This window comes from Natrarchaeobius chitinivorans (genome assembly GCF_003841505.1).
Lineage (GTDB): Archaea > Halobacteriota > Halobacteria > Halobacteriales > Natrialbaceae > Natrarchaeobius > Natrarchaeobius chitinivorans.
In genome coordinates, this window is record NZ_REGA01000013.1 from 57672 (window position 1) to 141479 (window position 83808).

Sequence of the window (83808 nt, forward strand, 5' to 3'; positions counted from 1 at the left end):
GGCTTCACGGTGGCTGCGACGCCCGACGGGATCGTCGATTTCGGCCACTCGCCCGGCAAAATCTTCATCGAGGACGCCGTCGAGAAAGGTCTCGAACTCGACTACGTCCAGCCGATGACGATGCACTTCGACGGCGCACCGGAGAACTTCGAGACGATCACCTCGTCGCTCGAGGGGACCGTCGACTTCCTCGAGGGAGTATACCCAGACAAGTCTCGAGACGAACTCTGGTCGATGGTCGGCGTGACGCCGTATCTCGGCGAGATCACGACGGACGTCGCGAGCGATCTCGTCGACTACGCCAACGAGAAGGGTATGTACAGCATCGCGCCGTGGGTGCTCGGTGAAGACGACGGCGGTGAGTTCTCGGCGATCTTCCACCAGTTCGAAGGGAACTAACCAGCCGCGTCCGACGTCGAAACCGATACCGATCGGTTTTCTCCGGATTACAGCGTTGATTTTGAACACTCGGCAGACCCACACCCATATATTTTGAACGGTATCGTACTTGTTCCAATGAACACAGACTAACTATCTAGTTAATTAATTATTTTGGTGTAAACAGTAGAAAAATATAATACAAGGTTCGGTAGTTATCAATTGCAGCATGGCAGAAAGTAATAATCACGACGATCCCGGACGGCGGGACGTGCTCCGAAGCCTCGGGGCAATCGGCGGTGTCGCAGCGCTCAGTGGAGTGACGGTCGCACAACCCGGACGCGAACCGGGCCCGAAACCGGACGAGTTGTTGGTCGGAACGGCACCGACCGTACAAACGGTATCGGTACAGCAGAACGTACAACGGGAGCTCCCAGCCGACGCGAGTGTCGTCCATCGAAACGACACGCTCGGCTACTTCGCCGTCGAGCTTCCCGACGAGGCGAGTGCACAGTCCGATTCGGCAGTGGCACAGCGAATCGAACGGACCGACGGCGTCGCGTTCGTCGAAGAGAATGGAACGTACTACGCGCTCGAGCAGTCGGTCGACCCCGAACAGTACGTGCCGGACGATCCCGGATTCGATCAGCAGTACGCGCCACAGCTGGTCAACGCGCCGGAGGCCTGGGAGACGACGCTCGGCTCCTCGGACGTGACGATCGCGATCGCGGACACGGGAACCGACTACGACCATCCGGACCTGCAGGCGCAGTTCGGCTCGAATCCAGGGACCGACCCCGCCGACGGAACGGGTGATCCCGACGCGCGGGGTTCGGCTCACGGAACGCACGTTTCGGGGATCGCCTCCGCGACGACCGACAACGGACAGGGAGTCGCCGGCATTTCGAACTCGCATCTGTACGCGGTTCGCGTCCTCGGCGGGGGTGGTGGCGGTTCCTGGAGCGAGATCGCCGACGGTATCCAGTGGTCGGCAGACAACGGTGCCGACATCGTTAACCTGAGCCTCGGAGGACAGCAAGCGAGCGGAGTCATCCAGAGCGCGATCGACTACGCGTACAATAACGGGACGCTCCCGATCGCCGCGGCAGGAAACGACGGGCCGTGCAGCAACTGCGTCTCCTATCCGGCGGCGTTCTCGAACTGTGTGGCCGTCTCGGCCATCGATTCCTCCGAGAACCTCGCACACTTCAGCAGTACCGGACCCGAAATCGACGTCGCTGCGCCGGGAGCGGGTGTCCTCTCGACGATGCCAAACGGCGGGTACGACACCATGTCCGGTACGTCGATGGCGTCTCCCGCGGCGGCCGGCGTCGCCGCGCTCGGACTGGCGGCCAACCCCGAGTGGGGCCCGGGTGAGTTGCGACAGGCCCTCGAGGAGACCGCCGTCGACATCGGTCTTCCCGGAAGCCAGCAGGGATCCGGTCGGGTCGACGCGGCGAACATCGTCGGCGAGAACGGCGATCCGCCGGACGACGTCACGGCGGTCGCCGACGCCTCGCCGTCGGTCGCCGATCCCGGCGAGACCGTAACGTTCGACGGCAGCAGTTCGTCCGGCCCAATCGAGAGCTACCAGTGGGAACTGGGCGACGGAACCGAGGCAAGTGGCGAAAGCGTCGAACACGCCTACGACAACGAGGGCGAGTACACCGCAACGCTTTCGGTCTCCGGCGGTGGCGACACCGACAGCGATTCGGTGACCGTCACCGTCGACGAAGACGACGACCCGGAGCCGCCGGGTGACTGCGGCGACTACCCGACCTACGACAACGCGACGGTCTACGCTCCCGGCGACCGCGTCGCCTACGACGGCGCGGTCTGGGAGGCCGAAATGGAGGTCATGACGGTCCCGCCGAGCCACGGGAGCATGTGGTGGTCACACGTCCAGGATTGCTAACCGCGCCATCGCGGTTCACTCGTCCGGACAGAAATACCGGCTTCGGCGGTCCCGACTGATCACTTTTTCTCGTGTCCACACCCGTGGGCCTCCGTTCGAAGTCCAGTCTGGATATGCGACGTTCCCGTCGGCGAGTCTATCGACTCGTCCGACGAACAAGGGCAAATCGCGGACCGTCCCGAGCACGAAGACGGTGAGGTCGTCGTCTCCTCCGGAGGACTCGAGCAGACCGAGTGAACAACGGAACAATGGGACAGCATAAATACATCCTGATTTGATAGTTCACACTAACAAGTATTTTTTAAAAATAGTATATATTTTGGTTTGTTAGAAGAGGTTCAGGAGAGGAATAAGTTCGGTGAACGATCCACGAACAGACAAGCTGTTAGCCTAGGCTTTTCGTTTCCCACGAACCTCGACGAGGATACGCTGGTAGTAGTGTTGATTAATCAATATTTCTTCGATCACTATTCCCTCAGTATACTAAATATTTTCCTGAATGTACAGATTTATTACCAATGCCACAAGATAATTGGTAGCGTCTCGCACGAGGCGTTGCGGTACGAGAGGATAGCCGTGTGTTCGCTCGATCGGGCGAGGGCAACTCACGGATCACGGATATCACGGCCCACAATTACGACCATGAAAAGAACCAGACGCGACGTTCTGTGGAAGGCATCGGCGTTGTCCGCGCTCGGAATCGGTGGAACTGCCACCGCCGCGGCAGCAGACGACTGTAACGACTCTCCCGATTGGGACGCAGACACCGCCTACACCGGCGGCGACCGGGTCGTCTTCGAGGGCGACCTCTACGAGGCGGAGTGGTGGACCCAGGGTAGCGAACCCGACGAGGAGGAGGGGGTCTGGACCCTCGTCGGTTCCTGTGAGAACGGTGGCGGGACAGAGGGTCCCCAGGCGGCGTTTTCCGCCAGCCCAGCGGTTCCTGAACCCGGCGAGGACGTCGCGTTCGACGCGAGCGAGTCGGACGGAGAGATCGAGAGCTACGCATGGCAGTTCGGCGACGGCGAAACAGCCGACGGCGAGGTCGTCGACCACGCCTTCGACGACGCCGGTGAGTACGAGGTCGAACTCACCGTCGAAGACGCCGACGGCGAAACCGACACTGCCACCGAAGAGCTTTCCGTCGTCGATCGGGACGCCGGCCCCGCGGACAAGCGCGTCGTCTCGTACTACATGCAGTGGGCGCAGTACGAGCGCGATTACTACCCCGAGGACATCCCGTACGACGACATCACCCACCTCCAGTACGCGTTCATGCGTCCCGAGGAGGACGGCTCGATCGAGATCGTCGGCGACGACCACGAGGCGCGCCTGCTGTTCCCCGACGAGGCGGGATACGGCCACGAGGACTCCTTCGAGGGAATCGTCGACGAACACGACGACGTCGTCTTCCTCATCTCGATCGGCGGCTGGGGCGACTCCGAGTACTTCTCCGACGCCGCACACACCCAGGAGAACCGCGAACGGTTCGCCTCCGACGCGGTCGAGATCCTCCGGGAGACCGGGTTCGACGGCATCGACGTCGACTGGGAGTATCCGGGCTTCGAGGGCGAGGAGGGCAACGTCGTCCGACCCGACGAAGACCACGAGAACTACGCCCTCTTGCTCGAGGAGTGTCGAAAACAACTCGACGAGGCCGAAGACGAGGACGGGAAACGCTACTGGCTCACGGCGGCCCACTCGGCCGACGTCGAGCACAACGAGGACTTCGACCACGAGACGCTCCAGGAGTGTCTGGACTTCGTCTCGCTGATGACGTTCGACTACCACGGCGGGTTCTCCGAGTACACGTCCCATCACTCGCCGCTTCACGCGAACGAGAACGATCCCCACGACGATACCGAGGAGTGGAACGCCTCCTACGCCCTCGAGTGGTGGGTCGATCAGGGCTGGGACCCCGGCGATCTCAACATGGCCACGCCGTTCTACGGGCGGAGCTTCGCCGGCATCGACCCGCCCGAGGGCGACTTCGGGAACGGCGAGGACGACGGGCTCTTCCAGGAGTTCGAAGATACTGGCGAGGGTTCGTTCCCCGATCCCGATCCGGACGGTGGCTCGAGCGTCAGCGGGATCTACGAGTACTGGGATCTCGCCGGCGAGACCCGCGGCGACGGCGAGGGTCAGGTCGACCTGAGCGAGGACGGCTGGGAGACGACCATCGACGAGGAAGCGATGACCGCCTGGAGCTACAACCCCGACGCGACCGTGCCGGCCTCGCCCGGCGAGGGCTGGGGCGACAACGAGGGGCTGATGATCTCCCACGATACGCCCGAGACCGTCGAGCAGAAGATGGAGTGGGTCAAGGAAAACGACTACGGCGGCACGATGCTGTGGGCGCTGTCGCACGACACCCCCGATCACGAACTGCTGAGTGCACTCTCCGAGACGTTACTCGAGTGAATGTGCTCGAGTAATCTCGCTCGAGTGAACGCACTCGGGACGTCCCGAAAGGACGGTCGTTCGCGGACGCGACGACGGTTCGAAGTGGCTGATCGCGGACGCACTGGCCGTTCGAAGAGCGGACCACGGCTTGCACACACGTTCGCAGTTTGCGATGCGACACGAATCGCTCGTCAAACGAACGCTGCGGCATACGAACGAATACGATGAAACCAACACGACGAACGCTGCTACGAAACGCATCGAACGTATCGATCCTGCTCGGCGGCCTCGGCGTCGCCAGCACGACCGCTACTGCAGAAGAGTATCCCGAGTGGGATCCAGACGAAACGTACACCGAAGGCGACCGCGTCGTCCACGACGGGACCGTCTGGGAAGCCCAGTGGTGGACCCGGGGTGACGAACCCGGAACAAACGAGTGGGGGCCCTGGGACGAAGTCGAAACGCACGATCCTGGGCCGAGCGCTTCCGTCACTGTCAGTGACTCGAGTCCCGAACCCGGCGAGGAAATCACGTTCGACGCGAGCGATTCGGACGGTGACCTCGAAGACTACGCGTGGGAATTCGGCGACGGGACGACTGCAACCGGCGAGGTCGTCACACACTCCTACGACGCCGAAGGCGAGTACACGGTCGAACTCACGGTGACCGACGTCGACGGCGAGGAAGACGACACCCAGTCCACGGTTTACGTCGGCGACGACGAGGTGTCGGATGCCGACGGCATTTACTCTCCGTATCAGGGGACCTGGTACGACGTCGTCGACGGCACCCTCGGGCGCGACACCGACCGCGTCATCGTGGCGTTCGTCGGCGATCCCCATCGAAACGGCGAAATATCGCCCGCCTGGCTCGCAAACTGTAACAACCACGAGTGTGAGGGTGAATCACTCGACACCTACGCCGACGAGATCGACACCCTCCAGGGCGAGGGCATCGAGGTCGGCCTCTCGGTCGGCGGCTGGGAGAGTCCCGTCGTCGCTCGCGACGCCGACGACCCCGAGGAGCTCAAAGACGCGTATATCGATTTACTCGACACGTTCGACGTCACTCACCTCGACATCGACGACGAGAACGCCGAGGCTCCCGATCGACCCGACGACCTCCACGAGATTCGCAACGAAGCGCTCGCGTTGCTCAAAGACGAGCGTCCCGATGTGACCGTCGGCTTCACCGTCTCGGCTAGCCCGGACGGTTTCGCGGACTCCGGTCACTCCCCCGGAAAGGTGTTCATCGAGGACGCCGCCGAGAAAGGCCTCGAACTCGACTACGTCCAGGCGATGGCGATGCACTTCGAAGACGAACCCGAGAACTTCGAGACGATTACCTCGGCACTCGAAAGCGGGGTCGACTTCCTCGAGGGAGTATACCCAGACAAGTCTCGAGACGAACTCTGGTCGATGGTCGGCGTGACGCCGTATCTCGGCGAGATCACCACCGACGACGCGAGCGATCTCGTCGACTACGCCAACCAGAAGGGGATGTACAGCATCGCACCGTGGGTGCTCGGTGAGGACGACGGTGGCGAGTTCTCGGAGGTCTTCTACGGGTTCGAAGGAGACGCAAACTAACCGCCCGGGTTCGCCATCGAGAGCACACACGAGTCAGATATTCGGTGGGTTCGGCGGTTGGCACGCTCCCTGCCGATAACAAGCGCACCATTTCTATCTTTCTTCGAGGAGAGAATCCCGCCGTTCACGGCGGGCGTGAATCCGACAACGCCTCCACAACCCACGTTCAGCAGCAATACGGAATTGAAGTGACATCGTGTCGTCGCATGACGTACGCCGAGGCGGTCTTACCGCCCACTCAAATGCACAATATCGGGACTCCGAGGCCCAAAACGTTCGAGACACCCTCTCGAACCGCTGTGGTGTCTCGGTTAAGATAACTCCGAGTCCCCTGCCGGGATAGGAGTAACGGCGGTGTGGCCCCGTCCTCAGAAATCTTCGATTTCTGATGGGCTGTACGAGAACTCCGTTCTCGTGAACGCCATCGGCCTGTCATGCCGACAGGTCGTCAACCAGTAAATATCCCAACTCAGCGGTGCGGTGCCGTGGGAAGCCTCGCCGTTTACGGCGAGGAGGAGGTCACTCGAACCGCCGATACTGGGCGACCCCGACTGGTAGTCACGGCGACCATGACTGGGCTTACGACGATTATGACTGGCGGTCACGACGGTTCTGTGATCCACAATGGCACGCAAATCACGCCTTCATACGGCTTACTGTAAGTCATTGCCGGCGCACCCGCGACCCGGGCGGCGGGTGCGCCGGTAAACAGTTACAGTAATCCGTATCAGAACTGCTGACTGCGCCGTCGCAGTTCGTTCGACCGTCGACGTGGCGAGCGCTGCTCGAGTGCGACCGGGTGACCGACGTGACCCGTTCGTCCACGGAATCCGGGGGAAGATATCTTCAGCTGTCTGAGTAACTACAGTGACTGTTTCGCAATCATTTTAAGATGGCAGCGCGTTCGTCTATCCGCACTCGTGTGATGGGGTAACATGGGAGAGGGCGACGATCGCCAACTGAGCCGGTCGACGAACTGCGGATACGTCGGACTCCGAACGAGGGCACGAACTGCGAGAGACACCATGAAACGAACACGTCGAAGCGTCCTGAGTAACGCAACGAAACTATCCGTACTACTGGCCGGGATCGGCGCCAGCGGTGTCGTCACAGCCGATGACGGTGAATATCCCCAGTGGGACCCTGACGCCGTATACACCTCGGGCGACCGAGTCGCATACGACGGGAGCGCCTGGGAGGCCCAGTGGTGGACCCAGGGGGACGAACCCGGCTCGTACGAGTGGGGTCCGTGGGAGGAAGTCGACGGTGACGGCGATCCCGATCCGGAACCCCCCGAGGGCCCGACGGCGGCGTTTTCCACCAGTTCTCCGTCACCGGAGCCCGACGAAGAGGTCACGTTCGATGCCGAGGGATCCGACGGTGAGATCGAAAGCTACGCGTGGGAGTTCGGCGACGGGACCGAGGCCACAGGTCAGGTCGTCAGCCACGCGTACGCCGAGGAGGGGACGTACGATGTCGAGTTGACCGTCACTGACGTCGACGGTGAAACCGACGCCGCGATAGAAACGATCGACGTCGCCGAAGAGGACGACGCTCCGCCGGTCGATCCCGGCGATATTCCGGATCGGGTGTTCGCACCCTACCACCACCTGACGACCGATCCGGACACGTCACCGCTCGAGTGGGCCGATCCCGCCGGGACCGACTACTTCCACCTGGCGTTTATCCTCAGTACCGGCGACGGGACGCCGGCCTGGGACGGGGACGTCGACCACGTCGTCGGCGAGAGCCAGTTCGACGACGAGATACGCGAATTACAGGAACAGGGCGGCCAGGTCATCATCTCATTCGGGGGGGCGGTCGGAAACTACCTCGCGTCGGATTACGACGATCCGAACGAACTCGCCGACACGCTCGAGTTCATCGTCGACGAGTACGACTGCCCATACCTCGATATCGACGACGAAGCACCCGACATGAGCGTCGTCGATCTGCGCAACGAGGCGCTTTCGATCCTGCAGGATCGCCGCCCCGAGGTCCACGTCGGCTACACCGTCCGGACGCGCGTCACCGGAGTCGCGGACACAGAGATCATCACGAACGCGATCGACAACGGCGTCGACGTCAGCTACGTCAATCTGATGACGATGAACTGGGGGTGGGTGCGTACCAGCGCCGAAAACTGCATCCAGTGTGCCGAGGGGACACACGATCAGCTTCAGGAGTGGTACCCCGACAAATCCGACGACGAGCTCTACGACATGATCGGCATCACGCCGATGATCGGCGTCCAGAACTCCGGCGGACCGTTCTATCCCGAAGACGCCGACGAGGTTCGAGCCTACGCCGAGGAGAACGATCTGAGTCTGTTGTCGTTCTGGTCGATCGAACGCGACAACCCCGGTGACGGACTCGACGCCGAACACAGTGGCATCGACCAGGAGCCGTTCGAGTTCTCCGAAAACTTCAGCCCGTTCACCAGTGAGTGACGCCGGCCGGGCGAAGGGACGAACACTCCCGGCACGCCGTTTCCGGATAACAGACACTGAACGTCAATGCACACCCGATCGCACGGCTGCTATTCGGCCGGTGTGTAACTCGTTTCAGTTATTACTATATTTCCCGACCAAAACCCCCGCATTTGAGGGGAGGTTTTTACGTATCGACGTCTAGAGGTCTCCGGTTCATCACGATTAATTAGGAGAATAGTATATGATCGCAAACAGATTCTATCGACTGTTTCTGCAAACGAAAAGCCAATCGAGAGAGACGTTAATTTACACCAGTACAGGTGTAATTCCCTGAGCCATTAGAAGTATTTGGACGCGATTAGAGACTGGGCACGAGATATTTTTTCGGAGGGTGAAACGGACATTCTTAGTTAATTATTGATAAGTCACTATTGGTCAGATACTAGTAGAAATATCCAGCCGATAGAGATAATTCCTATTTTCATACATATCCTCAATAGGGTTATTCAACTACTCAGATACTGTCTTTATTTTGGTAGAGAACACGAGGTGGTAGAACCAATCTATTATCATATATGATATTTTTGATTATATATTTCTCGAAAGCCACATCCAAGAACTCTATATCCGCCCAATTAACCACTGTACCCAAATCTTCCAGACGTTTCCCCACTGCCGGCCCACTGGACTTCACATATCTTATCAAACTGTTCTATAGTAATATCGGTATTTTGAATTATTCAACAATGCTAGGCGTGTCCCCAATCCTACACGGCGGAAACCTATAGTAACCACTGACAGTCGATCCACACCCGGCCGCATGACTACTATTCGACTGGTGCGTAAATCATTTCAGTTGTTACTAGAGAGAAAACGGGAGTCCCAATGGAATATTCCGTGTGAAACCGAAAGAGTCGATTTTTACCGATGGAGTCCACGGAACGGGAAATTCAATCGATTCACCGGGTCCGTCACTCGCCAACGACGAACAGACGTAAGTCGTTGACGTTCGTTCCAGTCTGACCTGTCCGGATCAACGCATCGGCGTTCTCGAGAACGGTACCTGCGTCGTTTCGGGCCAGTGCACTCGTTGCAGCTTCTGAATCGATTTCGGACGGTTCGACGAGTGCACCGGCCGAATCCGACGCACCGTCGATTCCGTCGGTGTCGACGCTCGCGACGACGATCGGTTCGTCCTCGAGTACCGCTGCGCCACTGAGAGCGAACTCCTGATTTGGCCCGCCTTCCCCGGGATCATCGCTCAGTGTCACCGTCGTCTCACCGCCAGAGAGCAAGACGACGGGAGGTGACGCGGGATGGCTCGTTTCGTGGCACTCCCGTGCGATCGCTGCATGCGTTTTGGCAGCCTCCCTGGCCTCACCCTCGACGCTCGAAGAAAGTATCATCGCGTCGTAGCCTCGATCCGTCGCGGTCTCGCGGGCTGCGTTCAGCGCTGTCCACCCGTTGGCCAGAACGCTCGTCGTGACGTGGTCGAAGATCGGATCGCCGGATTCCGGGGTTTCTGGGTACTCTCCGTTCGCACCCGTTTCGAGATGAGAGCGAACACTGTCCGGCGGATCGATCCGGTACCGATCGAGCACATCGATCGCATCGGAAAACGTCGTTGGATCGGGCGAGAGAGGACCGCTTGCGATAACCGAGAGGTCGTCGCCGACGACATCGCTGATGGTCAATCCGATGACCGTCGCCGGTGAGACCGCCTGTGCGAGACGGCCACCTTTGATCGCCGAGAGGTGCTTTCGAACCGCGTTAATCTCGTCGATGGTGGCGCCACTCGCCAGCAGTGCCTCGGTCGTCGACTGGAGATCCGAGCGTGAAAGTCCCGGGGACGGTGCAGCGAGCAACGCACTGCCACCGCCGGTAATACAGCCGATGACCAGATCGTTCTCGGTTGCGTCCTCGGCGACGGACAACACCTCACGCGCCCCTTCGACACAGCGATCCGTCGGAATCGGATGGTCACCCTCGAGGACATCGATCACGTCCGTCGACGTCACGTCGTCCGTAACCACGACGCCCCCAGTAAGATACCCCCCGAGGTATTCCTCCAGTTCCCGTGCGAACTGCCCGGACGCATTTCCGCCGCCGAGGACGAACACCCGGTCGTACGTCTCGAGATCGAACGTCAGGGTGTCCGATCGAGACTCGGGTGAAACGACGAAACTGCCGTCTTCGACCCGAATCGACCGCTCGATTACCGTCGCCGGATGGGCCGCCTCGATCCCCCGCTCGAGACACGCCAGCGCGACCGATCTCGCTTCCGAGTTCGTGATTGGGGTGTCCGCCTCGTTCATATCGAAGGGTGTTCCGACGGTACCTTGTAACTATCGTCACCGTCCCGGCGCCGAGTCAATAGACGCTGACTCGATCGGAGAGGGACGTGCAGGCGGACGTGCAGCGATCGTCGAGGAATCCGAACTCGGAACGGTTGGTGGCCGACAGTTCAGCCGTTCCGGCCGTCACCGAACACGTCGAGCTTTCGAAGTAGAATTCGTCCCCGTCGCCAGTTTCGCCAGTCTCGAACTCGTCGCCAGTTTCGCCAACCAAATCGAGAGACCGCAGTCGACTCGAGACGGACGATCGAGTCGCTATCTGGGGGACGATCCGGCGGTGAGCGAAGAAGGGACGGAGACGTATTACACCGGAAATGTAGTGTGTCCAAACGGGTCGAACGGGTGTTCGCCGATTGGATGGTTTGCTCGTCCCGTCAATTCAACATCTAACCTATAAGTGGGGGTCGACGTACTTCGACTCCCAGTTGCGCCGATCGACAATCTCGCGTTTGCCCCTGCGAGTAACCGAGTAGAAATTTGTTCGACGGTCCATGGTTCCCTTTTCGATTAGACCCTTGTCGACGAGTGTATCTAAATTTGGATAGAGGCGGCCGTGATGTATCTCGGATTCGTAATAGTCCTCGAGTTCGTCCTTGATCGCGAGCCCATGTGGGTTATCTAGGCCTGCTGCACTGTACAGGAGATCACGCTGAAATCCGGTCAAGTCGTGCATGATTGGAAACTCTAAAATACGCTATATTAAATATATTGGTTTTAATCGTATATTTGATGAATATTCTAGATAGAAGAGTAGAGCAAGCGTTACATATACCCGACACGTGAGAGGTTCCGAGTAATGTACACACCCCATTTCCGGTGGAAAGGTCGACAATCATACCAACGAATTATAGTAACAACTGAAACGAGTTACACACCGATCGCCAGACGGATCGGCGATCGAGTGTGCAATGACGTTCAGTGGCTACTATAGTCTAATCATAAAGACAGCCTACGTCGTGAATCGGGTATACAGTGACACCGCCAGTAAAATGGGTCGTCGGGATCAGTCACAGGCACACCGGGTTTCCGGTGGAGTCGGTCGAAAAAGCGGCAGTAAATCGATTTTAAAGGGGATACAGGTGATTTCGACATCGGTCTCAGAAAAGCCAGCCAAACCAGGGAAACAAAAGCAAGCAGGGACAGAAGCAAACACGACCCTTACGGACTGGATTACAGAAATTGGGTAGCGGACGAACACCAGGTTTCCGGTGAAAGATGGTAATACCAGCCACACAATCATAGTGACAACAGACACACAACCGAAACCTGATCGCACGCCGACTGTGTGCTTGGAGTTGTTACTATAGTATAATGATGGTTTCAGCAGTTGCTATCGTAGCCACTGAACGTCGACGTGTATCCGATATCCCCGATGTGTATCCGATGTCCCAGCTGTTGTGCGATTGGTGTGTGAAACGATTCAACTGTTACTATAGAGCCAACGGATTTTGACAGTCCCGGTAAGACACACACACCGGATTTCCGGTGAATTGCGCCGAAATTGTGGCTATTGAGTGAACAGACTTGATGCCAACCTGGACAATTGAAAGGACAAAACCGAATACCTGATAGGAAGATAGTAATCTATAAAACCCCCAACTGAGAAAAGCCCATTGGGAGTGAGATTTCAAGTCAAGTAGTCGTGAGACTTGAGCTCCAGATGAAATCTACTCAAGGATATCTACTATACTCAAGGAAAATTCACTCAAAGAGTAATCCTCCTCGTGTAGAAAGAGATGATCAATCTGAATAAAAGATAATGAGCAAGATTGGCCAGCACTGCGGAAGAGGATGTCCTCCGTACAAAAGAAGGGAAACTGGTATGAATCGGTCGGTATCGGATCGGACCGTATTACCGGTGGAATCACCGGTCTTTCTCTGTATCGGTTTCGCACCATCGTTCCGATGGGCCACAACCCCCTCTTCAACTGGAACACAGACCACCCTTTTTCCCCTTTCACCGGAAACCCGGTGTGTGTGTCTCAACGAAACAATCAAGATGATTCACCGGAAACACGGTGTCCAAGCACATACCTATGTCCGACGATCTATTTATCCGAAAAGATCCGATATTCGTCAACAAGGAACTTCTCGAGATTAGCCATCTTCCTGACGAGGGGCGAATCGTCGGCCGTGACGAAGAGATCGGTCAGTTAGCTAACGCGGTCAACCCTGCGATCTTTGGCCAGAGTCCGAGTAACGTCCTCATTTACGGTAAGACGGGTACCGGAAAATCACTCTGTGCCAAGTACGTCTCCAGACGATTGGTCAGCACTGCCGAAGAGGAAGGTGTCGATGCCGTCTTCGCGTACGTCGACTGTGCACAGGATACGACCGAAACGCAAACTGCCCAGACCATCGCCAGTGCCGTCAATACGGACGATACGGACATCTATATTCCGGACAAAGGGATCAGTACGGCAACGTACTACAAACGTCTCTGGCGCATCCTCGACCAGGAGTACGACGTCGCGTTGATCATCCTCGATGAAATCGACAAACTCGAGGACGATGCGATTTTGATGCAACTGTCGCGTGCCGGAGAGGCTGGCAAAGTGACGAACTGCAAAATCGGCGTCATCGGCATCAGTAACAAAATAAAGTACAAGGATCGAATGGACGAACGCGTCAAATCGAGTCTGTGTGAGCGGGAGTTCGTCTTCCCACCGTACAACGCCAGCCAGCTCAACGATATCATGGATGCACGAAACGATGCATTTCGTGATGGCGTCCTCGAAGACGGCGTTATCCCCCGTGCCGCGGCGCTGGCCGCTCGCGAACACGGGGACGCTCGGAAGGCAATCGACATCCTTCGATACGCCGGCGAAATCGCACAGGCCAAAGGTGCGGATACCGTTCGCGAGGAGTTCGTCGTTCAGGCACGCGAACGTGCGGAGGTGGACCGATTCCGAGAACTCATCCGCGGGTCGACACCACACTCGAGGTACGCGCTTCAGGCGCTCACCGTTCTTTCACTCGAGAGACAGGCGGACGATCCGATCGACGAGGACGAGGGGTTCAGAACGACTCGCGTGTATGACGTGTACGAACAGATTTGCCGTCAGGAAGGAACCGACGCACTGTCGCTTCGCCGCGTTCGAGATCTCCTCAAAGAACACGCTTTCCTCGACGTGATAGAGCAGTCCCGTCATAGTGGTGGAAGTGCCGAGGGAAGTTATACGGAGCACACGCTTTTGGAGGATCCGGAAGTCGTCAGGGACGTCCTCTCCGACACTGTGGATTGACCAACGTCGGAAATTTTACAGTAACAACTGAAACGAGTAACACGTCGATCGCCAATCCGTTCCGCGATCGAGTGTGCAATGACACCCAGTGGCGACTATACTCACTTCGAGGTTGATCCTCCGGACTCTCGCCGACCGGGGCTGTATTGAGTCATAGAAGCCGAGGCCAAAAAAACCTGATATCAATATTATGGGGGGATAAGGAAAGATTCTGATGAATATCACTGCTGGTCGAACAATCAGCCGATGATCCTCGAGACTGTGGCTTGCTGGCACGGATGCCGGTGCCGGACAGCTGCTGAATCCGACACTGACAGTCAGAAACCGGCTCACGAGGAATTCAGAAACTGTCGGCCGAAAGGGACGAATTCAGAAACTGTCGGTCGGGAAAGGACGCCGGGACCGTTTGTATCGGTTAAAATGACGGGACAGTTTGTATCGGCTAAACCAGGAAATCGGTGTTAGCTGATCCGTGGAAGGCGTAGCCCTCCGTTGATCGAAGTTATACCGCAGTGTGGGTAACGACACGAAGGCCTTTTCTGTCCGTGATTCCCCGTGGTGATCGATTGCTTCTCGTTCCGGGGCGTATGTTACTACAGGGCACGCACTCTGATACTATATCTTATATATTAATATTTCAAACATAGGTTGGATCTTCGCCTCGGATGGAGTACCGCGTTTCTCGGCGTCAGCGGTAGCGGATCTGGGGTGCAGTACGACCTCGAAAACATGTGGACCCTCCTTTTCTGCCGAACTATCGGACCCGTCGTCTGAACGATCGCGTCACTCACCTCGCCTCGCCACCGCACGGGTACGGCGAATACGTTCCAGTAAAGTGAACCAATTGGTATTTAGATAGAACATCTGTTCTGAGATAATGAACAGACTTATGGGCGAAAAGATCGTTCTGGACATTATGCCAGACCGCGCCCGAAACCCGGTCACGACGAGTCGGAAAACGATCAGAATACTCGAGAAGCTCTACGATCTCGAGGGGGCTCGGGTAACCGAACTCGCGGATGCCCTCGGAATGAACAAGAGTACGGTCCACAATCATCTGAGCACACTGGAAGCAGAAGAGATCGTTATCCGAGATGGAAACGAGTACGACATCGGGCTCCGGCTACTCGAATTCGGCGGCTATGCCCGAGACAATCATCTGTTATCCCGGGTCGGAGCATCCGAGATCGAACGCCTGGCCAATCGAACTGGTGAACTCGTCAACGTGGTCGTAGAAGAGTTCGGCAAGGGTGTCTACATCGCTTGTGAGAAAGGCGATCGTGCCGTCGAACTGAACCAGTATCCTGGATATCGACGGCCGTTGCATGTGACCGCGTCGGGTAAAGCGATCCTCGCACACATGCCCGATGATCGTATCGATGAGATCGTCGATCGACACGGGATTGAACCTGCAACCGAGAATTCGATCACGGATCGGTCCGAACTGGAAGACGAGTTGCGACGGGTCGACGAGCGCGGATTCGCGCTGGACGACGAGGAAAGCGTACCGGGACTTCGGTGTGTGGGTGCCTCGATTCTTGACTCCAGTGGTGCGGTTATCGGTGCTATCAGCGTCTCAGCACCGACGAGCCGTATTACCGAAGCTCAGTTTCGCGACGAGATTCCCGACGCCGTTCGTAGCACTGCGAATGTTATCGAATTGAATATCAACTATTAGCTCCGCGACAGTGTCTCGACCAATAGATTACACCAGTACTATTGTAATTCGATTCAGTAGAATCGGTCGATCCGACGAAAGACGCACCGTCTCACCGGGTCCCCTTGTTCAATAATAGGGAACGAGATGCTAACTGGAAAGAACACGATGGTAATAGAACGAATTGCGAGGGTAATATGTATTGTAAAAAACACAATCACTAAACGACCTCGAGCGAAAACACCGGGTATGAACACGTCTTCGCTCGTCGGAATCCACCTCGGCACGTCGTCAGTTCAGGTTGGCGTTTACGATCTCGACGGAAACGTACTGGAGTCGGGGAGCGCTCCGATCAACGAGCAGACGACAGCTACGTGGGAGCGGGCCCTTCGCGAAGCGACACCGCCACTGCCCGACCGTGGGATCTGTTCTGTCGCTGGAACATCTGGGACCGCACTGCTCGTTGATGAATACGGTGAGCCCGTCTTCCCCCCGCAGATGTACTTCGAGTCCGTTCCCGAGGATTCGGACCCCTGTCGACAGCTTGCGCTCGAGGATCCGCCTTTCGGGTGGAACATCGTGACGTCACCAAACGCGCCGCTTTCGAAAATCATCCACCTGCGTAATACCTATCCGGATCGGTTTCAGGACGTCGAGTGGATTGTGAGTCCGGCTACGTGGCTCCTGTACCGTCTCTGTTACAGCGGCTCGAGTCGATGGCGAGATCTGGAGACGGACTGGTCGAACGCGATGAAGTTCGGAACAGACGTCACGGCGGCTGTACCCACGTGGTTCGAGGAAATATTCGAGACGACAGCGCTGTCCCGGTCGCTGTTTCCGACGATTCAGCCGCCGGGGTCGTACATCGGCGTGGCTCAGAGCAAACTGGCCGAGCGAACGGGCTTCGACGGAATCAAACTTTTTCAAGGACTCACCGATGGGAGCGCAGCCGTTCTGGCGAGTGGATGTCTCGAACCGGGAGATTTCAGCGTAACGTTTAGCGCGGCGAGTGTCATCAAGTACGTTTCATCGTCGATCGAACCCCACGATGCGCTGTACTATCACCGTCACCCGATCGAGGGATACCTCCCAGGGGCTGCATTCGATAGCGGGAACGTATTGCGATGGTTCTTCGACCGAGTACTCGATTGTTCGACCGAGCGTGGCCTCGAACTTGCTCGATCGGTCGACGACGAATACGACGTCTTCCTCCCGGGGAATCGAAGCCCGTTTTTCGATCCTGCGATCGGAAGTTCTATCCTCGGGATCGACCCCGATACGTCGTTGGCGACCGACGAAGTACACGGTCGGATCGCACGCGGGCTGACGACGAGCATCGTCCTCTCGGAGTGGACGTACATCTCGCTCATCGAAGAGCACTTCGACGCCACGATCGATCGCATCAGGGTGATGAACGATGGCGCGCCGAACGTAGACGGTGGGTACGACTGGTGGAACGAACGTCGAGCATCCATCTGGAACCGACCGGTCGTCGAGATGGAGCCACGGATCACGCTCGGTCCCATTATTCCTCCAGCACTCATCACGTCCAAGTACACGGACAGTACCGAAGCGACGGAGCGGCTGCTTCGACGTCGGGCAACCGTTCGGCCTGATACCGATGACCGAGGTGATTACGTCAGAGAAAAAGAAACGTACCTCGACCGATGGCGCCAGATTGCGTCTCTCTCGAGTCCTCCCGATCGATAGGGAACGCACATCGCTCGAGAATCACGAGTATTCGTGCGACCGGCGTACGATGTGAGACGATTTTGAGCCTTCATCTGCTCTATCGTGACCTATGAGGTAGCGATTGGACCATACAAAGAGGTTTGACCAACCCACCCAAAGGCGTTTGACCAACTGGCGTTCCCCGGCGGTCGACTGATGAGGTGAACGATCGCCACGACAGCGTGCGCTCCATCGAATCGGGACTGGAACGCCACTCGCAGGTAACGCAGCGAGCCAGCCGTTCTCGACCGGGGCAAGCTATTTGGGAGTTTGCTATCTACGTACGTCTATGTCTTCGGACAAGCCGACCGATGATTCGAAAGCTGACGTGCTCGCACGCCACGAGGAAGCTGAGGCCACATACCTCGATTGGACGCCACGGATGTACATCGATGGAGAGTGGGTGGCGGCCGAGTCGGGTGAAGAGTTCGAAACGCACAACCCGACGACGGGGGAACCGATCGCGGCGGTCCCCGAGGGGGGTGTGGCCGACGTCGACAAGGCGGTAGCAGCGGCGCGTCGTGCCTACGAGGAAACCTGGTCGGACACTACCGCGATCGAGCGCCGCGACCTTCTCAACGAGATTGCCGATCGCATCGAGGACGCCGCGGACCGACTCGCGACCATCGAAACGCTCAACAACGGCATGCCGATCGGCGACGCCCACTGGGACATGGACCGAACGGTCGAACAATACCGGTACTTTGCCGGCGTGGCACAGGCCAACCACGGGACGACGATTCCGAGTGAGGGCGACAAGACCGTCATGACCGTCCGTGAGCCACACGGCGTCGTCGGCGCGATTATCCCTTGGAACTACCCGATCGCCCAGGCCTCCTGGAAGATCGCGCCCGCACTCGCCGCCGGCAACACCATCGTCATCAAGCCGGCCGAACAGACCCCGGTGTCGATCCTCGCTTTCCTCGAGGAGATCGAAGACCTCCTCCCCGACGGCGTCGTCAACGTCGTCACAGGTTTCGGCGAGCCGGCCGGTTCGGCGCTCACGAGCCACGCCGACGTCGACAAGGTCGCGTTCACCGGCTCCACCGAAGTCGGTAAGGCCGTCATGAAAAGCGCCGCGGAGAACGTCACCGACATCTCACTCGAGTTGGGCGGCAACAGCCCGGTAATAGTCTTCCCCGACGCCGATCCCGAGCGCGCCGCGGAGATCACCGCGGGGGCGATCTTCACCAGCGCGGGCGAGAACTGCTGTGCCGGCAGCCGACTGTTCGTCCACGAGGAGATCGAATCCGAGGTGCTCGAGGCGCTCTCCGAGGTCGCCGAGGAGTACGCCCCCGGCGATCCGTTGAAGGAGTCGACGGTTATCGGTCCGAAGGTGAGCGCCGCCCAGTGCGAGCGCTCGCTCGAGTACGTCGGGAAGGCGACCGACGACGACGCGAACGTCGTCACGGGCGGGACGAAACCCGACGACAACGCGCTCGGCGACGGTCACTTCGTGCTGCCGACCGTCATCAACGAGATCGATCACGATCACCCGGCCGTTCAGGACGAGATCTTCGGCCCCGTGCTCAGAGCGTTCTCGTGGTCGGAGTACGACGAGATGATCGAGCTGGCGAACGACGTCGACCACGGGCTCGCAGCCGGCGTCATCGCGTCGGACGTCACCGACGCACAAAAGGCCGCGAAGGACCTCCAGGCCGGGACCGTCTGGATCAACCAGTACAACGACTTCCCGCAGGGAATGCCCTTTGGCGGCTACAAGCAGTCCGGGATCGGTCGCGAGCGAGCGCTCGAGACGCTGCAGGCGTACACGCAGACGAAGACGATCAACGTCGGCGACGAATCGGTCTGAATTCGGCTGGATGAGTCGCATCGGAACCTTTTTCGTCGTAACGAAGAACAGAACGAATCGAAACTCATGTTGCCAACCAGCTCCGGAAACGCCGTTATCGTCGCGATCGACCACGGACTGAGCCACGGCCGGCTCGAGGGGTTCGAGGATCCGGAGGCGATGTTGCAAACGGTTCTCGAGGGGAACCCGGATGGTATTCTGGCGGGCGTGCCGTTTCTCCGGCGGTTCGAACCGACACTCTCTGAGCGCCCGGACCTCGTCACGATCGGCACCGTCGACCACCCCATGGACTCGACGCTGCCGGGCGAGCGCGAGAACGCAGAGATCCACCATCAGGCGTTTAGCGTCGAGGAGGCCGCTCGCATCGGCGTCGACGCGATCAAAACCGCGCTCGTGTTCGGCCGCGAGGACCCCGACGTCCTCGCGGAAAACCTGAAACTCATCAGCCGCGTCTCCGAGACGGCACGCGAACACGGGATCACCTCGGTCGTCGAACCGACGCTGTGGGGTCAACGCGTAGAGGACGAACTCGACGCGGAGTATCTGGCACACGCAAACCGGATCGGTTTCGAGATCGGCGCCGACATCCTGAAGAGTCCGTACACCGGCGACCTGGAGTCGTTCGCTCCGATCGCGGAGAACGCTCCGGTCCCAATGTACATCGCCGGGGGCCCAGCTCGAGACGACGACGCGGCCGTCCTCGAGATGGTGCGAGGAGGGATGGACGCCGGGGTCAACGGCGTCATGTTCGGCCGAACGATCTGGAAACACGACGATCCAGCCGGCATGATCGACGCGATCAGGGCGATCGTTCACGAGGATGCATCAGTTGCGCAAGCCGAAGAACGGCTCCGGTAAACTCCGTCGACCCACGGGACGTCGATTGTGCCGACTGCAAGGAATCTCAGTCTTCTGGTACCGTGACACCCACAGGGAACCACAATCTTCTGGTACCCGGGCGTTCTCCCCCTACTCGAGCATCCGACCAATGACCAGTACACTTCCGCCGATCGGAGTCGGAACGGACCAGAACACCGCGCTCGAGGAGGATTTCGAGGTCGACCACGACGCGGCCGTCGAGACCGTCCTGAACGCCCTCGAGATCGGTTATCGCCACGTCGACACGGCACAGATCTACGGCACCGAGGCGGCCGTCGGCGAGGCGATCGATCGATCCGACGTTTCCCGGTCCGAGCTGGTCGTCGCGACGAAAGTCCACTACCAGCGAGCGTCCTACGAGGACGTTCTCGACTCCGTCGAAACGAGCCTCGAGGACCTCGGCCTCGAGACGATCGATCTCCTCTACGTCCACTGGCCGGCCGGCACGTACGAACCCGAGGAGACGTTGCGAGCGTTCAACGAACTCCACGCCGACGGCGTCGTGGCGAACGTCGGCGTGAGCAACTTCACGCCGGAACTACTCGACGAGGCGCGGGAACTGCTCGAGCCGACGATATTCGCCCACCAGGTCGAGTTGCACCCGCTACTCCAGCAACGCGAACTCCAGGCGTACGCTCGCGAACACGACCACTACCTCGTGGGCTACTCGCCGCTGGTTCGGGGCTCTGCCGCCGACGTGCCGGAACTGCGTTCGGTCGCGGAGAGACACGACGCGACACCGGAGCAGGTAAGTCTCGCCTGGCTGATCCAGCGAGAGAAGATCGTCCCGGTCCCCAAAGCCTCGAGCGCGGCGCACCTCCGCGAGAACTTCGCGGCGACGAACCTGGAACTCGATCCCGAGGACGTCGAGCGAATCGACGACATCGACCGCGAGCGTCGGATCATCGACTTCGAGTTCGCACCCTGGAACCGGTAGAACGGTCGGCGGATCGCGGCGTTTCGTCTCGAGCAGCCGTCTGGCGAACGGCAGTCCGAATCACTCGGGCATCGCGGCTGCGATCTCGGTGAGCCGTTCGTACGGATCGTCGGCCGTCGAGATCGCGGAGGCGGCACCGGTCGCGTCGGCGCCGAGTTCGAACGCCGCTCGAACGTGTTCTGCGGTTCGAATGCCTCCACCGACGAGTACCTTCGTCCGCGGGTTGGTCTCGTCGATCATCTCAACGAAGCGCTCGACGCGTTCGGGATGGGTCGTGGTGATCGCGCGATCCGTCGAGATGTCTTCCGGCTTTTCGTAGATGAGCGCGTCGGGGTCGAGCGTCGCGACGGCGCGTCCCATCTCGATGCTGTCGACGCAGATTGCGCTGTCCACGCCGGCCTCCGCGCAGCGTTCGATCTTCTTTGCGATATCGGTGAGCGTGTCCCGGTTTTCCGCGTGGTTGATCGTCGCCCCCGCGACGCCCGCGTCGGCGAGCGTTTCCGGGAGGACCTTCCCGATACCGCGGCCGGGCGACGCGGCGTCGACGTGCGGGGACGAGACCGTCACGTCAGTCTCCGTCGCGACCATCCTGACGTCGGGGATCTGGGGCGTGACGACGAAGTTTGTGCCAGTTTCGTTCTGTACTCGCTCGACGATTTTCGCCAGCTCGAGCCCCTGCGTTCCGATCGTCTTTGGATACACTTTGAAATTGACGCCGAAATATGGATACGTGTGATTCACGTCCCGACAGAAGCGTTCCTGTACTAAAAACCATTTGTCGGGCGTTCGGTAGATGGGGGCCGTACTACGCGGCTGCTGATACTGCCGGCTGTAACTGTGTCAAGATTCTCGCCACCCTGGAGCGGCGAGAATCTTGAATGACTTACAGCCGGTAGTATGAGCTGTGTTCGTTTCATACGGGTTACTGTGAGTCGTTGCCGGCGCACCCGCGACCCGGGCGGCGAGTGCGGCGGTAAACAGTCACAGTAACCCGTATCATGGCTCGAAATCGTGCTGAACGGCGAATGCCGCTCGACAGCCGTATCGCGCTACGGCGCTTCCGAGAGGACGTCTCCGATCGCGTCGGTCAACACCGTCGTCGCGATCTCAATACTCCGTTCGTCGACGTCGAACCGCGGCGTGTGGTGGCCACCCGGGTGGTCGGTCCCCACGACGACGTACGTCCCGCAACCGCCGGCGTCGGCGATTCGTCGCATGAAGTACGTCGCATCCTCGCTCGCCCCGAAGTCGGCGTGTCGTTCGACCGAATCGACGCCGGGCGTCCGCTGGGCGACCGTCTCGACCACTTCGGCGAGTTCGGGGTCGCTGTCGACGCGCGGTGCTTGACCGATCACCGTCGTCTCGAGTTCGCAGTCGTGCATCTCTCCGGCCGTCCGGAGGATTCGGTCGACGTGGGTCGTCATGTACTCGAGAACGTCGTTGGCGCCGGCGCGAACCTCGAGTTCGATCGTCGCCTCGTCGGCGACGACGTTCGAAGCGGTTCCCGCCCGGGCGCTGCCGACGTTCACCCGCGTCAGTCCGTCCGCGTGTCGGGGTATCGCGTGGAGGTTCTGGATCGCCGTCGCCATCGCCTGCATGGCGTTTCGGCCCTCGTTCGGGGCCAGTCCGGCGTGAGCCGACTCGCCGGTGAACGTCGCCCGCGACTGTCGAACCGCGAGCGGTCTGTTGCTTCCCGCGACGACCGTTCCCGTCGGGTGTCCCAGGCCGACGTGAACGGCGAAGAATGCGTCGACGTCGTCGACGTGGTCGGTCGCGGCCATCGCGCGTCCGCCGCCGAGAGCCTCCTCGGCGGGCTGGAAGAAGACCTTGACCGTCCCCGAAAACTCCGCATCGGCGAGCGACTCGAGAACCCCGATTCCGATCGCCATGTGCGCGTCGTGGCCGCAGGCGTGCATCACGCCCGGATTCTCCGATCGAAATCCCTCGGCTGCCGGCTCGTGGTCCGGTTCGGTCGACTCCTCGAACGGCAGGGCGTCGATGTCGACTCGAAGGCCGACGACCGGGCCGGGGCCCCGATCGAGCACGGCGACCAGCCCGGTCGTGCCGCCGTCCATCGACTCGAGGTGATCCGTTCGCGCTCCGTGCTCGGCTGCGCGCTCGCGCCAGCGCTCGAGTACCCGCTCGTCGGGAACGCCGAGGCGTTCGTCCGGATCGATAGCCTCCCGTCCGACGAAGACGTCGTCGACGCCGATCTCCTCGACGCGATCTGCCAGCCTGCTCGTCGTGTAGAACTCACACCACGACGGCTCCGGATACGCGTGGAGCCGCCGGCGCAACTCGATCGGTTTCGATGCGGTGGGTTCGGACATTCGCTAGTTCCGTCTCACTCGAGCAAAATGAGCGTATCTGTTCCGGTGGCTCACTCACTATCTGTCCCATTCCGGACTCTCGACGAACGAACCCGTCGCCGACTCCGGTCGCCGATTCGATTGCACTCGAGGGGAGAGCGGACTGAAACGCCCTCGCGAAAGCGGCCGCTCGAGGTCGATGAAAACCGAACGCGGCATCCGGCGGCGAGACGCCGCGTTCGAAGCGCGTGCCGTAGAAACGGGGGTCGGTCGAGATGGTGTGCGGTGCTTACTCCGGCGGCATGTGGATGCGGCCGTCCTGGTCCCACTCACAGCCGGCGGCTTCGAGTTCCTGGGCGGCGGCTTCCAGATCCAGGTTGAAGTGTTCGACGTCGTCGTTGTACCACTCCTCGAGCGCCGGCGAGATCGGCGCCTGGATCACTTCTGCTGTACCGGCCGTCGCGATCTCGACGGCTTCCTGCTTGGGGATGGCGTAGGCCAGTCCGCGTCGGATCTCCGTGTTGTCGTACGGGTGACGGCGCATGTTGTAACACGCGTAGTGGATCGACGTCATGAACGCGTCGACCGTCTCGAACTCGTCGTCGTCGTTGAAGCGGTCGATATCCTCCGGTGCAAGCTCCCAGGGGATCATGTCCGCAGTACCGTCCTCGAGGGCGTTTACCATACCACGGGTGTCCGCGGACTCGATTCTGATCACTTCGTCGATGTTTGGTTCCTGGAAGTAGTCGTCGAAGCGCTCGAGCGAGAGCTCTTCGCCGCCTTCGAAGCTCGTGAGCTGGAACGGACCGCTACCGACCGGGTCGTCCGTGTTCGTGAACTCACCGATGGTCTCGGCGTCGAGGTCGTCCGGGTAGTCCGACCAGACGTGCTCGGGCAGTATCGACCCGTTGCGTCCGGCGAGGAAGCTCTCGAACGTCGCCATCGGCTCGTCGAAGTTGAAGACGACCGTCTGATCGTCCTCGACGTCGATGCTGCCGAGCGGCTCGAGCTGGCTTTCGATCGTCGAGGAGTGTTCCTGCCCGTACTCGAACGTGAACTGGACGTCCTCTGCCGTGACGTCCTCGCCGTCGTGCCACTGCAGGTCGTCTCGCAGTTCTACGACGACCGTCTGTTCATCCTCCTGATCGATGGATTCGGCCATCCACGGCTGTGGGACCACTTCGTCCTCCGGAATCCGCATCAGCCGGTCGTACATGAGCTTGATGATGCCGCGCTCGACGCGAACGCGCTCCGGACTAAGCGGGTTTAGCGTGTTCACGTCGCTGATCTGGGAGAACACCAGTGTCTCGTCGCCCTCGTCGGTCGGCTCGATGTTGAGGAAGTTCCAGAACCGCCCGAGACCCTCCTCGGGGCCCGAGTAGGCGTTCTGGTACCGATCCGAGTTGTACGCCATGATGCGGTTCTGGACGAGAATCGGCGAGATGATCTGCTCTTCCATCAACTGCTCTTGCATCTCGAAGACGAGGTCGCGACGGGCCTCGAGGTCGGTTTCCCGTCGCTGTTGTTCGACCATCTCGTCGTACTCGGGGTTGTCGTATCCCGAGATGTTTACCTCACCATCCGCGAGCGCGGACGAGTGGAACGCGTCGTGGAGGTACCGGTCGGGATCCCAGCCGTCCAGCTGTCGCACGACGTAGATGTCGAACTCGCGGTTGACGAAGCCGTCGTCGACGTACTGGGGAATACTCGGCGCTCGAACCGAGACCTCGAACCCGAGTTCCTCGAGGTACTCCGCGTGGAGGTTCGCGTACGTATACCGGATCGGGCTGACGTCCTCCGGCGTCGTGAGGTAGTCGATTTCGTCCCACTCCTCGCCGGCTGGATCGTCGGTTAGTTCGACGCCGTACTCCGTGACCGGAGCGTCGCCGTCTTCGCCCCCAAAGAAGCCCGTACATCCGGCCACACTGACTGCAACGCCCGATGCACCCGCTGCCTTGAGTACTGATCGACGACTTGCACCGACAGCACTCTTCCCATTGCTGTTACTCTTTCGCATGCCTATCTGATTAAAACCAGACAATTATTTAAAGCTATTGTAAAAATTCTATTAATTACCCTGTTGATATACTGGCGGCGAGTATCGTCGACGACCGTTGTAAACCAGTGATGATCCGGAAATCAACCTGCTCGAGCCACGAAAACGTCGAAATTACACACCTGGGTGGATCCGGTGGTCGTCGCGTGGGAAGTGAACGTCGAGAAATGGCGACCACCCCGACCGTATCGGATCGGTGGGTCCGATAACACGGTCTGTTGTGACGATGTACCGGTGTATCGTGACCGTCCTGTGAACGTCCCGGAACCGATTCATACGGTTTACTGTACGTCAGTACCGAAGACCGGCCCCATCCCGTGGTCGCTCCGATACCCAGTTACAGTAATCCGTATCACGCGATCCGTATCAGCACGTCACGTTCGCGCAACCGTGTATCAATACCGTTCGCGCAACCGTGTATCAATACGGTTCGCGTGACCGTGTCTCAGTACGTCATGTTCGCGTGACCGTGCTCGTATCCGTGCGTGTGAATCTCGATGTAGTTCCCGAACGGATCCTCGCAGTAGGTCATTTTGTACTCCTCGTCCGGATACACGTTCCAGATGTCCTTGATCTGGTTTCCGCCGGTTTCGTCGATTTTGGTGGCGAGTGCTTCGATGTTCGGATCCTGAACGCAGATGTGGTTGAGTCCGGGCTGCATCACGTCGGGGTCCGACTCTCCGTCCGTCGTATCGTACTCGAAGAGTTCGACGCCGACGTGGTTACCGGTGGCCATGTGTGCGATCTTCATCCACTCGAAGCCGCTCATTCCGTCCGCGACGAGCTTTCCGAAGTGGCCCTCGTTTGCGTGTACCTTCTCCGGCCCCATCACGTGTGTAAACCCGAGGACGTCCTCGTACCATTCGACGCCGGCGTCGATGTCGTCGACGGTGATTCCGATGTGACCGAGACTTCGTGGATACGGCTCCGATTCAGTCATACTCGAGGAGTTAGATCACCTGATACATAATAGTACCGCGGGCGACCGCTCGAGTGACCCCCAAAATCGGCGGTTAGAAATGCGACAGTTATCGGCAGTTATTTGATCCCGTCGCAAATCCTCCCACTATGGAACTCGAGACCTCCTCGTTTAAAGTCTCGACCGACGACAGGGTCGAACTCCGCAAGATCACGGACCGGGTCGAGGATGCGATCGACGAGTCGGATGCGGGAGACGGGCTGGTGTTCGTCTCGACGCCTCACACCACGGTTGCGCTGTTTACGAACGAGTACGAGAAGCGTCTGACACAGGATATCATCGACTTCTTCGGGGAGTACGTGCCGCCGGAAGGCGGTTACCTCCACGACCGCCATCACGTCGCGACCGAAACCCAACCAAACGCACACGCACATATTATCACGTCGATGGTCCACACACCCGTCCTGGCGCTGCTCCAGGACGGAACGCTGCAGCTTGGACAGTGGGAAGACGTACTCTTTTTCGACCTCGACGGCCCGTCGACGCGAACGGTTCGGGTGACGATACTCGAGTAACCACCCACACACCGCCGTTTCGACGGTAATGGGAATAGTTATGGCCCTCCCTTCCCTGATTCGAGGCATGTCCAGCCGTGTCGCGATAGACATCGGAACGAGTACCGGAAAAATTTATTACGGCCGACTCGACGGCGAACTGGACGTGACCGAGGCGTATCGGTTCGAGACGAACCCGAGTACAGTCGACGGCCGACTCGTCTGGGATATCGAGTCCCTCACGACCGAAATCGTCGCCGGCCTCGAGTCGGTGATCGAAGAGACTGGGTCGGTGGCGTCAGTCGCGATCGACACGACGGCCGGCGACTTCGGTCTCATCGAGGACGGCGAGCTTCAGTCAGATCCGTACTGCTATCTGGACCAGTCGCTGTACTCGAAAGAAGACGACCTCCTCGAGTGCGTCCCGCGGCGGGAAATCTTTCGTCGGACTGGCCACCACGGCGTTCCGAACTCGTATTACTACCAGTACCACGAGGATCCGGAGTCGTTCGAACGGGCAGACGAGCTGGTGATGCTCCCGCAGTTGCTCTCCTGGAAACTCGGCGCGGAGCCGGTGGGTGAGACGAGCTTCGGTGTGACCCTTCGGATGATGGACATCCGGACGGGAGAGTGGGAGACTGACCTCCTCTCTGAGCTGGATCTCCCGACCGACGTCCTGCCCGAAGTGGCCGACGCCGGAACCGATATCGGTTCGGTGGACCCGTCGCTGTCCGAATCGTTTTCCGGGGAAACGGACGTGTATCTCGCACCGAGTCACGACACGGCGGCCGCCATGGCGTCGATCCCGTTCGAACCCGAAAGCCCCGGTTTCCTCTGTACCGGCTCGTGGCTCATCCCCGGGCTGGAGCTGACGGAGCCGGTGATCGACGACGCCGCGTTCGACGTTCCGTCGTCGAACGAACTGAGCGTCGGGGGACGAATCCGATACATCCGTAATACGCCTGGATTCAGCCTCCTCGAGCACTGCCGGGACACCTGGAGACGAACCGGCGGTCGCTACGAGTACGACGAGTTGACCGCGGCGGCGCGTGACGCCGAGGCGTTCCGATCGATCGTCGATACACTCGACGACCTGTTCTTCGAGGCCCAGGCCACCGGGGACGTCGTCGCGGCAATCGAAACCTACTGTAGGGACACCGGTCAGCCGGTACCGGAGACGGAAGGCGAGATCACCCGGTGTTTGCTCGAGAGCCTCGCGATCCGAACTGCGCTCGTCCTCGAGCGGTTGATGGCCGCCGCCGAAACGTACACGGACCGACTTCACCTGGTCGGCGGCGGCGTAGAAAACGAGCTGTTCTGTCAGCTGGTCGCATCGGCGACGGGTCTCGAGGTCAAAGCCGGGCCGACCGAGGCGACGGCGATCGGGAACCTCCTGTCACAGTTCGTCGCGAGCGGCGATATCGCGTCTTACGAGCAAGGGCGCAAAATCGTCGACGAGACCGTCGACTTCGACTACTACGAGCCGAGAAATACGTCGACGTGGGACGACGCCCTCCAGCAAGCCACCGAGACGATCACGTAAAACGGCCGGTCGTTCGCGCCGGTTTACCAGGAAAGGGATCACGTTTGGGTGTAGAAATCGGTGCAGTCGCTCCTCTACTCTCGGCAAGTCGTCACGAGTCGTTTCGGAGTTCGTAAATCCTCGTCTCGAGACGCATACTATAAGTGGTTTGGTTTAGTAAACGCTATGATGTGGAAATAGAATGCAGGTCATTACCATCCCTGTTACATCGGAGCGGAACACGATGAACACGACTGTCCCGTCTCGTCCGCGCAGCTGACTAGCACGCAAAAATGAGCCTCAAAAAATACGTCGTCCGCCGTATCGGGCAACTGATCGTCACCTACTGGGCGTTTCTGACTCTTCTGTTCGTCGTCTTTCGTCTCGCACCTGGCGATCCGACGTCGATGTATCTCCAGGAGGGACTCAGTGCAGAGGAACGAGAAGCGATACTGGCTCGTCACGGCCTGGATCAGCCGCTGCACGTCCAGTACGTCGAGTACATGGCGCAGTATCTCACCGGCGATCTCGGCCAGTCGTTTCGCCACGGAGTTCCCGTCTGGGACGTTCTCGTGGTTCGGTTCTTCAACACGATCATCCTGATGGGACTCGCGTTCGCCATCGCGTACCTGATCGGCGTAAGCGTAGGGGCTTTCATCGGCTGGGTCCGCGGCACTCGCAAGGAGAAAACCGGTATCGTCGTGACACTGATCGCTCGGTCCTCCCCCGAGTTCTGGATCGGTATCCTGTTGCTGATGGTGTTTACGTTCTATCTGGGGTGGTTCCCGTCCGGCGGAATCCGCCCACCCGGAACCGAGTACGAGACGTTCCTCGGCAGGTATCTGAACTGGGGCGTCGCCTACCACCTCGTGCTTCCGGTGTTGACTGGCGTCATCTACTACATGGCGACGCCGACGCTGCTCATGCGAAGTAGCATGATAAACGTGCTCAACTCCGATTTCATCCAGATAAAGAAAGCGGAGGGAATTCCCGAGTACATAATCCTCTACAAACACGCCGCCCGGAACTCGATCCTCCCGATGACGACCGTGGTCGCACTGGTCGTCGGCATGTCTATCGGCGGATCGCTCGTCATCGAAACCGTCTTCAGTTGGCCGGGAATGGGCCGGGAGATGGTCGAATCGGTAACGTACAACGACTATCCGCTCGCCCAGGCCATCTTCTTCCTCATGGGAAGTCTCGTGATCTGGATGAACTTCGTGGCGGACCTCGCGTACGTCTATCTCGATCCACGGGTGAGGTACGATTAATATGAGTGTAAAAGATCACCTTCCAGCTAACGTCGAATCGAAGCTGACCTCGAGTCGCGCGCTCAGTCAGATCAAAGACGGTGTCTCGACCGCCTACGAGCTGTATCGCTCCGACCGGCTCGGCCAGTTCGGCATCGTCGTCCTCGCAGCATTCGTCTTCATCGCGGTCTTTGCACCGATTCTGGCGCCGTACAGTCCGGGCGCGCGCCACCGACGGGACGACGGATCGCTCGCCCGTCTCGACGCGCCGTCGACAGATCACCTCCTCGGGACGACCCACCACGGACAGGACGTCTTCTCTCAGCTTATCGTGAGCGCTCGCGTCTCCGTCTTCGTGGGCTTTCTCGCGGCGTTTATCGCCGTCTTCATCGGGACGAACATCGGACTCATCAGCGCGTATTACGGCGGCTGGATCGACGACATCCTGATGCGTATCGTCGATATCGCGTACGGACTTCCGTTCCTCCCGTTCGTGATCGTGCTCGTGTTCATCTTCGGTGCGAACATCGTCAACATCATGCTGGTCATCGCCGCGATTCTGTGGCGTGACTCGGCGCGTGTAGTCCGGTCCGAAGTGCTTTCACAGAAGCAACGTCCGTACGTGGAATCCGCGAGGGCGATCGGTGCGAGCGACTTCCGTATCCTCTACCGGCACGTGTTCCCGAACGTGCTTCCGCTGACCGTCCTCTACATGGCGTTCGCGGTGGCGTACGCGATCATGTACGAGGCGAGCATCGCGTTCCTCGGATTCGGCGACCCCAACGTCTACTCCTGGGGTCGGATGATGTACCAGGCGTACACCCACGGAGCGATCCGTGAGGCCTGGTGGTGGGTCCTGCCTGCCGGAGTCTGCATCATGCTGCTCGTCTCGTCGGTGTTCTTCATCGGTCGAACGCTCGAGGAGATAACGAACCCCGAAATCCGACACTGATACCAATGCTAGAACTAACCGATGTTCACGTAGAATACGAGATGGAAGATGGTGGAGCCGTCCACGCCGTCAACGGCGTCAGTATCTCCCTGGAAAAGAACAAGATACTGGGTCTCATCGGCGAAAGTGGCTCCGGAAAGTCCACGCTCGCCAAGGCGGTCATCCGCCTGCTGGCGAAAAACGGAGACGTTCCGGAGGGTTCCATCGAGTACAAGGGAACCGACCTGACGGAGCTGAGCGACAGGGAGTTTCGAACGGAGATCCGCTGGGACGAGATCTCGATGGTCCCCCAGAACGCGATGAACGGGTTCGATCCCGTCTACACCGTCGGGAATCAGATCGTTCAGGCGATCCGAACGCACGAGGACGTCTCGAAGGGCGAGGCTCGAGAGCGCGCTCGAGAGCTGTTCGAACAGCTCGGCATCGATCCCGGTCGGATCGACGACTACCCACACCAGTTCTCGGGCGGAATGGCCCAGCGGGCGATGATCGCGCTCGCGCTCGCGCTCGATCCGTCGCTCATCATCGCCGACGAGCCGACGACGGCACTCGACGTCGTGATCCAGGACCGGATCTTACAGACGCTTCGGGACCTCCAGCAGGAGATCGAAAGCAGCGTGGTCCTCATCACGCACGACATTTCGGTCGTCTCCGACATCTGCGACGAGATCGCTGTCATGTACGGCGGCCGCGTCGTCGAACACGCCGACGTCGAGACGATCATCAAAGAACCGCGCCACCCGTACACGCTCGGACTCCGGAACGCGTTCCCCGACATCGAAGAGGACGATCAGGACCTGATCTCGATTCCCGGAACGCCACCGGATCTCGTCGAACCGCCGGAAGGCTGCGGGTTCGCGCCACGATGTCCGTTCGCCACCGACGAGTGCTGGGACGTCACGCCCGAACCGGAGGAGTACGGCGACGGACACATCGTCGAGTGTCACAGAGCGGACGAACAGGAACTACTGACCGAGGAAGCCAAACGCAAAGAAACCTGGATGGACCTCGAAACCGAACCCCAACAGGGGGTGGAGGAAGCCGATGACTAGTCCGAAAATCGAAGTCGACGATCTGAAAAAGCACTTCAAGTCGAACGAAGACCTGTTCACCCGACTCTTCGGGTGGGGTGAAATCGAGTACGTCAAAGCCGTCGACGGCGTCTCCTTCGAGATCGAAGAGGGCGAATCGTTCGGTCTGGCCGGGGAGAGCGGCTGTGGAAAGACGACCTGTGGAAAGTCGCTCCTCCACCTTCACGAACCCACATCGGGTACCGTCTCGTTCGACGGCCAGGACATCACCGATCCGGCGGTGCGCGACGAGATGGACTTCCGCACGGAGGCACAGATCATCCAGCAAAACCCCTACGAGTCGATCAATCCACGCTATCGCGTCTTCGACTGGGTGAAAGAGCCACTCGACGTCCACGGCATCGGATCGGAGGAAGAACGCGAGAACACGGTCATCGAGACCATCGAGAGCGTCGGATTGAACCCCGCGGAGGCGTACATGCACGAGTACCCGTCCGAACTCAGCGGCGGGGAGCGCCAGCGCGTGAGCATCGCGCGTGCGATCATCCTCGAGCCGTCGTTCATCCTCGCCGACGAGCCGGCGAGCATGCTCGACGTGAGCGTTCGCGCCAGCATTCTCGACCTGCTCGATCGGCTCCAGGACGAACTCGGTATCTCGATCCTCTACATCAGCCACGACCTCTCGCTGTTGAAGCACATGTGCGATCGCATCGGGATCATGTACCTCGGAAAACTCGTCGAGGTGGGGCCGGCGACGCAGGTGATCAACGATCCACAACATCCGTACACGAAGGCGCTGGTCGGCTCGACGCCGACCATCGACCCCGACGACGAGCGCGAGGCGGCCGAGTTGAAAGGCGACATTCCCGACCCGGTGAACTTACCGTCAGGCTGTCGGTTCGCACCCCGGTGTCCGGAGGCGACCGACGAGTGCACCGTCGAGGAACCCCCTATGTACGATACGGGAGACGACCAGCAGGCACGGTGTATTCTGTACGACGAAGAACAGAAACAGACTATCTCCGAGTAAATACCTTCTCTCGGCTCGCTTTTTACTCGCAGGTCCCATTCATCATCGGCCCTTCGCGCCTCGTTATAAACGCGACTGCCTATAGTCTATAGTAACAACTGAAACGATTTACACACCGATCGCCGATCCATCCCGCGAGCGGGAGTGCAACGACTTTCAACGACTACTATAGTACTGGCACCGTTCTCCCGCTCACGAATCTACAGTCGGTACGTGTAGTGTTTCTTCCTCGAGCGCGAGCGGTGAACAGGTCGTTTACGAGCAGTCCGATCGTTTCGGTGTCTATGCTCCACCAGGAACTGCCCAGGGAACTGGTGAAGACAACGAAACTCGTCTGCTCGGTGCGTGAGCGACAGCGTCGTTACGTGAGCTAGCTCTTGGTCACCCCATCAGAACGCTCCACGCACTGAGGACGCCAGCCAGTTCGTTCGCCGGTTGTCTCCATACGACCGGAAGTTCGGTCCGAGAGCTACGAGAGTTCCTTCGTTTATTCGGTACAGAGTATAACTGACCACTAATAATTTAGTAAATATATGATATACGATAATACAGAAATTACGACTGAGATGTACCCGAATCAGGTGTTATCGACGAAACCATTGGTATAGAAATCTGTATAGTATTTCCATTGATAAACAATATAGTGGGGCATAAAAAGGATACGTACCGTCCAGCCGCTCGGACATCACGCTACCGATCCGGCGGCCGCATTCCTGGATGGATACCGTGGAGCCACTTCTTCTCAGACGCAGTGTTCTCGTCGCCCATTTCCGTCCTCGAGTGGCAGTTGGCCGACCTGGACTGATTAGCAGATGGGATCTATCGATCGAATCCCGGCCGAAATCGGTCTCACGACCTCGAGATGTGCAGCGGTTGTTTCCGTAATTCGAGGGTGGTTACTCGAGTGATGGCCCACACCATGATTGAACATGATATGAATTACTGTGGTTGTCAGAACCCGAACCAATTGCTCGATAGACGATCACAGTCTGCCGAAGGTCAAACTGAAACAATCAAATTAGAATGTATGATATAAAATTGGTAGCATGGGCCGAAACCGGTAGCTCTTCACAGGGGCAAGCAACTCGTATCGCACCGCCGGACGGGTTGTATCGTCTTGGTGGCTTCGTTGCTATCGAAACCCAACCCCTGTCCGTATACGAACTGACGGCGGACAGTTCGCTCACACTGTCGGCCAGAACGATGTGAAGATCGGTCGCTGTCCGTGAGCCGTCTCCGGTGGCGACGGCCACGAATTCGCGACTCACTGGCTTCTGTCCGATAGTATCGTTCCCCGTCTGTGAAAGTGTGATTTGGCGATAACCATACCGGGTGACGTCGATCGAATTGGCGTCCTCGCCCGTTATTGAGTCCCAGAACGTACGAATATCAATTCGATACGGGTGTACAGGAACGCACAGCTGCGGGAACCGAGTATATCGCTATAGTATAGTGTTTTTGACGCGGAATACGAACCTTTCACCGGAAATCTGGTGTCCCGGTTCGTTCTCGTCGGTGGCTTGATCGATAGGATTTCAGTCGCGACTTTGCTGTCTGCCCGGCGCTACACGCACCGGAAATCCGGTCTCCTTGCGTTCTGTTCGTTCCGATCGGCGCCTCCCACCGGTATACAGGCACTGATGACCTATCGGCCGGTATTCGTCCTCCCCTCATTCGCACACCGGATTTCCGATAAAATCGATGAATTTCACACTCGTTTTAATACATTCACCGGAAACCCGGTGTGACGGTGACGGCCGGTCGAATCACGACGGAGTACCCTCTCAAGCGTCGACTGATGGGCGAAATCGGACCGCACCGCACGATTTCGATCATCAGCTCAGGCTTGGGACGCCACTGAGGGGCACGCTGTTCGTCGGTCGTCCGCTCACAATCAGCAAACTTATCGTTCTAACCCTCCAGCATTGGAGATACTGTGACCAGCGACGATTCGTTTACGCTCCTCCTCGAGTATATGGAACGGGAACTGGAGTTTATCACGAGCCATTACAACGATAGTTACTTGGATCGTCGGATAACCGCGCGAATGCGGAGAACAGATTGTGACGACTATCGAGAGTACCTCGAGCACGTCCGGAACGATCCCGACGAACAGACGTCGCTTCTCGATTCGTTGAGTATCAACGTGACGGGATTTTTTCGAAATCCAGGGGTCTGGGACGGCATTCGAGAGGTACTTCGGACGCTGTCGCAGTCCCAGCGGCGGATCGATATCTGGAGCGCTGCCTGTGCTGATGGTCGAGAGCCGTACTCGTTGTCGATGCTCGTTCACGACGATCCGGGGATAGACGAGTCTGCCGTCAGTATCCTTGCAACAGATATCAGCCGCGATGCTTTAGAGGTTGCACGACGCGGGGAGTATGCGGACTCACGAACGACCGACCTCAGTGACGAGCTCTCGTATCTGCCGGACTTTCGTCAGTACGTCGACTACGACTCGACGGCAGGGACGTACCGTATCGATGACCGGATTACGGATCTAGTTTCGTTCGAACGCCACGATCTAATCAGCGGTGCGTCGAAGTCGGGATTCGATCTCGTCACGTGTCGGAACCTATTCATCTACATTGATACTGACCATAAAGAGTCAATGATCAGGACAATATCGGACTCGCTTCGAGAGGATGGATATTTCGTCATTGGAAAAAGTGAAACGATACCTCCCGGTCTGAAGTCGATATTTTCACCGTCCGATAACCGGAACCGAATATACAGAAAAGTAGACGACAATTCGTAGACTTCAGGAATACCTCGACCGGTATTGTTGTATCCTGGTGTCAATTCTCACACTATGATATATAGAGGGCGGAATGTTCGACCCGAGCACGAGGAGAGACGCTCCAGATCACCGGTTTCATTACGAGGACCGATCTCGAGTTCGTCGGTACCGTTCTTCGGAGCGGAAGCGGTATCGCTTTGCACCGGTCTCCACCTCGCGGTCCTCAGTTAACTCGATCACATTTACGATTGTCGCTCTCAATATCAGTTGTATGGATCCGGATTTCGACGTTCACGATCATCGCCACCAGATGAAACTCCTCCGCGATGCGGGTGACGTGGCAGTGTACGAAAATCGAGAGAAATTACGCTGTCCGGCCTGTTCGGAGGCGTTCGATCGGTTGATGATAATCGAACGACGGACGATGAGTTTTCCTGAAACCGATGGTGTTCCGTTTTGTCTCGTCAGGCGGGACGAGAGCCTTGCACTGTTCAGACATTAATACTGCCCCGTTCAGACAGAACTACTGCTCCGACCAGTCTCTACTCCTTCTCCGTTCAGATACTACTACTACCGGTTTCACCCAATATCGGACGATCCGTTCCGGCCCGATTCTGGTCCGGCCACAACGTATTTACACGAGTATGTTCGTAAATCAGCGGTTCAGCCGATTAACCAACTCGTCACTGCATTCGTATAAACTGGCTTTCGGAACTGCATTCGGATGCGTCGCCCATCGTAATTTTCACACACCACGCTGAAACGGACCGAACGACGCGAACGCCGGGACTGAATCGGGTAGACTGTAGTAGCCACTGCACGACATCTCACACCTGATCGCACAGTCGTCGTTCGATCAGGTGTGCACGTACTTTCGGTGGCTACTATAGAGTGGACCTGATACGAACTACTGTCCGTCGTCGCCTGCGAACGCGAATCGTCCCGGCCGGGCCGGATCCTCGGTCAAGGGACCGTACGAGTCGGCAGTGTTCCTCAGAACAGTTCGTCGGGATCGACTCGAGTGTTCCCCGAGTTTTCGACGAGAAGGTCGTCGAGTGCCTGCTCCAGTTCGTCGCGTCGGGGTAATGCGAGCATCTGGCAGGTGAACACTCGATCGCTGTTCGTCTGGATGCTCGAGTCGAGCAAGAAGGCGTGGTCGTCGCTCTGAGCGATCTGTGCCGTAATCGGTGTTAGCACCCCAGATCCGGTGTCGGCGACGAACTTCGGGGGCGAATGTTTTATTTCGGCGTTCAACACGTTGGCCCACCCGTCGATGAACCCGCTGGTCATGATGTTGCCGAGTTCTTTGAGCGCACCCTGTTCGATATCGCCCCAGTTTTCGTCGGTTTCCATCGGCACGAGCGAATCGACGACCGCACGGCCCGACGGCTGATCGAAGAGGATGACCAGGTAGCCGCTGAACTTCCCATTGAACTCCATCACCGTCCCGACGAACCGTTTGTTTCCGACTTCCGTCGGGATATCCTCGATCGGAACCAGGCTCAGCCGGCTGATGTTCACGGTGGTTTCGATTCCGGTCATCGAGGTGATGTTGGTCGCGGCTTTCTCGGCTCCCTCTTTGGTCATGTCGTTGAACACCTCGAGTTTCTCGAGAGAGACGATCTTGTCAGTCTGGGGTTCAAGCGAGCGTTCGAGTGACTTCGAATCGGGAACGAGGAGGATTCTAAAGTCGATCGGTTCGTTTACGGAGTCTTTGGATGCTGCGACGCGGCTTCGGAAGACGAACAGGTGTCTGTCGTCTTCGGTCGTCGCGGACGTCGGGAGGATGTCGGTTCCAGTCCCCTGGATGTACGTGGGTGGTGAACTCTTGATTTTGGCGCCGAGGTAGTTCGCCCAGCCGTCGACGAAGCCACTCGTCATGATGTTGCCGACCTCTTTGATGCTACTTTTTTTCTTCTCCGGGTCGTCTGCCGGGACGAGCGTGTCGGTGATCGCGGACCGTCCCTGTTCGTCGAACGCAAGGACGACTTCGCCGTCGATTTCGCCGCGTAGGTCGATGTTGACGCCGGCGAATTCGTCGCCGATAAACTCGTACTCGAGATCGGACGAACTCATCAGCGAGACGTCTGTCACCTGGACTCGAGTGCTGATCCCGGTCAGTTGTGAAAGTGAGGAGGCGGCCGACTGTGCCCCGTCGTGAGCGAGTTCCTGGTACGTTTCGAGTTCTCGTATATCGATTTCCATGGAAAGGGTCACTTGGCGGCGATGCTGTTGAGCTCTTCGAGCACGCTCTCTTTTTGAAACGGCTTGGTGATGTATCCCTCTGCACCTGCCTTGATGGAGTCTTTCATCTGTTCGGCCTGTTCGACGCTGGTGCACATGACGACTTTCGCAGCCGGATCCATGTCCGTGATTTCGTCGGTGGCCTCGATCCCGTCTTTGATCGGCATGACGATGTCCATGAAGACGATGTCCGGTTTTTCTTCGCGGTAGATCTCTACGGCTTCGACGCCGTTTTCGGCTTCGCCAACGATGTTGTGATCTTCTTCGAGGATTTCCCGGAGGAGATCCCTCATAAACCCAGAATCGTCCGTGATCAGCACGTCCATAGGATGATGAATACACCCAGATAACTTAATGATGTTGACCAAAATTGTGACATACGTCCCCGCCTCTGACCGGGCACGCTGATCGCTGTACTGGGTTGGTCGTTTTCGACGCGTTACGTATTCACGTCCTCGATTCGCTGGCTGACGACGATTCTCCCTTTCGGCGTTAGCGCGATCCCGTCTTCTTGCTCGACGATCAGATCCTTGGTCTGAACCGAATTCAAGACGTTCGTCACGTACGCCGGATCACCATCGAGCATATTCGTAAAGTCGATGTCGCCACCCGTCGCGTGAACGCTGACGAGGACTCGCTTTTCGGGGTTAGTCAACTCGATCTCCTCGACTTCTTCCCGCAACTCGTCGAACTCGAGCCGGAGATATCTCGCGAGGAGATTGACGTACTGGCTCTTCGTCGGCGAAATCAACGTCGTCTTCGTGAGCCCTGACTCGTTTTCGATGTATTTCACAGTGAGTGTTACTCGATCGTCGCGCTGGCCGAGTTCGTTCGTCCGTCCGATTTTCATCACGCTCTCGACGTCGATACTGAACGTTTTGCTCTCGGTAGCGACGTCGATCGCCCGACTTTTGATCCGAATTTTCCCGGTTACGACCGGCGTGTCTTTCACGCGTCCGCCAACCCGGGCGGGGTGTTTCACTGCGACCGTTCGTCCGTTTAACAGACACCGAAAGAGTATCGCGACGAACTTCGATACCGTCTCGCTCTGGCTTTCGATCACCGCGCTTCGAACGCCGCTTTCGGTTTCGTAACCGATCGTTATCGTATCGTCGAAAAACCGTTTGACGTGGTTCGGGACGGTCCCGACGTTTACGTCGATTACCGTCGACAGTGGAACGGTCGTCCTCTCGTCGTTCGTCGCGAGGACCAGTCGTTTCCGCGTCAGAATAATTCGGCCGTTAGAGGGCATTTCGCCGCCATCTTCGCCACGGCTGAGAAAGAACCGCGCGGTAAAATCGGCGACGACGTCTTCGTTCATGAATACGTCTATTGACCGAACTCTCTTAGCCCTTTAGGGAACGGGGTGGTTCGTCCGGGTAGATCGATTCGTACCGTCTGGTGTGCGTCATTTCCGGGGGCCGTGACCCAGAGCGGTTCCACTGGAATATCGGTACAGCAAACCGTATCAGACTCGAACCTCGGTCGGATCGATCCAGAGGACGAAGTTGGTTTCTCGCCGGACGATTCCTGCGATTCCCGCACTGCTTACGGACGTGTCGACGTCTACCGTCTCGAGTTCCTGCACCTGGTGGACTTCGTCGGCGAGCCACCCGATCCGATCGTTCGATTCTCGTTTTCGTTTGAACACGATGATCCGGTCACCGAGTTCGTCGCTTTCTCCCTCGCCGAAGATCTTTCGGAGATTGACGATTTTCGTGGTTTCGCCGCGAAGATCCATCACGCCCTCGATGTGAGCCGGGGTGTTCGGGACCGCGGTCAGTTCGTCGGTGTTGACGATTTCTGCGACGTATCCGATATCGACGCAGTATCGGTTCTCACCGAGATCGAACTCGAGTACGTGCGTACTCGCCGCTTCGGTTACGTGGTTCGTCGTTGCCATCGTTATCTGGTGTCGTCTACGCTCGTCAGCCGGCGAATTTCGGCGTCGATCTCGCCAACGAGGTCCTCGAGGCGATCGTTGAGCGCGACGATGTCGTCGATTTCGGCAGCCACCTGCTGGGATTGCTCCATCGCCGTATCGGTCATACTCGCGACCTCTTCGGTGGTCGCGGCCTGGTCGTCGGTCGCGACGGCGACCTCTTCGATCCCGGTGCTCGCCTCGGTGATGGAGGCCCTGATCCGTTCGAGGTTGTCGACGGTTTCCTCGACGAGCGTGACGCCGTCGGCGATCTCGTCGTTGGCAGTCTCGAGGCTGTCGACGGTCTCCTGGGTGTCGTCCTGTATCTGATCGACCATCTCCTCGATGGTCGACGCCTCCTCCTGGGATTCCTCGGCGAGTGACTTGACCTCGTTTGCGACGACGGCGAAGCCGTCGCCGGCCTCGCCGGCGGTAGCGGCCTCGATGGAGGCGTTGAGCGCGAGCAGGTTGGTCTGGTCGGCGATGTCGTTGATGACTTCGACGATTTCGTCGATGCGCTGGACGCCGTCACGGAGGTCCTCGACGTCGTCGGTGACGGTCTCGGCGGCGTTCTCGACGCGTTCCATCTTGTCGATGGCCTCTCGTGCGGTTCCGGTCGTCTCCTCGGCGAGCTCTTCGGCCTGTTCGCTGGTGGCGCTTACTTCCTCGGCGTTGGAGGCGATCTCTTCGACCGTCGCGGAGAGCCCCGACACCTCGCTTGCGATCTCGTTCATCGATCCGGCCTGTTCCGTTGCCAGATCGTTGATCTCGTCCGTACTCTCGGAAACGTCGTCGGAAACGGTTCGGACGTCCTCGAGCGTCGACCGGACGTTTTCGCTGGCGTCTTCGATCTCTTCTCGGCTTCGATCGTCCTCCTCGAGTTTCGATTCGTAGGCGTCGATCAGTTCTTCGTACTCTTCGAGTTTCGACTCGTACTCCTCGAGACGCGACTCGTATTCAGCGATCCGTTCGTCCTGTGCGTTCGCGTACGCCCGGATCGCGAGTTGCTCGTCGACGTTTGCGAGTCGGACGAACGAGAGAGTCCGTTCGACGACGGTGTCGACGGCGGTCGAAACCGGTCCGTCGTTCGTCGTCGTGACGACGCCGCCGTCGGTCCGGCTACCGTCGACCGGTTCCAGGCCGCCCTCGTCGCCGTACTCGGCTTTGACGTCTGCTGCGATCTCTTCGAGTACGCCCTCGTAGTAGACGGTCCGCGAACCGAGGAAGACGTCGGGCCGCGATGCGAGAACCGGGCCGACCCCCTCGGCCGAGAGCCGCTGGCCGAAGAACTCCTCGTCGTACTGGCCGCGTCCGATCGACTCCAGGGTCGTTTGTTGACCCCGCTCGAGTGCACCCTCGTCCGGAACGGTCTCGGGAAGCGTCCCGTTTTCGCCCGCGTGGGTTCGGACGCGGTCTGTGAACGCCGCAGCGAGGTCCGCTCCCGCGGCGTCGAATACGTGGTGTATCGATTCGAGTACGTTTTCGTCTTCGTCGCGGAGCGAAGCGAGCTGTTTCGCCTGGTTCACGTCGGCGGTCCCCACGTCGAAATTCGCAATGGATCGGCCGAGTTCGGCGTCGGGATCGGTCGCTCCACCGTCGGATCTAGACATGCTCGTGAAAGGGTCGGACAGCTAAATAAGTGTTTTTGCAGGAGACACTGCTGTTAGATGAGATGGCCACAATAGTAATGTAACTGAAGGCGTTGCGGTGATCGATCACCGTCTCGACACTCGCTGGAGACGTGCTCGCGACGTTCGATGGAGACGTACTCGCGACGATCGGTGAAGCGGCGGGTTCGTCCGCCGCGTGTACCCGTCTCACCCGATCGTTATTCCGTGTTTTCGATGATCGCGTCGATGTCGAGCCACGTGACGAGGTTCGTTCGGCCGTCGGTGTTCTTTTTGATGATCCCCTCGATGAACTCGTGTTGGTGGTCGGCGGTCGTATCCATCACCGACCCGGTTTCGTCGATCTGGGACTCCCGATAGGTGACCGCCTGGGAGACGTCGGTGACGCGGATACCGAGTTTCTGTTTGTCGTCGTCGCGTTTGAGGACGACGATGTAGTGGTCCTCCGAGAGTTCGTTTCGGTCGACGTCGAGCATGACCGTCGGATCCAGAATGCCGGTGATCTCGCCGCGGAGATCGGTGACGCCGTCGATCGCGTCCGGTCCACGGGGGAATCGAGTTATCTCTTTCATCTCGACGATAGCGCTTATCCGATCGATTTCGACGGCGTAACGACTTTCGTTGAGGAAGAACTCGAGCATCTGAACCGTGTTTTCGGAGTCGTGAGCGGAGTGGATCAGTGCGCTCCCCTGTTCGAACACGGCTTCGTCCCGGCCGATCGCTGCCCTGCACGACTCGTCGGTGTCCATCGTGAGGACGGACGCATCGACCGTCGGTTCGTCACCCATTGTTTCGGTCGACGTCACCATCTCCGACGTATCAGCGATCGCTCCCTGAAGCGCCGGCTCGACGTTCTGGCGATCGGCCCCATCCGGTGTCGACGTCTCTGACGGTGCGTCGACCGTTTCGGCTTCGTCGAACTCGACCGTCTCGCCGGAGTCAGTTCGATCCGATGGGTCGGCGGTCGCTCGTTCGTCCGAACGCGACGGCGTGTTCTGCCCGATACCCGATTCGTCCGGCCCGTCGCTTCCGTCGTCCTCGGCCGTCGTTGTCGCATCGTCTTCCGATCGGCTTTCGGTGGTCGTTACGTCCTCGGCCGTTTCGTCGTCACCTGGCTCGTCTTCGGACGATCCGGTATCGCCTTCCGAGTCGGAACCGTCTCGATCGCTTCCGACTCGATTTCGGAGGTTTCGCAGTCGTTTCGCCCTGTCGTCGGTCATGCCGGCACCCCCGTGGTCGCGAGCTGTTCGTCGATACGTTTTGCGACGTCCATGAATCGATCGGCCATGTCTATCTCCTCGTCGACCCCGAACACCGACCGCCCCTCGGTGAACGCTCGTTGAAGTGCGACCCGTTTACGCACCCGGTAACTGGGGACGTCGGGTAGTGCATCATCGAACCACTCGAGCATCGCCTCGTCTTCGCTCGTCGTTTCGATGCGATTGGCGACGAGTGCGACCGGTTCGATCTCGAGGCCGTGTTCCATCTCGAGCGAGCCGACGTAATCGAAGAGCAATTCGAGCGAGCGTTTGCTCGTCGGTTCTGTGAGCGCGGGAATCACGAGGTTTTCAGTCGCGTATAGGGCGTTGTCGGTGAGGACGCCGAGGTGTGGCGGACAGTCGACGACGACGAACTCGTATTCGCTTTCGAGCCGATCGAGCAGTTCGGCCAGGTGGGTTTCGGGGGCTGACTGCTGGGCCAGCGTCGACGCAGCCGCGTTCATGTCGATGTTGCTCGTGATGACGTCCATCTCCGGGTGTGAGTAGACGAGTTCCTCGGCCGCCACGCCATCCGGATCGACGAGTGCGTCGAGCAACGTCGGCGGCTCGTCGTCGTAGGCCTCGAGGCGGCCGAGTCCCTCCGTCGCGTTTCCCTGGGGATCGAGGTCGACGAACAGAACGTCGCGCCCGAGTTCGTTCAACGCACCGGCCACGTTGATGGCTACGGTCGTCTTCCCGACACCTCCTTTCTGATTTGTCACACAAAGCCGAGCGGGTCCCGCCATTCGTCCAATCGATTTCGACTCTGCCTACATAACTCGCACGGCCAAACTCGTCGCTCGTCCGACCGAGCGATCCGCTCGAGTCGGCTAACGGGCGTAAATTGGCCGAATTCTTTATGCGGCGAACCTCACAAACCAGTCCCATGGCAGTCAACGTCTTGATCGTCGACAACTCCGAGGTGATCCGCGCGGTCCTTCGGGAGGCGATTTCCGAGGAGTTTCAGGTCGTCGCGGAGGCAGAAGACGGCGCTGAAGCTATCGACGTCGCTGAAACCGCCGCTATCGACGTCGTCATAATGGACCTCGTGATGCCCGGGGTCGACGGAATCGAAGCAACTGCCACGATCAAGGAACTCCATCCGGACGTGAAGGTCATCTTCTGTACGAGCGTTACCCAACAGGAACGAATGCAACCCGCGATCGAAGCGGGGGCGGACGGCTACGTCACGAAACCGTTCGAGCACAGCACGATTCAGAACGCGATTCGGGACGTTTTGCCCTGATGGTTCGAGCCGTCATCGCGGACGACTCCGCCGTCATGCGTGAAACCCTCGGCAAGATCCTCGAGGACGGCGGGATCGACGTCGTCGCACGAGCGAAAAACGGGACGGAAGCGGTGGATCTCATCGCCGACCGCAAGCCGGACGTGGCGACGATCGACATCCAGATGCCCGGGTTGACCGGCCACGAGGTGATCGAACGCGTGATGGCGGACAATCCGACGCCGATGCTGGTCATCAGTTCGCAGACGACCAGAAACGCGGATGCGACGTTCGATGCGCTCGAGGCCGGCGCTGTCGACTTCATCGCCAAACCGTCGGGTGATAATTCGGTCGATATCTGGACCCAACAGGACAAGATCGTCGACCGAGTGCGGGCCGTCGCGGACGCTGACGTATCGCCGACGGACGCCGGAGGCGGACGGACGATCCACGAACGGGCTCCGACGATCGACGAATCCGACGCGTTCCCGTCGGAGCCGACCCTCGTGATCGGTGCATCGACCGGCGGCCCGCGCGTCGTAGAGCGGGTACTGTCCGAACTCCCGAACCGAGCAGGACTACGAATACTGGTGGTACAACACATGGCTGATCATTACACGAAACGTTTCGCGAACCGTCTCAACGAACGAACCGAATACGAGATCCGTGAGGCACGCGACGGCGACACGGTCGGACCCGGCGAGGGCGTCCTCGCGAAGGGCGGAGTCCACCTCGCCGTCACCGACTGCACCGACGGCCGAATTACGGTCGCCCACGACGACGGCCCCAAACGTCACAACGTCAGGCCGGCCATCGACGTCACGATGGAAACCGCTGCACAGCACGTCACGGGCAATCTCGTCGGAACGATCCTGACCGGAATGGGTGCCGACGGCGCTGCCGGCCTCGAGGCGATTTCGGACGCGGGTGGGAAGGCGATCGTACAGGACGAAGGGACCTCTCGAGTGTACGGAATGCCGAAGGTCGCTGCAGAACGCGTCGACGTCGATATGGTCCTTCCAGAGGGTCGGATCGCCGAAGGGATCACGAACGCGTTCCGGGGGTGGTCCGCGTGAGTGATCCGACCAGTACCTTCGTCCAGGAAAGTCAGGAGGACATCCAGCAGTTGAACAATGCCCTCCTCGACCTCGAGAACGCGGACGACCCGGAGAACTCCGACGCGATCGAGACGGTGTTTCGGGTCGCCCACAACCTCAAGGGCAACTTCGGCGTGATGGGATACACCGACGCGAGTGAGATCGCTCACGCGGTCGAGGACTTACTCGACTGTATCAGAAGCGGCGAACTCTCCGTCACAGGGGAGCGGATGGACCTTATCTTCAGCGGCGTCGATCTCCTCGATCAGATGGTCCAGGAGATCTCCGCCGACGGCGAGACAGAGGCGGATCCCGAGGCGACGATCGAGGAGATCCGCGCCTCGATCGAGGCCGGTGAAGCAGGCGACGAAGCTGAGTCCGGTGTGCGGGAGAGCGCCGAAGACGAGGCGGGATCGTCCGTCTCGTCGGACCGGGCGGTCCCACTCGAGGCCCTCGCCTCGGCGGTCGCCGACGACGACCGGGAGGAGGTCGACGTCTTCCGAACCGTCGTCGAGTTCGAAGAGACGGGGTCCGAACACGTCGACGCGATGTTCGTCATCGACGCCATCGAAGACGAGTACGACCTCCTCACGCTCGAACCCGGAAACGACGTCATCGAAGAGGGCGAGTTCGATGCGACGTTCGACGCGTACGTCCTGACGGACCCGTCCGTCTCGACGGACGAGGTGACCGCGTTCTACGAGGACAACCGGTACGTCGACGGTGTCTCAGTGTCCCGAATTACAGACGACGTCGTCGCCGAACACGACAGGCACTCTTCCGGGGACGATGCGACCGATCCGGAAGACGACGCGGGCGCTGGCGACGACACCGACGCCGGCTCGAGTTCGGGCTTCGCCCACGCCAGCCAGGAGGTCGAATCGATCAGGGTCGACGTCGAACAGGTCGATCAGCTGTACAATCAGGTCGAGGAGATGGTGACGAGCCGGATCAAACTCCGGAAGATCGTCGAGGAAAACGACCTCGTCGAAGCGGAAGACGAACTCGAGGAACACGGAAAGATCACGGCGAGCCTCCAGGATACGGTCCTCGAGATTCGCCTGGTTCCGCTGAAGAAAATCGTCGGCAACTTCCCGCGGGTCGTACGCGACCTCGCGAGAAAGCAAGAAAAGGAGATCGACTTCCAGATGGAGGGAGTCGACATCGAGATGGATCGATCGATCCTCAACGAACTGGGAGATCCGTTGATGCACCTCATCCGTAACGCGGTCGACCACGGCATCGAATCGCCGGCCGAACGCGAACGCACGGGGAAACCGCCAGAGGGAACGATCAAACTCATCGGGGAGCGCGATCGGGATCGCGTCTCGGTGACGGTCCAGGACGACGGTCGCGGACTCGACGTCGAGGAGATCCGCGAGAAAGCGATCGATCAGGGCGTCATCACCGAAGAGGAGGGACGCGTTCTCGAGGATTCGGAGGTTTACGACCTGATCTTCCACCCCGGATTCTCGACGACGGAGGAAGTTACCGAGGTCAGCGGTCGCGGCGTCGGCATGGACGTCGTCAACCAGGTGGTTCGTGGCGTCGACGGATCGATCAACGTCGAGAGCGAACCGGGTGCGGGGACGAGCGTGACGCTCATGCTACCGGTGAGCGTCGCTATCGTTCGCGTCCTCTTCGTCACCGTCGGCGAGGAAACCTACGGCGTCCCGATCAAGAATATCGACGAAATCTCCGAACTCGAGGACGTGACGATCGAGACGGTCGAGGGGAGAGAGACCGTGACACACGACGAACGCGTCTATCCGTTGCTCCCGCTTGATGATCGACTCGACGTTCCAGACGTCGAACCGTCCGGGGACGACATGGTCGTCCGGATCAAGGATACCGTGAGGCAGGTGTGTCTGCGCTGTTCCGACGTCGTCGGACAGGAGGAGGTCGTCATCAAACCTTTCGAAGGCGTCCTGAGTGGAGCCCCCGGAATCAGCGGCGCATCGGTTCTCGGTGAGGGTGAAGTCGTGATGATACTGGACGTTGATACGCTGTGACGATGGATTTCCGCGATTCGGCTCTGGAATCGACCGATTCGACCACGAGCGTCGTACCGTCTGGCGGTTCGACCGACGATCCGATTCGACGGTGACACCGATGGGAAGACCAGACGACGAGCGCGATCCGTCCGACGACGATGACGGGCCGGTTTATGCGTCCAACGCGGACGATTCTGCTCGTCCCCTCTCTGCGGTGACCGACGGTACGTCGTCGGACGTTCCGTACGGCGCTGGTCGATCGAGAGAGGCGTTACTGGTAGGGATCGCGGATTTCGAAGTCACCGACGATGCCACGTTGCTCAAAACCAGTGGCCTGGGATCGTGTATCGGCGTCGCCGTTCACGACGAAACGGCGGGGGTCTCCGGTCTCTTGCACTTCATGCTCCCGGCGGCGGCCGACGCACACAGTAGACGCCATCCGGACGCGAAGTTCGCCGACACCGGGATTTCGGCCATGCTCTCCGCATTTCGGGAGATCGGTGGTGACCCGGCCCGGTCGTGGGCGAAAAGTGCCGGAGCCGCAACGATGGTCGACTTTCCCGGGACCAACCGTTCCATCGGCGAACGAAATATCGATGCCGTCACCCGCGAACTCGAGGCCGCAGGCGTACGGATTGCGGCGACGGATTTCGGTGGACAGTGCGGTCGGTCGATCGAGTTCGATCCGGTAACTGGAACGCTCACCGTCAGCCGTGCCGACGGATCCGAACGGATGCTGTAGGTCTCGAGGATCGTTCGCGTTCTCGTCGTTATCGGTGGTCGTTCGCGTTCTCGTCGTTATCGAGAGTCGCTCGAGTCCTCGTCGTCAGGTCGCTGGTTCCCGTCGCTGATCCGCTCGTTCTCGCCGTTCGTCGAGTTATCCCCGCCGGAACTCGTCTCGGTGACTTCGTCTTCCGGACTCGTATCGTTCTCCGCTCGGTCGGATTCGTCGCGGTCGCCACGACTGCCGTCGACCGGTCGGCCGAACACCGTTCGATCGCTGTCTGGCCCGGCGGTGGGTCCATTTCCCCCGAGTCTGTCGAGAAAAGACGGCTGTCCTACGCGATCGGTGCTGTCGTCGGGGAGGGTGTCGATGTCGACCCGCCGAAGCGCTCCGGGAACCGTACCGTCCTCGAACACGTCGTCGCCGTCGGTGTCGTCGAACTCCGCGTCGGACGACTCCGCCGGCGGTTCGACGACGGTTTTTCCTTCGACCAGTGAATCCCACACTTCGTCGTCGTCGTCGACTTGCTGTCTGATTTCCCGGGCCTCGTTGCGTCCTTTCTGGAAGGCCAGATCGACGAAACTCCGATCGTAGTTCGATCCCGTCTGCTCGCCGAGTCGCTCGAGTTCCCCGGGATAGGTCCGTCCGAGGCGGGCGGCGACGCCGAGTGCAAACGCTCGTCTGACGACTTCTTCGGGGTCGTCGATCGTCTGCCAGTCGGTGTCGAAGGTCTGTTCGTACATCTCAAGACTGGATCTTTTCGGTGGGGTCGACCCGAAGCCCGCGGTCGGTGAACTCGACCTTTCGGATGTCACAGTCGATTTTCGTCCCTCGCATCTTGATTATCTGGACTCCCCTGGTCATCCCGCCGGACTCGAGGTAGTTGTGCATGAAGATGACGCCGTGGGCCAGGTAGTGACCGTCCGAGTAGGAGGTCGGATCGGTCATCTCGGAGATCAACATCACCGTCGCGTCGGCGCGTTTGAGCTTCGTCAGGAACTTGATTAGCGCGTCGAGATCGTCCGAAAAGTAGTACTCGAGTAACATCGTCGAGTCGATGACGAGTCGGTCGACGCCTTTCGATTCGACGAACGCGACGAGCTGGTTGGCGAGGTTGTCGACGTTTTTCGGGAACTCGTTTTTGTTTCGGGACGACGGCGACAACAGCCGCTTGGCTTCGCTTTCGAAGGCGTTGAGTACTTTCACGTGCCCGGAGTTGACGGCCTGGTCGAACCCGAACTCGTAGTTGCCGAGGTCGGAGACGAGTTCCGCTTCCGTCTCGTGTAACGTCAAAAACAGCGTCGTTTCGCCGTCGATCGCTCCTTTCGTGACGAACTGCGAGCAAAACGTCGTCTTGCCGCTTCCTGGCGGGCCGCTGATTACGTACAACCGGTCTTTGAGAAGACCTCCGTCGACCAGCGCGTCGAAGCCGGGTACGCCCGTTGTGATTCGCATCATCAATGATCAGGTGTGTACCGGATAAATAAATTCTGCATTTATATTGGAAGGTTGTGGTGAAAAAATACGAACGGTGGCCAGAGACCACCGGACTGACAGTCCTCGAGTGGTCCTGAAGGATTCACCTGCCTGCTGACGGGCGTTTTCGAGTCGTTATCTGAAGTTCGCGATGAGGATCCCGTCCGCACGGAGGACGACGCCGATGTCGCCGGTGATACTCTGGAACACCTCTTCGTGAGCCGTGATATCTTCGACGCCCGCGCCGACTTTGAACTGGTCGACGTCGGGTAACGAGCCGAGATCCCGTCGTTCCTCGGGCCCCAGTTCGAGGTCCTCGAGTACGACCGTGTCCTCGGCGGTCTGGCACCGAACGCGAACGGTTGCGGCTCGAGGGAGCTCGTTTCGGACGACCAGCGTTCCCGTTCCGAGTCCGAGAGCGCTTTTCGCGACGGCGATGATAGCAGCCACGTCGCCCTGCCGGACCGCGATGGCGAGTCGCGCCCCCGTTCGACGCATCGACTGTGCGCTCTCCTCTCCCCACTCCTGTAGGGTTTGTGCGTCCGGCGGGAACTCGTCTGGGTCTTTCCGGTAGACGAGGAGTGTGATCACGGACGCGCCGACGCCGAGGACACCGAGGACGAACAGGTACCACGGAACGCCGCGCTCGTCTTCGTCGCCACTAGCATCATCTGCTGACTCGCCGTCCGTGTCGGACCCGTCCGTACTGGGCTCGCGGATCGGTTCGTCCCCGTCGTCGGGGTCGTCGACTCCAGCCGCTGTCACCGTCTCGCTTACGTTGTCCGTGACGACCGAGAAGTTCGAGTCGTCGTCCGGCGCGTCTACCGTGGTCGTGATAGTCCGTTCTTCCCAGGGCTCGAGATGGACGCGGTCGATGTGGACGACTTCGTCGTCGAGGATGAACTCGACGTATTGCTCGTCGGGTTCGAGTCCCGTGTTGTTGATCGCGGCGGACAGTTCGATCTCCGTGCCTGAAACGCTGTCACGATCTGCTGATAACTCCGTCACGTCGAACCTCGCGTTTTGGGCACGAACGGTTGCGTTGACCACGTCCTCGTCGTCGGCGCTGATCACGGCAACCTCGATTTTCGGTACGTCCGCATCACGCGTGCGAAACGAAAACCGCTCGATCGTTCGCTCTCCAGCCTCGAGCGAGATCGTCTTGTTGTCCCGGACGTGGTGGTTCGTCGTCCGCGGATCGTCAACACCGCGATCGATCCGCACCCGGACGTCCTGCTCGTCACCGATGTCACCTGTGTTCTCGATCGCAACGGTGGTGATCAGTTCGTCGGTCACGTTGACCGGTTCGACGATACCCTGAATATCGACTGCAAACCCGCTGCCTGCGACGAGCGGGCGAGCGGTATCCCCTGTTCCAGGAGTTCGCAACTCGACGTCGACTCGAGGCGCATCACCCTGCTGGGTTTCGTACGTAAACTCCGATTCGACCCACTCGTCGCCGTCAAGCTCGATCATCTGTTCGTCCACGACTTCGCCGTCGACGTAGAGCTGAACGGGGTGTTCTTGCGTGCTATCCGGAATAACGCCGGCGTATCCGATCTCACCGGTGATAACGAGCTCGTCGCCTTCGTCAGGGTAGTTCCTGTCGATGATCTCGGCCGAGACGCTTTCGTTGTACGAGGCCTGACCGATCACGTCGACGTCGGCGGTCGACGTATTGCCTCCGTCTTGACTCGTAAGCGTGACCGTCACCTCCGGCGCATCGTCTTCGCTCGTCTGATAGGTGAACGGTTTAGTCGTGCTGTCGCCGGGCCCGAGCGTGACCACCTCCGTCGAAACGTGCGAGCCGTCGACACGGAACTCCACGAGAACGTCCTGTTCTCCCTCGGGATCGTTCCCGAATCGTTCGATCTCCGCTGTGATCTCGAGTTCGTCTCCCGCTGCGGGGGCAATCTCGTCGGCATCGGTGATCGTCACCAGGGTCTCAGCGGCGTGAATGGTGATATCGGTAGAATCGATCCCGCTGCTCGTTGCGCTGAATTTGGTGTCGGCGATCACCTCGGCCATCGCGGCTTCCTTATCACCCTGCTCCGTCTCGTACTCGAACTCGAGCGTCGTCGTCTCTCCTCGCTCGAGGGATAGTTCCTCTTCGACCGAACCGGTTACGTTCCCACTCTCGTCCAGGAACTCGAGAAGCACGTCCTCCTCGTCGGTTCCGTAACCGTCGTTCGTGATCTCTACCGGTATCGTCAGCGTCTCTCCTTCTCCGACGGGGTCGATCTGATCGTCGAGTATCGTGACGTTGAAATATGCCTCGTTGGCTTCCTCGAATACGATCTCGTCTCCGTCTTCGTCTCCGACGGTCGCCGGTATTCCTTCCTCGCTGGTCTCGATGACCCCGTCGTCGTTTACGACGAGCGTATCGTTGACGTAGCCGTTGGTACTGACGACCAGATTTGGATCGCCAGAAATCGTTTGGACTCTGTTGTCCTCGCTCCCGGCGACGATCTGCTCACCGCTGTTGGCGTCGACGATCATCCCATCGTCGTCGACGATGAGCCGATCGTCACCGTTGCTCCCATCGACGCTGACGTACGGTTCCGGCGGGATCTCGTCGGCCTCACTTTCGGTAACGACGTGGTCGTCCGCGAATCGAACGACGACGTATTCGTCCTCGTGGTCGTCGTCCGCTGTTACAACGTCCGGTGTTGCGACGAATAGCCCCCCACCGATCAGCAACAGCGTGGCAACGAGTACGGCGAGTCTTCCCCAGTCGAACTCGTGACACAGTCCACCTTCTGTTCCAACCCGGCTTTCACTTCCACCTCGAGTCGCACGGCTCTCCGTTGGGCCCTCAGCCGTGCCGGTGATCGACGCCGCGCTCAGCATACCATTCGCTCCCCTGACGTCGAACCGCGTTGCCGTAGTTGCTCTTTCATTGTTCCGTCATTGGTTCCGATCGCAACCTGATGTTGCCCAGTAAGGAATCCTGTTATATGATATTGCCGGCCCGCCGATCACCACCGTCTCCACTTTGGTCCGTCTATCACGTTCGTCTCATTTCGTTTCCGACGTCTGCTCTGGTTTCCGGACGTGTCTGTTTCGGCTCGTTCATCATTTCTCGAGTGGGCGGTGCGGCCGACGCGTTTTTCACCTACTGGTGCGAGGGATCCGATAGGATGGCAGAACCCGGGAATACCAACCGAGGGACGCAACTAACTCGGAGACGGGCACTCGCGGTCGCGGGCACTGTCTCGCTCGGGACGACGGCAGGCTGTCTCGATTCGATCCAGGGCATCGGCGGCGGCCGAACCGAAATCGAGCCTACCGAGCCGGACGACCGCGACGACTCCGGGACCGATGGCGACCACGTGCCCACATACGGCGAATTTTACCATCATCTCGAGGACGCTGGGATCACCGTCGACGAACTTTATCACGACACCGACGACGACGATCTAATCCTGTTTTACGAATCGGACGCGGAGACGCGGGACGAGTCCGACAACGAGATCGCCCAGATTTACATCATCTTTCGGGACGAACTCGTTGCCCGCGGCTCGGACGTCAATCACATGTACACGGAAGTGATCGGCGGATTCGACGGACAGGTCGACGGCTGGGGTATCAATTCGGAGTGGGCCGAGGACGATCTCGCCGGTGTTGCAGAACCGATCGACGTGTGGAACGCCATCGTGGATACGATGGTATACGAGGGCGACTCCGATCGATACGACCTTCCCGAGGACAGTACTGATCAGTGAGATGACCCGGCTACTCTCGAGAGATGGGGCTCAATTCATACATCGAACGCGGCCGTGGCGACTCTTGGACGAGACAGTTATATATTCCTTTCACACTATCTTTGAATCGAACGCCGGGAGAGCGGACGGTCGTCAGGTGATCTCGTACGAATGACGCTATTTAAACTCGAGCGAAATGCGGAATTCGAGAAGCTCATCACGCATCTCGAAGAGAGTCCGAACCCCGACATTCGAAAGCGATCGGCCGAGATTCTCGGCAGCCTCGAGTCGGAGACCGGTGGAACGAATATCTCCCACGATGAGGTCGTCGACTCCCTCGTCGAGGCCTCGAAAGCTGACGACGACGAGCGGGTTCGGGCGGCGGCTATCGACGCGTTGGATCAGTACGGTCAGGAAGCTCTCGAGCGGTTCATCGGTGAACTCTCCGAGCAGGATATCGACGACGTTGCGGAGTGGAAGAAAGCACAGATACTCGCGCGCGGGTTGAACGCAGAGCAGGCTGAACTCCGGATGGCAGCCGCCACCGGTCTGGGGAGGATCGGTGAGGATAACGTGTTGAGTCAACTGGTCGCCCGGCTCGAAGACTCCGATTCGCGAGTTCGAAAACGGGCTGCTCGCGCGCTCGCACGCGTTGAATCTCCGGAGTGCGTCCCGGCACTTTCGCGGAACCTCCACGAGGATCAGTACGACGTTCGCGTCGAGGTCGCCTACGCACTCGCGGATATCGGGACGCAAAACGCGCTGGCCGAACTCGTCGAGATTGCAGACGACGATGACGAAGTGTTGCGCCGAATCGCTGTCGACGCGCTGGGACGACTCGGCAGCGTCGAAGCTGTCGAGATACTCGCAGGTGCACTGAGTGACGAGACGGAGATGGTCCGTCGGACTGCGATGTTTTCGCTCGTCCAACTGCTTTCGGAAGCCCCCTCGAACGCGAGCCACCAGGTCCGTGAAAAGATCGTCGACGAGCTCGAGGAGGCGAACGAACGCGATTCCGTCCAGCCGCTGATCGAGATTCTGAGTCGAAGCACGGAGACGGCACAGCGACGTAACGCTGTCTGGTTGCTTGGACGCATCGCCGACGACGCGTTCCGAACCGAAGCTCAGGACGCGTTGATCGAGACGCTTGCCGACGACGACGAGATGACGTCGAAGTTCGCGGCGACGAGTCTGACACTGCTCGACGGCGACGGACTCGAACAGCGGCTGATCAAACTCGTCGAAACGGAAACCAAAGACGAAGAGATGCGCGTCAAGGCGCTGTTCGTCCTCGGAAAGATCGGGGGCGATCGGTCGCGAAAACGACTCTCGAAGTTCGTCGAGCGAACCGAAAGCGATCGGTTACGAAAGCGCGGGTTTTCTGCGATTTCGAAACTCGGGGGGATGGAGATGCCAAGCGGTGATCTCGCATGAGCAAGTCAGAGCAAAAACTCGCGGACGTGACCGGCAAGTTCACGCAGGTGGTTCGTGACGGACGAAAGCTGTCGGATACGAACTGGTCGAACGGTCGCATCGTTCTCTCGAACAAGCGTATGGTGATCGTCAGCAACGACGGGAAGACGACGATTCCCCTGTCGAAGATCCAGTCGATTCGTGGCCGGTACGACGTCAATCAGACGATCGCGAAAGTGTCGAACTACATCAGCATCAACTACGGTCAAAACGTCCATCTCATCTCGATGGAGGAGGTCAGTTCGTTCGAACTCGAGTTACAGAAAGCCATCCTCGACGGTGAGATCGTTCTGATCAAACATCCTGCAGTCAAAGGCGGCGTCGTTCAGGATGCCTCCTGGACCAAAGCCAGGGTCAAGATCAACGACGGCGTCGCGAATTTCGCCGTTGAAAACGGAAAGCTCGTTCAGATCGAAGTCGACGACGTCGGAACGGTCGAGAGCGACGAACGAACGATACGATCCTCCGAGCGACCCGTGGTCGAGGCCGAGCACACCGAAAGCGGCTCGAGCGTCCAGACCTACCTCTCCGGTTCGCCACAGAACTGTGCGATCTTGAAGTCCGTCCTCGACCGGGGGGCCGAAAAGAACGCCTCGCAAATCGATCTCTCCGGAAAAGAAGAGGAGGTGTTGATGGCGATATACTCGGGTGTGTCTCCCTTCGAGGTCCCTGAATTCCTCGACATTGATACGGACGACGTCGAGGAAATCTACGAGCGACTGATCGAACTCGACGTGTTAGAGGAGGTCCGCGTCCGTCGAGAGGTCGCACTGAAGCCCCGAGGACGGAACATCGCGAGCGAAGCGATGAACAACAAGTAGCTGTGTCCTCACCCTCGGGCGAACATACGCACCCCGGCGCAGCGTCGATGGACTATTCGCTTTTCAGATAGCTCACGTCGCGCTCGAGTTCGTACCCCTTCGGTACGCCGACTTTCTTGAGACAGTCGTCACACAGCGGCTTGGCGTACGATCGGTTGTTCGTCTTTCCCAGAACGTTGACGTCGTCGAGTGAGGTTACGTCATCACAGCGCGCGCACTCGATTTTGCTCCCGTCGATAATGTCCATATCAGCTTATCCGGGTGTACGTAAAATAAGCTTCCCGGCCATCGATTCTGGATCAACCTTTCCCGGTCATCGATTCTGGATCACCCGATTGCGACTCGGTATCGGCGGTGCTATTCGGCATACAGGCTCAGAATCACCGCGACGAATCCGAGCGTCGTGACGAAGTAGTTGACCGTCAACAGCGTCCGCGGGTACTGGAAATCGCTCACGAAGGCGCTAATCGTGGTCGCGGAGGCGGCGGCGACGATCAGCGTAAACCCGATCGAGAGGTAGATCATCGATGTCCGCTGTGTCTCTGCGTACGCCTGGACGGCCATTCCGGCCATCACGAGACCCGATGTGATCAACGTGATGCTGAAGACGGCATAGAGGATTTCGACTGGTTCCATCTCAATCGTTCCCGCTGACGCTTCGGCTGAGATCCTCCCAGACGCTACTGAGTGGCTGACCCGTTCGATCGCGTTCTTTCGATTCGATCTCGAGGGAGTCGTCCTCGAACCGTATTACGATCTCCTCGACGTTACGTCGGTAGAGCGTTTGACTTTGGCCAGTCTCTCCGAACTCGCGTACGTCTTCGTCGTCCTCGAGGAGACCGAGTTCGTTGAGCGTCTCGACACGTCGATAACTGGTGGTCACGGGAATCTCGAGTTCGTTGCTCAGCTCCTGGGCAGACTTCGGTTCGTCCGCTGAACGCAGAATGTCGGGGCTGTATTTTTTACCCAGGCTTCCCAGTACCTCGGTCGGATCCATGCCAACGTAGAAAACCCGGAGACACTAAACCGTACTGACCGTCTACTCCACAAATGTGTCCCGTTTTCACTCGTGAAAACGACTCGAGAACTTATCGGTCATATATGTTCTGGCCGATTGATGTATCGACGGATTCTGATCGGGAATCAGTTGGCGGGTGGTCCGGTAACCACTCGCATACGTGCGCGTAACGCTCGGATTAGGCGGCCCGTCGAAACGAGTAGGTCGCCCACAACTCTGTTCCCATACTTGAAAATACTGGCTCAGGTTTAATAACGGGTAATTTAGAGTATAGGACGAGCCCGCAACGCGGGTGTAACCCCTAACACATGTTCGAAGATAACGAGAACCGCGGTCAGGTGGGGATCGGCACGCTCATCGTGTTCATCGCGATGGTGCTGGTCGCCGCGATCGCCGCAGGTGTACTAATTAACACCGCTGGTATGCTGCAGACGCAGGCAGAAGCCACCGGTGAGGAATCGACCGATCAAGTGAGCGACCGGCTCGACGTGGTGAGCGTCTCCGGAACGGTAGACGATCCTGACGATCCAACGCAAATCCACAACCTCAGCTTCGTGGTGGCAACGGCCCCAGGGTCTGATCCCGTGGATCTGAATCGGACGACAGCTCAATTCATCGGTAACAGCGGTGAGCAGATGGTCAACCTGAGTGCGGATGGTGTAAACATCACTAACATTCAGGGTGTCAGCGAAGAAAATGAGAACAACGTTCTCACCGAATCGAGCGACCGCGCCGAAGTCGTGTTCGAATTAGATAGTGATTCACCCAACGAGAATGATGGTATGGGTTACGAAGCTCTCAACGAGAGCGAACGTCTGACGGTCATCCTGACGACGGACGCCGGTGCGTCTACCGAACAGGAGATTCGCGTCCCGAGTACGTTCATTGAAGACAAGGAATCGGTGAGGCTGTAACAATGTTCACGAAAGACACCGGCGACAACCGCGGTCAGGTAGGAATCGGCACGCTCATCGTGTTCATCGCGATGGTGCTGGTCGCCGCGATCGCCGCAGGCGTCCTCATCAACACCGCTGGCATGCTCCAGTCGCAGGCTGAAGCTACCGGCGAAGAGAGTACGGACCTCGTCTCCGAGCGGATCGACGTTACGAGCAGTATCGGTATCGTCGGCGACGCAGATGACGGAAATCTCTCCGAGATCAAACTCGGTGTGACGGGTGCTCCCGGTGCTGACAACATCGACCTCAACCAGACCATTATCCAGGCTGTCGGTCCGGAGGGTCAGGCGAACCTCGTCCACAACGCCAGCTTCGAAGGCGATACCAACGCAACGAACCTGAGCGATGGAGAGTTCGGCGTCGTTGATGAGAACGGAGTCGGTCTAGATGACTCCGATGCAATTCTCGACGAGACCAACGGCGACCTCAGTATCCTCCTGAACCCCGAGGCGGATCCGTTCGGTGATGGTGACGGTGCAGATGCATTCGGTGAGAGTGACCAGGCATCGGTCGACATCGTTTCGCCTTCCGGCGCGACGACATCGGTCGAGCTGAACGCCCCCGACCTCTTCAACGAAGACGACGCAGCGGTTCGGCTCTAACTCGGTTCACTCGTTTTCGATTCGATTTTATTGGGACTTCGTCAGTAGTGTCGTCTCCATTGGCCGTTAGCTCCTGGATATCTCCTCCGCTGTCTGCGCTACTGCGTCTCCATTTGTTTTCACGGCGCTCTCTCGAGGGATGTCCTCATCGCGCATTCGGATGGCCGGCACGCTTTTGAGCGTCCCATCCCTCATCTCGACTCGAGAATGGGGTTCAGTACGAGCGGCGCTGTTCTGGTCATACTCATCGGCGTTCTCGTGGCCATGAGCGTCATCGTCCCCACGGTGTTCAACGTCGGTGCGGCGACTGGCGAGGCGTTTTCCACCCAGAGCGAACAGCTCCGTGATCAACAGAACACGGCCATCGCGATCGAGTCGTTCGAGAACGTCACCGACACGGATACGGAGGCGAACGCGACCGTCAATATTACGAATGCTGGCGCGTCTTCGCTGTCCGTCGGTAAAACCGATCTGGTCGTCAACGGCGAGTACTATCCGATTCGCGGGAGCGACGCCGAAACGACGATAGTCGACGGCGAGGCCAACCGCTCGAGCAGCGATATCTGGTCGCCAGGGTCTCACCTCGAAGTCGAGATTATCGACGACAACCTCGAAACGGTGATCACGGGCGACGGTGATCGCGTTCGGATCACGACCGAACACGGAATCGCCGACGCGGCGACGATCACGGAGGCGGATGGGTAAATGGCGAGCGTTTCGGCTGCCCACCTGATCATGTTCATCGGAAGTCTGGTGATCGCGTCTGCCGTCGCCGGGACGGTGATCATGGAGGCCGGACAGGTAAGCGACTCGATCGAGACCCGTGGGACGTCAGTCGCAGACGAAATCGAGACCGAAATCGCGATCATCAGCGACGCCTCTCGATCCGAGACGATCGTCGATGATGACGCCCGGACCGTTACCCTTCTGGTCAAAAACATCGGAAACGCAGATCTCGAGGCCGACTCGAGTACCGTCGATATATTAGTCGACAGTTCGTACGTTTCGTCCGCCGACGTCACTGTCGAACGCGTCGACGCCGACAGTACTGTCTGGGAACCGGGCGGTGTCGTCGCGATCGAAATCGCAGACCAGAGTGTGGACGGCGATACAGCTGTGACGCTCATCGTCAGTGGAAACGAGGACACGATACGATTCCACTGGGCCGCCGAAGACGAGGCAGACGATTGAAACGACACTGAACCATGACATTCCTACTATTCAGCGGACTCGGGGCCGACGACGAAGACGACACCGATGACGGAGGTGACGATCTCCTCGGTGGTGATGATGACGGACTGTTGGGTGATGACCTCGGATTCGATGACGACGACGGCGGGTCGGATGACGACGAGCTCAATTACCGACTCGACGAAGTCGAAAAGGAGATCGATTCGCTCGGTAACAAGGTCGAAACCGTTCGTGGCGAGAACGAAAAGATCAGCGATTCGATCTCGTCGGTCGAACGAAACGTCGACAAACTGGTCGATCTCTACGAAATCGTCACTCACGGCATCAACCCGTTCGTGGGCGACCAGGAGATCGGCAACGCGTTCGAAACTGCGACCGAACAGGGGGGTTTCGGTGCGAGCGACGATCCGACGGACGAAATCGATCCCGAAATCGCAGACGCCGAGGCGACGGATTTCCTTACCGACGATATCGAGTCGGACGACGATATTGACGATTTCGGGGATGACCCGTTCTCCGACCTCGACGGTGAGGAAGAGACCGATTCAGAACTCGACGACGAACCCATGGACGACAAGACAGCCGACGACGAATTCGACGACTTCCTGGCACCGGATAACGACGATGTTGCCGATGAGGATCCGCTCGAGGCGGATGACGACCCGTTCGAAGCGGATGACGACCCGCCCGGTCACGACGACGATCCGATCGATCACTCGAGCGAGATCGAAGATGACGATCCACTCGATGGGCGGGAAGACGATGGTCTCACGACTGATAAGACGGCGACCGCCGTTGCGGACGACCTCGAGGAGGCGATCAACGGGGAGATCGGTGAACCGCCGTATCTGGTTCGCCATCCCGCACAGAACGGTGCGGAGATAACGACCCTGGAGTGGCTCGAGTTTCTGGTGGAGTCGGGCGGTATCGACAGCGCGTCTCGGACGATCGCGTACTACGAGACGGTCGGATGGATTTCATCTCCCGTCGAGACGTACCTCCAGTCGCTGCTGAACGGATTCGGTGACGAGTCGGTCTCGCCAGCGGACGACCCTGATGCGAACTCCCCACTCGGAACGAGCGTCCACAGGCAGAGTCTGCGTTATATTGCGACGATCGCGACACCGGAACGAACTCCAGACTCGCTCGAGGGTTGGGCGGGTTCGGAAAACGAGACCGAACTCGCCACCGGCTCAGTCGACAATCTCACGACTGAACCTGATACCGACTCGAACAGTGAACCGACGGATCGGCCTGTTGCAGGGCCGGGAGAGGGTACTGGTGATGAGGCGGCTACTGAACCGGTAGCTGATCGTGATGATGGATTGGCTGGCGACTCGGAAGATGGTGGGGATGGATTGGCTGGCGAATTGGAAGATGGTGGTAATAGTTGACGAACTGAGTGATGATCCCTGTACCAGCGGACTGAGTCCGGACGCGACGACCGTCAGAGTGTAAACAGCCGGAAGGTTTGTATGGTGTGCCTCGAGATCACATTCATCCGACGAACCGCTGTCTCACGACTCGACGTGACTGAACGGATACCGGTCACGCGGTTCGACGAACCGTTTGCTCGAGTCCACTTTCCGGTCACGTCCGTGAGTCCGTGGTGAGTATCGGAATCAGATTACAACGTATCGCGGAAATCATGGGAATCGCTGGAAACGCGGCGACGGTGAACGAATTCGGTGCGTCGATCCTTCGGGCGTACGACGAGATGGATCTCCCGGCCAGGATCTACATCCTGGGAATCGTTTTTCCGTCGTTTCTCGTCTTCGTCGGGGCGATCGTCGGCGGCGTGCTGTTCGACGGATTCGTTCTCGTCCGTCTCCTGTTACCCGCGCTCGGTCTGTTGATCTTCGTTGCTGCGATCGGCTATCCACGGCTGGCCGTCGATCAGCGTCGCATCGAGATGGAGAACCGATTCCATCTCTTCGTTATTCACATGACGATCCTGTCGACGACGAATATTGATCGGATGGAGGTGTTGCGGCGGCTCGCGGCCGAAGAGGAGTACGGCGAACTGGCCGCCGAGATTCAGCGCGTCGTCGATCTTGTCGACGTCTGGCACCTGAGTCTGGGTGACGCCTGTCGTCGACGAGCCGCGGACGTTCCGAGCGAGTCGGTCGAGGACCTCCTCGAGCGAATGGCCTACACGCTCGGTGCCGGCCAGAGTCTCGACGAGTTCCTCTTCCAGGAACAGGACGTGCTGATCGAAAAGTACTCGACGGTCTATCGTCAGTCACTCGGCAATCTGGACGTCCTCAAAGACCTGTACCTCTCGTTGATAATCTCGATGACCTTCGCGCTCGTGTTCGCCATCGTCTTGCCGCTTTTGACGGGGAACGACCCGACGATCACGGCGAGTATCGTCATCGTGATGTTCATCTTCGTTCAGATCGGGTTTTTCTTCATCATCAAAGCGGTCGTTCCCGACGACCCGGTCTGGTATCTCGAGGACGGCTACCGAACCACGGCCAAAAAACGATTACTCGCGTCCACTGTCGTCGGAATCGGACTCACCGCACTCGTTATCACCTGGCTTATTCTCGCGTTCTACGATCTGGCTCCGAGTCCGACTCCGATCTCGAGCAACACCCTTCCGCTCTTGCTCTACATGCCGATCGCGACGCTGCCGCTTTTGATTCCTGGATCGGTGTTCTGGTACGAGGAGCGCCGCGTCGTCGACCGGGATCGGATGTTCCCGAACTTCATTCGCGCGCTCGGGACCAGCGAAAGTGCAAAGCAAAGCACGACGACAGAGGTTCTCTCGACGCTTCGGACGAAAGACTTCGGTCCGCTTTCGGAAAACGTAGACGACCTCTACCGGCGGTTGAACATGCGCCTGAGCACTGAAAAGTCGTGGCGCTACTTCACCGGCGATACGCACTCGTTTCTGATCCAGAAGTTCAGCGAAATGTATCTGGTCGGCAGAGACATGGGTGGTGGTCCGAAACGACTCGGGGAACTCATCAGCCAGAACATGAACGAAATCGTCAACTTGCGCGAAGAACGACGCCAGGAAACGACGACGTTGATCGGCGTCGTCTACGGTATCACGGCTGCGTCCGCGTTTGCGTTCTTTATCGGTCTCGAGCTTGCAGTGATGCTCTCGAGTTTCGATATCAATACGGACGGCGAGGTTATCGGAGGGACCCTGATCCATACCGAACAGTACAACGTTCCGATCCTTCGCTTTCTGATCGTCCTCGTGTTGATCTTCAACGCCTTCATTTCGTCGCTCGTCCTTCGAGTTGCTGACGGCGGTCACTTCGGCAATTCGTACGTCCACTTTACGGCGTTGCTCTGGATCGGTGCGGTGACTGGGACGATTACGGAACGACTCGTCGACCTGATAATCACGGTTGACATCTAGTACCCTCCCAAGCGTCGACTGATGAGCGAAATCGATACCATCCGCATGATTTCGACGACCTGTTCAGGGTCAAAACGCCACCAGTACCGTTCCAACGAAACCTCTGTCGGGGCGAGCTTCGCCACCTCGGGCCACAAGATAGAACATCCGCCCCTCCAAAGTTCGTCTATATCGAGATGACTCGCAAGCGTTCCGGATTGAATCTGTCGAACCGAGCCGTACAATCGGCTCAGAGTGGTGTATTGCTGTTTGGTATCGCGATCATGCTGTCGATCTTTATGGGTGCCGTTATCCTTATCAACGGGGTCTAATACGGTTTACTATCAGCCAGTGCTGGAGACCGGGGCCCCGTTTCACCGGTAAACCCCTACCCCAATCCGTATGAGCCGACGCGACTTCGATTGCCGTTATTCGATTGCCTCGAGCAGTTCTCCCAGGCTGCTCGACCTATCGAGACCGTGTTTTCTGGCCGCCTGACGAAGCTGTACCGGCGACAGTGGCGGTGCGAACTCGGAGCGCTCGATGAGCAGTGAGGCCGTCCGCTGGGTTGGCGTCTCTGTCGCGACGTGCTGTGCGTACCAGAGAACCAGGTTATTGAACGTCCCGACGACGTCGTCGGAACTCGTTCGATGACGGACCGCCGTCCGGTCGAACTGCGCGACGATGTCGAGTGCAAACCGCGCATCCGTTCGATCGAGTTCGTCAGCAAGAACCGATCGTGCCACTTCCGGGCTCCGGATGGGCTTCTGACCGTCGTCGGTCGGACCGTCCGGGGTGTCCGATCGATTTGGATCCCGACTGTGGTGGTTCTGTGGTTGTGGTGGGGTTCGATCGGAGTCCGCGGTGGTGTCCGGGACGCCAGTGGGGCGTTTCTCCGAGGAAACGACGAACCTCCCTTCGGACACTTTCGAGACGTACGGACTGTCGGTAAAATCGAGTTCCTCCGGAGAGAGAGCCCCGCCACTTCCGGAGGGCTTTGGCTGCTCGCTCGGGAGTACAGGCGGCACGTCGGCTTTCTCTTTCGGGTTATCTTCCTTGTTACTGTCCGGCATACCTGTCCCGTAGACTGTCGGTTATACGCGCACCAAAAAGAAACCTCGGTTCGTTTCCCATCGTATCGAAACTGGGTTATCTACATCTCTAGTAATACTAAACTATGCTAAACGATCTCTTGATACATGGTCTGACGAAACGGACACGCGGCCGGAACCACTTAATATGTTGATTTACATAGTACCGACAGATGACGACTCGCTACCCCCATAACCAACGTCAGGTTGGTTCGATTGATACACCCTTCGTCCTCGAAACCGATCGGGACGAGCGTGGTTTCGATCGAACTCCTGTAACGAACTCACCATGTTACTGTCCATAATCGGCAATATACTCGGGAACGACGAAAGTGACTCGAACGCCGGAAACGGCGACGGATCGCTCGACACCGATGAATTTGCGGGCAGTATGAGCCAAGAAGAGCTGATGCCTGGTGTGAGTTCCGGCGGCGAACTGAGTAGCGACGGGTCCGGCTCGGGAATGGGGGATTCGGACCTGTTCGGCGACGACGGCGACACCGACGACTTTCTCGGAGATGACGGTGAAATGGCCGATGATGGCGGAATGTCCATCGACGGGATGGGGGAGATGGATGACGCCGGTGGCGTTTCGAGCGAGATCGAGTCTCGTGTCGAGGATATGGAAAACGAGGTCGGTTCGCTCGCGTCGACCGTCAACACTGTCCAGAGCGAGAACGAGAACATCAGCGAGTCTCTCGACGAGATCGAAGAGAACATCAGGAAACTCCTCGAGGTTTACGAGATGGTTACGCAGGGAGTCAATCCGTTTGTCGAGGGTGACTCCCTGAACGACACGTTCGGCGGCCCCGGTGGGGGAGCACAGGGTACGGGCAACTTCGGCGGTGCCAGTCTCTTCGATACTGATGAGGATGACGGAGACGACGACGCGGTCGACGATGACATCGCGGACGCCGAAGCTGAGGACTTCCTCGACGAGAGCGTAATCGACGACGATGAGTTTGGATTCGACGATGACGACGACGGCTTCGACGACGAGTTCGACGATGGCGATGACGAGTTCGAGGACGCCGGTACGACCGGCGGTGATGACGGCGATCTGTCCTTCGACGAACTAAAATCCGAGTACGACTCGGGGGATGCCGACTGGGACGACGACGACGAATCGGACCCGTCGGACGACGACCTCGAGAACGGGGTTGTCGATGCCTTTGAGGGCGACGATGACGCGCTCGAGGACGAGTCCGACGACCCGCTCGAGGAACTCGACGACGAAGCGACCTCCGCCATCGACGACGAACTTGCCGGCGGAGATTCCGAGGATGTGCTCGGTCGGACCGACCAGTCCCCACTCGCCGGACCCGACATCCCGTGGGATGACGGTAACCGTCCGTATCTCGAGTCCGTTCCCTCGGAGTACGATACGGAGTTCGTCGTGATGGACTGGCTCGATTACCTCGTCGCGGCGGTCGGACTCGATGGAGCGGCCCGAACGATTCGGTTTTACGGATCGATCCACTGGATAAGCGACGGCGTCGAGGAGTATCTCAGAACGATTCTGAACGGGTTCGACGGCGGACCCGAAGTCGCCGATCCCGAGCCACTGTCTTCTCTCGGCGTCGATCACGCGCGGAGTCTCTGGTGGATTCAACAGATCGGTACGCCGTCGAAAAAGCGGTGCTCGTTCGATGAGTGGCTCGACGACGAACGCCCCTTGCACGCGTCTCAGTCGTTCCCTGCCACACTCGATGGCGAAGACGGTGGAGCGCTGTCTCGCCTGCAAACCGACGCGGAATCGGATGCGTTCGATCCGGACGGATCGGACGACACCGCCGAAACGGAGCGGATCGATTTCGAGGAATACGATCCGGACACTGGCTCGAGCAACGAAAATCTCACGGTCGAAACCCCATCGGAGCCACGACGTACCGATGAGCCAGTTGTCCACGAGTTCGACGAAGAGAACGTCGACGACGCTGCCCAGGACCGACCGGGAGCCGAGGATGCTGTCGAGGCGAGTCTCGAGGAACCCGACCGGGGTGTCCGGACGATCCACATCGAGGAGGACACCACCGAAGCCGTGCCGACGGATGAGCGACCCGCAGATGGGCCCACGTTCTCTGATCGACCGAAACAGGGCGATGTCGAACGGATGATCTGGGTCAATTCGGACATAATTCTCTCGGAGACGGGCCTCGAAATCCCCGGAATATCCGATGTACACTGCAACGGCACCGGAGTCGAGTACGCACAACCGGCGCTCGAGACCGACCGTGGCTCGGGTTCGAACCAACCGCGAGAACCGTCGACGAAGCCCCTCGTTGCATCGGACGAAGAAAGCGATCTGGAACGGTGGCAACTCGAACTCATCCGATCACTGTTGACGTCTGAAGACGAACACGAACAGGTCCACGACACATGAGCAAACTCAATAACATCTTCTCGATCGGCCTGGACGACCGCGATCGGCTGAATAAAGAACTCGGTGGTGGTATTCCAACGGGGAGTATCGTTCTGATGGAAGGCGATTACGGTGCCGGAAAGAGCGCGATTTCACAGCGGTTTACCTACGGGTTATGTGAAACCGGCAAGTCGGTTACGTTCCTCTCGACCGAACTCGAGGTCAAAGGATTCGTCGAGCAGATGGATTCGCTGGATTACAACGTCGAAGAGCACCTGTTGTTCGAGAACCTGTTGTTTCTCCACGGGGATCTGGACAGCGGTGGGGTTCTCTCGTCGGCTGGTGAGGAGGACACCCGTCAGGACCTCCTGACGGACCTGATGGACGAGGATACGATCTGGTCTGCGGATATCATCATTATCGATACGTTCGATGCGATTCTCCGAAACGATCCGAAGTTCGAAGCCCTCGTCAGACAGAACGACGAACGACAGGCCGCACTCGAGATAATTTCGTTTCTCAGGAACGTCATCTCACAGGGCAAAGTCGTCGTTCTGACGGTCGACCCGTCGACGGTCGGTCAAGAAGCGATCGGGCCGTTCAGATCGATCGCGGACGTCTTCATCGAACTCGAGATGATCGAAGTCGGCAACGACATTCGCCGACAGCTCTTCATCAAGCGGTTCGCCGGAATGGGTGAACAGGTCGGTGACAGAATCGGATACTCCGTTCGATCCGGAACGGGTATCGTAATCGAAAACCGTAGCGTCGCCTAATTCGGTGTCCGTTGTATGACTGAAATGGGGACGCCAAAGCCGTCAGACGAGCTTCAGGAGCTCGCGGCTCGTCGCCCTCACCTTCGCGAACACCTAAAGAAGTTCAGACAGATCACCGGGGAGTTTCCGGTTCTCATCGACGAGCCGACCGGAAGGTACGAATCGCGCCATCCGAACGTACTGTATCCGGTCGGTGGTCCTATTTACAGTCACATCTACGGTGACGTCGGAACCAAGATGCAGTACTTTGCGGTCGAGCCGACGCTGTCAGAAGAAGAGCAGGTCGTCTTCTCGGCGGTCAAAGATTCGCTCCTCCGTCGCAGTGCGAGTAAGCAAGCGCCGGAGAAAGAAGCCGAGTACGGAGATCGTATCGAAGAGTTGCTTGCCGAGTCGACACACATTCGCGGCACTGAACCCGGTAACCTGCTCGAGCGGCTCAAAATCAAGTTCCATCCCGGTATCCAGGAGATTCCCCAGGAGACGTTCGAAAACATCCGGTATCGACTCAACCGCGACATCGTTGGCCTCGGTCCACTCGAGCCGGTCATGCGTGACCCGGCCAACGAGGACATTCACGTCATCGGTCCCAGCGAGTGCTACGTCGACCACGGCGTGTACGGGTTGGTCGAGACGACCGTCGATTTCGGCACCCAAGAGGAGTTCGACAGCTGGCTCAGCAACATGGGCGAACGGATCGGGAACCCGATGACAGACGCCGAACCCATCATCGACTCGACGCTGCCAGACGGCTCGCGTTTGAACGTGATCTACAGCGACGACGTGAGCGTGAAAGGCCCAAGCCTCACCATCCGCCAGGGCGATGAGGTCCCGCTGTCGGTCACCCAGATTACGAACTGGGGAACGCTCTCGCCGGAACTGGCGGCGTACCTCTGGCTGTGTCTCGAAAACGAACGAACCGTCTTCGTCGTCGGGGAGACGGCGTCGGGGAAGACGACCACGTTAAACAGTATCATGACGTTTATTCCCCGGGACTCGAAGATTTACACCGCCGAGGACACGGCAGAGGTTCTTCCACCACACGATACGTGGCAACAGCTACTGACTCGTGAGAGCCGCAGCGAGGACAGTGCAGACGTCGACATGTTCAACCTCGTCGAGGCCGCACTCCGGTCACGACCCGAGTACATCGTCGTGGGTGAGGTTCGTGGGGAGGAAGGGCGAATGGCGTTCCAGGCCGCACAGACCGGCCACCCGGTGATGTTGACGTTCCACGCGAGCGACATCGTCTCGATGATCCAGCGATTTACGGGTGACCCGATCAACGTCCCCGAGACGTTCATGGATAACGCGGACGTCGCCCTGTTCCAGAATCGGGTCAAGCAGGGGGACGACGTCCTCAGACGGGTGACGAGCGTCCAGGAGATCGAGGGGTATTCCGAGCAGATGGATGGCGTCGTCACTCGGCAGGTGTTTTACTGGGATCCGGTCGAAGACGAAATCGTCTTCCAGGGGATGAACAACTCCTACGTACTCGAAGAACAGATCGCGACCTTGCTCGGATATGCGGACACCAGAGACATTTACGACGACCTGCAGTTCCGGGCGGACATCATCGAGCGCATGATCCAGGAGAACATCCTCGAGTATCACGAGGTCAACTCGACGATCGACGCGTTCCAGCGCGACGGCGTCGAAGGATTGCCGTTCCACGCGACGAGACCGGACTGACGGGCGTCTCTCACTGTCGCCGCGAGCGGTTTGGGCTCTCGAGACGCTCGTCGTGCGGTTTACTGTCGGTCATGTCCGGAGACCGGGCGCCATCTCGCGGTTGCTCCGGAAACCAGTTCAGTACTCCGTATCAGTGAGCGGCGTTCGACCGCTTTGCTCGAGTCCGTCACAAATCTGTAAATAATAGGTACCTATTGTTAGGTAGCCTATTGTACAATAGCTCCCTTAACTACCTATTGTTTTGGGCTGGATAGCGATCGAGTAGCCGTGTTCTATCCTCCCACCGAGAGCAGGCAAGATTTGGCCCCGAGGGTTCTTCCGGTTATAGTAGCCACTGGAAGTCAATGCATACCTGATCGCACAGCTGTCGTGCGATCAGTGGGTAAATAGTTCCAGTTGTTACTATAGGTCGCGGTTCAGGTGGGACCGGGAACGGGTCCCGATTGCACGGTACTGATGGACAACGGCCCGAAGGGATGTGACGAATCGATGGGACGAATTCTCGAGTCCGCTTCGGTGGGGACGTCACCGGTTGAGACTGGGTCACGAACCGCTGGTTGGATACCCGTTCGTACACAACCGTTATGCGGTCGCACGTGGTGGAAAAACGCATGCCCGTTTCCGTGCTCGGTCCCGGAACGATGGATCACGGCCTCGCTCGGGTATCGGCGATGGCCGGTCACGACGCCGATCGATACCGGCGATAAGAAAATCCGATTGCTATGACACCGAACTCCACCGACGTCGAGGCGATCGAAACGACTGCAAGCGAGTGTGAAACCGTCGACGTCTCGGTCGGCGACCGGGTCGAGGGGGTCGCGACGGTGACGCTATCGCGACCGGACGCCCGTAACGCGCTCGACGCCCAGTTGCGATCCGATCTGAAAGCGGTTCTCGAGGCGATCGAGGACAGCTCGGTACGCGTCGTCGTCCTGACGGGATCGGCGGACTCGAGCGCGTTCGTCGCCGGAGCCGACGTGACCGAGCTTCGAGAGCGCAATGCACTCGCCCAGCGCGAGGCGAGCAAACGGCCGCGAGTGTACGAGGTCGTCGACGACCTCCGCCAGCCCGTCATCGCCCGGATCAACGGCCACGCACTCGGCGGTGGCTGTGAACTCGCACTCGCTTGCGACGTCCGAATCGCACACACCCACGCGAAACTCGGTCAACCCGAGATCAATCTTGGTATCATGCCCGGCGGGGGCGGAACTCAGCGCCTTCCCGAACTCGTCGGTGAAGGACACGCGTTGCGGTTGATCCTCTCCGGCGATCCGATCGACGCGGCGGAGGCGGCCGAGATCGGACTCGTCGATATCGTCTGCGAACCGGACGACATCGACGACGAGGTGTACGATCTGGCCTCGTCGATGGCGTCTCACAGTCCCGTGGCCCTCGAGTTCGCGAAGAAGGCGGTCAAGGCAAGCGCTCGGATGGACCTCGAGGCCGGCATCGAGTACGAGGCAGAACTGTTCGCCCAGCTATTCGCGACTGGCGAGAAAAACGAGGGCATCGACGCCTTCCTCGAGGACCGCGACCCGGAGTGGCGGGACAGAACCGACCTCGAAGAACAATGAGTGCGGTTCGGAGTGTTCGCGGTTCGGAGCGTACGCGGTTCGGAGCGTACGCGGTTCGGAGCGAACGAAGTGAGCGAGAACCGCGGATTGGCGAACGGGGAACGAAGTGACCCGTGAGCGAACGAAGTGAGCGAGAACCGCGGATTGGCGAACGGGGAACGAAGTGAGCGAGAACCGCGGATTGGCGAACGGGGAACGAAGTGAGCGAGAACCGCGGATTGGCGAACGGGGAGGAACGACCCGTGAGCAGAACGAAGCGAGCGAGAACCGCGGAACGGCGAACGGGGAACGGAGTGACCCGTGAGCGAGTGAAACGAACGAGAACCGCGCATAGTTCGATCAGTGTGGTATTCGTTACAGTCGTTACCGTAACGCTTTGGCGGCAGTCAGCCACCTGAATTCGCCGTGGTCACAGTTTGGTATACGGCTGGGGAGCTCAGTTCTGTCCACTCCATCGTAGACCAGCGACGGATACCGATGGCACGCGGTCGCCAATGACAAGTGAAATATTGAATACTATTCTCGAGACTTTACAGAAATATGATATAAAGAATTGTGTGGATGACGACCCGACTTCGTCAGTAGGGATGTGGCGGTCGATGCCTCCCTGGAAGTTGGGGGTGGGCCGGAACGGGGGGCCGGCGACGGACGGGAGCGGTGCGCGAAATAACCGAGAGGGAACCGCGAGCTGTGTGATCGGCGTGTAAACAGGTACAATTGTTCCTATAGTAGCCACTGAACGTCATTGCACACCCGATTGCGGGACGGATCGGCGATCGGTGTGTAACTCGTTTCAGTTGTTACTATATCGGTCGGTCACTGATCCACCTTCGACTGCTCAGAGTTTCCCGTTCTCCGATACGGCGGTATCCTGGCAGCTCCGGTCGTTCGTCGAACGGGGGTTTCGGCACGGTTTCTTCGTTCGTCTCCTCGGAGACGGTCGCAGGATCCTCTTGCTCTCTGGCGTGGGGCTGATAGGAATTATCGTAGTCACCCGCTACTTCCGAGGCCCGGTCTTCGACGTGATCTCTTAATTCGCCGAAAGAAACGGATGGACTTCTCCGATAACTCCTGTGTGTGTATCGAGTAGAGGTAAGAATCATCAAAATAAATTACTTATATGAGATATGGGTGATGTGGCGAGGGTGTACAACCTCGAGTGACCGTCGAGGAATACCGAGCCCGGATGATACGGACCCTGGTCTTGCCCGGCGAGACCGCCGCGGCCCGGCGGTCACGGATAAACCGGTATAATATAGGAGCCACTGGACCTCATTGCCCATCTGATCGCCAGACTGATTGGCGATCGGTGAGTACATCGTTTCAGTTGTTATTACAGGCCGCCCGAACAGCAATCCAATAAGGCGGGACCGTCTATCGAGATGCCGTGATTCCAGTCCGTGTGTTGTGAAATTATATTTGACGACTTCAAAATATCGGAAGGTATATACCTGCTGCACTTGCCCATCGACTATGGGGAACGCAGGTGATTCGAAACGGCAGATCAAATCCGTCACTCGGTCGGTGGAGATCCTCTCTCTTCTTCGCCAGCTGGACGGCGCGACCGTAACCGAACTGGCAACGGAAGTCGACTTGACCCCTGGCACGGTCCACACGCACCTGTCGACGCTTCGTGAGTGTGGCCTCGCCGTGAAAGAGCACGACGACCTGTACAGGCTCAGCCTCGAGTTCATCACCATGGGCGAACACGTTCGCAACGGATCGCCGCTGTTCAAAGCCGGCCGCGAAATCGTCGATAAGCTGGCGATGATGAGCGGGGAGTCCGTTCACCTGATAACCGAAAAGAACGGGACCGAGGTGATCCTCTGGGAGGCGTTCGGCCAGAACGCCGTCGGCACGGAGTTTTACATTCACAACCGGGAGCGGCCGAACCGACACCTCCACTACTCGGCGTCGGGCAAGGCGTTGCTCGCGTATCTCGACTCGAAGAGAGTCGACGAAATTTTCGACGAGTGCGGACTCGTCCAACAGACGCCACAGACGGTTACGGATCGTGAGGTCCTCGAGCGACAGTTACAGGACGTCCGTGAGCGAGGCTATGCGTTCAACGACGAGGAGGGCGCCTCGGGAATCAGGGCGGTCGGTGCGCCGATATTCGATCCGAAGGGGCAGGTGATCGGCGCGGTGAGTCTCTCGGCTCCTGCAGCCAAGATGTCCGAGGAGCTGTTTCGAAACAAGGTTCCGGACGTCGTCGTCCAGACGGCAAACCTCATCGAAGTCAACTTGCAGGCCGTCCTCATCGGGTAGCCGACTGTTCGGTAACTCATCCGATCCACGACCCGCCCCCGCCGTGGAAGCGTCCCATCTCCGGTCTCCCGGACCATCGGTTCAGGAATCCGTCTCATTCGGTGAGTGTTTCGCTCGGTCTGCTGTCAGTCATCTCTCGTGGGACCGTGACTCGGGGCGGTCCCGCCGGAATCCCGTTACAGCAACCGTCTCAGTCGGAATTCAGTGATGGGGCGCGGATTCAGTAGGTGTCGCAAGCAGAGGTGGGGGTTTGGTGTCCTCCCTGGCATATTTGACAATACAAAATCCAAAATTCTTTATGAACCCGAATTCGCTCCTTCCGATCGCACGATATTACGAGTGTACGGGTGTAAAAATATGGGGTGGCTGTTCCTGGTCGTTCGGCCCCCTCTCGTTCCGTGTGCTCCGACACTCGAGAGACGGGCCCAGACCGGACGATCACTCTCATTTGACACTCTCAAATGACTTCAGTGGCCCGGTCGGCGGCGAGGATGTCGCTATCGGCACTTTCGACCCGTCGAGGACGACGCAACGATCGTAGCGTCTCGCGCAACTGTCGGGAGCGCCCGACGGTACCCTGGATCGAGTCAGCTCTGGATCCGGGCCGATTGGTTCCGCAGGTAACGTGCGGTGTCAGTGATTTCGTCAGTCGATGCGGTACTGCTCGACTGTGGAGTCGTCGACGGTGATTCCCAGTCCGGGCTCCGATGGGACGGTAATCCGTCCGCTTTCGATCTCGAACGGCCGCGTGATGACGTCGTCTTCCCAGCTGTAGTAGACCGTATCGGACGGCAGATCGAATCCGGGAATGCCGACGACTGCGTGCATGATAGCGGCCGTTCTGATTCCCAGATCGAACGCGCAGTGGTGGGTGACGGGAATCCCAGCGTCCTCGGCGATCCCGGCCTGTTGGCGCAAACCTGCGATACCGCCGGCCGGTGTGAGGTCGAGGACGGCCACGTCGACCGCGTTCGCAGCGATCAACTGCTGGAGATTGTGGGCGATGTAGGTGTCCTCGTTCGGACCGATCGGCTGGGTCGTTCGCGAACGCAACGCGGCGAGCGATCCGTGTGCATCGACGCGGATCGGCTGTTCCATGTACTGCAGGTAAACCCCGGCGTCGTCGAGCATCGCTCCGACTCGCGTGGCCTGATCGGTCGTCCAGCCCTGGTTCGGGTCGAGTCGGAACTCGAGTTCGCCGTCGACGGCCTCGTCCATCGCGATGATTCGCTCGACGTCCGTCCGCCAGTCTCTGCCGGCTTTCGTCTTCAACACGCTGTATCCCGCGTCGGCCACCTCTTTGGCTCGTTCGGCCGACTCTTCGGGCGGCAGTATTCCGAGACAGTAGGCGAACTCGACGGAGCGGTCGTCGTCGTACTCGGTCTGGTGATTGCGGTGTTTACGTCCGGTCTGGCCGGGCGTGGTCCACCCACCGAGCAGTTCGTAGATCGGTCGTTCCGTCGCCTTCCCGACGATGTCCCAGCAGGCGGTTTCGATCGGGGCGAAGAACATGTCCGTATTGGCGTACTCGATGAACAACTGGCGGCGGAACCGTTCGATCTCGAACGGTGACTGTCCGACGATCATCGGTGCGATTCCGTCTTCGATCACCGACACCGTCGCGTCCGGCGAGAGAAACACTCGGACTTCGCCCCAGCCCGAAATCCCTTCGTCGGTGTCGACGCGAACGAGGACGCGGTCCATGTCCTCGAGGGAGTTGTGGTTCGTGACGTACGGTGCGATCCCACCTTCTTCGAGCGGCGTGATCGGAATGTTCACCGGTATAGCTTCGACTGCAGTGATCTGCATGACACACTGTATGAACATCTGGGTTTTATACTTACCTCCATCGACGCGGCCGACCCAGAAGGACGGAGTTCCTCGCTATCCGGTGGCGCCCGAATCGGGCGTTTTCGAGGCATGGTATACGCCAACAGTAACGTTGAAGTCAGCTTACTGTCTTGGTCGGCCTGGAGATCGCTATGTACTACGAAGCAGCACACGGGTCGACCGTATCGTGGGCGACGAAGCCGTACGCCGAGATCAGTTCGATCGCGACCCGCGACGGATCGGTCCTTTTCGTCCCGGTCGGCAGCGTCGAACAACACGGCCACCACCTTCCGGTCTCGACGGACACGCTCCTGGTCGATGCGGTTACGAATGCAGCCGCACAGCGGGCTGACGCCGAGGGGATCCCCTCGGTCGTAACGCCGCCGCTGTGGGCGGGCTTTTCACCGCATCACACCTCTCTCGGCGGCACGATCACCCTTCCACACGACGACCTCCTGGCGACGATCGAAGACGTCGCTGACTCGGCACTCGAGGCCGGGTTCGAGACGCTCTTTCTGGTCAACGGACACGGGGGCAACGCCTCTCTCGTCGACTCTGCGGTCAGTACGATCGGCGATGCACATTCAGACGTCGAGGTGCTCGGAACGACGTACTTCAACCTGGCAGCACCGTTCGTCGACTCGATTCGAGAGAGCGACTCCGGCGGTATGGCCCACGGTGGCGAGTTCGAGACGTCGCTGATGTTGCATCTGTATCCGGACCTCGTCGACCGTGACAGCCTCGAGGCGGAACCGCTCTCCGAGCCGTACGACCACGGGATGAACGACATGTTCGATGGCGGACCGCTGGCAGTCTATCGAGAGTTCGCGGAGTACTCCGATTCGGGCGCTATCGGCGATCCCGGACTCGCGACGGCGGCCAAAGGCGAGCAACTGTTCGAGCGCCTCTGTGACGAGCTCGTCGCGATCGTCCGTCAGACACAGACCTCGTGACGCTTCGTCGTTTCACGGCCGGCCGGTCGGCCCGTCCATCCGAGATCGTCTCGAACCCCGGTTCATCGAGAGTCGCGGTCACGATTGCGCCCACCGACGTTCGGTCGATGTAAACGTATTTACCGCTGAACGTTTTTCTCTTCGCTATGGACGCGAACGTGCTAGCGAACGACACAGCAGTCGTCACGGGCGGGAGTTCGGGTATCGGTCGATCCATCGCGATTCGGTTCGCCGAGGAAGGGGCCACAGTCATCGTCGCGGACGTCGACCGCGACGGTGGGACCGAAACCGTCGAAACCATCGAACGGGCCGGCGGAACCGCCGAGTTCGTCTCGACCGACGTCACCGACGAATCACAGGTCACCTCCCTCGTGGAAACAGCCGAGGAACGATACGGCGGTGTCGACGTGCTCGTGAACAACGCGGGCGGGGCGACCTCGTACGACCGGATCGGCGAAATGGATCTGTCGACGTGGCAACGAGACCTCGAGCGAAACCTCACCGGGACCTTCCTGTGTACGCAGGCCGTGCTCCCGGGAATGATCGACCGGGGTGGCGGATCGATCGTTCACATGTCGTCCGTAAACGGCCGAACCGGAATCGGTCTCCCCGCGTACACCGCCGCAAAGAGTGGTATCCTCGGATTCTCGCGGTTGCTCGCGACTCAGTACGGCATCCACGGCATCCGATCGAACGCGATCTGTCCCGGGACGATCGTTACCGAACAGCGCGAAGCGGAGATGGACGCACACGGCGGAGACGCTGCACAATCGGTGTGGCTCGACCAGTACGCACTCGAGCGTCTGGGCGAACCGGAAGACGTCGCTGACGCCGCCCTGTTTCTCGCATCCGACCTCTCGGCGTTCGTCACCGGCACCGAACTCGTCGTCGACGGCGGATTGCTCGCCGGCACCGACCTGCGCGTCCAGCGCACGATCTACGACGTGGACGACCTCGAGTAATCCGTATGAGTGCCTCGGCCGTCGATTTCGGCCGCTCCCTGGCCGTCGTTCTCGGCCGTTCCGGCAAATCGCCACGCCGGTAGATCGGTACAGCGATCCGTATCAGGCGGTTTGCCGTCAGTTGTCCCCGAAGACCGGCGCAGTCATGCGGTCTCCGGAACTCAGTTACAGTAGTCGGTATCAGTCGTCGTCGTACTCCGCGACGACGTCGATCTCGACGACGATGTCGATCGGGAGTCGCGACACTTCGACCGCCGCTCGAGCCGGATACGGTGGCTCGAAGTGGTCGGCGTAGGCGTCGTTGACCTCGTCGTAGACGTCCATGTCGGTGAGGTAGACGGTCGTCTTGACGACGTCCTCGAGTCCGACTCCGGCTTCTGCCAGGATGCGTTCGACGTTCTCGAGGGTTCGATGCGTCTGCGTTCCCGCGTCGTCTCCGACGATCTCGCCGCTGTCCGGATCGACCGGCCCCTGTCCGGAGACGTAGATTCGGTCGCCGGAGATCGTCGCTTGCGAGTACGGTCCGATCGGTTCGGGTGCGTCGTCGGTGAGTATTTCCCGCATACGTCCGTCCTGCGTGTGCCACCGATAAAACGCTGCCCATCTGTTCGATACGGGTTCGTACGCCACACTGCGAGAGCGAAGATCTATATACGCGAGTTCGAAAGGGACGACCGTATGCCATCACTTGCCACGTTCGGCGAAACGATGCTTCGCCTCTCTCCGGCGGCCGGCGACCGGATCGAGACGGCGACGCAACTGGACTTCCAGACCGCAGGTGCCGAAAGCAACGTCGCGATCGCGGCATCCAATCTCGGCGTCGATTCGACGTGGATCTCGAAACTGCCGGATTCGCCGCTCGGGCGGCGAGTAACTCGTGAGATCCGAAGTCACGGCGTCGAACCCAGCGTCACGTGGACGGAGGAGGGTCGACAGGGAACCTACTACATCGAACAGGGCGGCGACCCCCGCGGGACGAACGTCATCTACGATCGGGCCGACGCAGCGATCAGAACGACGACGCCGTCGGAAGCGACCGAATGCGTCGACCTCGAGTCGATGGACGCCGTCTACACGAGCGGAATCACGCCGGCGCTTTCCTCCCAGCTCCGGGAGACGACGGCGACGCTCCTCGAGCGAGCCCGGTCGGCCGGTGCGACGACCGTCTTCGATCTCAACTACCGCTCGAAACTGTGGTCTCCCGCGAACGCCCGCTCGTGCTATCGTTCGCTGCTCGAGTCCGTCGACGTCGCCGTGATCGCCGCACGCGACGCCCGGTCCGTCCTCGAACTGTCGGGAGACGACGCGTCGATCGGCCGGGAACTCGCGGAGACGTACGATCCGGACGTCGTCGTGGTGACTCGGGGCGAAGACGGCGCGATGGCGGTCGACGGCGATGGCCGCCTCCACGAGCAGCCGGCGTTTCCCGCGGAGACGCTGGATCCGATCGGGACCGGCGACGCTTTCGTCGGTGGCTTTCTCGCCAGCTATCTCCGGGACCGTGACGTCTCGAGCGCGCTCGAATACGGATCGGCGACGGCGGCTCTCAAGCGGACGATCGACGGCGACCTCGCGGTCGTCACCCCTGCGGAGGTCGACGCAGTTATCGACGACGCTGGCGGCGGCATCGCGCGCTAACGGCTATCGACGTTCCGACTGCAATTTCGGTGTTGGTCACTCGGAGCGCGCCTCCTCGACCGCGTCGACGAACTCCGCGGCTGTTTCGCGAATCCGTCTCGTATCTCCGGCCCGTACGGCCTCGTAATCGACGATCGCGCTTCCGACGCCGACGGCGACGGCTCCGGCCTCGAGAAAGTCGGAGACGGTTTCGATCGAAACGCCGCCGGTCGGAACGACGTCGACGTCCGGGAGCGGCCCCTGAACTGCGCCGACGTGGTCGGGTCCGACCGTCGCCGCCGGAAACAGCTTGAGCATGTTAGCACCGGCCTCCATGGCCGTGACGGCTTCCGTCGGCGTCATCACGCCGGGGATCGAGACGACGCCGTGTCTGTTACAGCACCGTATCACCTCGGGATTGCAATCGGGTGCGAGAACGAACGATGCGCCGGCGTCGACGACAGCCTGGGCCGTCGGTGCGTCGAGAACGGTTCCCGCGCCGACGACGGCGTCGGTGTCCGCGAGTTCGCGGTCGACGGCACTGAGCGTCTCTCGAACGCGGCCCCCGTCGGCGGTCACCTCGATCGCTCCAACGCCAGCGTCGTACATCGCTCGAGCGACCGGTCCGACCTGCTCTTCGTCGATACCCCGCAGGATTGCGATCACGCCGCTACGTTCGATCCGCTCTTCGACCTGTTTCGGCTCGACCATACCGGAGGTTCGCCCGGTACCGTCTTTACGTTGGCGACTTTAGCCCGCTTTCGCTGGCGAATACCGGCTATCCACGCAGCGAATCCCACTCGACTCTCGGCGGCTACTTGTGATAGCCCATAAACAGCGGCGAGGTCATCTTGAGAAGCTTCAACGATCCGTAGCTGACGAGCGCGAGGAGCAAGAGGACGATGCCGTACAGTCCGGCGATCCCGGCCAGCTCCGAGTGCCCGACCGCCTCGAGAACGACTCCGACGATCAAGAGCAGAGCGCTCCCCAGCGCGGGCCAGCTGACGAGCGAGGATCCGACCGCCTCGTGGAACTTCTGAAGCATACCGCGACGTTGACGGTCCCACACAATCAATATTGCGGTTACCCCCGAAGTCTGTTTCCAGATCGGCGTGTCGGAGCGTCCGGTCTCGTAACCGTCTTCGTGGCTACCGGGGCCGGCGTAACGACCGTTCTCGATCCCAAAGCTACATTAGATCCCCACCGAATCGTACGGTATGTCCGGCATCTGGGACAAGCTCTGCGGGATCGCGCCACTCCTGAAGAGCTCTCTGGCGCTCGTTCTGGCGTTGCTCTTTCTCTCGCTGTTTACGTTTCCGGCCGTCACTCCGGGAAGCGAGACGTACTACATCTCGCTGATCAATCTCGCGTTGCTCGGCTGTTTGCTCGTCTTTCACGTCGTGGTTCTGTTCGTCTGCAAGCGGGTCCACACCGAGGACCTCGAGGGGAAAAAGGAACTCGAGGTGTTCGACGACCAGTAGCCGCTCCGTCGAGGCGGGGCGAAGCCAATGACGCCTGTCGACCGCTGATTACGGTCGCCCCGGGATTTCGACGCAGACCGGATGCGGTACCGAAACTCGCCCCTCGAGTTCCTCGAGTCCTCCGTCGTCGCCCACGGCAAACGGGACGATCGTCTCCGAGTGCTCGTTCGCCACGATCAGGTACTTCCCGCCGGAAGAGAGCGTCATACTTCGTGGCCATTCCCCTCCCGTGGAGACGGTCTCGACCAGCTCGAGGTCTCGGCCAGAGCAGTCGAGGACGGCGACGCTGTCGTGGCCTCGGTTCGATCCGTACACGTAGTCGGTGGAGGGGTGAAGGCAGATCGCAGCCGGATAGTTCTCGGTTTCGATCGGACCCTCGAGCGTCTCGACCGTGTCGACGTGTGACAGTCCGCCGGAGTCGGCTGACCAGTCGAAGACGGACAGCGTCGAGTCCAGTTCGTTGATCAGATACGCCCGCTCACGCTCCGCGTCGAACGTCACGTGACGCGGTCCGGCACCGTCGTGGATCGAAACGACGTCACGTCGTTCGAGCGCGTCTTCCTCCCGGTTTAGCGCGTAGACGACCACTTCGTCCGTCCCGAGATCGGCGACGTAGACGAATTCGTCGTTCGGACCTGGAACGATCGAGTGGGGGTGTGGCGCGGTCTGGCGATCGGGGTGAACGCTCGAGCCCTCGTGTTCGACGACCGTCGGCGCGCCGATCCGGCCGTCGTCTGCGAGCGCGAGCACCGAGACGGCACCGCCGCTGTAGTGGGCGACCAGGAGGTACTGGCCGGTCGAATCGACGCTGCAGTGACAGGGGCCAGCCGGGCCGATCGACCGTTCGTCGAGCGGTTCAAGCCCACCGTCGTCGGCGATCGCGAACGCCGTTACCGAGCCGTCGTCCGTTTCGTTGACGGCGTAGAGAACGTCGAGGTGGGGATGGGTCGCCAGAAAGGACGGATTCTGCGTCGGTGCGGCCAGTTGGGGCTCCGACAGCTCTCCGGTCGATTCGTCCACTCGACAGTGGTAGATCCCTTCGCCGGCTTCGTCGGTGTACGTTCCAACGTACGCGTGGTCGTTCGTCATCGGTCCCGAGCAACACGTGGCAGGATTATAACCGTTCCCCTCGATCCGCGGCGTTCACCTCCAGCGGTCGCCCCGGCCGGCGGGATTCGCGTCCAGCGCTCGCCCCGACCCGCATCGACCGTCACCAGCGGATGACGTTCCCCTCGAGTTCTCTCGGGTAGTAGGTCACCATCTCGGTCCCGTCTTCCGTGACGACGATCGTATCCGAGTGTCGGTACCCCGCTTCCTCGGGCAGGTACAGTCCCGGTTCGATCGAGTAGACGTGCCCCGGCTGCATGATCTCGTCGCTCCCGCGATCGATGAACCCCCGTTCGTGGCCCTCCATACCGATGTTGTGGCCCGTGTGGTGCTGGGCGTACTCGAGTACGCCCTGTTCGTCGAAGTAGTCGTGGACAGCCTGATCGACCCGAGCGCACGGAACGCCCGGCCCGCACTCGTCGAGCGCGATCGACTGTGCTTCGAGCATCAGTTCGAAGTAGTGTCGCTGGTCGTCCGTCGGCTCGCCGACGAACATCGTCCGCTCGAGTTCGCTGACGTAGCCGCCGACGTTGGCCGTTGCCCCCGTTATCAGGACGTCGCCCTCTTGCAGCCGGCGGTTTTCGGTCAGGCCGTGGGGGAGCGCCGTGTTGGGGCCGGAGAGGAACCCACACGACGCGGGAAACCCGCCGCGCAGGTGAGACTCGTACCGATCGCCGAGCGTGTCGAGCATCGCCATCGAGGCGTCGAGACTGGCACGTTTCGCGACCCAGAGTTCGTGTGCTCCGGGTTCGGCGTACGACGCGAGTTTCTCGTGTGCGAGATTTCCCCACGCTCCCGACTGCTCGATGAGTTCGATTTCGGCGTCGGATTTCACTTTCCGCCACTCCGTGATCCAGTCGACGATGTCCACGTCGACGTCCGCCAGTTCCTCGAGGGTCGGTCCGGTGTATCCCCAGAACCCGGGTGCGCCGTTTGCATCCGCACACACCGACTCGACCTCGAGTTGGGAGAGCATCGTGTCGATGGTCGTTTCCGGCGTCCGCGATGGATGGGCCGGATACGTCCCCTCTCCGCCCGGATAGTCGTAGTAGTGGTGGACCGAATCGACGTGCTCTCTCGCTTCGGCTCGCTCGAGTTCGAGGCGCGGAACAGTGACGTGTATCTCGTCGTCCGTAACCGCGAGACACACCGGTCGCTCGGTCTGGAGGTGGTAGAATCCGGCGACCCACTCGATGCTCGTTGATGAAAACAGACACAGCGCATCGTGTTCCGTTTCGGCGAGCGTATCGCGAACGCGGGCTATCCGTGACTCGTACTCACTCGAGGGGAGAGACGGTTGCATCGTCCTGTCGCTAATACTGTTGTCTACTTTACTTTTTTGCCCCTCTCACGGGTTTCCGGCGGTTCTCTCCCCACCGATTCTCGCTGAAACGCGGCCCCATCACCCTGCCACCTGTTACCACCAACATAGAAGTAGGTCTATTCACAACCAAGAGTATGGCGCAAGCCGAAAACCGATCGAGTGTTCGCCTGACGCTCGAGCTGTGGCATCCCGACTGCTGGGCTATCGAGGCGACCGACCGCACGGACGGCGGGGTCCTCGCACACGCGATCTACAACTCGCCGACGGTCGACGAAACCGGGCCTCGAACGGTCAGGGGCGTATTTACCGCGTTCGCGGAGACCAAAGACGGTCTCGAGGACCTCCTCGATGCCATCCGCGACTCCGATCACTCGGGTTCGCTCTCGGAACTGCAACAGCGGTTCGGCCGGGAGCGCAGTTCGCCGGGGAACGTCGTCCGCGAGTTCTTCCTCGAGTACGACCCGGACGACATGATCTGTCCGACGCTGCTCGAGAACGGGTTCGTCCACAGCGCTCCGGTTCGGATTCAAAACGGGAGCGAGGAGTGGAACGTCTGCTACGTCGGCGACCGGTCGCGAATCGAGCAGTCCCTCGATGACGTCTGCGAGCAGACGGGTGCCGACGTCTCCGTCACGTCGATTTCGACGTCGGGTTCCGCCGACTCCTCCTCGCGAAACGAGCGCCTCGATTCGCTCACGCCGACGCAGCGGGAGGTGTTCGAACACGCTCGCGAGACCGGCTACTACGAGTGGCCACGCCAGACGACGACCCGGGAACTCGCGGCGGATCTGGACGTCTCCAAATCGACGCTGCTCGAGCACCTCCGCAAGGCCGAATCGAAGCTCCTCGATCCGTGATCGGCAATCGGGCTGTCCCGGCTTGCGTTTGGCGAGACCGGACCATCAGAGGAAACCGGATCGACGTCGTCTGGTGACCGGCGCGTTCAGCTCACGATCGCTCGCAGCGCGAACGCGAGGTTTTCCTTTCGCTCCCGGATCCGTCGGTAGAAGTACGAAAACCACTTCGAGCCGTACGGGACGTACTGGTAGACCTCGACGCCGTCGGCGGCCAGATCACGTTGTGCGTCCGTTCTGACGCCCATGAGCATCTGGACCTCGTACGGCGTTTCGTGCTCTCGGTGTAACTGTTTGGCGTGTGCGATGACCGCCGGATCGTGGCTCCCGATCGCGACTCCGTCCTCGAACTCGCTGAACATGTACTCGATGAGATCTCGGTACACCGCATCGACGCGATCCTTTTTCGTGTACGCGATGTCGTCGGGTTCGCTGTAGGCCCCTTTGACGATTCGTACCTTTCCCGGCGCGTTGGACAGCCGCTCTAAGTCCTCACGCGTCCGTCTGAGGTTCGCCTGGAGACAGATCCCCATGTTTCCACCGTAGTCCCGGACCAGCGACTCGTAGGCGTCGAGGGTCGCGTCTGTCGTCGTGTGGTCTTCCATGTCGACCCAGACGAAGACGTTCGCTTCGTCGCCCCGCTCAGCGATACGGCTCAGGTTCCGCTCGAACAGGTCGCGTCCGACCCCGAGGCCGATCTGGGAGGGCTTCACCGAGATACAGGAGTCGACTCCGGCCTGCTCGATGTCGTCGATCAACTCGAGGTACGTGTCGGCGTCGGCGTTCGCCGGATCAGCCTCCTCGTAGTGTTCGCCGAGGAGGTTGAGGATTCCGTTGACGTCCCGGTCGTTCAACGTCTGCACGTGGTCGATCGCCTCCTGGGGCGTCTCGCCGGCCACGAACTTGTTGGCGATGGGTGGGATCATTGGCCTAGCCTTCGGGACCTCGTTTATAATAGTGGACCCGACCGTCACGTTCGAACGGCCGTCTACTGAAATAAACGACATGAAGATCCCGACCATGGGAGGGTCGCCGTACAGTGTGGCGGTCGTGGTACCGACCGTATGGTCGAACGAACTGAACGGCGGACGTATCGACACTACATCGACGGTGAATGGGCGGACGGACGCGGCTCCGACAGCTTCGAGAGCGAGAACCCGGCGACCGGCGAGACGCTGGCGACGTTCCGGCGCGGGACGGCCGACGACGTCGACCGGGCCCTCGAGGCGGCCGAGGAGGCGTTCGCGGAGTGGCGAGACCTGTCGTATCCGGATCGCGCGGAGTACCTCTGGGAGATCTACCACGAGTTGCGCGAGCGCCACGACGAGCTGGGTGAGATCGTCTCGAAGGAGTGTGGCAAGGAGATCTCGGAGGGGAAAGCCGACGTCACCGAAGCCTGGCACATGGTGGAGTGGGCGGCGGGCAACGCCCGTCACCCTCACGGCGACGTGGTTCCGAGCGAGGTCGCGAGCAAGGACGCCTACATGCGGCGCAAGCCCCGCGGCGTCGTCGGCTGTATCACGCCGTGGAACTTCC

70 protein-coding genes (1 of these 70 cut by a window edge) are annotated in these 83808 nt (G+C 59.5%); 43 read left to right on the top strand and 27 right to left on the bottom strand.

The window, feature by feature from the left end:
• The 5 genes from EA473_RS14335 to EA473_RS14355 all read left to right on the top strand — a co-directional run.
• On the top strand, positions 1–399 hold the 3' portion of the coding sequence (locus tag EA473_RS14335) for a PKD domain-containing protein (protein ID WP_243645270.1). Its footprint begins 1140 nt before the window's first position; 399 of the gene's 1539 nt are visible here — the last part of the coding sequence; its start codon lies off the left edge, out of view; it ends in the stop codon at positions 397–399.
• A gap of 208 nt (positions 400–607) precedes the next feature.
• A complete protein-coding gene (locus EA473_RS14340; RefSeq protein WP_124196335.1) occupies positions 608–2293 on the top strand; it encodes a S8 family serine peptidase in 1686 nt (561 codons plus the stop codon).
• Positions 2294–2935: 642 nt separating this feature from the next.
• On the top strand, positions 2936–4714 hold the full coding sequence (locus tag EA473_RS14345) for a glycosyl hydrolase family 18 protein (RefSeq protein ID WP_124196336.1): 1779 nt from the start codon (positions 2936–2938) through the stop codon (positions 4712–4714).
• 206 nt (positions 4715–4920) lie between these two features.
• Positions 4921–6285, top strand: coding sequence for a PKD domain-containing protein (locus EA473_RS14350; RefSeq protein WP_124196337.1), 1365 nt, complete (start codon positions 4921–4923; stop codon positions 6283–6285).
• A 1025-nt stretch (positions 6286–7310) separates the two neighbouring features.
• Positions 7311–8735, top strand: coding sequence for a PKD domain-containing protein (locus EA473_RS14355; RefSeq protein WP_165875298.1), 1425 nt, complete (start codon positions 7311–7313; stop codon positions 8733–8735).
• Positions 8736–9688: 953 nt separating this feature from the next.
• Here EA473_RS14355 and EA473_RS14360 read toward each other — a convergent pair.
• Entirely contained in the window at positions 9689–11032 is a 1344-nt protein-coding gene (locus EA473_RS14360) for a glycerate kinase type-2 family protein (protein WP_124196339.1), read from the bottom strand.
• A gap of 430 nt (positions 11033–11462) precedes the next feature.
• The gene (locus tag EA473_RS14365) at positions 11463–11744 is read right to left on the bottom strand and encodes a helix-turn-helix transcriptional regulator (RefSeq protein WP_124196340.1); all 282 of its coding nucleotides are present in this window, start codon (positions 11742–11744) and stop codon (positions 11463–11465) included.
• Positions 11745–13101: 1357 nt separating this feature from the next.
• Here EA473_RS14365 and EA473_RS14370 point away from each other — a divergent pair.
• The 6 genes from EA473_RS14370 to EA473_RS14395 all read left to right on the top strand — a co-directional run bounded on the left by EA473_RS14370 (position 13102) and on the right by EA473_RS14395 (position 21333).
• Complete coding sequence (locus EA473_RS14370) at positions 13102–14316, top strand: Cdc6/Cdc18 family protein (RefSeq protein WP_124196408.1); 1215 nt, start codon at positions 13102–13104, stop codon at positions 14314–14316.
• 916 nt (positions 14317–15232) lie between these two features.
• Positions 15233–15994 (top strand): IclR family transcriptional regulator, encoded by a 762-nt coding sequence (locus tag EA473_RS14375; protein WP_124196341.1) that lies wholly within the window; start codon positions 15233–15235, stop codon positions 15992–15994.
• A gap of 228 nt (positions 15995–16222) precedes the next feature.
• Positions 16223–17683: an FGGY family carbohydrate kinase gene (locus EA473_RS14380; RefSeq protein WP_124196342.1), complete on the top strand. Its 1461-nt coding sequence runs from the start codon at positions 16223–16225 to the stop codon at positions 17681–17683.
• Positions 17684–17993: 310 nt separating this feature from the next.
• Positions 17994–19517, top strand: a complete 1524-nt coding sequence (locus EA473_RS14385) for an aldehyde dehydrogenase family protein (protein ID WP_124196343.1) — start codon at positions 17994–17996, stop codon at positions 19515–19517.
• A 66-nt stretch (positions 19518–19583) separates the two neighbouring features.
• Positions 19584–20375, top strand: a complete 792-nt coding sequence (locus EA473_RS14390) for a class I fructose-bisphosphate aldolase (RefSeq protein WP_124196344.1) — start codon at positions 19584–19586, stop codon at positions 20373–20375.
• Positions 20376–20505: 130 nt separating this feature from the next.
• On the top strand, positions 20506–21333 hold the full coding sequence (locus EA473_RS14395) for an aldo/keto reductase (protein ID WP_124196345.1): 828 nt from the start codon (positions 20506–20508) through the stop codon (positions 21331–21333).
• Between the two features lie 60 nt (positions 21334–21393).
• Here EA473_RS14395 and EA473_RS14400 read toward each other — a convergent pair whose 3' ends face one another.
• The 4 genes from EA473_RS14400 to EA473_RS14420 form a co-directional block, all read right to left on the bottom strand.
• The gene (locus EA473_RS14400) at positions 21394–22074 is read right to left on the bottom strand and encodes a triose-phosphate isomerase (protein WP_124196346.1); all 681 of its coding nucleotides are present in this window, start codon (positions 22072–22074) and stop codon (positions 21394–21396) included.
• A 308-nt stretch (positions 22075–22382) separates the two neighbouring features.
• The gene (locus tag EA473_RS14410; RefSeq protein WP_124196347.1) at positions 22383–23663 is read right to left on the bottom strand and encodes an amidohydrolase; all 1281 of its coding nucleotides are present in this window, start codon (positions 23661–23663) and stop codon (positions 22383–22385) included.
• A gap of 268 nt (positions 23664–23931) precedes the next feature.
• Positions 23932–25566 carry an ABC transporter substrate-binding protein gene (locus tag EA473_RS14415; protein ID WP_165875299.1) on the bottom strand — a complete coding sequence of 545 codons (1635 nt, stop codon included), beginning with the start codon at positions 25564–25566 and terminating at the stop codon, positions 23932–23934.
• Between the two features lie 577 nt (positions 25567–26143).
• Complete coding sequence (locus EA473_RS14420) at positions 26144–26638, bottom strand: VOC family protein (RefSeq protein WP_124196349.1); 495 nt, start codon at positions 26636–26638, stop codon at positions 26144–26146.
• Positions 26639–26766: 128 nt separating this feature from the next.
• On the opposite strand from EA473_RS14420, the gene EA473_RS14425 reads away from it, so the two are divergent.
• The 8 genes from EA473_RS14425 to EA473_RS14460 all read left to right on the top strand — a co-directional run bounded on the left by EA473_RS14425 (position 26767) and on the right by EA473_RS14460 (position 36198).
• Positions 26767–27192 (top strand): secondary thiamine-phosphate synthase enzyme YjbQ, encoded by a 426-nt coding sequence (locus tag EA473_RS14425; protein ID WP_124196350.1) that lies wholly within the window; start codon positions 26767–26769, stop codon positions 27190–27192.
• 67 nt (positions 27193–27259) lie between these two features.
• Positions 27260–28714, top strand: a complete 1455-nt coding sequence (locus tag EA473_RS14430) for a rhamnulokinase (RefSeq protein WP_165875300.1) — start codon at positions 27260–27262, stop codon at positions 28712–28714.
• Between the two features lie 272 nt (positions 28715–28986).
• Positions 28987–29964 (top strand): ABC transporter permease, encoded by a 978-nt coding sequence (locus EA473_RS14435; protein WP_124196352.1) that lies wholly within the window; start codon positions 28987–28989, stop codon positions 29962–29964.
• A gap of 1 nt (position 29965) precedes the next feature.
• A complete protein-coding gene (locus tag EA473_RS14440; protein ID WP_124196353.1) occupies positions 29966–30895 on the top strand; it encodes an ABC transporter permease in 930 nt (309 codons plus the stop codon).
• On the top strand, positions 30895–31947 hold the full coding sequence (locus tag EA473_RS14445; protein WP_394341310.1) for an ABC transporter ATP-binding protein: 1053 nt from the start codon (positions 30895–30897) through the stop codon (positions 31945–31947). The genes EA473_RS14440 and EA473_RS14445 overlap by 1 nt, the downstream gene beginning before the upstream one ends.
• Positions 31940–32956, top strand: coding sequence for an ABC transporter ATP-binding protein (locus EA473_RS14450; protein WP_124196355.1), 1017 nt, complete (start codon positions 31940–31942; stop codon positions 32954–32956). Before EA473_RS14445 ends, EA473_RS14450 begins: the two co-directional genes overlap by 8 nt.
• Before the next feature lie 1936 nt (positions 32957–34892).
• Positions 34893–35714, top strand: a complete 822-nt coding sequence (locus EA473_RS14455) for a CheR family methyltransferase (protein WP_124196356.1) — start codon at positions 34893–34895, stop codon at positions 35712–35714.
• Positions 35715–35967: 253 nt separating this feature from the next.
• A complete protein-coding gene (locus tag EA473_RS14460; protein WP_124196357.1) occupies positions 35968–36198 on the top strand; it encodes a DUF7385 family protein in 231 nt (76 codons plus the stop codon).
• Between the two features lie 491 nt (positions 36199–36689).
• Here the strand turns inward: EA473_RS14460 and EA473_RS14465 are convergent, their stop codons facing one another.
• The 7 genes from EA473_RS14465 to EA473_RS14495 form a co-directional block, all read right to left on the bottom strand.
• Positions 36690–37901: a chemotaxis protein CheC gene (locus EA473_RS14465; protein ID WP_124196358.1), complete on the bottom strand. Its 1212-nt coding sequence runs from the start codon at positions 37899–37901 to the stop codon at positions 36690–36692.
• A gap of 8 nt (positions 37902–37909) precedes the next feature.
• Positions 37910–38266: a chemotaxis protein CheY gene (gene cheY / locus EA473_RS14470; RefSeq protein ID WP_124196359.1), complete on the bottom strand. Its 357-nt coding sequence runs from the start codon at positions 38264–38266 to the stop codon at positions 37910–37912.
• A 113-nt stretch (positions 38267–38379) separates the two neighbouring features.
• The gene (locus EA473_RS14475) at positions 38380–39261 is read right to left on the bottom strand and encodes a CheF family chemotaxis protein (RefSeq protein ID WP_124196360.1); all 882 of its coding nucleotides are present in this window, start codon (positions 39259–39261) and stop codon (positions 38380–38382) included.
• Positions 39262–39408: 147 nt separating this feature from the next.
• Positions 39409–39843 (bottom strand): chemotaxis protein CheW, encoded by a 435-nt coding sequence (locus tag EA473_RS14480; RefSeq protein ID WP_124196361.1) that lies wholly within the window; start codon positions 39841–39843, stop codon positions 39409–39411.
• A 2-nt stretch (positions 39844–39845) separates the two neighbouring features.
• Positions 39846–41471: a methyl-accepting chemotaxis protein gene (locus EA473_RS14485; RefSeq protein WP_124196362.1), complete on the bottom strand. Its 1626-nt coding sequence runs from the start codon at positions 41469–41471 to the stop codon at positions 39846–39848.
• Between the two features lie 218 nt (positions 41472–41689).
• The gene (locus EA473_RS14490; RefSeq protein ID WP_124196363.1) at positions 41690–42709 is read right to left on the bottom strand and encodes a chemotaxis protein CheW; all 1020 of its coding nucleotides are present in this window, start codon (positions 42707–42709) and stop codon (positions 41690–41692) included.
• Positions 42706–43494: a ParA family protein gene (locus tag EA473_RS14495; RefSeq protein ID WP_124196364.1), complete on the bottom strand. Its 789-nt coding sequence runs from the start codon at positions 43492–43494 to the stop codon at positions 42706–42708. The genes EA473_RS14490 and EA473_RS14495 overlap by 4 nt, the downstream gene beginning before the upstream one ends.
• Before the next feature lie 140 nt (positions 43495–43634).
• On the opposite strand from EA473_RS14495, the gene EA473_RS14500 reads away from it, so the two are divergent.
• From EA473_RS14500 to EA473_RS14515, 4 genes are all read left to right on the top strand, one after another.
• Positions 43635–43994, top strand: a complete 360-nt coding sequence (locus tag EA473_RS14500) for a response regulator (RefSeq protein ID WP_124196365.1) — start codon at positions 43635–43637, stop codon at positions 43992–43994.
• Positions 43994–45049, top strand: a complete 1056-nt coding sequence (cheB, locus tag EA473_RS14505; protein WP_124196366.1) for a chemotaxis-specific protein-glutamate methyltransferase CheB — start codon at positions 43994–43996, stop codon at positions 45047–45049. The genes EA473_RS14500 and cheB overlap by 1 nt, the downstream gene beginning before the upstream one ends.
• Complete coding sequence (cheA, locus tag EA473_RS14510) at positions 45037–47082, top strand: chemotaxis protein CheA (RefSeq protein WP_124196367.1); 2046 nt, start codon at positions 45037–45039, stop codon at positions 47080–47082. Before cheB ends, cheA begins: the two co-directional genes overlap by 13 nt.
• Before the next feature lie 100 nt (positions 47083–47182).
• The gene (locus EA473_RS14515; protein ID WP_124196368.1) at positions 47183–47806 is read left to right on the top strand and encodes a chemotaxis protein CheD; all 624 of its coding nucleotides are present in this window, start codon (positions 47183–47185) and stop codon (positions 47804–47806) included.
• Positions 47807–47862: 56 nt separating this feature from the next.
• On the opposite strand, the gene EA473_RS14520 is transcribed toward EA473_RS14515, so the two are convergent.
• From EA473_RS14520 to EA473_RS14530, 3 genes are all read right to left on the bottom strand, one after another.
• Positions 47863–48531, bottom strand: coding sequence for a hypothetical protein (locus tag EA473_RS14520; RefSeq protein ID WP_124196369.1), 669 nt, complete (start codon positions 48529–48531; stop codon positions 47863–47865).
• 1 nt (position 48532) lies between these two features.
• The gene (locus tag EA473_RS14525; protein WP_124196409.1) at positions 48533–49243 is read right to left on the bottom strand and encodes an RAD55 family ATPase; all 711 of its coding nucleotides are present in this window, start codon (positions 49241–49243) and stop codon (positions 48533–48535) included.
• A gap of 156 nt (positions 49244–49399) precedes the next feature.
• Positions 49400–52114 (bottom strand): COG1470 family protein, encoded by a 2715-nt coding sequence (locus EA473_RS14530; protein WP_124196370.1) that lies wholly within the window; start codon positions 52112–52114, stop codon positions 49400–49402.
• A 290-nt stretch (positions 52115–52404) separates the two neighbouring features.
• On the opposite strand from EA473_RS14530, the gene EA473_RS14535 reads away from it, so the two are divergent.
• From EA473_RS14535 to EA473_RS14545, 3 genes are all read left to right on the top strand, one after another.
• Positions 52405–52989 (top strand): hypothetical protein, encoded by a 585-nt coding sequence (locus EA473_RS14535; RefSeq protein WP_124196371.1) that lies wholly within the window; start codon positions 52405–52407, stop codon positions 52987–52989.
• A 150-nt stretch (positions 52990–53139) separates the two neighbouring features.
• Complete coding sequence (locus EA473_RS14540) at positions 53140–54402, top strand: HEAT repeat domain-containing protein (RefSeq protein ID WP_124196372.1); 1263 nt, start codon at positions 53140–53142, stop codon at positions 54400–54402.
• Positions 54399–55262: a CheF family chemotaxis protein gene (locus EA473_RS14545; protein WP_124196373.1), complete on the top strand. Its 864-nt coding sequence runs from the start codon at positions 54399–54401 to the stop codon at positions 55260–55262. The genes EA473_RS14540 and EA473_RS14545 overlap by 4 nt, the downstream gene beginning before the upstream one ends.
• A 52-nt stretch (positions 55263–55314) precedes the next feature.
• On the opposite strand, the gene EA473_RS14550 is transcribed toward EA473_RS14545, so the two are convergent.
• The 3 genes from EA473_RS14550 to EA473_RS14560 all read right to left on the bottom strand — a co-directional run bounded on the left by EA473_RS14550 (position 55315) and on the right by EA473_RS14560 (position 56259).
• Positions 55315–55509 (bottom strand): hypothetical protein, encoded by a 195-nt coding sequence (locus EA473_RS14550; RefSeq protein WP_124196374.1) that lies wholly within the window; start codon positions 55507–55509, stop codon positions 55315–55317.
• A 110-nt stretch (positions 55510–55619) separates the two neighbouring features.
• A complete protein-coding gene (locus EA473_RS14555; protein WP_124196375.1) occupies positions 55620–55898 on the bottom strand; it encodes a DUF7521 family protein in 279 nt (92 codons plus the stop codon).
• Position 55899: 1 nt separating this feature from the next.
• A complete protein-coding gene (locus EA473_RS14560; protein ID WP_124196376.1) occupies positions 55900–56259 on the bottom strand; it encodes a helix-turn-helix domain-containing protein in 360 nt (119 codons plus the stop codon).
• Between the two features lie 329 nt (positions 56260–56588).
• Between EA473_RS14560 and EA473_RS14565 the strand changes: the two genes are divergently transcribed.
• The 6 genes from EA473_RS14565 (at position 56589) to flaJ (ending at position 62405) form a co-directional block, all read left to right on the top strand.
• The gene (locus tag EA473_RS14565) at positions 56589–57194 is read left to right on the top strand and encodes an archaellin/type IV pilin N-terminal domain-containing protein (protein WP_124196377.1); all 606 of its coding nucleotides are present in this window, start codon (positions 56589–56591) and stop codon (positions 57192–57194) included.
• Between the two features lie 2 nt (positions 57195–57196).
• Positions 57197–57838 carry an archaellin/type IV pilin N-terminal domain-containing protein gene (locus EA473_RS14570; RefSeq protein ID WP_124196378.1) on the top strand — a complete coding sequence of 214 codons (642 nt, stop codon included), beginning with the start codon at positions 57197–57199 and terminating at the stop codon, positions 57836–57838.
• A 207-nt stretch (positions 57839–58045) separates the two neighbouring features.
• Complete coding sequence (locus EA473_RS14575; RefSeq protein ID WP_124196379.1) at positions 58046–58543, top strand: flagellin; 498 nt, start codon at positions 58046–58048, stop codon at positions 58541–58543.
• The gene (locus tag EA473_RS14580; protein WP_124196380.1) at positions 58544–59029 is read left to right on the top strand and encodes a flagellin; all 486 of its coding nucleotides are present in this window, start codon (positions 58544–58546) and stop codon (positions 59027–59029) included.
• 14 nt (positions 59030–59043) lie between these two features.
• Positions 59044–60423 (top strand): FlaD/FlaE family flagellar protein, encoded by a 1380-nt coding sequence (locus EA473_RS14585; RefSeq protein WP_124196381.1) that lies wholly within the window; start codon positions 59044–59046, stop codon positions 60421–60423.
• A 254-nt stretch (positions 60424–60677) separates the two neighbouring features.
• Positions 60678–62405, top strand: a complete 1728-nt coding sequence (gene flaJ, locus EA473_RS14590; protein WP_124196410.1) for an archaellar assembly protein FlaJ — start codon at positions 60678–60680, stop codon at positions 62403–62405.
• Positions 62406–62812: 407 nt separating this feature from the next.
• Here flaJ and EA473_RS14595 read toward each other — a convergent pair whose 3' ends face one another.
• On the bottom strand, positions 62813–63457 hold the full coding sequence (locus EA473_RS14595) for a DUF7500 family protein (RefSeq protein ID WP_124196382.1): 645 nt from the start codon (positions 63455–63457) through the stop codon (positions 62813–62815).
• Positions 63458–63866: 409 nt separating this feature from the next.
• Here EA473_RS14595 and EA473_RS14600 point away from each other — a divergent pair, with 409 nt between their 5' ends.
• From EA473_RS14600 to EA473_RS14625, 5 genes are all read left to right on the top strand, one after another.
• The gene (locus EA473_RS14600; RefSeq protein WP_243645272.1) at positions 63867–65858 is read left to right on the top strand and encodes a FlaD/FlaE family flagellar protein; all 1992 of its coding nucleotides are present in this window, start codon (positions 63867–63869) and stop codon (positions 65856–65858) included.
• The gene (locus EA473_RS14605; RefSeq protein ID WP_124196384.1) at positions 65855–66613 is read left to right on the top strand and encodes an ATPase domain-containing protein; all 759 of its coding nucleotides are present in this window, start codon (positions 65855–65857) and stop codon (positions 66611–66613) included. Before EA473_RS14600 ends, EA473_RS14605 begins: the two co-directional genes overlap by 4 nt.
• A gap of 15 nt (positions 66614–66628) precedes the next feature.
• The gene (locus EA473_RS14610; RefSeq protein ID WP_124196385.1) at positions 66629–68302 is read left to right on the top strand and encodes a type II/IV secretion system ATPase subunit; all 1674 of its coding nucleotides are present in this window, start codon (positions 66629–66631) and stop codon (positions 68300–68302) included.
• A gap of 722 nt (positions 68303–69024) precedes the next feature.
• The gene (locus EA473_RS14620) at positions 69025–69876 is read left to right on the top strand and encodes an enoyl-CoA hydratase/isomerase family protein (protein ID WP_124196387.1); all 852 of its coding nucleotides are present in this window, start codon (positions 69025–69027) and stop codon (positions 69874–69876) included.
• Between the two features lie 1473 nt (positions 69877–71349).
• Complete coding sequence (locus EA473_RS14625) at positions 71350–72144, top strand: IclR family transcriptional regulator (RefSeq protein WP_124196388.1); 795 nt, start codon at positions 71350–71352, stop codon at positions 72142–72144.
• Positions 72145–72789: 645 nt separating this feature from the next.
• Here the strand turns inward: EA473_RS14625 and EA473_RS14630 are convergent.
• The gene (locus EA473_RS14630) at positions 72790–73953 is read right to left on the bottom strand and encodes a mandelate racemase/muconate lactonizing enzyme family protein (RefSeq protein ID WP_124196389.1); all 1164 of its coding nucleotides are present in this window, start codon (positions 73951–73953) and stop codon (positions 72790–72792) included.
• Between the two features lie 173 nt (positions 73954–74126).
• On the opposite strand from EA473_RS14630, the gene EA473_RS14635 reads away from it, so the two are divergent.
• Both EA473_RS14635 and EA473_RS14640 read left to right on the top strand, forming a co-directional pair.
• Positions 74127–74927, top strand: coding sequence for a creatininase family protein (locus tag EA473_RS14635; RefSeq protein WP_124196390.1), 801 nt, complete (start codon positions 74127–74129; stop codon positions 74925–74927).
• Between the two features lie 146 nt (positions 74928–75073).
• Positions 75074–75889, top strand: coding sequence for an SDR family NAD(P)-dependent oxidoreductase (locus EA473_RS14640; RefSeq protein ID WP_124196391.1), 816 nt, complete (start codon positions 75074–75076; stop codon positions 75887–75889).
• A 180-nt stretch (positions 75890–76069) separates the two neighbouring features.
• Here EA473_RS14640 and EA473_RS14645 read toward each other — a convergent pair whose 3' ends face one another.
• Positions 76070–76453 (bottom strand): RidA family protein, encoded by a 384-nt coding sequence (locus EA473_RS14645; protein ID WP_124196392.1) that lies wholly within the window; start codon positions 76451–76453, stop codon positions 76070–76072.
• A 114-nt stretch (positions 76454–76567) separates the two neighbouring features.
• Between EA473_RS14645 and kdgK1 the strand changes: the two genes are divergently transcribed.
• On the top strand, positions 76568–77527 hold the full coding sequence (gene kdgK1 / locus EA473_RS14650) for a bifunctional 2-dehydro-3-deoxygluconokinase/2-dehydro-3-deoxygalactonokinase (RefSeq protein ID WP_124196393.1): 960 nt from the start codon (positions 76568–76570) through the stop codon (positions 77525–77527).
• A gap of 36 nt (positions 77528–77563) precedes the next feature.
• Here the strand turns inward: kdgK1 and EA473_RS14655 are convergent, their stop codons facing one another.
• Both EA473_RS14655 and EA473_RS14660 read right to left on the bottom strand, forming a co-directional pair.
• Positions 77564–78217, bottom strand: a complete 654-nt coding sequence (locus tag EA473_RS14655; RefSeq protein ID WP_124196394.1) for a bifunctional 4-hydroxy-2-oxoglutarate aldolase/2-dehydro-3-deoxy-phosphogluconate aldolase — start codon at positions 78215–78217, stop codon at positions 77564–77566.
• A gap of 103 nt (positions 78218–78320) precedes the next feature.
• The gene (locus EA473_RS14660) at positions 78321–78551 is read right to left on the bottom strand and encodes a hypothetical protein (RefSeq protein ID WP_124196395.1); all 231 of its coding nucleotides are present in this window, start codon (positions 78549–78551) and stop codon (positions 78321–78323) included.
• Positions 78552–78723: 172 nt separating this feature from the next.
• Here EA473_RS14660 and EA473_RS14665 point away from each other — a divergent pair, with 172 nt between their 5' ends.
• Positions 78724–78987, top strand: a complete 264-nt coding sequence (locus EA473_RS14665; RefSeq protein ID WP_124196396.1) for a hypothetical protein — start codon at positions 78724–78726, stop codon at positions 78985–78987.
• A gap of 48 nt (positions 78988–79035) precedes the next feature.
• On the opposite strand, the gene EA473_RS14670 is transcribed toward EA473_RS14665, so the two are convergent.
• Together EA473_RS14670 and EA473_RS14675 are read right to left on the bottom strand one after the other, a co-directional pair.
• Positions 79036–80076, bottom strand: a complete 1041-nt coding sequence (locus EA473_RS14670; protein ID WP_124196397.1) for a lactonase family protein — start codon at positions 80074–80076, stop codon at positions 79036–79038.
• Positions 80077–80197: 121 nt separating this feature from the next.
• Positions 80198–81397 (bottom strand): M24 family metallopeptidase, encoded by a 1200-nt coding sequence (locus tag EA473_RS14675; protein ID WP_124196398.1) that lies wholly within the window; start codon positions 81395–81397, stop codon positions 80198–80200.
• A 155-nt stretch (positions 81398–81552) separates the two neighbouring features.
• Between EA473_RS14675 and EA473_RS14680 the strand changes: the two genes are divergently transcribed.
• Positions 81553–82275 (top strand): helix-turn-helix domain-containing protein, encoded by a 723-nt coding sequence (locus tag EA473_RS14680; RefSeq protein ID WP_124196399.1) that lies wholly within the window; start codon positions 81553–81555, stop codon positions 82273–82275.
• Positions 82276–82361: 86 nt separating this feature from the next.
• On the opposite strand, the gene EA473_RS14685 is transcribed toward EA473_RS14680, so the two are convergent.
• Positions 82362–83198 (bottom strand): proline dehydrogenase family protein, encoded by an 837-nt coding sequence (locus EA473_RS14685; protein WP_124196400.1) that lies wholly within the window; start codon positions 83196–83198, stop codon positions 82362–82364.
• Positions 83199–83336: 138 nt separating this feature from the next.
• Between EA473_RS14685 and EA473_RS14690 the strand changes: the two genes are divergently transcribed.
• On the top strand, positions 83337–83808 hold a 472-nt coding region (locus EA473_RS14690), incomplete at its 3' end, for an aldehyde dehydrogenase family protein (RefSeq protein ID WP_124196401.1).

Bases quoted from the DNA above. Each gene is read 5' to 3' on its own strand.
- EA473_RS14680 (WP_124196399.1), top strand. From the start codon at position 81,553: ATGGCGCAAGCCGAAAACCGATCGAGTGTTCGCCTGACGCTCGAGCTG.
- cheB (WP_124196366.1), top strand. From the start codon at position 43,994: ATGGTTCGAGCCGTCATCGCGGACGACTCCGCCGTCATGCGTGAAACC.
- EA473_RS14520 (WP_124196369.1), bottom strand. From the start codon at position 48,531: ATGTACGAACAGACCTTCGACACCGACTGGCAGACGATCGACGACCCC.
- EA473_RS14685 (WP_124196400.1), bottom strand. From the start codon at position 83,198: ATGATCCCACCCATCGCCAACAAGTTCGTGGCCGGCGAGACGCCCCAG.
- EA473_RS14555 (WP_124196375.1), bottom strand. From the start codon at position 55,898: ATGGAACCAGTCGAAATCCTCTATGCCGTCTTCAGCATCACGTTGATC.
- EA473_RS14635 (WP_124196390.1), top strand. From the start codon at position 74,127: ATGTACTACGAAGCAGCACACGGGTCGACCGTATCGTGGGCGACGAAG.
- EA473_RS14450 (WP_124196355.1), top strand. From the start codon at position 31,940: ATGACTAGTCCGAAAATCGAAGTCGACGATCTGAAAAAGCACTTCAAG.
- EA473_RS14465 (WP_124196358.1), bottom strand. From the start codon at position 37,901: ATGGAAATCGATATACGAGAACTCGAAACGTACCAGGAACTCGCTCAC.
- EA473_RS14620 (WP_124196387.1), top strand. From the start codon at position 69,025: ATGACACCGAACTCCACCGACGTCGAGGCGATCGAAACGACTGCAAGC.
- EA473_RS14360 (WP_124196339.1), bottom strand. From the start codon at position 11,032: ATGAACGAGGCGGACACCCCAATCACGAACTCGGAAGCGAGATCGGTC.
- EA473_RS14530 (WP_124196370.1), bottom strand. From the start codon at position 52,114: ATGCTGAGCGCGGCGTCGATCACCGGCACGGCTGAGGGCCCAACGGAG.
- EA473_RS14385 (WP_124196343.1), top strand. From the start codon at position 17,994: ATGTCTTCGGACAAGCCGACCGATGATTCGAAAGCTGACGTGCTCGCA.
- EA473_RS14500 (WP_124196365.1), top strand. From the start codon at position 43,635: ATGGCAGTCAACGTCTTGATCGTCGACAACTCCGAGGTGATCCGCGCG.
- EA473_RS14580 (WP_124196380.1), top strand. From the start codon at position 58,544: ATGGCGAGCGTTTCGGCTGCCCACCTGATCATGTTCATCGGAAGTCTG.
- EA473_RS14420 (WP_124196349.1), bottom strand. From the start codon at position 26,638: ATGACTGAATCGGAGCCGTATCCACGAAGTCTCGGTCACATCGGAATC.
- EA473_RS14345 (WP_124196336.1), top strand. From the start codon at position 2,936: ATGAAAAGAACCAGACGCGACGTTCTGTGGAAGGCATCGGCGTTGTCC.
- EA473_RS14545 (WP_124196373.1), top strand. From the start codon at position 54,399: ATGAGCAAGTCAGAGCAAAAACTCGCGGACGTGACCGGCAAGTTCACG.
- EA473_RS14460 (WP_124196357.1), top strand. From the start codon at position 35,968: ATGGATCCGGATTTCGACGTTCACGATCATCGCCACCAGATGAAACTC.
- EA473_RS14355 (WP_165875298.1), top strand. From the start codon at position 7,311: ATGAAACGAACACGTCGAAGCGTCCTGAGTAACGCAACGAAACTATCC.
- EA473_RS14640 (WP_124196391.1), top strand. From the start codon at position 75,074: ATGGACGCGAACGTGCTAGCGAACGACACAGCAGTCGTCACGGGCGGG.
- EA473_RS14645 (WP_124196392.1), bottom strand. From the start codon at position 76,453: ATGCGGGAAATACTCACCGACGACGCACCCGAACCGATCGGACCGTAC.
- EA473_RS14480 (WP_124196361.1), bottom strand. From the start codon at position 39,843: ATGGCAACGACGAACCACGTAACCGAAGCGGCGAGTACGCACGTACTC.
- EA473_RS14375 (WP_124196341.1), top strand. From the start codon at position 15,233: ATGCCAGACCGCGCCCGAAACCCGGTCACGACGAGTCGGAAAACGATC.
- EA473_RS14515 (WP_124196368.1), top strand. From the start codon at position 47,183: ATGGGAAGACCAGACGACGAGCGCGATCCGTCCGACGACGATGACGGG.
- EA473_RS14595 (WP_124196382.1), bottom strand. From the start codon at position 63,457: ATGCCGGACAGTAACAAGGAAGATAACCCGAAAGAGAAAGCCGACGTG.
- EA473_RS14350 (WP_124196337.1), top strand. From the start codon at position 4,921: ATGAAACCAACACGACGAACGCTGCTACGAAACGCATCGAACGTATCG.
- EA473_RS14610 (WP_124196385.1), top strand. From the start codon at position 66,629: ATGACTGAAATGGGGACGCCAAAGCCGTCAGACGAGCTTCAGGAGCTC.
- EA473_RS14660 (WP_124196395.1), bottom strand. From the start codon at position 78,551: ATGCTTCAGAAGTTCCACGAGGCGGTCGGATCCTCGCTCGTCAGCTGG.
- EA473_RS14600 (WP_243645272.1), top strand. From the start codon at position 63,867: ATGAGCCAAGAAGAGCTGATGCCTGGTGTGAGTTCCGGCGGCGAACTG.
- EA473_RS14365 (WP_124196340.1), bottom strand. From the start codon at position 11,744: ATGCACGACTTGACCGGATTTCAGCGTGATCTCCTGTACAGTGCAGCA.
- EA473_RS14340 (WP_124196335.1), top strand. From the start codon at position 608: ATGGCAGAAAGTAATAATCACGACGATCCCGGACGGCGGGACGTGCTC.
- EA473_RS14550 (WP_124196374.1), bottom strand. From the start codon at position 55,509: ATGGACATTATCGACGGGAGCAAAATCGAGTGCGCGCGCTGTGATGAC.
- EA473_RS14395 (WP_124196345.1), top strand. From the start codon at position 20,506: ATGACCAGTACACTTCCGCCGATCGGAGTCGGAACGGACCAGAACACC.
- EA473_RS14475 (WP_124196360.1), bottom strand. From the start codon at position 39,261: ATGAACGAAGACGTCGTCGCCGATTTTACCGCGCGGTTCTTTCTCAGC.
- EA473_RS14630 (WP_124196389.1), bottom strand. From the start codon at position 73,953: ATGCAGATCACTGCAGTCGAAGCTATACCGGTGAACATTCCGATCACG.
- EA473_RS14440 (WP_124196353.1), top strand. From the start codon at position 29,966: ATGAGTGTAAAAGATCACCTTCCAGCTAACGTCGAATCGAAGCTGACC.
- EA473_RS14485 (WP_124196362.1), bottom strand. From the start codon at position 41,471: ATGTCTAGATCCGACGGTGGAGCGACCGATCCCGACGCCGAACTCGGC.
- EA473_RS14495 (WP_124196364.1), bottom strand. From the start codon at position 43,494: ATGGCGGGACCCGCTCGGCTTTGTGTGACAAATCAGAAAGGAGGTGTC.
- EA473_RS14435 (WP_124196352.1), top strand. From the start codon at position 28,987: ATGAGCCTCAAAAAATACGTCGTCCGCCGTATCGGGCAACTGATCGTC.
- EA473_RS14670 (WP_124196397.1), bottom strand. From the start codon at position 80,076: ATGACGAACGACCACGCGTACGTTGGAACGTACACCGACGAAGCCGGC.
- EA473_RS14665 (WP_124196396.1), top strand. From the start codon at position 78,724: ATGTCCGGCATCTGGGACAAGCTCTGCGGGATCGCGCCACTCCTGAAG.
- EA473_RS14535 (WP_124196371.1), top strand. From the start codon at position 52,405: ATGGCAGAACCCGGGAATACCAACCGAGGGACGCAACTAACTCGGAGA.
- EA473_RS14565 (WP_124196377.1), top strand. From the start codon at position 56,589: ATGTTCGAAGATAACGAGAACCGCGGTCAGGTGGGGATCGGCACGCTC.
- EA473_RS14570 (WP_124196378.1), top strand. From the start codon at position 57,197: ATGTTCACGAAAGACACCGGCGACAACCGCGGTCAGGTAGGAATCGGC.
- EA473_RS14540 (WP_124196372.1), top strand. From the start codon at position 53,140: ATGACGCTATTTAAACTCGAGCGAAATGCGGAATTCGAGAAGCTCATC.
- EA473_RS14575 (WP_124196379.1), top strand. From the start codon at position 58,046: ATGGGGTTCAGTACGAGCGGCGCTGTTCTGGTCATACTCATCGGCGTT.
- EA473_RS14425 (WP_124196350.1), top strand. From the start codon at position 26,767: ATGGAACTCGAGACCTCCTCGTTTAAAGTCTCGACCGACGACAGGGTC.
- EA473_RS14410 (WP_124196347.1), bottom strand. From the start codon at position 23,663: ATGTCCGAACCCACCGCATCGAAACCGATCGAGTTGCGCCGGCGGCTC.
- flaJ (WP_124196410.1), top strand. From the start codon at position 60,678: ATGGGAATCGCTGGAAACGCGGCGACGGTGAACGAATTCGGTGCGTCG.
- EA473_RS14605 (WP_124196384.1), top strand. From the start codon at position 65,855: ATGAGCAAACTCAATAACATCTTCTCGATCGGCCTGGACGACCGCGAT.
- EA473_RS14585 (WP_124196381.1), top strand. From the start codon at position 59,044: ATGACATTCCTACTATTCAGCGGACTCGGGGCCGACGACGAAGACGAC.
- EA473_RS14625 (WP_124196388.1), top strand. From the start codon at position 71,350: ATGGGGAACGCAGGTGATTCGAAACGGCAGATCAAATCCGTCACTCGG.
- EA473_RS14390 (WP_124196344.1), top strand. From the start codon at position 19,584: ATGTTGCCAACCAGCTCCGGAAACGCCGTTATCGTCGCGATCGACCAC.
- kdgK1 (WP_124196393.1), top strand. From the start codon at position 76,568: ATGCCATCACTTGCCACGTTCGGCGAAACGATGCTTCGCCTCTCTCCG.
- EA473_RS14430 (WP_165875300.1), top strand. From the start codon at position 27,260: ATGTCCAGCCGTGTCGCGATAGACATCGGAACGAGTACCGGAAAAATT.
- EA473_RS14675 (WP_124196398.1), bottom strand. From the start codon at position 81,397: ATGCAACCGTCTCTCCCCTCGAGTGAGTACGAGTCACGGATAGCCCGC.
- EA473_RS14380 (WP_124196342.1), top strand. From the start codon at position 16,223: ATGAACACGTCTTCGCTCGTCGGAATCCACCTCGGCACGTCGTCAGTT.
- cheY (WP_124196359.1), bottom strand. From the start codon at position 38,266: ATGGACGTGCTGATCACGGACGATTCTGGGTTTATGAGGGATCTCCTC.
- EA473_RS14655 (WP_124196394.1), bottom strand. From the start codon at position 78,217: ATGGTCGAGCCGAAACAGGTCGAAGAGCGGATCGAACGTAGCGGCGTG.
- EA473_RS14560 (WP_124196376.1), bottom strand. From the start codon at position 56,259: ATGGATCCGACCGAGGTACTGGGAAGCCTGGGTAAAAAATACAGCCCC.
- EA473_RS14525 (WP_124196409.1), bottom strand. From the start codon at position 49,243: ATGCGAATCACAACGGGCGTACCCGGCTTCGACGCGCTGGTCGACGGA.
- EA473_RS14490 (WP_124196363.1), bottom strand. From the start codon at position 42,709: ATGACCGACGACAGGGCGAAACGACTGCGAAACCTCCGAAATCGAGTC.